General features: G+C 62.2%; 86 protein-coding genes. 48 read left to right on the forward strand and 38 right to left on the reverse strand.

Annotated features, from left to right (window positions below; all coding sequences use genetic code 11):
• A partial coding sequence (locus tag ACIPL0_RS00005; protein ID WP_400595153.1) for a transposase occupies positions 1-252 on the forward strand: 252 nt, incomplete at its 5' end.
• 60 nt (positions 253-312) lie between these two features.
• Here the strand turns inward: ACIPL0_RS00005 and ACIPL0_RS00010 are convergent.
• The 5 genes from ACIPL0_RS00010 to ACIPL0_RS00030 all read right to left on the reverse strand — a co-directional run bounded on the left by ACIPL0_RS00010 (position 313) and on the right by ACIPL0_RS00030 (position 6,018).
• A complete protein-coding gene (locus tag ACIPL0_RS00010) occupies positions 313-1,461 on the reverse strand; it encodes a contractile injection system protein, VgrG/Pvc8 family (RefSeq protein WP_400595151.1) in 1,149 nt (382 codons plus the stop codon).
• Positions 1,462-1,737: 276 nt separating this feature from the next.
• Positions 1,738-3,651: an arginine decarboxylase gene (gene speA, locus ACIPL0_RS00015; RefSeq protein WP_400595149.1), complete on the reverse strand. Its 1,914-nt coding sequence runs from the start codon at positions 3,649-3,651 to the stop codon at positions 1,738-1,740.
• Between the two features lie 184 nt (positions 3,652-3,835).
• Positions 3,836-4,207 carry a translation initiation factor Sui1 gene (locus ACIPL0_RS00020; protein ID WP_400595147.1) on the reverse strand — a complete coding sequence of 124 codons (372 nt, stop codon included), beginning with the start codon at positions 4,205-4,207 and terminating at the stop codon, positions 3,836-3,838.
• Positions 4,208-4,371: 164 nt separating this feature from the next.
• The gene (locus ACIPL0_RS00025) at positions 4,372-4,917 is read right to left on the reverse strand and encodes an NUDIX hydrolase (RefSeq protein WP_400595145.1); all 546 of its coding nucleotides are present in this window, start codon (positions 4,915-4,917) and stop codon (positions 4,372-4,374) included.
• Positions 4,918-4,920: 3 nt separating this feature from the next.
• Positions 4,921-6,018 (reverse strand): DUF2333 family protein, encoded by a 1,098-nt coding sequence (locus ACIPL0_RS00030; RefSeq protein WP_400595143.1) that lies wholly within the window; start codon positions 6,016-6,018, stop codon positions 4,921-4,923.
• 524 nt (positions 6,019-6,542) lie between these two features.
• Between ACIPL0_RS00030 and ACIPL0_RS00035 the strand changes: the two genes are divergently transcribed.
• The 13 genes from ACIPL0_RS00035 to ACIPL0_RS00095 all read left to right on the forward strand — a co-directional run bounded on the left by ACIPL0_RS00035 (position 6,543) and on the right by ACIPL0_RS00095 (position 23,895).
• Entirely contained in the window at positions 6,543-8,171 is a 1,629-nt protein-coding gene (locus ACIPL0_RS00035) for a diguanylate cyclase (RefSeq protein WP_400595141.1), read from the forward strand.
• A 359-nt stretch (positions 8,172-8,530) separates the two neighbouring features.
• Positions 8,531-10,321, forward strand: a complete 1,791-nt coding sequence (locus ACIPL0_RS00040; protein ID WP_400595139.1) for a protein-disulfide reductase DsbD — start codon at positions 8,531-8,533, stop codon at positions 10,319-10,321.
• Positions 10,322-10,486: 165 nt separating this feature from the next.
• Positions 10,487-10,939 carry a type II 3-dehydroquinate dehydratase gene (aroQ, locus tag ACIPL0_RS00045; protein ID WP_274134136.1) on the forward strand — a complete coding sequence of 151 codons (453 nt, stop codon included), beginning with the start codon at positions 10,487-10,489 and terminating at the stop codon, positions 10,937-10,939.
• 80 nt (positions 10,940-11,019) lie between these two features.
• A complete protein-coding gene (accB, locus tag ACIPL0_RS00050; protein ID WP_400595137.1) occupies positions 11,020-11,484 on the forward strand; it encodes an acetyl-CoA carboxylase biotin carboxyl carrier protein in 465 nt (154 codons plus the stop codon).
• Between the two features lie 17 nt (positions 11,485-11,501).
• Positions 11,502-12,866: an acetyl-CoA carboxylase biotin carboxylase subunit gene (gene accC, locus ACIPL0_RS00055; RefSeq protein WP_400595135.1), complete on the forward strand. Its 1,365-nt coding sequence runs from the start codon at positions 11,502-11,504 to the stop codon at positions 12,864-12,866.
• 353 nt (positions 12,867-13,219) lie between these two features.
• Positions 13,220-14,098, forward strand: coding sequence for a 50S ribosomal protein L11 methyltransferase (prmA, locus tag ACIPL0_RS00060; RefSeq protein ID WP_400595133.1), 879 nt, complete (start codon positions 13,220-13,222; stop codon positions 14,096-14,098).
• A 54-nt stretch (positions 14,099-14,152) separates the two neighbouring features.
• Positions 14,153-15,541 carry a DUF3426 domain-containing protein gene (locus ACIPL0_RS00065; RefSeq protein ID WP_400595131.1) on the forward strand — a complete coding sequence of 463 codons (1,389 nt, stop codon included), beginning with the start codon at positions 14,153-14,155 and terminating at the stop codon, positions 15,539-15,541.
• A gap of 282 nt (positions 15,542-15,823) precedes the next feature.
• Entirely contained in the window at positions 15,824-16,837 is a 1,014-nt protein-coding gene (dusB, locus tag ACIPL0_RS00070) for a tRNA dihydrouridine synthase DusB (protein ID WP_400595129.1), read from the forward strand.
• Entirely contained in the window at positions 16,834-17,154 is a 321-nt protein-coding gene (gene fis / locus ACIPL0_RS00075) for a DNA-binding transcriptional regulator Fis (protein WP_007907419.1), read from the forward strand. The genes dusB and fis overlap by 4 nt, the downstream gene beginning before the upstream one ends.
• Before the next feature lie 79 nt (positions 17,155-17,233).
• Positions 17,234-18,835, forward strand: a complete 1,602-nt coding sequence (purH, locus tag ACIPL0_RS00080; protein ID WP_400595127.1) for a bifunctional phosphoribosylaminoimidazolecarboxamide formyltransferase/IMP cyclohydrolase — start codon at positions 17,234-17,236, stop codon at positions 18,833-18,835.
• Between the two features lie 214 nt (positions 18,836-19,049).
• Complete coding sequence (gene purD / locus ACIPL0_RS00085) at positions 19,050-20,345, forward strand: phosphoribosylamine--glycine ligase (protein ID WP_400595125.1); 1,296 nt, start codon at positions 19,050-19,052, stop codon at positions 20,343-20,345.
• Positions 20,346-20,438: 93 nt separating this feature from the next.
• A complete protein-coding gene (locus tag ACIPL0_RS00090; protein ID WP_400595123.1) occupies positions 20,439-23,234 on the forward strand; it encodes a response regulator in 2,796 nt (931 codons plus the stop codon).
• 64 nt (positions 23,235-23,298) lie between these two features.
• The gene (locus ACIPL0_RS00095) at positions 23,299-23,895 is read left to right on the forward strand and encodes a MarC family protein (RefSeq protein ID WP_400595121.1); all 597 of its coding nucleotides are present in this window, start codon (positions 23,299-23,301) and stop codon (positions 23,893-23,895) included.
• A 9-nt stretch (positions 23,896-23,904) separates the two neighbouring features.
• Here the strand turns inward: ACIPL0_RS00095 and ACIPL0_RS00100 are convergent, their stop codons facing one another.
• From ACIPL0_RS00100 to cobG, 7 genes are all read right to left on the reverse strand, one after another.
• Positions 23,905-24,546, reverse strand: a complete 642-nt coding sequence (locus ACIPL0_RS00100; protein ID WP_400595119.1) for a hypothetical protein — start codon at positions 24,544-24,546, stop codon at positions 23,905-23,907.
• Positions 24,543-25,226, reverse strand: a complete 684-nt coding sequence (locus tag ACIPL0_RS00105; protein ID WP_400595117.1) for a hypothetical protein — start codon at positions 25,224-25,226, stop codon at positions 24,543-24,545. Before ACIPL0_RS00105 ends, ACIPL0_RS00100 begins: the two co-directional genes overlap by 4 nt.
• Positions 25,227-25,280: 54 nt before the next feature.
• Positions 25,281-26,099: a hypothetical protein gene (locus tag ACIPL0_RS00110; RefSeq protein WP_400595115.1), complete on the reverse strand. Its 819-nt coding sequence runs from the start codon at positions 26,097-26,099 to the stop codon at positions 25,281-25,283.
• Positions 26,100-26,467: 368 nt separating this feature from the next.
• On the reverse strand, positions 26,468-28,180 hold the full coding sequence (cobJ, locus tag ACIPL0_RS00115) for a precorrin-3B C(17)-methyltransferase (RefSeq protein ID WP_400595113.1): 1,713 nt from the start codon (positions 28,178-28,180) through the stop codon (positions 26,468-26,470).
• Positions 28,180-28,914 carry a precorrin-2 C(20)-methyltransferase gene (locus ACIPL0_RS00120; protein WP_400595111.1) on the reverse strand — a complete coding sequence of 245 codons (735 nt, stop codon included), beginning with the start codon at positions 28,912-28,914 and terminating at the stop codon, positions 28,180-28,182. The genes cobJ and ACIPL0_RS00120 overlap by 1 nt, the downstream gene beginning before the upstream one ends.
• Complete coding sequence (locus ACIPL0_RS00125) at positions 28,911-29,537, reverse strand: precorrin-8X methylmutase (protein WP_400595109.1); 627 nt, start codon at positions 29,535-29,537, stop codon at positions 28,911-28,913. The genes ACIPL0_RS00120 and ACIPL0_RS00125 overlap by 4 nt, the downstream gene beginning before the upstream one ends.
• Positions 29,530-30,882 carry a precorrin-3B synthase gene (gene cobG, locus ACIPL0_RS00130; protein ID WP_400595107.1) on the reverse strand — a complete coding sequence of 451 codons (1,353 nt, stop codon included), beginning with the start codon at positions 30,880-30,882 and terminating at the stop codon, positions 29,530-29,532. The genes ACIPL0_RS00125 and cobG overlap by 8 nt, the downstream gene beginning before the upstream one ends.
• Positions 30,883-32,044: 1,162 nt before the next feature.
• Between cobG and cbiE the strand changes: the two genes are divergently transcribed.
• The 20 genes from cbiE (at position 32,045) to ureC (ending at position 49,864) form a co-directional block, all read left to right on the forward strand.
• Positions 32,045-33,247, forward strand: coding sequence for a precorrin-6y C5,15-methyltransferase (decarboxylating) subunit CbiE (gene cbiE / locus ACIPL0_RS00135; RefSeq protein ID WP_400595105.1), 1,203 nt, complete (start codon positions 32,045-32,047; stop codon positions 33,245-33,247).
• Entirely contained in the window at positions 33,247-34,344 is a 1,098-nt protein-coding gene (locus ACIPL0_RS00140) for a cobalt-precorrin-5B (C(1))-methyltransferase (protein WP_400595103.1), read from the forward strand. The genes cbiE and ACIPL0_RS00140 overlap by 1 nt, the downstream gene beginning before the upstream one ends.
• Positions 34,341-35,087 (forward strand): cobalt-precorrin-6A reductase, encoded by a 747-nt coding sequence (locus ACIPL0_RS00145; protein ID WP_400595101.1) that lies wholly within the window; start codon positions 34,341-34,343, stop codon positions 35,085-35,087. The genes ACIPL0_RS00140 and ACIPL0_RS00145 overlap by 4 nt, the downstream gene beginning before the upstream one ends.
• Before the next feature lie 86 nt (positions 35,088-35,173).
• On the forward strand, positions 35,174-35,521 hold the full coding sequence (locus ACIPL0_RS00150) for a type II toxin-antitoxin system RelE/ParE family toxin (RefSeq protein WP_400595099.1): 348 nt from the start codon (positions 35,174-35,176) through the stop codon (positions 35,519-35,521).
• Complete coding sequence (locus ACIPL0_RS00155; RefSeq protein WP_400595097.1) at positions 35,512-35,835, forward strand: DNA-binding protein; 324 nt, start codon at positions 35,512-35,514, stop codon at positions 35,833-35,835. Before ACIPL0_RS00150 ends, ACIPL0_RS00155 begins: the two co-directional genes overlap by 10 nt.
• 73 nt (positions 35,836-35,908) lie before the next feature.
• Complete coding sequence (locus ACIPL0_RS00160) at positions 35,909-36,325, forward strand: DUF2946 domain-containing protein (RefSeq protein ID WP_400595095.1); 417 nt, start codon at positions 35,909-35,911, stop codon at positions 36,323-36,325.
• A 53-nt stretch (positions 36,326-36,378) separates the two neighbouring features.
• The gene (locus ACIPL0_RS00165; RefSeq protein WP_400595093.1) at positions 36,379-36,852 is read left to right on the forward strand and encodes a copper chaperone PCu(A)C; all 474 of its coding nucleotides are present in this window, start codon (positions 36,379-36,381) and stop codon (positions 36,850-36,852) included.
• Positions 36,853-36,961: 109 nt separating this feature from the next.
• Complete coding sequence (locus tag ACIPL0_RS00170; protein ID WP_400595199.1) at positions 36,962-37,369, forward strand: DUF2946 domain-containing protein; 408 nt, start codon at positions 36,962-36,964, stop codon at positions 37,367-37,369.
• Between the two features lie 91 nt (positions 37,370-37,460).
• On the forward strand, positions 37,461-38,834 hold the full coding sequence (locus tag ACIPL0_RS00175) for a PepSY-associated TM helix domain-containing protein (RefSeq protein WP_400595091.1): 1,374 nt from the start codon (positions 37,461-37,463) through the stop codon (positions 38,832-38,834).
• Positions 38,835-39,332: 498 nt separating this feature from the next.
• Complete coding sequence (gene urtA / locus ACIPL0_RS00180) at positions 39,333-40,598, forward strand: urea ABC transporter substrate-binding protein (RefSeq protein WP_400595089.1); 1,266 nt, start codon at positions 39,333-39,335, stop codon at positions 40,596-40,598.
• Between the two features lie 184 nt (positions 40,599-40,782).
• Complete coding sequence (gene urtB / locus ACIPL0_RS00185; protein WP_400595087.1) at positions 40,783-42,372, forward strand: urea ABC transporter permease subunit UrtB; 1,590 nt, start codon at positions 40,783-40,785, stop codon at positions 42,370-42,372.
• A complete protein-coding gene (gene urtC, locus ACIPL0_RS00190) occupies positions 42,372-43,448 on the forward strand; it encodes an urea ABC transporter permease subunit UrtC (protein WP_400595085.1) in 1,077 nt (358 codons plus the stop codon). The genes urtB and urtC overlap by 1 nt, the downstream gene beginning before the upstream one ends.
• 10 nt (positions 43,449-43,458) lie before the next feature.
• Positions 43,459-44,313: an urea ABC transporter ATP-binding protein UrtD gene (gene urtD, locus ACIPL0_RS00195; RefSeq protein WP_400595083.1), complete on the forward strand. Its 855-nt coding sequence runs from the start codon at positions 43,459-43,461 to the stop codon at positions 44,311-44,313.
• 130 nt (positions 44,314-44,443) lie between these two features.
• The gene (gene urtE / locus ACIPL0_RS00200) at positions 44,444-45,142 is read left to right on the forward strand and encodes an urea ABC transporter ATP-binding subunit UrtE (protein ID WP_400595081.1); all 699 of its coding nucleotides are present in this window, start codon (positions 44,444-44,446) and stop codon (positions 45,140-45,142) included.
• Positions 45,143-45,192: 50 nt separating this feature from the next.
• Positions 45,193-46,038, forward strand: a complete 846-nt coding sequence (locus tag ACIPL0_RS00205; protein ID WP_400595079.1) for an urease accessory protein UreD — start codon at positions 45,193-45,195, stop codon at positions 46,036-46,038.
• Positions 46,039-46,285: 247 nt separating this feature from the next.
• Complete coding sequence (ureA, locus tag ACIPL0_RS00210; protein ID WP_400595077.1) at positions 46,286-46,588, forward strand: urease subunit gamma; 303 nt, start codon at positions 46,286-46,288, stop codon at positions 46,586-46,588.
• 30 nt (positions 46,589-46,618) lie between these two features.
• Positions 46,619-47,170: a GNAT family N-acetyltransferase gene (locus tag ACIPL0_RS00215; RefSeq protein ID WP_400595075.1), complete on the forward strand. Its 552-nt coding sequence runs from the start codon at positions 46,619-46,621 to the stop codon at positions 47,168-47,170.
• Between the two features lie 26 nt (positions 47,171-47,196).
• Entirely contained in the window at positions 47,197-47,733 is a 537-nt protein-coding gene (locus ACIPL0_RS00220) for a GNAT family N-acetyltransferase (protein WP_400595073.1), read from the forward strand.
• Positions 47,730-48,035 carry an urease subunit beta gene (locus tag ACIPL0_RS00225; RefSeq protein WP_400595071.1) on the forward strand — a complete coding sequence of 102 codons (306 nt, stop codon included), beginning with the start codon at positions 47,730-47,732 and terminating at the stop codon, positions 48,033-48,035. Before ACIPL0_RS00220 ends, ACIPL0_RS00225 begins: the two co-directional genes overlap by 4 nt.
• Positions 48,036-48,163: 128 nt before the next feature.
• Positions 48,164-49,864 carry an urease subunit alpha gene (ureC, locus tag ACIPL0_RS00230; protein WP_400595069.1) on the forward strand — a complete coding sequence of 567 codons (1,701 nt, stop codon included), beginning with the start codon at positions 48,164-48,166 and terminating at the stop codon, positions 49,862-49,864.
• A 62-nt stretch (positions 49,865-49,926) separates the two neighbouring features.
• Here ureC and ACIPL0_RS00235 read toward each other — a convergent pair whose 3' ends face one another.
• Positions 49,927-50,196, reverse strand: coding sequence for a hypothetical protein (locus tag ACIPL0_RS00235; RefSeq protein ID WP_400595067.1), 270 nt, complete (start codon positions 50,194-50,196; stop codon positions 49,927-49,929).
• Positions 50,197-50,660: 464 nt separating this feature from the next.
• On the opposite strand from ACIPL0_RS00235, the gene ACIPL0_RS00240 reads away from it, so the two are divergent.
• Entirely contained in the window at positions 50,661-51,794 is a 1,134-nt protein-coding gene (locus ACIPL0_RS00240; protein WP_400595065.1) for a sensor histidine kinase, read from the forward strand.
• Between the two features lie 205 nt (positions 51,795-51,999).
• Here ACIPL0_RS00240 and ACIPL0_RS00245 read toward each other — a convergent pair whose 3' ends face one another.
• On the reverse strand, positions 52,000-52,299 hold the full coding sequence (locus ACIPL0_RS00245; protein ID WP_400595063.1) for a chaperone modulator CbpM: 300 nt from the start codon (positions 52,297-52,299) through the stop codon (positions 52,000-52,002).
• Positions 52,300-52,315: 16 nt separating this feature from the next.
• Positions 52,316-53,272 carry a curved DNA-binding protein gene (cbpA, locus tag ACIPL0_RS00250; protein WP_400731255.1) on the reverse strand — a complete coding sequence of 319 codons (957 nt, stop codon included), beginning with the start codon at positions 53,270-53,272 and terminating at the stop codon, positions 52,316-52,318.
• Positions 53,273-53,548: 276 nt separating this feature from the next.
• Between cbpA and ACIPL0_RS00255 the strand changes: the two genes are divergently transcribed.
• The gene (locus tag ACIPL0_RS00255; protein WP_400595059.1) at positions 53,549-54,814 is read left to right on the forward strand and encodes an Hsp70 family protein; all 1,266 of its coding nucleotides are present in this window, start codon (positions 53,549-53,551) and stop codon (positions 54,812-54,814) included.
• Positions 54,815-54,981: 167 nt separating this feature from the next.
• On the opposite strand, the gene ACIPL0_RS00260 is transcribed toward ACIPL0_RS00255, so the two are convergent.
• Together ACIPL0_RS00260 and ACIPL0_RS00265 are read right to left on the reverse strand one after the other, a co-directional pair.
• Positions 54,982-55,992 carry an AI-2E family transporter gene (locus tag ACIPL0_RS00260; protein ID WP_400595058.1) on the reverse strand — a complete coding sequence of 337 codons (1,011 nt, stop codon included), beginning with the start codon at positions 55,990-55,992 and terminating at the stop codon, positions 54,982-54,984.
• 189 nt (positions 55,993-56,181) lie between these two features.
• Positions 56,182-56,469 (reverse strand): PsiF family protein, encoded by a 288-nt coding sequence (locus tag ACIPL0_RS00265; RefSeq protein ID WP_400595056.1) that lies wholly within the window; start codon positions 56,467-56,469, stop codon positions 56,182-56,184.
• A gap of 150 nt (positions 56,470-56,619) precedes the next feature.
• On the opposite strand from ACIPL0_RS00265, the gene ACIPL0_RS00270 reads away from it, so the two are divergent.
• On the forward strand, positions 56,620-57,513 hold the full coding sequence (locus tag ACIPL0_RS00270) for a DMT family transporter (RefSeq protein WP_400595054.1): 894 nt from the start codon (positions 56,620-56,622) through the stop codon (positions 57,511-57,513).
• Here ACIPL0_RS00270 and ACIPL0_RS00275 read toward each other — a convergent pair.
• On the reverse strand, positions 57,499-58,386 hold the full coding sequence (locus ACIPL0_RS00275; protein WP_400595052.1) for an esterase/lipase family protein: 888 nt from the start codon (positions 58,384-58,386) through the stop codon (positions 57,499-57,501). The two genes, ACIPL0_RS00270 and ACIPL0_RS00275, sit on opposite strands and share 15 nt — an antisense overlap.
• 201 nt (positions 58,387-58,587) lie before the next feature.
• Positions 58,588-60,654 (reverse strand): AsmA family protein, encoded by a 2,067-nt coding sequence (locus tag ACIPL0_RS00280; RefSeq protein ID WP_400595050.1) that lies wholly within the window; start codon positions 60,652-60,654, stop codon positions 58,588-58,590.
• A 458-nt stretch (positions 60,655-61,112) separates the two neighbouring features.
• Here ACIPL0_RS00280 and ACIPL0_RS00285 point away from each other — a divergent pair, with 458 nt between their 5' ends.
• The 7 genes from ACIPL0_RS00285 to ACIPL0_RS00315 all read left to right on the forward strand — a co-directional run bounded on the left by ACIPL0_RS00285 (position 61,113) and on the right by ACIPL0_RS00315 (position 66,235).
• Positions 61,113-61,385 (forward strand): hypothetical protein, encoded by a 273-nt coding sequence (locus ACIPL0_RS00285; RefSeq protein WP_400595048.1) that lies wholly within the window; start codon positions 61,113-61,115, stop codon positions 61,383-61,385.
• Between the two features lie 132 nt (positions 61,386-61,517).
• Positions 61,518-62,150: a TetR family transcriptional regulator gene (locus ACIPL0_RS00290; protein ID WP_400595046.1), complete on the forward strand. Its 633-nt coding sequence runs from the start codon at positions 61,518-61,520 to the stop codon at positions 62,148-62,150.
• Positions 62,151-62,447: 297 nt separating this feature from the next.
• Positions 62,448-62,948 (forward strand): urease accessory protein UreE, encoded by a 501-nt coding sequence (gene ureE / locus ACIPL0_RS00295; protein ID WP_400595044.1) that lies wholly within the window; start codon positions 62,448-62,450, stop codon positions 62,946-62,948.
• Complete coding sequence (locus ACIPL0_RS00300) at positions 62,945-63,619, forward strand: urease accessory protein UreF (protein WP_400595042.1); 675 nt, start codon at positions 62,945-62,947, stop codon at positions 63,617-63,619. Before ureE ends, ACIPL0_RS00300 begins: the two co-directional genes overlap by 4 nt.
• A gap of 47 nt (positions 63,620-63,666) precedes the next feature.
• Entirely contained in the window at positions 63,667-64,281 is a 615-nt protein-coding gene (ureG, locus tag ACIPL0_RS00305; protein ID WP_400595040.1) for an urease accessory protein UreG, read from the forward strand.
• Positions 64,282-64,308: 27 nt separating this feature from the next.
• On the forward strand, positions 64,309-64,881 hold the full coding sequence (locus tag ACIPL0_RS00310; RefSeq protein WP_400595038.1) for a HupE/UreJ family protein: 573 nt from the start codon (positions 64,309-64,311) through the stop codon (positions 64,879-64,881).
• A 226-nt stretch (positions 64,882-65,107) separates the two neighbouring features.
• Entirely contained in the window at positions 65,108-66,235 is a 1,128-nt protein-coding gene (locus ACIPL0_RS00315; RefSeq protein ID WP_400595036.1) for an AGE family epimerase/isomerase, read from the forward strand.
• Positions 66,236-66,599: 364 nt separating this feature from the next.
• Here ACIPL0_RS00315 and ACIPL0_RS00320 read toward each other — a convergent pair whose 3' ends face one another.
• From ACIPL0_RS00320 to ACIPL0_RS00355, 8 genes are all read right to left on the reverse strand, one after another.
• Positions 66,600-67,373: an SDR family oxidoreductase gene (locus tag ACIPL0_RS00320; protein ID WP_400595034.1), complete on the reverse strand. Its 774-nt coding sequence runs from the start codon at positions 67,371-67,373 to the stop codon at positions 66,600-66,602.
• 771 nt (positions 67,374-68,144) lie between these two features.
• Positions 68,145-68,861 carry an ABC transporter ATP-binding protein gene (locus ACIPL0_RS00325; protein ID WP_400595032.1) on the reverse strand — a complete coding sequence of 239 codons (717 nt, stop codon included), beginning with the start codon at positions 68,859-68,861 and terminating at the stop codon, positions 68,145-68,147.
• Positions 68,858-69,733 (reverse strand): ABC transporter ATP-binding protein, encoded by an 876-nt coding sequence (locus tag ACIPL0_RS00330; RefSeq protein WP_400595030.1) that lies wholly within the window; start codon positions 69,731-69,733, stop codon positions 68,858-68,860. The genes ACIPL0_RS00325 and ACIPL0_RS00330 overlap by 4 nt, the downstream gene beginning before the upstream one ends.
• Positions 69,733-71,028, reverse strand: coding sequence for a high-affinity branched-chain amino acid ABC transporter permease LivM (livM, locus tag ACIPL0_RS00335; RefSeq protein ID WP_400595028.1), 1,296 nt, complete (start codon positions 71,026-71,028; stop codon positions 69,733-69,735). Before livM ends, ACIPL0_RS00330 begins: the two co-directional genes overlap by 1 nt.
• A gap of 2 nt (positions 71,029-71,030) precedes the next feature.
• A complete protein-coding gene (locus ACIPL0_RS00340; protein ID WP_400595026.1) occupies positions 71,031-71,945 on the reverse strand; it encodes a branched-chain amino acid ABC transporter permease LivH in 915 nt (304 codons plus the stop codon).
• 173 nt (positions 71,946-72,118) lie between these two features.
• Positions 72,119-73,252, reverse strand: a complete 1,134-nt coding sequence (locus ACIPL0_RS00345; protein WP_400595024.1) for an ABC transporter substrate-binding protein — start codon at positions 73,250-73,252, stop codon at positions 72,119-72,121.
• A gap of 360 nt (positions 73,253-73,612) precedes the next feature.
• Complete coding sequence (locus tag ACIPL0_RS00350; RefSeq protein WP_400595022.1) at positions 73,613-74,896, reverse strand: NAD(P)/FAD-dependent oxidoreductase; 1,284 nt, start codon at positions 74,894-74,896, stop codon at positions 73,613-73,615.
• A 168-nt stretch (positions 74,897-75,064) separates the two neighbouring features.
• Complete coding sequence (locus ACIPL0_RS00355) at positions 75,065-76,555, reverse strand: aldehyde dehydrogenase family protein (RefSeq protein WP_400595020.1); 1,491 nt, start codon at positions 76,553-76,555, stop codon at positions 75,065-75,067.
• A 161-nt stretch (positions 76,556-76,716) separates the two neighbouring features.
• Here ACIPL0_RS00355 and ACIPL0_RS00360 point away from each other — a divergent pair, with 161 nt between their 5' ends.
• The 4 genes from ACIPL0_RS00360 (at position 76,717) to ACIPL0_RS00375 (ending at position 81,256) form a co-directional block, all read left to right on the forward strand.
• Positions 76,717-77,622 carry a LysR family transcriptional regulator gene (locus ACIPL0_RS00360; RefSeq protein WP_400595017.1) on the forward strand — a complete coding sequence of 302 codons (906 nt, stop codon included), beginning with the start codon at positions 76,717-76,719 and terminating at the stop codon, positions 77,620-77,622.
• A gap of 285 nt (positions 77,623-77,907) precedes the next feature.
• Positions 77,908-79,107, forward strand: a complete 1,200-nt coding sequence (gene pncB, locus ACIPL0_RS00365) for a nicotinate phosphoribosyltransferase (protein WP_400595014.1) — start codon at positions 77,908-77,910, stop codon at positions 79,105-79,107.
• A 63-nt stretch (positions 79,108-79,170) separates the two neighbouring features.
• Positions 79,171-79,998, forward strand: a complete 828-nt coding sequence (nadE, locus tag ACIPL0_RS00370; RefSeq protein WP_400595011.1) for an ammonia-dependent NAD(+) synthetase — start codon at positions 79,171-79,173, stop codon at positions 79,996-79,998.
• Between the two features lie 241 nt (positions 79,999-80,239).
• Positions 80,240-81,256 (forward strand): DUF1338 domain-containing protein, encoded by a 1,017-nt coding sequence (locus ACIPL0_RS00375; RefSeq protein WP_400595008.1) that lies wholly within the window; start codon positions 80,240-80,242, stop codon positions 81,254-81,256.
• 185 nt (positions 81,257-81,441) lie between these two features.
• Here the strand turns inward: ACIPL0_RS00375 and azu are convergent, their stop codons facing one another.
• The 11 genes from azu to rpsF all read right to left on the reverse strand — a co-directional run.
• On the reverse strand, positions 81,442-81,888 hold the full coding sequence (gene azu / locus ACIPL0_RS00380) for an azurin (protein ID WP_400595005.1): 447 nt from the start codon (positions 81,886-81,888) through the stop codon (positions 81,442-81,444).
• A 448-nt stretch (positions 81,889-82,336) separates the two neighbouring features.
• Positions 82,337-83,233 carry a transglutaminase N-terminal domain-containing protein gene (locus ACIPL0_RS00385; protein ID WP_400595002.1) on the reverse strand — a complete coding sequence of 299 codons (897 nt, stop codon included), beginning with the start codon at positions 83,231-83,233 and terminating at the stop codon, positions 82,337-82,339.
• Positions 83,233-85,737 carry a circularly permuted type 2 ATP-grasp protein gene (locus ACIPL0_RS00390; protein ID WP_400594999.1) on the reverse strand — a complete coding sequence of 835 codons (2,505 nt, stop codon included), beginning with the start codon at positions 85,735-85,737 and terminating at the stop codon, positions 83,233-83,235. Before ACIPL0_RS00390 ends, ACIPL0_RS00385 begins: the two co-directional genes overlap by 1 nt.
• Before the next feature lie 130 nt (positions 85,738-85,867).
• Positions 85,868-89,161 (reverse strand): DUF2126 domain-containing protein, encoded by a 3,294-nt coding sequence (locus ACIPL0_RS00395; RefSeq protein WP_400594996.1) that lies wholly within the window; start codon positions 89,159-89,161, stop codon positions 85,868-85,870.
• A gap of 171 nt (positions 89,162-89,332) precedes the next feature.
• The gene (locus tag ACIPL0_RS00400; protein WP_400594993.1) at positions 89,333-89,800 is read right to left on the reverse strand and encodes a hypothetical protein; all 468 of its coding nucleotides are present in this window, start codon (positions 89,798-89,800) and stop codon (positions 89,333-89,335) included.
• Between the two features lie 337 nt (positions 89,801-90,137).
• A complete protein-coding gene (locus tag ACIPL0_RS00405; protein WP_400594991.1) occupies positions 90,138-92,444 on the reverse strand; it encodes a YgiQ family radical SAM protein in 2,307 nt (768 codons plus the stop codon).
• A gap of 358 nt (positions 92,445-92,802) precedes the next feature.
• A complete protein-coding gene (dnaB, locus tag ACIPL0_RS00410; protein ID WP_400594988.1) occupies positions 92,803-94,200 on the reverse strand; it encodes a replicative DNA helicase in 1,398 nt (465 codons plus the stop codon).
• 150 nt (positions 94,201-94,350) lie between these two features.
• Entirely contained in the window at positions 94,351-94,797 is a 447-nt protein-coding gene (rplI, locus tag ACIPL0_RS00415) for a 50S ribosomal protein L9 (RefSeq protein WP_128321538.1), read from the reverse strand.
• A 20-nt stretch (positions 94,798-94,817) separates the two neighbouring features.
• The gene (locus tag ACIPL0_RS00420) at positions 94,818-95,714 is read right to left on the reverse strand and encodes a hypothetical protein (protein ID WP_400594985.1); all 897 of its coding nucleotides are present in this window, start codon (positions 95,712-95,714) and stop codon (positions 94,818-94,820) included.
• Positions 95,715-95,756: 42 nt separating this feature from the next.
• Positions 95,757-95,987 carry a 30S ribosomal protein S18 gene (gene rpsR / locus ACIPL0_RS00425; RefSeq protein WP_037015707.1) on the reverse strand — a complete coding sequence of 77 codons (231 nt, stop codon included), beginning with the start codon at positions 95,985-95,987 and terminating at the stop codon, positions 95,757-95,759.
• Between the two features lie 28 nt (positions 95,988-96,015).
• Positions 96,016-96,306, reverse strand: a 291-nt coding sequence (rpsF, locus tag ACIPL0_RS00430) for a 30S ribosomal protein S6 (protein WP_400731257.1), incomplete at its 5' end; no start/stop codon positions are given.

Genomic DNA, 96,306 nt, shown 5'->3' on the forward strand with positions numbered 1-96,306 from the left:
AATGACAGCGGAACCAAGCGAGGCGTCAGGCGCATCTATGGCGGGAGATCGAAGCTGCGCCGAGCGGTGTACATGAGCACGTTGGTGATGGTTCGGCACAACGATGATTTCAAAAACCGTTATGCCCGCCTGCGAGCAGCGGGCAAATGTTCGAAGGTCGCGTTGGTTGCGTGTATGCGTGTGTTGTTGATCAGGCTGAACGCCATGGTTCGGGATGGAAAACCATGGCAAGACTCGCCTGCCAGCCGTTAGTCGGGTGGGAGGCTTAAGACAGTTGGCTCCCTCCCTCAAGGCTCATCTGAGATCTCAGGTTCATGAAGCCAGCCGATCATCCTCCAGCGCCGACAACATGATCGCCAGCCCGCTCAACGTGACGCTGTTCGCATCGATGGTGACTTCGCTGTCGCCCACCCGAAAGCGCAACTCGTTGTGCTCGGACAGGTGGACGAGCCACTGATCATTGATATGAAACTGCTGCGAGCCATCGAGAAATTCGACCGGGTCGATGCGTGTGGTGATGACCCGCCGCCGTGGTTTGACCTCGGCGTCGTCAGTCCGCGGGTTGATATCGGGGTCGATCAGGCTGTCGATGATCAGCGGCCGGTCGGGATCGTCGTCGATGAAACTCACCAGCACTTCCATGCCACCCCACCATTGCGGCTGAACCTCGCTCAGGTGTGGGTCCAGCGCAATCCAGCAATCATTGAAGCGCGCGCCGTCACCCTGGTTGCCCCAGTCGAAACGCACTTGCAGGCGACCCTTGTCGTCCAGCTCGGCAATGTCGAACAGCCGCCCCGCCACGCAGGCGCGCTGCAGGCCCATGGGCTCCTGTGCCGGCAGCGCGTCCGGCTCCGTACCGACCATGCCGCCCGGCAGACAGCCGACATCGTCGGTGAACACCACCACATGCCGACGGCGGGAGTGAATGAAGTAATAGCGCATCCCCTCCTCCACACACAGACGCTGCAACAGTTGCAGATCGCTCTCGTGGTATTGCGCGCAATAGTCGCGCTTGCGGCTGGGTTCGCGGCGCTGCCAGCGGTAAAGGGAATCGTCGATGCCGTGTTCGAGCAGCAGGCGGGCGACGATCTGTTCGGCACTCATGTCCTGAAAGAACCGGCGGTTGTAGCGGTAGCCCATCATCCCCAGCCGCGGCCCGAAGATGATCAGGTAATGCACCGGCGTGCCCCCGGACAATGGCCGTGGCGACGGAATGGCGCGACTGCGCACGATGCTGTGGATATGTCCGTGCACGCCGGGGGCCGAACCGCCGCCATGCAGATAGCCGGTGCTGAACAACAAGTCGTGAGCATCCAGTTCCCCCTGGGTACTGACGACTTGCAGCTCGAAACTGTAGGGATGACTGACGGCTTCACTGCCCGTACACGAGAGCACCTCAAGGGTGCAGGCGGGCTGCTGGACATCCAGTCGTAGCTGCGTGGCGCGAGCGAAGCGGTGCATGTGCGAGGACCTCGACAGACGGTAGAGGTCGCAGATTCTGGCCGAGAAGCCGGAGCAAGTAGAGGGGGTAAAAGCAGAACAGGAAATGGCCTACGCTGCGGATCGTCGCCTGTGACGAAATATGTAGGAGCGCGGCTTGCCCCGCGACCTGCCGGGAACCGGCAGTGAAACCGAACGCATTGGCCGTGTCAGCCGAAACGCGTACACAGGTTTCACGACGAGTTCCTCGTCGGTCGCAGGACAAGCCAGCGCCTACATCGAGCGCGGCAAAACGCGTTACGACGACAGGTACGACGAGCGGGTCAGGCCCAGACGCAGTGCGTCCAGATACTGAGTGCGCTCGCGCGGGCTAATCTTCGCGCTGGCGACCTTGTCGCGGTAGTGGGTCATCAACTCCTCCGGCGACAGGTGCACGTAGCGCAGCATGTCTTCGATGGTGTCGTGGGTCTCGATACCGGCGTGGTACACGCTGCCATCGGCGCTCTGGTAGATGTTCACCGAGTCGGTGTCACCGAACAGGTTGTGCATGTCGCCGAGGATTTCCTGATAGGCACCGACCAGGAACACGCCCAGCAGGTAGTCCTCGCCCTCGTTCAGCGCATGAACCGGCAGACTGGTTTCAATGCTCTGCTCGTCGACGTACTGGTTGATCTTGCCGTCGGAGTCACAGGTCAGGTCCTGCAGCACGGCGCGACGCAGAGGCTCTTCGTCGAGGCGGTGCAGCGGGATGATTGGCAGCACCTGATCGATGGCCCAAGTGTCCGGCAGGCTCTGGAACACCGAGAAGTTGCAGATGTACTTGTCGGCCAGCTTGTCGTTGAGTTCGTCCAGCACCTGACGGTGGGAACGCTGACGCGCCTTCAGCGAGTTGTGCAGGCGGCGGCACACAGCGAAGTAGCACTGCTCGCCCAGCGCTTTCTGCGCCAGCGTCAGCTTGCCGTCCGAATACTGCGCGGCCAGATCACTCATGTAGTGGGTGGCACGCCAGTAGGTTTCGGTGACCATCTCGATGTCGGTCGGGCCGAGCAGGTCGATCAGCCACTGCAGGGTTTCAGGCAGATTTTCCTTGTCTTCGATCTCCGGCACTTCGTCGTTGTGGCGCTCCACGTCGGTGACCTGCACCACCAGCATCGCGTGGTGGGCGGTCAGCGAGCGGCCGCTTTCCGAGAAGATGTGCGGATGTGGCAGGCCTTGCGCGTCGCAGAACTCCTTGAGCATGCCGACCACGACACCGGCGTAGTCGTCCATGTCGTAGTTGATTGAGCTGGCGTTGCGCGAATGGGTGCCATCGTAGTCGACGCCCAGACCGCCACCGACGTCGATGTGATCAACCGGCAGGCCGAGGTTGCGCAGCTCGCCGTAATAGCGGATCGCTTCCTTGAAGCCGTGCTGGTAGTCGGCCAGGTTGGCGATCTGCGAGCCCATGTGGAAGTGCAGCAGGCGGATGCCCTGGTCCAGGCCAGCCTTGCGGAAACGCTCGACCACCGACAGCAGCTGCGCGGCGGACAGACCGAACTTGGACTTTTCACCACCGGTGTCGGCCCACTTGCTCGACGCCAGCGACGACAGACGCACGCGCAGGCCCACCTGCGGCGCGACCTTGAGCTCGGCAGCTTCTTCGATGACCAGTTCGACTTCGGATTCTTTCTCGATGACGATGAAGACGTTGTGGCCCAGTTTCTGGCCCATCAGCGCCAGACGGATGAACTCACGGTCCTTGTAACCGTTGCAGACGATGGTGCCGCCTTTCGGCGCCAGCGCCAGCACGGCCATCAGCTCGGGCTTGGAGCCGGCTTCCAGACCGATGGAGACGTTCTGCGTGGCGATGATGTTTTCCACCACCGCTTCCTGCTGGTTGACCTTGATCGGGTACAGCGCGGTGTATTTGCTCTGATATTCCAGGCGCGCGATGTTCTCGTCGAACGCGCCGGTCAGCTTGCGCACGCGGTCTTGCAGGATGTCGGGGAAGCGCACCAGCAACGGCAGCGACAGGCCGCTCTTGCGCAGCTCGGCGACCTGCTCGTAGAGGTCGATCGGCGAGCTGCCCGGACCGTTCGGACGAACCTCGACCCGGCCGGCTTCGTTAATGGCGAAGTAACCGGCTCCCCAGTGACGGATCCCGTAGACACTGCGGCTGTCCGCCACGGTCCATTGGCTGCCATCGTCTTTGCGTGTGCGTCGTACGGACATCGAAGTCCCCTGTATAAAAAGTCATAGAGCGCGGGCCTGACTGGCCGGGCGCAGTGTATAGAGTGCAAATGACGGTTTGGCGCCGGCCCGCAACGGGTCTATAGACCCGAACGGGGCAGCGGAGTTTGCCTGGATAGCCTTTGCCAGACCGACAGCGATACGTCAGGTGAAACGAAGGTGCGGCTCAGCCGCCTGACTTCTTCGCCTTGAAACCCTGTTTGACCAGTTCCGCCAGCAGCGTTTCGACGTGATCGCCCTGAATTTCGATGACGCCATCCTTGAGCGCACCGCCGGTTCCGCAACGACGTTTGAGCGTAGTCGCCAGTTCCTTGAGTGCGTCTTCAGGCAACGGCACGCCGGTGATGGTGGTCACGGTCTTGCCGCCACGGCCTTTGCTTTCGCGGCGCACACGGCAAATGCCATCGCCTTCGGGGATGACCGATTTCTTGCAGATGCAGGCATCGACGGGTTGACGACAGTCGGGGCAATGGCGCCCGCCGTCGGTTGAAAATACCAGGCCACCGAGGGCAGCGAAGGATGCGGCTTTTTTGGCCACCGGCAATCCTCTTTTTGAGGACCAAAGTCTGGTCAGCAGAACTGACCGCGAAGCCCCACTCAGGCAGGGGCAGCGCTACCGGATCGGGGTGACCGGTCCGGGTTGAAAAGGTCGCGCAGTTTAACGGCAAACTGCGCCGATGCTAAGTGCAAATTTGCGCCAATTTACGGGGCTTTTGCGACGTCGCCCAGATAGCGTTTCAATGCGTCCAGAGAGTCCGGGCAATAAGGCTTTTGCGTGGTTTCGCGAAGCACCTGATCGACCGGCATGAAACGCGCTTCCAGCACCTCTTCGGGCTGCAACTTCAGAGGCCCGTCCCAGACCGCCGAAAACACCGCACACCAGAGCCGGTTGCCCGGCTGGTCGAAGAAAAATCGCTCGTGGGCGCGGACTTCGACACCGCCCACGCCCAGCTCTTCTTCCAGTTCCCGTGCGGCCGATTCGGCATAGCTCTCGTCGGCCTGGACCATGCCACCCGCGGCGACATCCCAGTAACCGGGGTAGATCGCCTTGCTCAAGGTGCGACGATGCACGCACAACTCGCCGGCCGAGTTGAACAGCAGGATATAGGTGCCACGGCCGATCAGACCGCGCTCACGCAGCTCGGCGCGGGGCAGCGAGCCGAGCAACTGGTCATGATCGTCGACCCAGGCGATCTGCTCGGCGTCGGAGGCTGCGCGGTGCGCGGCTTCGTGTTCGGAGACGGCCACCGGTCAGCCCTGCGACAGCAGTTGACGCAGGTCGATGACCGCTGCGTTGGCCCGCGACAGGTAGTTGGCCATGACCAGCGAGTGGTTGGCGAAGATGCCGTACGGGCTGCCGTTGAGAATCAGCGGGCTCCACATCGGTTCCTGCGACGCTTCCAGCTCGCGGATGATCTGACGCACGCTGACCGTGGCGTTCTTCTTCGCCAGCACATCGGCAAAGTCGACCTCGATGGCGCGCAGCAGGTGCGACAGCGCCCAGGCCTGACCACGGGCTTCATAGAACACGTTGTCGATCTGCATCCACGGGGTTTCGACGATTTCCTCGTCGACCTGCGGCGCCTCGCCCGGTTTCATTGCCACGTCGGACTGGCTTTCGGTCTTCAGCGCACTGTTGAGCTTGACCCGGCCAACGCTGGCCGACAGACGCTGGGACAGCGAGCCCAGACGGGTGCCGACATCGCCCAGCCAGTTGTTGAGGTTGTCGGCGCGGGTGTAGAACAAAGCGCCCTTGAGGTTCGGATCGGACAGGCGCGCCTGATAACGGCTCAGCGCGGCGATGCCTTCGCGGTACTGTGACTCGCTGGACGGCAGGATCCAGCTGCGGTCATTAAAGTTGAACAGCGGCTCGGCGCGGGCCAGATCGCCATCTTCGGCGGACTGCGATTGCGAGCGGGCGAAGTCCTTGCGCAGGGCACGGCTCAGGTCACGCACCTGAACCAGCACGCCGTATTCCCAGCTCGGCATGTTGTCCATCCACAGGCCAGGCGGGAAACGGTCGTTGGAAATGTAGCCACCGGGCTTGTCGAGGAGGGTCCCGGCCACGGTCTTGAGGGTTTCGATGGTGGTGTAACCGACCACCATCTGCTTGCCTTCACGCTCGGCGGCCGCCTGGGCGTTCTGCTGGACCGGAAACAGGGGCGGCTCGCTGCTCCACCAGATGCCGAGCACCACGGTGACCACCAGGTAGATGCCGACCACCGCACCCAGGGCGCGGCTGAACAGCAACCCACTCCAGTACCCCCGGGCACGCGGAGCCTTGCCTACAGGCTTTTCGTCCACCCGCTCGGTCGTCCCCGCACCCGAGCGTTTTTTCCAATCCAGCATGGCCTTGTCCTTTCAATCGCGGAATTCGGTACGTCAGACCGCAACCTTACAGCAACGTGCGTTTCGCCGGAACGCAGCGGCGTGCCCAGATGCGTTATTCGCTGGCCTGGGTGCGCCATGGAGGCACGCCGTTTACAAGACACACCAGAAACCCTGTGGGAGCGAATTTATTCGCGAATGGCCTCTTCAGGCGACACGGATGTGCAGGCCGGACCACCGCCTCGCGAATGAATTCGCTCCCACAAAAGACCCCCATCAGACACCACATGCGATGACAGCCCGCCCCAAACGGCCTGCTCCATTGCATGATCAGCCAGACAGTAATCGAGCGCTGTATAGGGCAATACCTTACGCCCCGTTTTCCGTCAGCCCCTACCTTCACATGGCAGAAAAGGATGGATTTTTGACGCAAAAACGCTTGAAAAAATGACGACAAAATGACTTACGGCGAACTTATTGACGAAAATGAGTGCTAGCATAGCGCCAGCATTTGTATCAGGGTTTCCCTTATAAGTAGTCAGGACATGACCGAAGCAGACGATCCGAACCGCGACCGCCTCAAACACCACTTCGCCCAACGCGTCATTCACCAGGCCCGTCAGATCCTGGAGGTCTGGCAGCGTCTGCAGCAGAGCGAGTGGTCGGCCGCCGACCTGGAAGAGCTGAGCGACGCCAACCAGCGCCTGCTGCGTTTCGCCGAACGCTTCGAGCAAGCCGAACATGTCCAGCTGGCGCGCGGTATCAGCCAGGCGCTGCAAGAAGTGGAAGCCAACCGGGGCCGTCTGAGCAGCACGCTGATCACCGACCTCAACCGCCTGATGCAACGTCTCTCCCGTACCGGCCTGCGCCACGGCGACCGGTTGGAGCAGATCTCGCTGCCACCGTTGCGCAAGCCGATCTACATCATGTTGCAGGACCACGAACGCGCCGAGCGGCTGGCCAAGCAACTGGAATTCTTCGGACTCAGCGCGCAGTCGCTGGACAGCATCAACGCCTTCCACTCCTCGCTCGCCGAGCGGCTGCCGGCGGCAGTGGTGATGGATGTGGACTTCGGTGGCTGCGGCGAAGGCCTGAAGCTGGCGAGCAAGATGCAGGAAGGCCTGGAACAGAAGCTGCCCTTGCTGTTCTTCAGCCATCACGAAACCGACACCCCGACCCGGCTTGCCGCCGTGCGTGCTGGCGGTGAGGAGTTTCTGACCGGCACTCTGGAGGCTTCCAGCCTGCTGGAAAAGATCGAGATTCTCACCCGGGTCGCCCAGTACGAGCCTTATAAGGTGCTGGTCATCGACGACTCCCGCGCCCAGGCCACACACACCGAGCGCCTGCTCAACAGCGCCGGCATCGTCACCCGCACCTTGTTCGACCCGATCCAGACCATGGCGCAACTGGCGGAATTCCAGCCGGACCTGATCATCCTCGACATGTACATGCCCGGCTGCACCGGCACCGAGCTGGCCAAGGTGATTCGCCACAACGACCGCTATGTCAGCGTGCCAATCATTTACCTGTCTGCTGAAGACGATCTGGACAAGCAGCTGGACGCGATGAGCGAAGGCGGCGACGACTTCCTGACCAAGCCGATCAAGCCGCGTCATCTGATCACCACTGTGCGCAACCGCGCGGCGCGGGCACGCAACCTCAAGGCGCGGATGGTGCGCGACAGCCTCACCGGCCTGTACAACCACACCCATATCCTGCAATTGCTGGAAGACTGCAGCTTCCGCGCCCGACGCGAGAACAAGCCGCTGAGCTTCGCGATGCTCGACATCGACCATTTCAAGAAGGTCAACGACAGCCATGGCCATCCCATGGGCGACCGCGTGATCAAGAGTCTGGCGCTGTTTCTCAAGCAACGCCTGCGCAAGACCGACTACATCGGCCGCTACGGCGGCGAAGAGTTTGCCGTAGTGATGCCCGACACCGACTTGCAGGCTGCTCATCGCGTGCTCGACGAGATCCGCCGGCGCTTCGCCGAGATTCATTACCCGGCGCAACCGGCGGACCTGTTCTGCACCTTCAGCGCCGGGGTGGTGGAACTGGGCGACAACGACGACGCCCTGACGCTGGCCTCCCACGCAGACGAAGCGCTGTACCGGGCGAAGAAGGCCGGACGTAATCAGGTGCATGGAGTACGCGAAGTCGAACTTTTGTAGGAGTGAGCTCGCTCGCGATAACGGTAGGCCAGACAAATATTTGCCGCTGACATATCGCAATCGCGAGCAAGCTCACTCCTACAATTTTGTCTTCCTGCGGCCTGCCTCTGGCCGAAGGCCGTGGGAGGGAGCCCTGCTCGCGAAGGCGTCCGGTCAGTCGACACAGCATTGCCCGCACTGCCCCATTCGCGAGCAGGGCTCCCTCCCACGGTCTTGTGTTGCTCTCCAGATATCGGCATACCGCCAGACCGGTCTTGTGTTGCTCTCCAGCGATCGACACACCGCCGATTCCGGACTGTTCATAGAGCCCATCCCCGATCACAGCTATCATGCGCGGACCCTTGTACTGCGAGACCGCCATGCGCCGCCTGCTTTGTCTGATCCTGCTGACCCTTGCCCTGCCCGCCTTTGCCGCCAGCCTGCTGGACAGCCGGCCGAGCTCGACGCTGGGTGGTGCGGTGGTCGACAACAGCAAGGACTTCCTGCCGGTGCGCCAGGCGTTTCAGCTCAACCTGATCGACAGCAATGCCGAGGCGATCAAGCTGCAGTTCGTCGCCACCGAAGGCTATTACCTGTATCGCCACCGCTTCCAGTTCCGTACCGAACCGGCCGACATCGGCCTGGGCGCGGCACAGTTGCCGGACGGTGAAAAGAAACACGACGAGTACTTCGGTGATGTCGAGGTGTACCACGGCATTCTCGACATCAACCTGCCGCGCAAGGCCGGCGACAGCCGCCCCTTCACGCTGGTGGTGACGTATCAGGGCTGCGCCGACAAGGGCCTGTGCTATCCGCCGGAAACCGAACGCTTGAGCATCGGCGGCACGGGCACGCCAACCACCTCGATGAGCGCCACCGGCAACGCAGCCCCGGCGCCGTTCAGCTGGAAACAATTGGCATTGTTTTTCCTCGCTGGCATCGGCCTGACCTTCACGCCTTGCGTGCTGCCCATGCTGCCGATCCTGTCCGGCGTGGTGTTGCGCGGTCAGGTCGGCGGCCTGCGCGGCTTTTCCCTGTCGCTGGCGTACGTGCTGCCGATGGCGATCTGCTTTGCCATTCTAGGCGCACTGATGGGCCTGTTCGGCGCCAGCCTCAATCTGCAGGCGCGGCTGCAATCGGCGTGGGTGCTGGTGCCGTTCGCGCTGTTCTTCGTGGTGTTCGCCATCGCCATGTTCGGCGTGTTCGAGCTGCGCCTGCCGCGCGCCCTGAATGACCGTCTCGACCGCATCGCCGGCAATACCCAGGGCGGTTCGCTGTGGGGCGCGGCGGTGCTGGGCGTGGTGTCGAGCCTGCTGGTGTCGCCGTGCGTGTCGGCACCGCTGGCTGGTGCGCTGCTTTATATAAGCGCCAGCGGCGATGCGCTGGGGGGCGCCTTGAAACTGTTTGCGCTGGGTCTGGGCATGGGCGCCCCGCTGGTGCTGGTGGCGACCGGCGGCGCGGCCTGGTTGCCGAAAAGCGGGGCGTGGCTGGTCACCGTGAAAAACGCCATCGGCGTCTTGCTGCTGGCCCTGGCGATCGGTCTGCTGAGTCGGGTAATTCCGGGCCAGGCCACTCTGCTGCTGATCGGCCTGCTGTGGGCCGGCGTTGCACTGTTTCTCGGTGCGCTGGAGTTCACCCCGAAAACCAGTCGCGGACGCCTCGCGCAACTGCTCGGTCTGTTTCTCATGGTCTACGCTCTTGCCTGCTGGTACGGCGCACTGAGCGGACAGACCGATCCGTTGCGGCCTCTGGGGAGACCGCAAAGCGCGCAAATCGCCAACGATGGCGCACGACCGACAACGGAGCAGTGGCAGACGGTGACCCGGGCAAGCGAACTGGACAACATCCTCGAAACCTCGAAAAACACCGCACAACCGGTGCTGGTCGACTGGTATGCGGACTGGTGCATCAGCTGCAAGGTGATCGAGCACGAAGTACTGCCCGATCCGAAAATTGTCAGTCAGCTCAAGGGCTTCCGACTGATTCGCTTCGACATGACCGACAGCAGCCCCGAGCAGCGTGCTCTGCTCGATCGTTACAAATTGTTCGGCCCGCCCGCGCTGCTGTTTTTCGGAAAAGACGGCAACGAGCTGGAAAATGCCCGTGTCGTCGGCGAAATCGACGTTCAGGGCTTCTCCGAGCACATTTCTAGAGCAAATGACCAAATTTAACCTATTAGTCACAAACTTTGCGCGAACATCGGACATCGTGCTGAACATTGTCGATATCTGGGTCGGTAACTGGACAGTCCATTGCGCTTTCCGGCATAGTCGCTGCGCATCAACGGCTCGCACCTGATTGCGGGCGTCGACAACGCAAACAACAAGGAACACACGATGGCGACTTTTCTGGTTCTGCACGGACCTAACCTGAACCTGCTGGGCACCCGCGAACCGGGGATCTACGGTGCGGTCACGTTGGCCGACATCAACCAGGATCTGGAAAAGCGTGCGCGCGAAGCCGGTCACCATCTGATGTACCTGCAGAGCAATGCCGAGTACGAATTGATCGACCGCATCCATGCCGCCCGCGACGAAGGCGTGGACTTCATCCTGATCAACCCGGCTGCTTTTACTCACACAAGTGTTGCAATACGTGACGCGCTGCTGGGAGTGAGCATCCCATTCATCGAAGTGCACCTGTCGAACGTGCACAAACGCGAACCTTTCCGCCATCACTCCTACTTTTCCGATGTTGCTGTAGGAGTGATCTGCGGCCTTGGCGCCAGCGGTTACCGACTGGCCCTGGAGGCTGCCCTGGAACAACTGGCCACCCGTTCGAAGGCGTGACCGGCACAGTCCCGGACTGAACCGCACAGCCCGAACCGGCTACCGAATACCCCTGACCGACCCTTGGGAGTTGATGATTAATGGATATCCGTAAAGTCAAGAAACTGATCGAACTGCTGGAAGAGTCCGGCATCGACGAACTGGAGATCAAGGAAGGCGAGGAGTCCGTACGAATCAGCCGCCACAGCAAGACTCCAGCGCAGCAGTACTACGCGCCAGCTCCGGTTGCCGCTCCGGCTGCACCTGTTGCCGCGCCTGCCGCTGCACCGGCTGCCGCCGGCGCAGAAGCCCCGGCCGCACCGAAACTGAACGGCACCATTGCCCGTTCGCCAATGGTCGGTACTTTCTACCGCAAAGCCTCGCCAACCTCGCCGGCTTTCGTCGAAGTGGGCCAGACCGTGAAGAAAGGCGACACCCTGTGCATCGTCGAAGCGATGAAAATGATGAACCACATCGAAGCCGAAGCAAGCGGCGTGATCGAGTCCATCCTCGTCGAAGACGGCCAGCCGGTTGAGTACGACCAGCCGCTGTTCACCATCGTTTGAACCGCGGAGAGCCGACGATGTTGAAACCTGCGAAGTTGGAAAAAGTGCTGATCGCCAACCGCGGTGAAATTGCTCTGCGGATTCTGCGTGCCTGCAAGGAACAAGGCATCAAAACCGTCGCCGTTTACTCCAAGGCCGACAACGAACTGATGCACCTGGGTCTGGCCGACGAATCCGTCTGCATCGGCCCGGCATCGGCTGCCCAGTCCTACCTGCACATCCCGGCGATCATTGCCGCCGCCGAAGTCACCGGCGCCACGGCGATTCACCCCGGCTACGGCTTCCTGGCCGAAAACGCCGACTTCGCCGAGCAGGTCGAGAAATCCGGTTTCGCCTTCATCGGCCCGAACGCTGACACCATCCGCCTGATGGGCGACAAGGTGTCGGCCAAGGACGCGATGATCAAGGCCGGCGTACCGACCGTTCCCGGTTCCGACGGCCCGCTGCCGGAAGACGAAGAAGAAGCGCTGCGTATCGGCCGCCAGGTCGGTTACCCGGTGATCATCAAGGCCGCCGGTGGCGGTGGTGGTCGCGGCATGCGCGTGGTGCACAAGGAAGAGGATCTGATCGCCTCGGCCAAACTGACCCGTTCGGAAGCCGGCGCAGCCTTCGGCAACCCGATGGTCTATCTGGAAAAGTTCCTGACCAACCCGCGTCACGTGGAAGTTCAGGTGCTGTCCGACGGCCAGGGCAACGCGATTCACCTGGGCGACCGTGACTGCTCGCTGCAACGCCGTCACCAGAAGGTGCTGGAAGAAGCGCCGGCACCGGGCATCGACGAGAAGGCCCGCGCGGAAGTGCTGGCTCGCTGCGTCAAGGCGTGCGTCGACATCGGTTACCGCGGTGCCGGTACGTTCGAATTCCTGTACGAAAACGGCGCGTTCTATTTCATCGAAATGAACACCCGCGTACAGGTCGAACACCCGGTATCGGAAATGGTCACCGGCATCGACATCGTCAAGGAGATGCTCAGCATCGCCGCTGGCAACAAGCTGTCGTACACCCAGGATGACGTGCAGATTCACGGCCACGCACTGGAGTGCCGGATCAACGCTGAAGATCCGCGCACCTTCATGCCGAGCCCGGGCAAGGTCAAGCATTTCCACGCCCCAGGCGGCAACGGCGTTCGCGTCGATTCGCACCTGTACAGTGGCTATGCCGTACCGCCGAACTACGACTCGCTGATCGGCAAGCTGATCACCTGGGGCAAGGACCGCGACGAGGCCATGGCCCGCATGCGTAACGCCCTGGACGAAATCGTGGTCGACGGGATCAAGACCAACATCCCGCTGCACCGTGATCTGACCCGCGATGAAGGCTTCTGCAAAGGCGGCGTCAACATCCACTATCTGGAACACAAACTGGCCGGTGACAAACACTGATTCACCAGTAAGTGCTGCAGACCAACAGAGCCGCTTTCGAGCGGCTTTGTTGTTTCTGTCGTAGCGGTCGGTGGCGCCTTCGGAATCGCTGACGCCGGCAAGCCGGACTGCTACGGGGTCGGTAGCGCCTCAGAGTCGATCAAACACCATAAATCTTGTAGGAGTGAGCTTGCTCGCGATAGCGTCTTTCCGGACACAACGATGTCGACTTATAGCCCGCCATCGCGAGCAAGCTCACTCCTACCGATACATGCGCAAGGCAGCACTTTGTCGTTTCCCCCCGAACCCCGTAAACTTGCCGGTCTTTCGCGGTGTCATACCGCCTGTCCTCTTTACATTCGAAGGTAATCGCCATGCCCTGGCTGCAAGTCCGTCTCGCCATCAGCCCAGAACAAGCCGAAACCTACGAAGACGCGCTTCTGGAAGTCGGCGCCGTGTCCGTGACCTTCATGGACGCTGAAGACCAGCCGATCTTCGAGCCGGAACTGAACACCACCCCACTGTGGACGCACACCCACCTGCTGGCACTGTTTGAAGCCGACACCGATGCCGATCTGGCCCTTGCGCACCTGAAGTTGCTGACCGGCACCGAGCTGCCGGAGCACACCCATGAAGTGATCGAAGACCAGGATTGGGAACGCAGCTGGATGGACAACTTCCAGCCGATGCGTTTCGGCCAGCGGCTGTGGATCGTGCCGAGCTGGCACGCGGCGCCAGAGCCGGGTGCGGTCAACCTGCTGCTGGATCCGGGTCTGGCCTTTGGCACCGGCACCCACCCGACCACCGCACTGTGCCTGGAATGGCTGGACGGTCAGGACCTGAACGATTGCGACGTACTCGACTTCGGCTGCGGCTCGGGCATCCTGGCGATTGCCGCCCTGCTGCTCGGCGCACGCCGCGCCGTGGGCACCGACATCGACGTACAGGCGCTGGAAGCCTCCCGTGACAACGCCGGGCGCAACCATGTCGCCGAAGAAAAATTCCCGCTCTACCTGCCGGAAGACCTGCCAAAAGAGCCAGCCGACGTATTGGTGGCTAATATTCTTGCAGGCCCGCTGGTTTCTCTGGCACCTCAGCTGGCGAGCCTGGTCAAACCCGGTGGCCGCCTGGCGTTGTCCGGCATTCTTGCCGAGCAAGGCGACGAAGTGGCTGCAGCCTATGCCGACACCTTCGATCTGGACCCGATCGCCAATCGCGATGGCTGGGTGCGGATCACCGGTCGTCGCCGCTGATCACCCCTTCTCATCACCTTTACACTCTGGCGCCCGCTCACCCTGGATACCCGCATGACCGACAGCTTCGTCACTCAGTGCCCTCACTGCCAGACCAGTTTCCGCGTCAGCCACGCTCAATTGAGCGTGGCCCGAGGCATGGTTCGCTGCGGCTCGTGCCTGCAGGTGTTCAATGCCGCGAAACAGCTGTTGGAACAAAGCGCCAAAGCCAGGGCCGAAGCCGCCGAGGCCGAGACACCCGTCGAAACTGTAGCGGCGCCCGTTGCACCACCCGCCGTCGCACCGGTCCCCCTTGCGACTCCACCTGCTCCACTTGTCGTCGAGCCACTTGCACCCGCACCCAAGCCTGCGGCGCACCCGGTGGACCTCGACAGCCTCGATCTGGACGACCTGGACGTCGAACTGGCGCGTCTGGAACAGCGGGAAATCCAGCTGCCGCAGTCCTTCGGCCGTGCCGCGCCGGTTCGCCATGACCCGCGCGAAGAAGACGCCGTCGAGTCTTTCAGCGCCCGCCGCGACGAGCCGGATGTCGACCATGAACGCTGGGACAACGAACTGACCCACGACGATATCGAACAGCTGCCGGAGCTGCGCGCCGAGGTCGTCGAAACACACGACGACCAGCCGACTCTGAGCGCGCCGCTTGAGCCCGAAGAAGCCGATGTCGACGACGATCACCGCACCGAACCCTCGCTGTCGCTGACCGATCACGATCTCGACGACGAGCCCGTGCAGCGTCTGCAAGCTGATGCAGAGCCGGACGAACCGGCTTCCGAGCGCTTTTCGGCGCTGGATGGCGATGACGAACATGCTCGCCATCACCAGGATGATGACGACGAGGACGAACGCCCTGTCGCCAACCATGGCAAGCGCGAACGCAGCGAGCCGGGTCTGCGCGATCCGGCGCTGCTCGATTTGACGGACGACCCGCTGCAACTGTCCTGGCAGAAGCCCAAGCCACGCTGGGGCCGTCGCCTGCTCTGGCTGTTGCTGGCGCTGATCGCCCTGTGTGCGCTGGCCGGACAATACATCTGGTATCACTTCGACGAACTGGCGCGCCAGGACCAGTACCGTCCATGGTTTCAGCAACTGTGCCCGCAAGTCGGCTGCACGGTGCCGTCCAAGGTCGATATCAAGCTGCTCAAGAGCAGCAATCTGGTGGTGCGCAGCCATCCCGAGTTTCAGGGTGCGCTGGTGGTGGACGCGATCATCTACAACCGCGCGTCCTTCTCCCAGCCGTTTCCGCTGCTCGAACTGCGCTTCGCCGATACCAACGGTCAGCTCATTGCCAGTCGTCGGTTCAAGCCGGGCGAATACCTGAGCGGCGAACTCGCCGGGAAGGCCGAAATGCCGCCTCAGACGCCGATTCACATCGCCCTGGACATCCTCGATCCGGGTCCGAAGGCGGTGAATTACAGTTTGAGTTTTCGCTCGCCGGAGTAGACTCGACCTGCGCCTGAAGGGAATAGCGGGCCAGAGAGACTGCACTGAAATGCGGCAGCGGACTGTCCGAAAGACGACGACAGTTTTATGACAATGCGGGCTGGTACCTAACCGTTCGCGATAAGAATGCAGCTGTTCAGATTTTATCCAATTCGGCCTTTATCCGGTCATCGAGAGCGGGTATCATGCCCACCCTTTTTCATACTCTGGGTCCCGTCCGGATTGGCGTTGAAGCACTTTTCGGACCGGAGCTCGTGATCCGGCCCCACAACAGGTCACCCTATGTCGGCGGTACGCATCGGCCCCTATACATTGCAAAACGGCTTGATCCTCGCCCCCATGGCGGGCGTCACCGACCAACCCTTCCGGCAACTGTGCCGCCGACTCGGCGCCGGTCTGGTGGTTTCGGAGATGGTCACCAGTGACATGAGCCTGTGGAACAGCCGCAAATCGCGGTTGCGCATGATCCACGAAGGCGATCCCGAGCCACGCTCGGTACAGATCGCCGGTGGCGACCCGCAGATGCTTGCGGACGCTGCGCGCGCCAACGTCGAGTTGGGCGCGCAGATCATCGACATCAACATGGGCTGCCCGGCCAAGAAGGTCTGTAACAAGGCCGCAGGCTCGGCACTGTTGAAAGACGAGCAGTTGGTGACCGAAATCCTGCACGCGGTGGTCGCGGCAGTCGAGGTACCGGTCACGCTGAAGATTCGTACCGGCTGGGACCGGGCGAACAAGAATGGTCTGACGGTCGCCCGGATCGCCGAACAAGCCGGCATCCAGGCAGTGGCGGTACATGGACGGACCCGCGCAGACCTTTACACCGGCGAAGCCGAGTACGACACCATCGCCGCCATCAAGCAGGCGGTGTCGATTCCGGTTTTCGCCAATGGCGACATCGATTCACCCGAGAAAGCCCGGCACGTGCTGCACGCGACCGGTGCCGACGGATTGCTGATTGGCCGGGCCGCCCAGGGGCGTCCATGGATTTTTCGCGAGATAGAGCATTACCTGCGCACCGGGGAGACATTGCCCGCGCTGCCGCTGGCCGATGTGGAACGCATTCTGCTAGAGCATCTGGCTGCGCTTCACGGGTTCTATGGCGACGTGATGGGCGTGCGGATTGCCCGTAAACACGTCGGCTGGTATCTCGCAACCTTGCCGGGCGCCAGGGAGTTTCGCGCCCTTTTCAATCGTTTGGAAGATACGGAAGCACAGTGCGCCAACGTCAGGGAGTTCTTCTCCCGACGCGAAAAAAGCCCGCAAGCAGGGAACGAACAAGAGGTGGCCGCATGACGATGATGACAGAGACTTTAGTGAGTGGAACAACACCCGTGAGCGACAACGTCAATTTGAAACAGCACCTCAATACGCCGAGCGAAGAGGGCCAGACCCTGCGCGGGAGTGTCGAAAAGGCGCTGCACAATTATTTCGCCCATCTGGAAGGTGCTGCCGTCACTGATGTCTACAACCTGGTGCTCTCGGAAGTCGAGGCGCCACTGCTCGAATGCGTGATGAATTACGTCAAGGGCAACCAGACCAAGGCCTCCGAGCTGCTGGGCCTGAACCGCGGCACGTTGCGCAAGAAGCTCAAGCAGTACGACCTGCTGTAAGCCGCCAAAACACTAAAAGCGACCTCACTCCCCTGCGGTCGTTTTTTTTGCGAATCCTTTTGCTTTGATGGAAGTTGAGATGACCGACCAGACTACCCGCCTGCCGATCCGCCGCGCCTTGATCAGCGTTTCCGACAAGACCGGGATCCTTGAATTCGCCCGTGAACTCGAAGCCCTGGGCGTCGAGATCCTCTCCACCGGCGGCACGTTCAAGCTGCTCAAGGACAACGGCGTCGCAGCGGTAGAAGTCGCGGACTACACCGGTTTCGCGGAAATGATGGACGGCCGGGTCAAGACCCTGCACCCGAAAATCCACGGCGGCATTCTGGGCCGTCGCGGCACCGACGACGCCATCATGAGCGAGCACGGCATCAAGCCGATCGATCTGGTAGCGGTCAACCTGTACCCGTTCGAAGCCACCGTTTCCAAGCCGGGCTGCGACCTGCCGACCGCTATCGAAAACATCGACATCGGCGGCCCGACCATGGTCCGTTCGGCAGCGAAAAACCACAAAGACGTGGCCATCGTGGTCAACGCCAGCGATTACGCCCAGGTGCTGGAAAGCCTCAAGGCCGGCGGCCTGACCTACGCTCAGCGTTTCGACCTGATGCTCAAGGCGTTCGAGCACACTGCCGCCTACGACGGCATGATCGCCAACTACCTGGGCAGCGTCGACCAGAGCGCTGAAACCCTGTCCACCGAAGGCCGCAGCGAATTCCCGCGCACCTTCAACACCCAGTTCATCAAGGCCCAGGAAATGCGCTACGGCGAGAACCCGCACCAGAGCGCGGCGTTCTACGTGGAAGCGAAACCGGCCGAAGTCGGCATCGCCACCGCTACCCAGCTGCAGGGCAAGGAACTGTCCTACAACAACGTGGCCGACACCGACGCCGCACTGGAGTGCGTGAAGAGCTTCGTCAAGCCGGCCTGCGTCATCGTCAAGCACGCCAACCCGTGCGGCGTGGCGGTCAGCCCTGAAGGCGGCATTCGTCAGGCTTACGAACTGGCCTACGCCACCGACAGCGAATCGGCGTTCGGCGGCATCATCGCCTTCAACCGTGAACTGGATGCCGAGACGGCCAAAGCCATCGTCGAGCGTCAGTTCGTCGAAGTGATCATTGCCCCGAGCGTCAGCGCCGAAGCCCAGGCCATCGTCGCCAGCAAAGCCAACGTGCGTCTGCTGACCAGCGGCCAATGGGCCGCAGAGCGTGTACCGGCGTGGGACTACAAACGCGTCAACGGCGGTCTGCTGGTGCAGAGCCGCGACAACGGCATGATCAGCGCCGATGACCTGAAAGTCGTGACCCAGCGCGCCCCGACCGAGCAGGAAATCCACGACCTGATCTTCGCCTGGAAAGTCGCCAAGTACGTCAAGTCCAACGCCATTGTCTACGCCAAGAACCGTCAGACCATCGGTGTCGGCGCGGGTCAGATGAGCCGTGTGAACTCTGCACGCATCGCCGCCATCAAAGCCGAACACGCCGGCCTGCAAGTGCAGGGCGCGGTCATGGCTTCCGATGCGTTCTTCCCGTTCCGCGACGGTATCGACAACGCAGCCAAGGTCGGCATCACTGCGGTGATCCAGCCAGGCGGCTCGATGCGTGACGCCGAAGTCATCGCGGCGGCCGACGAAGCCGGTATCGCGATGGTGTTCACCGGCATGCGCCATTTCCGTCACTGATACGACAGCGGGCGCGTGGATTCACGCGCCCGCTTGATTCAACGAAATCCCCTGTAGGCGTGAGCTTGCTCGCGATTGGAGGTACAGCCGACGCCTATTCGTCGGCAGGCAAACCGAATCGCGAGCAAGCTCACTCCTACAAAGCTTGCACACTGCGAGCTTTGCGCGGCTTGCTCTGCGCACTACAAAAATTAGATGCATCGAGGTTTTTGAAATGAACGTATTGATCATCGGCAGCGGTGGCCGTGAACACGCTCTGGCCTGGAAGGTCGCGCAGGACCCTCGTGTCGAGAAGGTCTTCGTTGCACCGGGCAACGCCGGTACCGCCATTGAAGCCAAGTGCGAAAACGTCGCCATCGACGTGCTGGCCCTTGAGCAACTGGCCGACTTCGCCGAGAAAAACGTCTCGCTGACCATCGTCGGCCCTGAAGTCCCGCTGGTGGCGGGCGTTGTCGACCTGTTCCGCTCCCGTGGCCTGGACTGCTTCGGTCCAACCAAGGGCGCTGCGCAGCTGGAAGGCTCCAAAGCCTTCACCAAGGATTTCCTGGCGCGTCACAAGATCCCGACCGCCGACTACCAGAACTTCACCGAGATCGAGCCGGCGCTGGCCTACCTGCGCGAGAAAGGCGCACCGATCGTGATCAAGGCCGACGGCCTGGCCGCGGGCAAGGGCGTGATCGTCGCCATGACCCTCGAAGAAGCCGAAGAAGCTGTGCGCGACATGCTCGCCGGCAACGCTTTCGGTGACGCCGGTTCGCGCGTGGTGATCGAAGAGTTCCTCGACGGCGAGGAAGCCAGCTTCATCGTCATGGTCGATGGCAAGAACGTGCTGCCAATGGCCACCAGCCAGGACCACAAGCGCGTCGGCGACGGCGACAGCGGTCCGAACACCGGCGGCATGGGCGCCTACTCCCCGGCTCCGGTGGTCACCGCCGAAGTTCACCAACGCGTGATGGATCAGGTGATCTGGCCGACCGTCCGAGGCATGGCCGAGGAAGGTAACATTTACACCGGCTTCCTCTATGCTGGTCTGATGATCGACAAGGCCGGCAACCCGAAAGTCATCGAGTTCAACTGCCGTTTCGGCGATCCGGAAACCCAACCGGTGATGCTGCGTCTGCAATCGAGCCTGGTACTGCTGGTCGAAGCGGCCATGGCACAGGCACTGGACAAGGTCGAAGCGCAATGGGATTCGCGCCCAAGCCTTGGCATCGTGCTGGCGGCTGGCGGTTATCCTGGCGACTACGCCAAGGGCGCAGCCATCGAAGGTCTGGACGCAGCAGCGGCATTGCCGGGTAAAGTGTTCCACGCCGGTACCGCACTGAAGGATGGTCAGGTCGTGACCTCCGGCGGTCGTGTATTGTGTGCCACTGCGCTGGGTGACAGCGTCGGTGAAGCACAGCAGCAGGCCTATGCACTGGCTGCAAAGATTGACTGGCAAGGTTGTTTCTACCGCAAGGACATTGGCTACCGCGCCATTGCCCGGGAACGCGGCGAGCATCTGGAGTAAGGCCCGGCCCGGACAGTCGCTCCACGGGGCCGACTGTCCGGGTACCCGCTGTCACCCAGAGTCAACTGGCTACATTTACGAAGGGATTTCGCCGTGCGCTGGCTCAGGATTGCCACAGGATTGATCGTCACACTGCTGACCCTGCTCTGTATGCCACCGGCCAGTGCCGAAGTCAGTGCAGGATGGTCGACCCTTGTCGACGATCAGGCCAATCTGCAACTCAGCGATGTCCGCTCCTCCCGTTACGACGCCCAATTCAGCCCGGTCGAGCTCGACCAAGTACGCGCCACCAGCCGCGATTCCGCCTTGTGGCTGCACTACAAACTCCCCCCTGACGATCACGAGCAACTGGTGCGCATCTTCGCCCCGGACCTCGCCACCGTGGACATGTATGTCCTGGACGGCGACACCCTGATCGACCATTCGCGCTCCGGCAACAAGGTGCCACGCGATGCCCAGCCGCTGCCGGCCATCGACTTTCTCCTGCCAGTGCCGCACAGCGACCGCCCGCTGGACCTGTTTCTGCGCCTGAAGTCAGAACAGGAACTGCGCCCGAACATCTCGCTGGAAGCCGCCGTCGCCAGCGCCGCCGATGAACGCCGACCACTGCTATTGGGGCTGTTTTTCGGCTCGCTGCTGATGCTGATCGTGCAGAACATCACCCGCTACACCCAGTCGCGTTCGGTCAGCAGCCTTTGGCTGGCAGCCTGCGAAGCCTTTCTCGGCCTCAGCGCCTTGCTGCTGCTCAACCTGCAGGCGCCCTGGCTGTCGCACTGGCATCTGGCCCAGACCCCGAGCGCACACCTCGCGCTGTTGATGGCCGCCGCCACCGGGTTGATGTATGCCTACTGTTTCTTCATTCAGCGCGGCGTCGAGATGCTCAACCGCCTGTTGATGAGCGTGCTGCTGATCGTCGGGTTCGGCGCGCTGCTGGTGCTGTTCGTCGACACCCTGCCGCTGAATATCCTGACATTCCTGCTGGTGGCACTGACTACGGTCAGCATTACTCTGGTCTCGATCTATCACTTGCAAAAGGGTTATGCGCCGGCCCGGCCCTTCGTGATTGCCATGATCGTCTTCAACATGGGCAATCTGGTGATCCTGCCGGCCATGCTGTGGCTGACGACAGTGCCTGCCCAGTCGTTGATCATCGGCGTATTGGCGGTGTTCTGCCTGTGCGGCCTGCTGATGAGCATCGCCCTGAGCGAACGCACCCGCAGCATCACCGAAGATAACTTCAGCATCAGCCGCGAACTGGCGGCGAGCACCGCGGAGATCAACGCCAAGGCCGAGTTTCTGGCAAAGATCAGCCACGAAATCCGCACACCCATGAACGGCGTGCTGGGCATGACCGAGCTGCTGTTGGGCACGCCGCTGTCGGTCAAGCAGCGCGATTACGTGCAGACCATCCACAGTGCCGGCAACGAGCTGCTGACCCTGATCAACGAGATCCTCGACATCACCAAGCTGGAGTCCGGGCAGATCGAGCTGGACGACGTGCAGTTCGACCTCAACGCCATGATCGAAGATTGCCTGAGCATCTTCCGCGCCAAGGCCGAGCAACAGAGCGTCGAGCTGATCAGCTTCATCCAGCCGCAAGTGCCAAGGGTCATCAGCGGCGACCCGACCCGCCTGCGTCAGACGCTGTTGAGCCTGCTGGAAAACGCCCTGAAAAAGACCGACGAAGGCGAGATCCTGTTGGTGGTCGCCCTCGATTCCCGAGGCGGCAAGCCGCGCCTGCGGATCGCCGTGCAGGACAGCGGCACGCCGCTGACCCTCAAGGAACGCGACGCGCTGTTGCATGCTGAGCTGCACAGCAAGAACTTCCTCGCCGCCAGCAAGGTTGGCGGGCACCTGGGTCTGGTCATCGCTCGCCAGTTGATCCTGTTGATGAACGGCGAGTTCGGTATCCAGAGCGGCAGCAATCAGGGCAGCACCCTGTGGCTGAGCCTGCCGCTGGACCCGGAACGGGTGGAGCAGCCGCCGGCGGACCTCGACAGCCCGCTCAAGGGCGCGCGAGTGCTGGTGGTCGACGACAACGACACCTGCCGCAAGGTGCTGGTGCAGCAATGCAGCGCCTGGGGCCTGAACGTCAGCGCGGTGCCATCGGGCAAGGAGGCGCTGGCACTGCTGCGGACCAAGGCCCACCTGCGCGACTATTTCGACATCGTCCTGCTTGATCAGAACATGCCCGGCATGACCGGCATGCAGCTGGCGGCCAAGATCAAGGAAGACCCGAGCCTCAACCATGACATTCTGCTGATCATGCTCACCGGCATCAGCAATGCGCCGAGCAAGGTCATCGCCCGTAACGCCGGGGTCAAGCGCATCCTCGCCAAGCCGGTGGCCGGCTACACGCTCAAGACCACCCTCGCCGACGAATTGAACCAGCGCAGCAAGGGCCAGGGCACTGTCCAGCCGGTGCCAGTGGTCAGCAACGACGTCAGCGTGCCGAGCGACTTCCGCATTCTGGTGGCCGAGGACAACAGCATTTCCACCAAGGTCATCCGTGGCATGCTCGGCAAGCTCAACCTGCACCCGGACACGGCCAGCAACGGCGAGGAAGCCCTGCAGGCAATGAAAGCCCAGCGCTACGACCTGGTGCTGATGGACTGCGAAATGCCGATCCTCGACGGCTTCTCGGCGACCCAGCAATTGCGCGCCTGGGAAATCGGCAACCAGCGCACACGCACGCCGGTGGTGGCGCTGACCGCGCACATTCTGGCCGAACACAAGGACCGCGCGCGCCAGTCCGGGATGGACGGCCACATGTCCAAACCGGTCGAGCTGTCGCAGCTGCGCGAGCTGGTCGAGTACTGGGTCGAGCAACGTGTCCGGGGCCAGCTTGAAGGTGATGACAGTCCCCATGATCGTTATCAGCAAAACTGATCTCGAACGGCCATGACGCCTGATAGACTGGCGCCAATCCGGTCTGCCGCCACGAGCCCACATCATGCTCCATGTGCTGTTCAGCGTTTATCTGAAGATGCTGGTGCTTTATAGCCCGTTCTTCGTTCTTTCCTGTTTCATCAGCCTGAGCCGCGGTTATTCGCGCAAGGAACGTCGTCATCTGGCCTGGAAAGTGGCGCTGGCCACACTGATTTCCAGCGTGCTGCTGTACCTGTTCGGGCGCGTGATATTCGGCGTGTTCGGCATCACCGCCGACGCCTTCCGCATCGGCGCCGGTAGCGTGCTGTTCATTTCTGCGCTGGGCATGGCCCAGGGCAAATCCGCGGTACAAACCGACAATGTGCAGCAGGACGTGGCGATCGTACCGCTGACCATTCCGCTCACCGTCGGCCCCGGCACCATCGGTGCGCTGCTGGTGATGGGCGTCAGCCAGCCGCACTGGGACGACAAGCTCACCGCCATCGTCAGCATCGCCCTGGCCAGCCTGACCGTCGGCATCGTGCTGTACCTGTCCAACAGCATCGAGCGCCTGCTCGGCGAACAAGGCCTGCAGATCGTCAGCCGGCTGATGGGCCTGTTCGTCTGCGCCCTGGCGGCACAGATCATCTTCACCGGCATCAAAGGCTATCTGCTGCCGTGACCCGGCGCCTCAGAGATCCAGCTTGAGAATGTCCCGTCGGCCCCGTTCCCCAACCGTCTCGCGGATGTTTGCACGATGCGTGGCAAACACCTCGCGGTTCAGGGAATAGGCCGCACAGCTGACCCGCATAATCATTTCGCGGCGCTCTCCCGTCCACGAACCATGCTCGGCATCATCCACACGGCCTGTCAGACCGATGCCGCAGATAAACAGCATGAGCTCGCCATTCACCACCTGCGCATACGGCAGTATCTGAAAATTCGCCGTGGCGCTGTTGTGTCCGCCATCAGTGAAAAAACGCTCGGCAAACGCGACAGCGCCCATGGCATCGAACATCGCCTTGCTCTGCATCGCCACGGCACGCAGGCCGGTCTGATCCAGCACTTTGTAAATCGACCGGTTGAAGTCATCGGCGCTGACCACGATCCGCGTGTCGTGCACGGCCGGCGCCATCAACTGAAAACCGCGTTCTTCCAGGCAACTGCGATACATGTACATCCAGAGCAGGAAGTTCATGCTCGCCTTTGCCGTCTGATTGGCCGCGCCCTCGGCCAGCGCCAGGCAATCGAGAACGTCATTTCGGTCCTGCTCGCCAGCATTGCCGAAAGAGATAACACTGCGGCCAATCATGCCTTCATTCACGCTGCTCACAGGGCACCTCCCTGCAACTGAAAGGTCAGCGCCGCACGACGGTCTTCAAGGCCATTACCGATGCCCTCCCGCAAATAGCCATACACCGCCTCGATTTGCTGGCGGACCTGAAAGGCGATCTCGACATTGCCGGCGATGTCGCTCGCAGAAAGCGTTTCAAACAGCGCATCAGGCCTGAACGGCTTACGGCGGGTGAAGATGATCGACATCAGCGTCAGCACGGCACCGGCCTGAGCAAAAGCAAATTGCAGCACCGCCTTGTTTGCGCCGCCCTGCTCCGGGCCCATGGCCGCTTTGGCATAAGCCTGCCATCCGGGCTGAGCGGGATCGTGACGATGACAAGTGCTGGCCGATGACCACAATCGGTCAAATTCGGCCACCGAAACAAACGAAGGCAATTTGCTGCGTAGCCAGTCGCATACACCGCCTTTGGGCAGGTCGCTGGCCGGCAGGCTAAAGGCTTCGCGACCACCCATCTTCCAGCCAAACGTGTGCAGCGCTTCGCTCTGAATCACGCTCCATTCAGCTGTGGCGGTGAAACGGTTGAAGCGCTTGTCCGCGCACAGTTGCGTGTACAGCAGCGAGTCCAGCGCATCGGAACGCTCCTGCGCCCGACAGCCTTCGGCAAAGCGCAGCAGGCAACCGGCGTTGGTGTAAATGTCGTTGAGCGGGTTATTCATCAATGTCACTCCGTTGACATAAAACGAAGGCGGCTTTCGCCGCCCTCATCGTGATCAAATGTCGAACTCGGCAATCGCCTGTTTGGCCTTGTCGCCCAGCTTCTTCCTGACTTCCTCACGCACGACGCCGTATTGCACCGAGTTGAGGACCAGATTGTCTTCGCCACGATGAACGTTGACGTCGGCACTGTGCCAATCCCAGAAGAGGACATTGGTCACGGTGCTGGCGGTGTCGAACGAAACCGCGCCCATCGCCACGCACGCCTCGCCGGTGGCGCTCTGCGAGCAGGCACCCATGGCGAAGCTGGCACCGTTATGGGTGCGTGCCTGACGCTCGAAGATACCCAGTGGTTTTTCTCGCGCCTGCAGCGCGGCGATGGTATCGGCGGCAACCTTGAGCATGGCCAGGGTCGCAGGCCCTGGCAGCGAGGCGGCGGCGATGGCAGAGGCCAGCACCTGCAGGCCGGTCTGATCCATGGTGAATTTCTTGTCGCCGGACTGGTAGCGCGAATAGCTCCAGTTCCACGACCCCAGGCCCAGCTGATTCAGCACGGTGCGGAACGAGCCGAACCACTTTTCGCTGCCCACTTCATTGGCGAACTCCTTGTTGGCCTTGAGCTGAGCCAGCAGGAAGCAATCCATGATGTCCTGTCGGTTCTGGTCGGAGACACCTTCGGTGAAGCCCAGAATGGCGGAACCCACCACCGCAGCGACCGGTGCATCGGGCGCCAGCGGCGGTACATCGGCCGTGATCGGATCAGCCATCATGCGCATCATGCGGCCATCCACCGCATCCATGGTGAAGTCAGCGAGATCGAGGTCGGCGATGTAGCGGCAACGGTCAGCGGCGTTCATGTTCATTTCAACGTTCATGTTCTGTAAGTCCTTTACTGTGTGATGCCCGAAATGGACACACACCGGAACTAATCAGATTTCTGCCCGCGTGGTGCATGCCTGCAATGCTTGCGCGCAGCCGCAACCCTTCGCGACAAGCGCTGCCACTTAGCCGTGTCCTGCCATCCAGCCTGAGGTCGCTCGCACGCTGCGCGGCCTTGAAATACGCGGTGTGCGTTGAAAAGAGGCAGCCGACCGTTGCGGCCGGCATACCCAGGTTTCGTGCGATCAGAAAGGTCTTTGCCTGCCAGAAAGGCAGTGAACTCGCGTACAGGCATCCATGTTTGCCCGCTGCTGATCAGCATCTTCCTACTGGGCGTCGTCATGCTTTCGACGACGCCCTCGCCTCAGGCTGTAGGCTTTGCGCCGTACCAGCGTGGCGTGTACACCCACTGAGTGCCATCGGCGCGTGGGAACACGCACGTGGTCGACGAGCCGATCAGCACCATGGTGCGCATGTCGACCTGATCGGGCGTCAGTTCGCCCAGCGTGATGACCCGCAATGTCTGGCCCGGACGGCCGATGTCGCGCCCCAGCGTGACGGGCGTTTGCGGGCTGCGATGCTGACGGACGATCTCCAGCGCACGACCCAGTTGCCAGGGTCTCGAACGAGAAATCGGGTTATAGAACGCCAGCGCCAGATCGGCCTGGCAGGCCAGATCCAGGCGCTTTTCGATGATGTCCCACGGCTTTAGGTTGTCCGACAGCGACATCACGCAGAAGTCATGACCCAACGGTGCGCCCGCCTGCGCGGCGGTCGCCAGTGAAGCGGACACGCCCGGCAGGATCTCCAGATCAACCGAATGCCAGAGTGGATTGTCCGACTCATGCAATGCCTCCAGCACCGCAGCAGCCATGGCGAACACGCCCGGGTCGCCGGACGACACCACCACCACCGAACGCCCCTGCACCGCCAGCTCGAAGGCGTGACGAGCGCGCTGCATTTCTTCGCGGTTGTCGGTGCAATGCAGCACTTGATCGTCACGAAACGGCCCGGCCATGCGCACATAGGTTTCGTAGCCGAGCACATCGTTGGCGCGCGCCAGTTCAGCCTTGACTGCCGGGATCATGAACTCGGCCGCGCCCGGCCCCAGACCGATCACCGCCAGACGCCCGCGTGGGCGGCCGATCGTGTCGATATCCAGAGGCTGCTCTGCCACGGCAATCGCCACGCCGTCTTGTGCAGTAGACGACAGCGTCGCGTTGGGCAGCGCCTGTTGCGCCATCTCGCTGGCCGATGCCAATGCGCTGAAACGCAGCGGTACGCCCAGCGTCTCGGCGGCGGCGTACAACGCGGGCTGCGCCATGTCCGTGTCAGCGGCGAGCAGACAGGCCAGCGCCTGTGGCGCAATGAGCGCGTGCTGCAAGGCCGCCCTGACGGCACTCACCGGCTCCGCAACGTCGCCATTGAGCGCCACCAGTACATTGCGCGGATAGATCAGCAGTTCACGGGGCGATGGCGCACGCTCGACATGGCCGACATGGATGGTTCGTTGTGCCTGGCTGTCTTCGGGCAAGTGCGCCTCGGCCAGCCATGGCGCAGCACCTTCGATGCGCACGCTTTCGCCGGCCAGCAGATCGGACACGAAGCGTTTGCCCTGCTCCAGATCACCCAGCGCATAACCCGCTGGCGGGTTGAGCAGGCAAGTGCCGAAGCGCAGTTCGCCGCTGGTGGTGATCGCCGCCACGCTGTTCAGCGCGTCGGCAATCCTGCGCGCCATGACGTTGACCCCGCCCAGCCCGCCAAGCAGCGGGACCACCGCGCTACCGTCTTCCGCCACCGCCAGCACGGGCGGCTCGGCGCCCTTCTCCAGCAGCATCGGCGCCAGCGTGCGAATGACGATACCGGCGGCGCACAAGGCAATGATCGGCGTGTCTTGTTGATAAAACTGGCGCAGGGTCGCACCAAATTCGGCGTAAGCCTGATCGGCGCCTTCGACGCGCCCTTGCAGGCCATGGATCAGCGCGCCGGGGTAGACCTGCTGAATGTTGCGCGCCGTCGCCAGCGCGCCTTGCCCCAGAATGACGATGGCCGGGGCCTTGAAAGTCGGAGCGTCCATCAACCTTGCCACCTTTCACCCGGCACGATGATCAGCGAGAAATACGGCGACGACATCGGGTCGACATCAGCCAGCGGCACGATCTTCTGGTTGCTCATGGTCGCCCGCTCGACGTACAGCGCGCGCTCGGCCAGGCCGGTCTCGATCAGCACCTGGCGCACCTTCGGCAGGTTGCGGCCGAGCTTCATGATCACTGCAGCATCGGCGTCTTCCAGCTTGCGCTTGAGCTCGTCCGCCGACAGCACGCCGGACAGCACCGACAGGCTCTGGTTGCGGTACACCAGCGGCGCACCCAGCACCGAGGCGCCACCCAGCATCGAGCAAACGCCCGGCACCACTTGCGCCTCGTAGCGTTCGGCCAGGCGGTCGTGCAGATACATGTAGGAGCCGTAAAAGAACGGGTCGCCTTCGCAGATCACCGCAACGTCGCGCCCGGCGTCCAGGTGCGCTGCCACATCAAGGCTGGCGGTGTCGTAGAAATCGCTGATGATCTGCTCATAGGACATCGGCTCGGGCAACACCTCGGTGGTCACCGGGTAGACCAGCGGCATCAGGGTCTGGGCGTCCTGCAGATGCGCCTCGATGATGCCAAAAGCGTTGCCTTTCTTGCCCTTGGCGACGAAGTACGCCACCACCGGCGATTCGCGTAGCAGGCGCAGCGCCTTGACGGTAATGAGTTCCGGATCACCGGGGCCCACGCCCAGACCAATCAGTCGACCGCGAGCCTGCATCATTCGATCTCCGTGGCGAGTGCATTGACCGCCGCAGCGGCCATGGCGCTGCCGCCACGACGTCCCTGCATGATCACGTAAGGCACGCCGCGACTGTCAGCGGCGAGCATGTCCTTGGATTCGGCTGCGCCGACGAAGCCCACCGGGAAACCGAGAATCAGCGCCGGTTTCGGTGCACCGGCGTCGAGCATTTCCAGCAAGTAAAACAGTGCGGTCGGCGCGTTGCCGATCACCACCACGGCGCCTTCCAGATGCGGACGCCACAGCTCCAGCGCCGCCGCTGAGCGGGTGTTGCCCAGCTCGCGGGCCAGCTCAGGAACGCCGTCGTGCTTGAGGGTGCAGATCACCTGATTGTTGGCCGGCAAGCGCGCGCGGGTCACGCCTTCGGCGACCATGTGCGCATCACAGAGAATCGGCGCACCGGCTGCCAACGCCTGCCGGCCTGCCGTGCCAGCGCCCGGCGAGAAGCGCAGGCCCTCGACCGCATCGACCATGCCGCAGGCATGAATCACCCGCACTGCAAGTTTTTCCAGGTCGGCCGGGATTGTGTCGAGCCGGGCTTCGGCGCGGATGATCGCGAAGGAGTTGCGATAGATCTCCTGGCCGTCGCGGATGTAATCAATCATCAAGGGAGCTCCGTGCGTCGGCGGTCAATAAGGCACCAACGGCTTCAATAGTGAGATCGTGCCCACGCAACGTGCCGAAACCCGGCTGATCGGCGTGGCGCACATACAAATCGTAATGGCCGGCGGACAACGCCAGCAAAGTAATCGGGGCGATATGGGCGGCAGCGCAAGAGCGCTTGCAGCCGGACAGATGAACCGCCTGACGGACGCCGCTGTCCTGCAGCAACGCGGCCAGTCGCAGCGCATCGGCCTTGGTGTCGGCCAGCCCCTTGGCGCAGGCCGCCGAACCGGTGCAGGCGATTGCATGAGCCAGTGCCTGATGCGCGTCGCCGAGCAAGCCAGCACCCTGCAAACCGTGCAGCGCTGCCTCAGCCTTCGCGGTCGGAACATTGCGCAGCATCAGGCTCTGCCATGGCGTCATCACCAGCGAGCCGTCGCCCAGTTCCAGCGCCAGCCTCGCCGCCTCGCGCAACATGGACGGCTGCAGGCGGCCCAAAGGCACCACCGCACCGACTGCGCAAAGCTCAGGCTGTGCCTGTGGATAAATACCGATATGCACGTCAGCCTGAATCGGCGCCCGGCGCCAGCCTGTGATCGCCGCATCCATTCTGAACGGCTGGGGCAAACGTGCCGCCAGTTGCTGCAGAAACCCTTCCACCGAGATATCAGCCAGCAACTGACGCATCCGGTTCTGCTCCGGCGTCGCCAGGTCGAGAAACAACTCCAGAACCGCGACCACCAACTCATGCCCTGCCACCAGCGGCACCGCCGCCACAGGACTGTCGCTGACAGGGCAGCCGGCCAGACCAAAACCGAGCAGCGTTTCACCGCCGACCGTCAGCGCCGACAACCACAGGTCATGAGGGTGCTCCAGCATCACCAGCCCTTCACCGCCGTCCAGCGACAGTGCGAACTTGGGCGACAACTCATGAAAACGCGGATGGTTTTCCAGCGAATGAAGAATCTGCGTGGCCAGCGGACGGGCATCGAACAACTGCTGCGGATCGAGCCCGACCGTTGGACTGAGCATCAGATTGCGCACATCGTCCCCCGCCGGATTCGACGGCCCCAACCCGGCCGCGAGCAAGGCCGCGATCAGCCCGCCGTGATCGGCACCGATGCCACGAATCTGCAAATTGCCGCGATTGGTCGCCTCGATCACCCCACCGGCAAACCGCTCGGCCGCATCCGCCACCGCCACCGCCTGCGCCGCCGTCAACACCCCGCCAGCCAGCTTGATCCGACAGATCCCCCCATCCAGCGCCGGGACAATACGCAACAACCCCGGACAAGCCGAGGGGCGAATGGGCGCAGCAGAAAGGCGAGCAGACAACGGCTCGGTCAAAGGATCACCTGACAGACTCGGGCTGAAAAGCGCAGATCGGGACATCTGCAAGGGGCCGTATTATGCCTGCTTTGGTTGCTGGCATGAAAAGGTGGTCTGTCGGATCGAGTTTTTCTTACGTGGTTATCGGGACTTATCTGACTCGCGGCGGATAACGCTTTTCGTGTGGGAGAGGGCGCTGCTTGCGAAAGCGGTAGATCAGCCACCATCGTAGCGACCGGTAAATTGCATCGCGGGCATGCGCGCTCCTGCGGTTGGCGCCGGATTCGCTGAAGGTGCTGGATACATACGATACCTGTGGGAGGGAGCCCTGCTCGCGAAAGCGTTTTTTCAGTCAGCACGATGGTGTCTGACCTGACGCCTTCGCGAGCAGGGCTCCCTCCCACAGGTTCCGTGTTTGCCTTGCCAACGGTGGCGGCTGTGAAATCGCTGCCGCCGGCAAGCCGGACTGCTAAGGGAATGGTGTCAGACTCCAATATTGCGGATGACGCAACTCATGTGGGAGGGAGCTCTGCTCGCGAATGCGGTAGATCAGCCACCACCGTAGCGACCGGTAAATTGCATCGCGGGCAAGCGCGCTCCTGCGGTTGGCGCCGGATTCGCTGAAGGTGCTGGATACATACGATACCTGTGGGAGGGAGCCCTGCTCGCGAATGCGGTGGATCAGTCACCATCGTAGCGACCGGTAAATCGCATCGCGGGCAAGCGCGCTCCTGCGGTTGGCGCCAGATTCGCTGAAGGTGCTGGATACATACGATACCCGTGGGAGGGAGCTCTGCTCGCGAATGCGGTGGATCAGTCACCATCGTAGCGACCGGCAAATGGCATCGCGGGCAAGCGCGCTCCTACGGTTGGCGCCAGATTCGCTGAAGGTGCTGGATACATACGATACCCGTGGGAGGGAGCTCTGCTCGCGAATGCATTCTTTCAGTCAGCACGGCAGTGTCTGACCTGACGCTTTCGCGAGCAGGGCTCACTCCTACAGGTTCCGTGTTTGCCTTGCCAACGGTGGCGGCTGTGAAATCGCTGCCGCCGGCAAGCCGGGCTGCTACGGACGGTTTCGCGAACCGACGCGATCAGGGCTTCGACGCGCTATCATGCCGCCTTTGTCCACAGGCCCTTCGCGCGGTCTTGTGGCGGGTTTCGGGTTTGAGGGCAATGCATGACGCCGTGGCTGACAGTCGTGGGTATCGGTGAGGACGGCTACAAGGGGCTGGGCAGGAATGCCCGGCATGCGCTGTTGCAGGCGCGGCAGGTGTTCGGCAGTGCGCGTCAGTTGGCGTTGTTGCCGCCTTGCATTGCTGCCGAGCGGCGGCAGTGGCCGAGTCCGTTTTCGCTGATGCCGGTGCTGGAGCAGCGTGGCGCGCCGGTCTGCGTGATTGCCAGTGGCGACCCGATGCTTTACGGCGTGGGCGCCAGTCTGGCGCGGCAGGTGGCGGTCGAGGAGATGCGGGTGATTCCTGCGCCGTCGTCTTATTCGCTGGCCGCCGCTCGGCTGGGTTGGGCGTTGCAGGATGTGGTGACGCTGTCGGTGGTCGCCCGACCGTTGGCGGCACTTAACGCCCATCTGCATCATGGCTTGCGGCTGTTGGTGCTGAGCAATGACGGCTGTAGCCCCGCGGCGATTGCGACGTTGTTGCGCGAGCGCGGTTTCGGGCCGAGCCGGATGACGGTGCTGGAGCATCTCGGTGGCGAAGCAGAACGGCGTATCGACGGCATGGCCGGTGAATGGGATGAGCCAGACATTGCAGCGTTGAATCTGGTCGCCATCGATTGTCGTGCGGCGCCGGATACATTGCGCCTGTCCCCCGCCAGCGGTCTGCCCGATGAAGCGTTCCGCCATGACGGTCAACTGACCAAGCGCGATGTCCGCGCCATCACCCTCGCCCGCCTGGCACCGCTTCCCGGCGAGTTGCTGTGGGATGTCGGCGCCGGTTGCGGCTCCATCGGGATCGAATGGATGCGCGCGCATCCCACCTGCAGAGCGATTGCCATCGAGTCCGATGAAGGCCGTCAGGCGTTGATCGAGCTCAACCGTGATGCGCTGGGCGTTCCGGGCCTGCAATTGGTGAGAGGGCGAGCCCCCGATGCCTTGCACGAACTGGAGCAGCCCGACGCGATTTTCATCGGCGGCGGCGTGACCCGTGCCGGGGTGCTGGAACATTGCTGGCAGCAGTTGCGCTCTGGCGGCCGGCTGGTGGCCAATGCCGTCACACTGCAAAGCGAGGCGCTGCTGGTCAGCTGGCGCGAACAACATGGCGGCGAGCTGACGCGCGTTCATCTGGCCCATGCCAAGCCGCTGGGCGAGTTCGACACTTGGCGTCAGGCGCTGCCGATCACTCTGCTGGAAGCGGTCAAACCCTGATGCGCGAAGAAACCGCCGAGCAACCCGCACCGCTGCGCAGCGGCCTGACCACGGGCAGTTGCGCCACCGCGACCTCGCTGGCTGCAGCGCGTCTGTTGCTCGCCGGTGAGGTCAACGATGCCATCCAGATCACCCTGCCCAAGGGCAAGCAGGTGCAGATGCGTCTGGAGTTCTGCCGACCATTTGAGGACGGCGCCGAGGCGGGCACGATCAAGGACGCCGGCGACGATCCGGACGTGACCCACGGCGCCTTGCTCTACTCACGAATTCGGCTGATTGCCGAACCGGGCGTGCGCTTTGTCGCGGGCACCGGCGTCGGCACCGTGACCCGGCCAGGGCTGGTGCTGGGTGTCGGTGAGCCGGCGATCAATCCGGTGCCACGGCGAATGATGACCGAGCACCTGACCCGGCTGGCCGAAGAGTTCAGCTACGGCGGCGGTTTCGAAGTGACGGTCTGCGTCGAGAACGGCAGCGAGCTGGCGCTCAAGACCATGAACCCGCGTCTGGGTATCCTCGGCGGTCTGTCGATTCTCGGCACCAGCGGCATCGTCCGGCCGTTTTCCTGCGCGGCGTACATCGCCTCGATCCACCAGGGCATCGACGTTGCCAAGACCAACGGCTACCTGCACATCGCCGCCTGCACCGGCAACGCCAGCGAAGACACCATGCGCCGGGTCTACAACCTGCCGGACATCGCCCTGATCGAGATGGGCGATTTCGTCGGCGCCGTGCTCAAGCACCTGCGCAAAGTCCCTGTGGACAAACTCAGCCTGTGCGGCGGTTTCGGCAAGATCAGCAAGCTGGCCGCCGGGCACATGGACCTACACAGTCGTCATTCCAGCATCAACCTCGCGCAACTGGCGCAATGGGCGGCGGACATCGGTGCCGATGCCGGTCTGCAACAGCGGATTCGCGAGGCCAACACCAGCCAGCAGGCGCTGGCCATGGCATCGGCGGAAGGCGTGGCACTGGGCGATGCGGTCTGCCAGCACGCGCTGGACTTCGCCCGCAGCGTGGTGCCGACGCAGGTTCAGGTGGAAGTGTTCGCCATCGACCGTCAGGGCGGCATCGTCGGTCACGCCGGAGCCTTTTCATGACACAAAAGCGCATCCTGCTGCTCGGCGGCGTGACCGAGGCGCTGGCGATTGCCCGTACGTTAGGGCCGCAACACATCTATAGCCTCGCTGGTATAGGCCGGGTGCCCAGCGACCTGACCTGCCAGGTCCGCGTCGGCGGTTATGGCGGCGCCGAGGGGCTGGCGCAGTTCATTCGCGACGAGCAGATCGGATTGCTCTTCGATGCCACCCACCCTTATGCCGCGCAGATCAGCCACAACGCAGCCACTGCCGCACAACTGGCCGACATTCCCTGCTGGGCGCTGCGGCGTCCGGGATGGCAGGCCGGACCGGAGGATGACTGGCGCGACGTCGCCGACTGGGCCGAGCTGATCGAGGCACTGACCCCGTTTCAGCGCCCGCTGTTTACCTTGGGGCGCGAGCCGCTGGAACACCTGGACGAAATCCCCGCTCATCAGTTCTGGACCCTGCGCGCGCTGGACGTCTACCCCGGTAACGCGCGCTGCGAAGTCATCGGCGCCCGCGGCCCGTTCCGGCTGGAAGATGAACGTGCGCTGTTCGAACGTCGTGATATCGACGTGCTGATCAGCAAGAACAGCGGCAGCAGCGCCACCGAACCCAAATTGCAAGTGGCTCGGGAGCGCGGAGTGCCGGTGCTGGTGTTGAGGCGGCCGGCGTTGCCGCAGGTGGATCACGAATTCATGGGCGTTGAGGATTCACTGAGCGGCCTGGCTGCATGGCTCAAGTCTGCCGTAAATATGTAACGCGTCAGGCAGGGCTATCCACGAGAGAATCAAACCCTCTCATCAACACTAGCCTGAAGGTAACCTAAACGTTACCATCCATATCCGTGATCATAGTCCAGGAATATCTGTCCAGCGATCAGCGAAGCCCATTCAGTGAGTGGTTTTCGACACTATCACCGCCTGCGGCGATCAAGGTCCGAACGGCGCTTGCCAGAATGGAGTCGGGAAATACCTCGAACATCAAGTGGTTCAATGGTTTGGGGGAATATCGAATCGATTGGGGCCCTGGCTACCGGATTTACCTGATTCAGGAAGGCCTTCGACTCGTCATCCTGTTTGGCGGCGGGACCAAATCAGGCCAGACCGCTGACATCAAGCGAGCAAGAACCTTGATCGCGGACTACAAAGCGGCCAAGAAGCAACGTCATGAGAGAGACAGCCGATGCCCCTGACCCGGAGCTACAAAACCACGATCGACGAAAGAACCCGTCAGGATCCTGAGTTTGCCCAAGGCTTGCTCGACGAAGCCGCCATGCTTTTTCTCAACGGCGAACCGGAAGTCGCCCGGATCATCCTGCGCGATCTGGTCAATGCCACGGTGGGTTTCGAGGGATTGGCGAAAGAAACCGACAAGCCAAGCAAGAGCCTTCATCGCATGTTGTCCGCCAGCGGCAACCCAAGCATGGATAATCTGTCAGCCATTTTTCGCGCAATGCGTGAATGGTTGGGGGTGGAAATTCAGGTGCAGGCGATCCCGGTCCGATAACCCACCCCGCCTGCGACACATCGCCGCACCCCGCTTTTTTACTTCCGGCGGGCATTCAGGCTAAATGGCGCCCATGAAAACACAACAAAACACTTCCACCCGTCTGCAACGACGCCGGGCCTTTGCCTGGGTGGCGTGTTTTGCCTTGTTGTTCGGCATGCTGGCCATGCCGATGACGCCGACCATGCCGCGTCCTCAAGGCGAGCAACTGATCTGGGGTTCGTTCTGCACCGGCAGTGGCACGCAGTGGGTGGCGACGTCGGTCGGGCTGGTCGAGCAGGGTATGCCGTTACCGGACAACCACGCCGGGATGCAGCATTGTCCGTGCTGTTCCGGATCGCTGACGATGGTGGCGATTCCGGCAGGCACCAGCCTGGGTCTGTTCACGGCCGTCGAAGCGCCGCACTTCCCCAGCGATGTCGTGGTTTTCGTGCCACCCCCGCGCCTGCAATGGCCCAGCCTCAGTCCCAGAGCCTCTCCCCGCGTCTGATTCTTCGTTCACGCCGTGCCCCGTGTATCTGAATGAATTGGAGATTCGCGTCCATGCTGAAAAAAATTCTGCTGCTGGCAACATTGCTGTTGCCGGCCTGCTATGTTGATGCTCATGAGTATGCAAAAGGCCATCTTTCTATTGCTCACCCGTGGTCGATGGAGTTGCCGCCGAATGCGCCGACCGTTGCGGCGTACTTCGTTATCAGCAATGCAGGCCCCGATACCGATCGTCTGACCGGTGTCGACAGCCCCATCGCCGGCGACGCTCAATTGCACGAGCATGTGAACAAAGACGGCCTGATGAAGATGCAGCATGTGCAGGCGGTGGACATTCCGGCCGGTGGCGAAGTGACCTTCGCCCCCATGGCTTACCACGTCATGCTGCTGGATCTGAAAGACCGCTCGAAGCTTGTGGATGGCCAGACCTTCCCGCTGACCCTGCACTTCGAGAAAACCGGCGACGTGACTGTCGAGGTCATGGTGCAAAAGCAGGCACCTGACGTAGGCCCGGCACACGTCCATTGACGCCACGCAGACTGACGGTCGCTGACTGTCGAAGTTGAACGAAGTGAAGCGCACGCCCGCGATACACGCCCGGTCCGCCTCCGCACCCCGCAAGACATCGGGTGCGTGGCTGAGCCTGTTCGCCATGCTGATGATCTTCATCGGGCCGCTGATTTCCCAGTCGATGCCGATGGAGCATCACGCGGGCATGTCGATGCCGGTGTCCATGTCGATGCCGTCGGGGGTCGACATGCCGGCGTCGATGGACATGGCGGCCGACAGCCATGCCAGCAGCCACGCCGACCATCACGCCAGTGGCGCCGACATGGCCGGCGTCGACCATGTGATCTGGGCCAAGTGCGGCTATTGCACCCTGCTGTTCAGTTGCCCGGCCATCGCCCAGACGCTGGCGGTGATCGCTCCTGTGCCACCGCATCCCGCCGATTTCTACAGCGCGCTCCCACAACAGGGGCACGCTGAACGCACGGTTTTCCCCAACGCCCTGTCCCGCGCGCCACCGTCCGCACCCGTCGTCTGAACCCAAAAAAAGATCCGTAGCCGTTGGCGACCCCAAGCCTGGGGTGGCCTGCGCGTTGCGCCGTGTTTTTCCCTGACGGGGGCGTTTCATCATGTCCAAACCCAACGTGTCGTTCTATAACCTGGCCTGGCGCTGGCACTTCTATGCCGGCCTGTTCGTCGCGCCCTTCATGATCCTGCTGGCACTCACCGGGATGATTTATCTGTTCAAGCCGCAGCTCGATTCGCTGATGTACAGCGACCTGCTGACGGTCAAACCTGCCCACCACCTGCTGACGGCCGACGAGCAGCAACAGCGGGTGCTGGAGGCTTATCCACATGTGGCGGTCAGCAAGTACCTGCCGCCCGTCAACGCCGAGAGCAGCGCGCAGTTCGTGGTGAAACAGGATGGCCGCGAGGTCAATCTGTTCCTCGACCCGTACAGCGGCAAGGTGCTCGGCGCCCAGGACGCGCAGAACAACCTGCAGGCCATCGCCCGCAAACTGCACGGTGAGTTGATGGTTGGCACGGTCGGCGACCGCCTGGTTGAGCTGGCCGCTGGCTGGGGCATCGTGCTGGTGGTGTCCGGGTTGTACCTGTGGTGGCCGCGCGGTCGCTCGGCGGCGGGCGTGCTCTGGCCACGGCTGAACGCGCGAGGCCGACTGATCTGGCGCGACCTGCATGCCGTGACCGGCTTCTGGGGTTCGGTGGCGCTGCTGTTCATGTTGCTCAGCGGCATGACCTGGACCGGCATGTGGGGCAAGGTCTACGCCGACGTATGGAACACCTTCCCGGCGGCCATGTGGAATGACGTGCCGAAATCCGCAAAACAGGCCGGTGAATTGAACACTGCCAGTGTGCAGACCGTGCCATGGGCCTTGGAAAACACGCCGATGCCGGTGTCGTCCGGCGATCACGCCGAGCACATGAACCATGGCGGCATGTCCGCTGCGCCGGCCAGTCCGAGCATTACCCTGCAACGGGTGGTCGACATCGCGAGCGAACGCAAGATCGAACCCGGCTACAGCATCACCGCGCCTAAATCCGCGGACGGCGTATTCACGGTGTCGGTGTTTGCCGATGACCCACGCAACGACGCGACCCTGCATGTCGATCAATACAGCGGCAAGGTGCTGGCCGACGTGCGTTACAGCGATTACAGCACGGTGTCGAAAGCCACCGAGCTGGGCGTGATGCTGCATGAGGGCAAGATGTTCGGCTGGCTGAATCAGCTGGTGATTCTGTTCATCTGCCTGATGGTGCTGCTCAGTTCGGTCAGCGGCATTGTCATCTGGTGGAAGCGTCGTCCGCAGAATGGCTTCGGTGTTCCGCCGCTGCGTCATGACCTGCCGCGCTGGAAAGTCGCGACCGGGGTGATGCTGATTCTGGGCGTGGCCTTTCCGCTCGTCGGGATTTCCATGCTGGCAGTATGGTTGCTCGATCGGATAGCCCTTTCGCGCTTTGCCAAATCGGCGGCAACAGCTTAGATTGCGTGCTGCGGGGCCTGAAACCTTTTTGAGTGGTTTAGTGATGAATTCCTCCTCGATTCCGGTTTCAGGCCCCGCTCTTTTTTCCCGCCATTCGCAATTCGCACACACGCCCTCCTGACTGGCCCCTTTCCTGTGGGAGCCGGCTTGCTGGCGAACCGATTTGCCAGCCACCCCGTTCGGCGACAGACCCACCGCTTTCGCCAGCAAGCCGGCTCCTACGGGCTTCGCCCAGAATCCAGATCGATGCCGGGCCCATCCGCCTGGATGTAAAAACCTGTCGACCACGACAGCTTTGCGCACCAGATCAGAGCGCCGGGCGCACCACGCGGCGCCGTTCATCCCAGATTGGTGCAACCCCTCCCCCGCAAGCGACGCTTTCCTTCGATTTTGCGACGTTTTTCGCCTTGGCCCACCCTTTGCTATGACCTCTGCAGCCTCAACCTCTGCACCGCCAACTGCAGTCATTTCTAAAAAATCAAAGAATGGAGCTAACCAATGAAGCGTCGTAGTTTGCTTAAAGCGTTCACCTTGTCCGCATCGATCGCCGCCATGGGTTTGACCTGGACCGTCCAGGCCGCCGAGACCATCAAGGTCGGCATTCTGCATTCTTTGTCCGGCACCATGGCCATCTCCGAGACCTCGCTCAAGGACATGGCGCTGATGACCATCGACGAAATCAACGCCAAGGGCGGCGTCAATGGCAAGAAGCTGGAGGCGGTGGTGGTCGACCCGGCGTCGAACTGGCCGCTGTTCGCGGAAAAGGCGCGTCAGTTGCTGACCCAGGACAAGGTCTCCGTGGTGTTCGGCTGCTGGACCTCGGTCTCGCGCAAGTCGGTATTGCCGGTGTTTGAAGAGTTGAACGGCCTGCTGTTCTACCCGGTGCAGTACGAGGGTGAAGAGATGTCGCCGAACGTGTTCTATACCGGCGCGGCGCCTAACCAACAGGCGATTCCTGCGGTCGAGTACCTGATGAGCGAAGACGGCGGCGCAGCCAAGCGCTTCTTCCTGCTCGGCACCGACTATGTCTACCCGCGTACCACCAACAAGATTCTGCGTTCGTTCCTGCACTCCAAAGGCGTGAAGGACAGCGACATCGAAGAGGTCTACACCCCGTTCGGCCACAGCGACTATCAAACCATCGTCGCCAACATCAAGAAATTCTCCGCTGGCGGCAAGACTGCGGTGATCTCCACCGTCAACGGCGACTCCAACGTGCCGTTCTACAAGGAACTGGGCAACCAGGGCCTGAAAGCCACCGACGTTCCGGTCGTGGCGTTCTCGGTCGGCGAAGAAGAACTGCGTGGCGTCGACACCAAGCCGCTGGTGGGCAACCTCGCCGCCTGGAACTACTTCGAATCGGTCAAGAACCCGGTCAACACCAAGTTCGTCGCCGACTGGAAAGCCTACGCCAAGGCCCACAACCTGCCGAACGCCGACAAGGCCGTGACCAACGACCCGATGGAAGCCACTTACGTCGGCATCCACATGTGGGCGCAGGCGGTCGAGAAAGCCAAGTCGACCGATGTGGATAAAGTCCGCGAAGCCATGGCCGGCCAGACCTTCGCCGCGCCGTCGGGCTTCACCCTGGAAATGGACAAGACCAACCACCACCTGCACAAGCCGGTGATGATCGGCGAGATAAAGTCCGACGGTCAGTTCAACGTGGTCTGGAAAACCAAGGAGCCGCTGCGCGCCCAGCCGTGGAGCCCGTTCATTCCAGGCAACGACAAGAAGCCGGACTATGCGGTGAAGGGTAACTAAGGAAAAACAAGGTACACAGCCGGACGAATTTTCCGGCTGAACCTATCCCTGTAGGAGTGAGCTTGCTCGCGATTGCGGTGTGTCAGGCAATACAGATGTCATAGACAGCACGCAATCGCGAGCAAGCTCACTCCTACAGTTCCTCGCACGACGTACGTCGTGCGGGTGCTTTCAGGACACCGATATGCCCAAATCTCTCTACCGCCTCATTCTCGCCCTGAGCCTGTTGCTGCCGTTCGCAGCACATGCCAGTGATGCCGGTGACTTTGTCGCGGCCGAATCCTCCGAGCGCGCCGAACTGCTGGAAGCCTGGGCGGCCAAGCCCGAGCCGGCGCGCCTCGATCTACTGATTGCCCTGCAGGAAGGCCGCGTCGCCGCCGACAGCAGCAATCGCGCTTTTATCCAGAACGGCGATGCGTTCACCGCCGTCGACCCGAACGCCCCGGCGCTGGCCGATGCGCCCAACCCGGACGAGCCGCAATCCATCAGCCTCAACAACCGCCTGCGCGGCCTGGTGGAAACCGCGCTGGCCAGCCATCGCCTGTTCGACCCGGATGCCAAACGGCGTCTGGCCGCAGCGCAAACCCTGCAAAAGAGCGCCCGCCCGGCCCAGTTGCAGCTGCTCATGCAACGGGTGGCCGATGAAAAAGACGACGCCGTACATTCGGCGCTGAATCTGGCACTGGCCAACCTGCAACTGGTCGACACCAGCCCGACCGTACGGCTGGCGGCGGTGCGCCTGCTCGGTGAAACCGGTGACCCGCTGGCCCGCACCCGCCTGGAAAACCTGCTGGAACCGAATGTCGAAACCGACCCCACCGTACGCCTGGCGGCGGAAACCAGCCTGGCGCAAGTCAAACGCAAACTGATGGTCGGCGAAGTGCTCGGCCAGGTGTTCAGCGGCGTCTCGCTGGGCTCGATCCTGCTGCTGGCAGCGCTGGGTCTGGCGATTACCTTCGGCCTGCTCGGCGTGATCAACATGGCCCACGGCGAGATGCTGATGCTCGGCGCCTACGCCACCTATGTCGTGCAGATCATGTTCCAGCGCTACGCCCCCGGCGCCATCGAGCTGTATCCGCTGGTGGCGCTGCCGGTGGCGTTCTTCGTCACAGCCGGCATCGGCATGGCGCTGGAGCGCACGGTGATTCGCCACCTCTATGGCCGCCCGCTGGAAACCCTGCTGGCGACCTGGGGCATCAGCCTGATGCTGATCCAGCTGATCCGCGTGCTGTTCGGCGCGCAGAACGTCGAAGTGGCCAACCCGGCCTGGCTGTCCGGCGGCATTCAGGTGCTGCCGAATCTGGTGCTGCCATACAACCGCATCATCATCATTGGCTTCGCCCTGTTCGTGGTGGTGCTGACCTGGCTGCTGCTGAACAAGACCCGTCTGGGCCTGAACGTGCGCGCCGTGACCCAGAACCGCAACATGGCCGCCTGCTGCGGCGTGCCCACCGGGCGCATAGACATGATGGCCTTCGGGCTCGGCTCCGGCATCGCCGGCCTTGGCGGTGTGGCCCTGAGCCAGATCGGCAACGTCGGCCCTGATCTGGGCCAGAGCTACATCATCGACTCGTTCCTGGTGGTGGTGCTCGGCGGCGTCGGGCAACTGGCCGGCAGCGTCATGGCCGCGTTCGGCCTGGGCATCGCCAACAAGATTCTCGAACCGCAGATCGGCGCAGTGCTGGGCAAGATTCTGATCCTGGCGCTGATCATTCTGTTTATCCAGAAACGTCCGCAAGGCCTCTTCGCTCTCAAGGGACGGGTGATCGACTGATGAACCAGCCACTGATGGTCACTGCCGCGCAACGCGCCGGCACCAAAGTCACGATCAGCGTGGGCGTGATCGTTCTCGCCCTGCTGATCGCCCTGCCGCTGCTGTCGCTGCTGCCCGATGGCAACAGCCTGCAGGTGTCGGCCTACACCCTGACCCTGGTCGGCAAGATCCTCTGCTACGCCATCGTTGCCCTGGCGCTGGATCTGGTTTGGGGTTACGCCGGCCTGCTGTCGCTCGGCCACGGTCTGTTCTTCGCCCTCGGCGGCTACGCGATGGGCATGTACCTGATGCGCGAAGCCTCGGGCGACGGCCTGCCGGCGTTCATGACCTTCCTGTCGTGGACCGAGCTACCGTGGTACTGGGTCGGCACCCAGCATTTCCTCTGGGCCATGTGCCTGGTGGTGCTGGCGCCAGGTTTGCTGGCACTGGTGTTCGGCTTCTTCGCCTTCCGCTCGCGGATCAAGGGCGTGTATTTCTCGATCATGACCCAGGCCCTGACCTTCGCCGGCATGCTGCTGTTCTTCCGCAACGAGACCGGCTTCGGCGGCAACAACGGCTTCACCAACTTCCGCAGCATTCTGGGTTTCAGCATCACCTCCCAGGGCACCCGTGCCGTGTTGTTTCTGCTGACCGTGGTGTTGCTGGTCGGCAGCCTGTACGTGGGCTGGCGGCTGGCGCGGAGCAAGTTCGGCCGGGTGCTGACAGCGGTGCGCGATGCAGAAAACCGCCTGATGTTCTGCGGCTACGACCCACGCGGCTTCAAGCTGTTCGTCTGGGTGCTGAGCGCCGTGCTCTGCGGCCTGGCCGGGGCGTTGTATGTGCCGCAGGTCGGCATCATCAACCCCAGCGAAATGTCGCCGACCAACTCCATCGAAGCCGCCGTATGGGTGGCGCTGGGTGGTCGCGGCACGCTGATCGGCCCGCTGCTCGGCGCAGGGCTGGTCAACGGCATGAAGAGCTGGTTCACCGTGGCCTTCCCGGAATACTGGCTGTTCTTCCTCGGCGCGCTGTTCATCGTGGTGACGCTGTACCTGCCCAAGGGCGTGATCGGCCTGATCAAGACCCGCTCAAGATGAGGAGCGAACCATGAAAAACTCTGCCACGCCCGCCTTCGATCCGGTGCTCGACCCGAACAGCGACGCCGGCACCAGCCGCGACGCCATCGGTCTGGGTCAGAGTGCCGGTCGGGGCCTGAACACCCTGCACGGCACCATCCTGACCCTGGAAGACATCAGCGTCAGTTTCGACGGCTTCAAGGCCCTCAACGATCTGAACCTGTACATCGGCGTCGGCGAACTGCGCTGCATCATCGGCCCCAACGGCGCGGGCAAAACCACGCTGATGGACGTGATCACCGGTAAGACCCGCCCGACCCACGGCAAGGCCTGGTTCGGCGAGACGCTGGATCTGACCAAGATGAGCGAAGTGCAGATCGCCCAGGCTGGCATCGGCCGCAAGTTCCAGAAGCCGACCGTGTTCGAAGCGCTGAGCGTGTTCGAGAACCTGGAACTGGCGCAGAAGACCGACAAATCGGTATGGGCCAGCCTGCGGGCGAAGCTCAACGGCGAACAGCGTGATCGTATCAACGAGGTGCTGGAGACGATTCGCCTGACCACCTCGATGGCGCGCCCGGCGGGTCTGCTGTCCCACGGCCAGAAGCAGTTTCTGGAGATCGGCATGCTGCTGGTCCAGGACCCGCAATTGCTGCTGCTCGACGAGCCGGTGGCCGGCATGACCGACGCCGAAACCGAATTCACCGCCGAGCTGTTCAAGAGCCTGGCCGGCAAGCACTCGCTGATGGTGGTCGAGCACGACATGGGCTTCGTCGGCACCATCGCCGACCACGTCACCGTGCTGCACCAGGGCAGCGTGCTAGCCGAAGGCTCGCTGGAAGACGTGCAGGCCGATGAGCGGGTGATCGAGGTGTATCTGGGCCGCTGAGCGAAACCTTTGTAGGAGTGAGCTTGCTCGCGATGAGGACTTCAGAATCGACATCTTCATCGGCTGAGAGTCCGCTATCGCGAGCAAGCTCACTCCTACAGTTTGAACACAATTGCATGGGGACCCGGACATGCTCCAGGTAGAAAAGCTTCACCAGTACTACGGCGGCAGCCACATCCTGCGCGGCCTGTCTTTTGACGTGAAGATCGGCGAAGTCACCTGCCTGCTCGGCCGTAACGGCGTGGGCAAGACCACGCTGCTGAAGGTGCTGATGGGCCTGCTGCCGGCCAAGGAAGGCGCAGTGCAGTGGGAAGGCAAGCCGATCACCGGTTTCAAGCCGCACCAGCGCGTGCATGCCGGCATCGCTTACGTGCCCCAGGGCCGGGAAATCTTCGGCCGGCTGACCGTGGAAGAAAACCTGCTGATGGGCCTGTCGCGTTTTCCCGGCTCCGAAGCCAAGGAAGTGCCGGCGTTCATCTACGAGCTGTTCCCGGTGCTGCTGCAGATGAAGCACCGTCGCGGCGGCGATCTGTCCGGTGGTCAGCAACAACAACTGGCGATCGGTCGTGCCCTCGCCAGCCGCCCGCGTCTGCTGATTCTCGATGAGCCGACCGAGGGCATTCAGCCGTCGGTGATCAAGGAAATCGGCGCAGTGATCAAGAAACTCGCCGCCCGTGGCGACATGGCGATCCTGTTGGTCGAGCAGTTCTACGACTTCGCCGCCGAGCTGGCCGATCAGTACATCGTCATGTCCCGTGGCGAGATCATTCAGCAAGGTCGCGGCGAGCATATGGAGGCCGAAGGCGTGCGTGGTCTGGTGACCATCTGAGGCCGCCATTCGGTTAAGGTAGACGCCCTCGAAAAACGATAATGAATGCCATGAATCTTCCTGCCCGTTCCGACCTGTTCACCCCCAGCTGGCATGCCGAGCTGGAGCTGGGCTATGGCCGCTTCGGCGACAGCACGCGGCCGGTCCAGCGTCGTCACAAGGGCCCGCTGCGGGTGCAGAAGCACCTGTACGCCGAAGGCCCTGAAGTCTGCCAGCACATCATTGTTCACCCGCCGGGCGGTATTGCCGGCGGCGACCGGCTGGACATCAGCGCCGACGTCGGGGCCTACGCCTGGGCGCAACTGACCAGCCCCGGCGCCGCCAAGTGGTACCGCGCGACCAGCCCGGCCTATCAGCAACTGGATCTGAAAGTGGCCGCAGGTGCGACCCTGGAATGGCTGCCGCAGGAAACCATCGTCTACAGCGACGCCCGCGCCGAGCTGACCACGCGTATCGACTTGCAAGGCGACGCCCGCCTGCTCTACTGGGATACGGTCGCGCTGGGTCGTCCGGCCAGTGGCGAGCGTTTCGACCAGGGGCATTTTCAGGCGCATCTGGACATCCGCCGCGACGGCAAGCTGCTCTGGCACGAACGCCAGCGCATCGTCGGCAATGACGGCCTGCTTGATTCGCCGGTGGGGCTGAATGGCAAACCGGTGTTCGCCACGCTGATCGTCACTGGCGAGATCGACGCCGAACTGCTGGAGCGCTGCCGCGAACTGGCCGGGCACGCCTCGCTGCGCGGCGACCTCAGCCAGTTGCCGGGGCTGATCATCGCCCGCTGCCTGGCCGATGAAGCCCTGCATGCACGGGCCTGGCTGATCGAATTATGGAAACTGCTGCGCCCGGCCCTGTTGGGCCGCGAGGCGGTGGCACCGAGGATCTGGAGTACCTGAAGAACCGCATCGCCCAGGCCGGCGCCATCGCGAATGAATTCGCTCCCACAGGGGTAACACATCCCCTTGTAGGAGCTGGCTTGCCCTGCGACCGGCTGCGAAGCAGTCGTAAAACCGGTAAATGCGGTGTGTCAGGATCGCATAGTCGTCAGGTTTTACGGCGGGTTCCCCGCCGGTCGCAGGACAAGCCAGCTCCTACAACGGTCGGCGAACCCGAGTTATTGAGTTATTTGAAACGGAAAAACACATGGATCTGACGCCACGCGAAAAAGACAAGATGCTGATCTTCACCGCCGGACTGGTCGCCGAGCGGCGGCTGGCACGGGGTTTGAAGCTCAATTACCCGGAAGCCATGGCTTTCATCTCCGCCGCCCTGCTGGAAGGCGCCCGTGATGGCCAGACCGTTGCCGAGCTGATGCATTACGGCACCACCCTGCTGAGCCGTGAACAAGTGATGGAAGGCGTCCCGGAAATGATCCCGGAGATCCAGGTCGAGGCCACCTTCCCGGACGGCACCAAACTGGTCACCGTGCACCAGCCGATTGCCTGACACCCTGCTTTTTACCAAGTGAAAACGAACATGACTTATACGATTCGTGACGCGCTGCTGACTGACATGCCTGCCGTGCTGGATATCTACAACGACGCCGTCCTCAACACCACGGCGATCTGGAACGAACAACCGGTGGACCTGGCCAACCGCGAGGCGTGGTTTGCCGCCCGCCAGACCCAGGCCTACCCGATTCTGGTGGTGGTCGACGCCGCCGGACAGGTGCTGGGCTATTCGTCGTTCGGCGACTGGCGCCCGTTTGAAGGCTTCCGCCACACCGTGGAACATTCGGTGTACGTGCGTGCCGATCAACGCGGCAACGGCCTCGGTCCGCTGCTGATGAAAGCACTGATCGAACGCGCCCGCGCCTGCGACAAGCACATGATGGTCGCGGCCATCGAAAGCGGTAACGCGGCGTCGATTTACCTGCACGAGCGTCAGGGCTTCGTCACCACCGGGCAGATGCCCCAGGTCGGCACCAAGTTCGGTCGCTGGCTGGACCTGACGTTCATGCAACTGGACCTGTCGCCGGGCGCCTCGGCGCCACCGTCGCAAGCACCGGCCAAACCCGCTGTAGTCTGATTTTCTCATCGAAAGGACGTCTGCCCATGAATGCTGCCCAGTTACGACGTGTCACCAGTGAAAGCTTTGCGCATTACCGCCACGGTCTGGTGGCGCTGTTGCTCGACGCGGTGCATCGCGGCGCATCGGTCGGGTTCATGGCCGACCTGAACGCCGATGAAGCGTACAGCTGGTGGGAAGGCATCAGGACTGAGGTCGAGGAAGGCAAAGTGCTGATGTGGGTGGTGGTTCAGGAAGAGCAGGTGCTGGCCACGGTGCAACTGGCGCTGTGTCAGAAGGCCAACGGCCTGAACCGTGCCGAAGTGCAGAAACTGCTGGTACTGCACCACGCCCGCCGTCGCGGCCTGGCCACACAACTGATGAACGCCGTGGAGCAGGCGGCTCGCCAACACAATCGCGGGCTGCTGTTTCTCGACACCCTGTCAGGTTCGCCTGCCGAAGATTTCTACCGCGCCCTGGGTTACGAGCTGTCCGGCAGGCTGCCGGACTACGCCTGCAACCCCGACGGCGAGTATCACGCCACCGCCATTTACTACAAGTTACTGTCGAGGAAGAGCGCATGATCCCTGGTGAGTACCGGATCCAGCCCGGTGACATCGAACTCAATGCCGGTCGCCGCACCGTCACCCTGAGCGTTGCCAACAGTGGCGACCGGCCGATTCAAGTCGGCTCGCATTTTCATTTTTTCGAGACCAACGACGCCCTCACCTTCGACCGCGCCGCCAGCCGCGGCATGCGCCTGAACATCCCGGCCGGCACCGCCGTGCGCTTCGAGCCGGGCCAGGCCCGCGAGGTGGAACTGGTAGATCTGGCCGGTCATCGTCGGGTATTCGGCTTTGCCGGGCGGGTGATGGGCGATCTTTGATGTCCGTTGCCTGAACTGACGTCATCGCGAGCAAGCTCACTCCTACAGAACGGTGCATGACCTGTAGGAGTGAGCTTGCTCGCGATGGGCCGCGCTGCGATCGCCAAGAAATCACACAAGGATTCAGCATGAAAATTTCCAGACAAGCCTACGCCGACATGTTCGGCCCTACCGTCGGCGACCGTGTGCGTCTGGCCGACACCGAGCTGTGGATCGAGGTCGAGCAGGACTTCACGGTTTACGGTGAAGAAGTGAAATTCGGCGGCGGCAAGGTCATCCGTGACGGCATGGGTCAGGGCCAGTTGCCAGCCGACGAGGTGGTCGACACGCTGATCACCAACGCGCTGATCATCGACCACTGGGGCATCGTCAAGGCCGACGTCGGCCTCAAGGACGGGCGCATCGCCGCCATCGGCAAGGCCGGCAACCCGGACATCCAGCCCGGCGTGACCATCGCGGTCGGCACCGCCACCGAAGTCATCGCCGGTGAAGGCATGATCCTCACCGCCGGCGGCGTCGACACGCACATCCACTTCATCTGTCCGCAGCAGATCGAAGAAGCGCTGATGAGCGGCGTGACCACCATGATCGGCGGCGGCACGGGCCCGGCCACCGGCACCAACGCCACCACCGTCACCCCCGGCAAATGGCACATGATGCGCATGCTGCAGGCTGCCGAAGCCTTCCCTATGAACATCGGTTTCACCGGCAAGGGCAACGTCAGCCTGCCGGAACCGTTGATCGAGCAGGTCAAGGCCGGCGCGATCGGCCTCAAGCTGCACGAAGACTGGGGCACCACCCCGGCGGCCATCGACAACTGCCTGAGCGTGGCCGACCAGTACGACGTACAGGTGGCGATCCACACCGACACGCTGAACGAGTCGGGCTTCGTCGAAACCACCCTCGGCGCGTTCAAGAACCGCACCATCCACACCTATCACACCGAAGGTGCCGGTGGCGGCCACGCGCCGGACATCATCAAGGCCTGCGGCTTCCCCAACGTGCTGCCGAGCTCGACCAACCCGACCCGGCCGTTCACCAAAAACACCATCGACGAGCACCTGGACATGTTGATGGTCTGCCATCACCTGGACCCGAGCATCGCCGAGGACGTGGCCTTCGCCGAAAGCCGCATCCGCCGCGAAACCATCGCCGCCGAAGACATCCTGCACGACCTCGGCGCATTCTCCATGCTCAGCTCCGACAGTCAGGCCATGGGCCGCGTCGGCGAGGTGATCCTGCGCACCTGGCAGACCGCCGACAAGATGAAGCGCCAGCGCGGCCCGCTGCCTGGTGACAGCGAAGGCAACGACAACTTCCGCGCCAAACGCTACATCGCCAAATACACCATCAACCCGGCGATCACCCACGGCATCAGCCATGAAGTGGGCTCCATCGAAGTGGGCAAATGGGCCGATCTGGTGCTGTGGCGCCCGGCGTTCTTCGGGGTCAAGCCGACGCTGATCCTCAAGGGCGGCTCCATCGCTGCCAGCCTGATGGGCGACGCCAACGCGTCGATCCCGACCCCGCAGCCGGTGCACTACCGCCCGATGTTCGCCAGCCACGGCAGCTCGCTGCACGCCAGCAGCCTGACCTTCATCAGCCAGGCGGCCATGGACGCAGGCGTACCGGAGCAACTGGGTTTGAAGAAGCAGATTGGCGTGGTCAAGGGCTGCCGCAGCGTGACCAAGGCCGACCTGATCCACAACGACTACCTGCCGAAGATCGACGTCGATCCGCAGACCTATCAGGTCAAGGCCGACGGCGTGCTGCTGTGGTGTGAACCGGCCGAGGTGTTGCCGATGGCACAGCGGTATTTTCTGTTCTGACAACCCGAGTGCTTGCCTGCGCGTAACGGCAGGCAAGCACCTGTTCGGCTGCCTCCCTCTGTTTAGCGCAAATTGGCGACGATGGTCGGCAATGTGGCCCGGCCGTCGATCAGTTGCAGCTTTTGCAAGGTGTCATTGACCGCCCCAATGATGCCGCGAGCTTCATTGGAAACCTGTCCGGTCATGAACCCCCGCAATGCCAGATAGAACGTCAGCTTCCCGGCCGACACTTCATCGTTGGCTGAATGCTTGTCGTCGTTGACTTTTTCGGTCAGCAGGGAAATTTCCCCGTCGATGTATTGCTCAAACTCTGCTTTAAGCATGACGTCCATCCTTGAACCATGAATTGAGTGGTACTGCACACCTAACGTTAGGCGTCCCTCAAGGCGGCTTCCACCGCAGCGACTGACAACAGACCGGCGGGCGTACTGCCGATGGCGCAGCGGTATTTTCTGTTCTGACGAGCCTTCTTGCGCCTTTCTGTAGGAGTGAGCTTGCTCGCGATAGCGATCTGACTGTGACATCTGAGATGACGGTCAGAACGGAATCGCGAGCAAGCTCACTCCTACAAGGTCTGGGTGGTCCGCAGCGCCATGTTCCACGCCGACCCACCGTAGGAGCGCGCTTGCCCGCGATGCGTCGTTTCAGACACCCCACAACGAATGACTTAGCGCATTCGCCAGCAAGCCGGCTCCTACAGGTTCGTGGTGTTTCGGGTAAATCCTCTGTCCTTCCGGTCTAGACTTGGCGCAAGATGCCCCTCATTCCCAGTGCCAGACCAGCAAGGTAGCCGCCCATGCGTTTATCCGATTTCATCGTGCAGAACGTAGACCGCATCGTCGATGAATGGGAAAAGTTCGCCGCCACCCTGACCCCGGCCGCCGAGACGATGAACCGCGTGGAGCTGCGCGATCATGCGAAATCGATCCTGCTGGCCGCGGCCCGCGACATGAACACCGCGCAGACCCGTGCAGAGCAGATTGCCAAGGCCCAGGGCGAGGACGTCGGCAAGACGCCGACGCTGGATGAGGCCGCCGCCAGCCATGGCGAATTGCGCCACATCGTGGGCTTCGATCTGGTGCAAATGACCTCGGAGTTTCGCAACCTGCGTGCAACGGTGATCCGCTTCTGGGCAGACAGCCTGGTTTCACCGGAGATCACGCACTTTACCGACATGATCCGCTTCAACGAGGCCATCGACGAAGCGCTGGCCGAGTCCACTGCCGCCTACGCCGAGCGGGTCACCCGGTCACGGGACATCTTTCTCGCCATCCTCGGCCACGATCTGCGCGCACCGTTGCAGGCAATAAGCCTGTCCTCGGAAGTGTTGCTGCGCAAGGCCGGTCTGGGCGAGTCGGAATTGGCGTATATCAAGCGCATCAAGAGCAGCAGCCGGCACATGGCGACCATGGTCAGCGACCTGCTGGAATTCGTTCGCAGCCGTCTTGGCGTGACCCTGCCGGTGGAACGCAGCCCCATGGAGATGACCGCCGCCTGTCGCGAGGCCATCGAAGAAGCCAGCGCCGGGCAGCCAGACTGCGACCCGGTGTTCAACACCAGCGGCAACACCCAGGGTGAATGGGATCGCGCGCGGATCAGCCAGATGCTGCAGAACCTGATCGGCAACGCCCTGCAACACGGCGCCTCGACCCACCGGATCACCGTCACGCTGGTGGGCAGCGACAATCACGTCAGCCTGTCGGTGCACAACGACGGCGAGCCGATCGCCCAGGAAGCCATTGGCAGCATTTTCGACCCGCTGGTGCGCTCAATCAACGAAGAAGCCGGCGTCCACAGCCCGTCGACCAGCCTGGGGTTGGGCCTGTTCATCGTCAAGGAAGTGGTCAACGCCCACGGCGGCAGCATCACCGTGACCTCGAATTTCGGGGATGGCACGACGTTTACGGTGGTGTTGCCGAAGAAAGCCTGATGCTGCCCGCCTGGATTGGACGCCCGATCCTGTAGGAGCTGGCTTGCCCTGCGAGCGGCGACGAAGTCGTCGTAAAACCTGACGACAATGCAACCCAGACACACCACGTATCCCGGATTTACGACTGCTGCGCAGCCGGTCGCAGGGCAAGCCAGCTCCTACAATGGTCGTGGGGCAAGCCAGCGCCTACAGAGGCAGGCCGCAGCTAATCCTCGATAAACCGCCCCAACCGCTGCTTGAGCATGCGGTTCTCGGCGCGCACCTGCTCGAGCTCGTCCAGCAGGTCCAGCGCCAGGGCGACGCCGTCCCATTCCATGGCCAGATCGTGATGCAACTTGGCCGCACGCTTGGCGATGGTCATCGAACCTGTGTCGAACAACCATTCATCCGGCCTGTGCCCCTGGGGTTCGACGATGCCGTGCTCGACGATCTCGATGACGTAGGCGGCCGGCATGTCGACCACCTGACAGAATTCCTGCATGTCTACGACCAGGGTGTTGCGCATGATCAATTACTCCCCGTTAGCTGCTCCACTGGCTCCTCGGATCGAACGCAGCCTTCTCGGCCAGCTTCTCCCAAAGAGCTTTGGTGGCGTCATCGGTGGACTTGGGCATGACGATCTTCAACTGCGCGTACAGATCGCCACGCTCGCCCTGCTTGTTCAACAGACCATTTCCCTTGACCCGCAGTCGCTGACCGCTCTGGCTGTCCGGACGAATGGTCAGGTTGATTTTGCCGGTCAGGGTCGGCACCGCGACCTTGGTGCCCAGCGCCGCCTCCCATGGCGCCAGCGGTACGGTGATGATCAGATCGTGCCCTTCGACATCGAAGCGCGGGTGCGGCGCCAGACGAATGGTCAGGAACAGATCGCCGTTTTCACCGCCAGCCACGCCCGGTGCGCCCTGCCCCTTGAGGCGGATGCGCTCGCCGTCGGTGACACCGGCCGGAATCTTCACGTTGAGATTCTTGGTGATGTCGGCCATGCGCTGGCCGTTGGCGGCGTGCTGCGGCACCTTGAAGCTGATCTTCTTCGATTCGGTCGACAGGGTTTCCTCAAGGAAGATCGCCAGATCCAGTTCCACGTCCTGCCCTCGACGACCGCTGCTGCGCGCACGGCCGCCCTGTTGTCCGCCACGATTGCCGAAGATCGAGCTGAAAAAGTCGGAGAAGTCGCCGCCTTCGAAGCCACCACCACCGCCGCCGAATCCACCGCCTGCGCCGCGCCCCTGCCAGCCCGGAGGCGGCTGGAAGCGGCCCTGCTGGCCGTATTTGCGGATGTCGTCGTACTCGGCGCGCTTTTCAGGATCGCTCAGCGCCTCGTAGGCCTCGGAGGCCTCCTTGAATTTGTCTTCCGCGCCCGCCTCTTTGCTGACGTCGGGGTGATACTTGCGCGCGAGCTTGCGATAGGCGGTCTTGATCGTCTTTTCGTCCGCCGTCGGCTCTACGCCAAGGATCTTGTAATAGTCTTTGAAGTCCATCTTAACGGTCACCCATTCCGGATTATCCAGCCAGTCCCGAACCGCGCTATCAAATGAGAACGTGGGCAGCGCTGAATGTTGCAAGGTTATCGGCACACGACCGTGCGAGCTTGAAAGCGTGTTCAAACTGGCCGAATGCAATGAGAGTTGCCTGCAAGATTGGGGATGAAAGGCGCCAGTTCAAGGCTTGCATGTCGATTGGGCGGCTATCTGTAGAAAAACCGTGCTTTCGCGCATACACTGCGCGGCCGTTTTTTTGACCGGAACGTACAGAACATGAGCACCCCATCCCCAGCCCGTGCCGTCGGCATCGATTTCGGCACCTCCAACTCCACGGTCGGCTGGCTGCGCCCTGGAGCGGAAACGCTGATCGCGCTGGAGGACGACAAGATCACCCTGCCCTCGGTGGTGTTCTTCAATATCGAAGAGCGTCGCCCGGTGTACGGCCGTCTGGCGCTGCACGAATACCTGGAAGGTTACGAAGGCCGTCTGATGCGCTCGCTCAAGAGCTTGCTCGGCTCCAAGCTGATCAAGCACGACACCAGCGTGCTGGGCACGGCCATGCCGTTCAAGGATCTGCTCGGGCTGTTCATCGGCGAGCTGAAGAAACGCGCCGAAGCCGTTGCCGGTCAGTCGTTCGAGCAAGTGGTACTGGGCCGTCCGGTGCATTTCGTCGATGACGATGCGGTGGCCGACCAGGAAGCCGAAGACACCCTGGCCGAAGTGGCGCGCAAGATCGGCTTCAAGGATGTGTCGTTCCAGTTCGAACCCATTGCTGCGGCCTTCGACTACGAGTCGACCCTGGACCGCGAAGAGCTGGTGCTGATCGTCGACATCGGCGGTGGTACCTCGGACTTCTCGCTGGTGCGCCTGTCGCCGCAGCGGCGCATGGTCGCCGACCGGCAGAGCGACATCCTCGCCACCGGCGGCGTACACATCGGCGGGACCGACTTCGACAAACAGCTGAGCCTGCAAGGCGTGATGCCGCTGTTCGGCTACGGCAGCCGCATGAAGAGTGGCGCCTACATGCCGACCAGCACCCACATGAACCTGGCGACCTGGCACACCATCAACTCGGTGTACTCGCAAAAGTCGCAACTGGCGCTGGGCAGCATGCGCTACGACATCGAAGACACCCTGGGCATCGACCGTCTGTTCAAGCTGATCGAACAGCGCGCCGGGCACTGGCTGGCGATGGAAGTGGAAGAGACCAAGATCCAGCTGACCCACGCGCACAACCGCGTGGTGCCGATGGACCGCATCGAGGCCGGCCTGACTGCCGACCTGACCCGTGAGCTGTTCGAGTCGTCGATCGAATCGCTGCTGGAGCGGGTACGTGAAAGCGTGACCCAGTTGCTGGGCGATGCCGGTGTCGGCGTGGCCAATGTCGACACGGTGTTCTTCACCGGCGGCTCCAGCGGCATCCCGGCCCTGCGCAACAGCGTCTCGGCGATGCTGCCAAACGCGCGGCATGTGGAAGGCAACATCTTCGGCAGCATCGGTGCGGGCCTCGCGATCGAAGCGCAGAAGCGTTACGGCTGATAACCCAATCGCCATCAAATCTGTAGGAGCTGGCTTGTCCTGCGACCGGCGGGGCACCCGTCGTAAAACCAGCGCACGCGGTATATCTGACATACCGCGTGCTCAGGATTTGCTGCCGGTCCCCGGCAGGTCACAGGACAAGCCAGCTCCCACAAGTTGGATCGCCGTTACACCAACTCCACCTTGCGCAGTTCGCTTTTCAGATACGCATAGAAAATCGGTCCGGCCACCACGCCCGGCAGGCCGAACGCCGCTTCGAAGATCAGCATCGCCAGGAGCAATTCCCACGATTTGGCACTGATCTGCCCGCCGACGATCCGCGCGTTGAGGAAGTACTCGACCTTGTGGATAACGATCAGATAGCCCAGCGCCGCCAGCGCCACCCAGATCGACAGCGACATGCCGACGATAAAGATCAGCGTGTTGGACATCAGATTGCCCACCACCGGCAACAACCCCAGCAGGAAGGTCAGCACGATCAGGGTCTTGGTCAGCGGCAGGTGCACGCCACACAGCGGCAGGATCACTGCGAGGAACACCGAGGTGAACGCGGTGTTGAGCAGGGAAATCTTGATCTGCGCGAAGACAATGTTGCGGAACGCCTGACTCAGCAAGTGCAAACGCTCGAACAATGCAGCCGCCAGCGGCTTGCGCTTGGTTACGTCGGGAATCCGCTGCAGCGCGATGATCGCGCCCAACACCATGCCGATCAGCAGGGTCACGAACATGTGCGCGGCGCCCTTGCCGAGCAACTGCAACTCACCGATGTGCTTGCTCAGCCAGGCGCTCAGCGAAGCCTGAAATTCGGAAGCGCTGGCGGGCAGGTAACCATCGATGATCGGCGGCAACTGCCCTCGGGCGCGGTCGACCAAAATCATGAACTTGTCCAGCGACGCGCCGGGATTTTCCGCCTCGTGCAGCAGGAAGCTGATCGCGCCGGCGAAGAGCAGCGACAGCACACTGACCACCAACGTCCCCAACAACGCCACCGCCAGCCAGCGCGCACGCTCGCCGGCAATCAAGCGTTGCAGTTGCGGGGTGAGCATGTCGACCAGTTCATACACCAACAGGCCGGCCAGGAGGCTGGGTAGAAGATTGAGCGGCAACACCAGCAGCAGGCCACCGAACACCAGGATGCAACTGGCCAGATAGATTTGACGCGGCGAAAACGTTGGCATACAGCCTCAAAACAAGCGGCGTGAAAAGATGGGCAGTCTGCCAGCGTTCCGAAGCGAGAACCAGTGATGCGAGGGGCGTGACAGCTTCAGGCGAAAGGATGCGACGACAGCTATGCGCATCATCGGCTGCAATCTCAGGAAGTACAGGGCCCGGCGCCGGTTTCCGACATCCGGGCCCCGTCCGGGAAATTATTTCTTCTTGAGACAATCGCTCATGAAGGTCTTGCGTGCATCGCCCTTGAGCGCTTGCGTGCTCGCCGTGGCGTTACAGGTCTTCATCTTGTCCTGCTGGGTCGCCGGTGCCGGCGCGGCTTTCAGGCAAGTGCTCATGAACGCCTTGCGGTCATCGCCCTTGAGCGACTTGGCCGACGCATCGGCGTTGCAGGTGGTCATCTTGTTCTGCTGCGCGGTAGCGGCAAAGCCTTGCGCACTGAGCAACAGACCCACGATCAACAGCGGAACACGCAGCATTTTCATCGACATTCTCCTGGGGCGTCGCGCGATGCGCGGCTTTCGAAGCAGTGTAGTCAAAGAATGTTGCGACATATTTCAGAGAACCGTGCCGTAGCGCTGGACGTGGGTGACACGCCGTCGATAATGGCCGCTCACTCTGCCGCCGGTCTTTCCATGCAATACCTCTATCCCCTGCTCACCGTCATGATCTGGGCGGGCAACAACGTCACCACCAAGGCTGCCGCCGGCCGTATTTTCCCGGCCGAGATCGGCTTTTATCGCTGGCTGCTGGCGGGCCTGTTGTTCACGCCTTTCCTGCTCGGGCCGGTGTGGCGCAACCGCGCGATCATCAAGCCGGCGCTGGGCAAGATCGCGGTCCTTGGCGTGCTGGGCATGGCGATCTATCAGAGCCTGGCCTATTACGCGGCGGGCATCACCACGGCCACCAACATGGGCATCATTCTGTCGCTGGTGCCGGTGATGACCCTGGGCATGTCCATCGCCACCCTCGGCACCACGCTGACCGCCGGTGCGCTGGTCGGTGCGCTGGTGTCCTTTGCCGGCGTGCTGCTGGTGGTGTCGCAGGGCAGCTGGGCGGTGCTGATCGCCCACGGCGTCAACCTCGGCGACCTGTTGATGCTGGTCGCCACGCTGGCCTACGCGACTTACAGCACCCTGTTGAAAAAGTGGCAGCTACGCATGCCGCCGTTGCAGTTGCTGTACCTGCAAATTCTGGTGGCGATCATCGCCTTGTTTCCGTTGTTCCTGATCTCGGCGAAAACCGGGCTGAACGCCGGCAACATTCCACTGGTGCTGTACGCCTGCATCCCGACCTCGATGCTCGCACCGCTGTTGTGGATGAAAGCCATCAGCCTGCTCGGCCCGAGCCGGACCACGCTGTTCTTCAATCTGGTGCCGATCCTCACGGCACTGGTGGCCGCAGTGGTGCTCGGCGAACGACTGGCCGCCTATCACTTCATCGGCGGCGCGCTGACCCTGAGCGGTGTCATCCTCGCCGAACGCTGGACCCTGCCCCTGCGCAGGAAGACGGCATTACAGGCCGACTGACTTCAGCCGTGCGGCGTGTTCCATGAACAGCCGCACCGGCTCGGCGCCCTTGCCGACCAGCCCCAGATGCTGGTTGACGATATCGAAGTGATCGAGCGGAAAGTCATCGCCGATCACCGTACCCAGGTGCGAGCTGTAGCGCCCGACCATGCCGTCGGATTCGCGCTCGTTGCGGAAGGTGCGGGCGAACAGCCGGCAGGTGAGATTGGTGCTGTCGAGCCGGTTCTTGCCTCGGTCGGTGCGCCCCGGTTGCAGGGTGCCGGACCACGAGTAATAGCGCACGCCGTTGACCAGCTCCTCGCCCTGCCCGCCCCAGGTCGTCGGCAAGCCCTGGGGAAAGCGCTGGTTGAATCGCGCCACACCGCTGGTGGTCAGCGAATGGTGCGCCGCATCGACGTCGGTAGGCAGGCGGGTGCCGCGATAGCCGGTGTCGAGCGCGCCGAGAATCAGTGTGGTCATACGGATCGCCGCATTGACCAGACGGCCACGGGCGGTGTGCGGCGGGTAGTGTTCTTCGAGGTAATCGGCCAGTTCCGAACCGTGATTCGGCCCGGCCACCGATGTCACCGACGCCACCCGATCCGGGCGCATGGCCGCCACGTAGCGAATGGTCAGCGCGCCCTGGCTGTGGCCGATCAGATTGACCTTGCTGGCGCCGGTCTGACGCAGGATCTCGTCGATGCGCGCCAGCAGTTGCTCGCCGCGTATCTCCGTAGAGTTCACCGCCGACACCATCACCGGAATCACCGTCGCCCCGCCCCGGCGCAGGGCCGGCACGATGCCGAACCAGTACGGATAGACCACCAGTTTCACGAATCCCAACAACCCCGGCACCAGCACAATCGGATAACGCGTGGCCTGTTCTTGCGTCATGAGCGAGCGAACCCTTTGCGATGAAAATCCCGTTTAGAAGTTAGCTGCAAAAGATGACAACCGACGTTGTAGGAGTGAGCTTGCTCGCGATTGCGGTGGGTCAATATCGGATGGCTTAAGCACCGTCATCGTCCGGATGCGGCCCAGACCAAGCTCACTCCTACAACCGGCGATCTGCAGGCGCATCACCTACCGTATGAGTTACTGCACGGTTTTCGGCGCCTTGCCGGCGCGCATTTGCTCCAGCAGCGTCGCGCACTGATTAGGCTCGCCGCCACTCGGTGCCACCAGCGCCAACAGCCCGGCCGCCGGGCCGACTATCGCGCCCAGCGCCACCATCCCGGCACCACGCAGCAGCAGCGGGCCAGTCTGCACCCCGGCGCTCGGTTTGATGAACGGCCCGCGCACATACAGCGGCGAACGCAGGGAGAACACACGGAACCCCTTGGATTCCGGAGTGATCTTCAGATCCAGCTGCTCGGACTTCATGTTCGCCGTGCCATCGATATAGACGATGGCGTTCTCGGTGTCGAAGACGAACAGCTTGGTGGTCGCCAGACCGTCCTTGATGCCGAAGTCCGACGCCGCGCAGTTGATCTTCACGTTCTTGTCGCCAAACAGAGTGCCGACCACGTAGTTGCCGACGTTGAGCCCGGCAATTTCCATGAGGTCACGGCTGATCGCACCGTCGTTGACCAGCATCTTCAGCTCACCGTTGGCCGTGCCCAAAAGCGCCGCCACCGAGTTGCCCTTGCCGCTGATGTCGGCATCGCCATTGAGCTCACCGAAACTGGTTTTCATCGGCTCGAAGGTCGGAAACAACTGCTTGAGTTTGAAGTTGCGCGCGGTCAGCTTCGCCCGGCCTTCCAGCGGCTGCGCATGACCGTTGAGTTGAATGTCGGCATCGAGCTTGCCACCGGCCACACCAAAGCGCAGCGGTTGCAGGCTCAACTGGCCGTCATTGAGCACCACGTGGGTGTACAGATCAGTGAAAGGCAACTCGGCGCTCTGCACGATTTTCTTGCCGGTGAACTCCACGTCGGCATCCATCGCACTCCAGCGGTCGGTCTTGAACTCCTCGACCGGCAGCACTTTGTCCGCCGGCTGCTTGCTCTCGCCGCCACGGCTTTTCTGCTCAGCGTTGGAGTCGGCACCGATCAGCGGCTTGAGGTCAGCCATCAGCAATTGGTTGGAGACCAGCGCACCGGTCAGCTTGGGTCGAGGCTGGCTGGCGACGAAACCGAGGTCGCCGTGGATGTCGCTGTTGCCGATCTTGCCGTTGAACGCCTTGTACTGAAACGTGGCGCCCGCCGGATCGTGCAATTTGGCGATCAAGCGCCCGTCGGTGGCGTACGGCGGCGAGTCCGGCAGGGTCACGCCGGTCAGCGGGTAGAGATTGCCCAGGCTGTCACCGGACAGTTTCAGGCGCAGGTCCAGCTCGCCGAGGTTCTGCGGGTCGGTCACGGTACCGGCGACGGCCACGCGGGTGTTGCCGGCGCTGACATCGGCCTGCACCGGGAAGGGCAGCGCCGCATCCTTGAGCGCCAGTAAGCCGCCGACCTTGCCGCTGCCATTGAGTTTCTGCCCGTGGTACTGGCCCTTGGCGGTGAAACCGAAGGCGTAATCCTGGGCCGAGGCGCCCTTGTCCTGCACCTTCTTCGCCTCGTTGCTGCCGACGATGTCGCTGAACGGCACCGGCTTGCCCAGCGGGTCGACCACCACGTCGATCTGGGTGTTGATCATCTGGTCGTTGTAGCTGACCAGGCCCTTGTCGAAGCCGATGGTGCCGATGTCCAGCACCCATTTCGACGGCTCGGCATTGGGGTCGCTTTTCGGCAGATCGAACACCCAGTTGGCGCGACCGTCAGCCAGCCGCTCAATGCGCGCGTTGGGCTCGGTCAGATCAATACGTGGAATCACCACCCGCTGGGCCAGCAATGGCAACGGCGACAGGCGCAGTTCCACGCGTTTGAGAGTGACCATTTGCGGGGTTTTCGACCATTCCGGGTTGCCCAGCGCGATGTCTTCGGCCGACATGTGCGGCCACGGCACCCACGCCCGCCAGCCGCCTTCGCCCGGCTCACGGCGCCAAAGCACGGCCAGGTTGCCATTGATGGCGAATGGCCGATGCAGCTCGGCGGAGACTTTTTCGTTGATGGTCGGCTTGAGCCGGTTCCAGTCGAAGGTGGCGATCACAATGATCAGAACGGCCAGCAACAGCAGCACGACGGCGGCGGTCCAGGCGAAAATCTTGCGGCTTCGCGTCATTGCGTTATCTCCCCAAATACCGACGGGCCTTCCTGCCCGTCGCAAACGTCATAAGCGGTTCGACTGATAAAAGCGCTGCGGGTTTGATGAAATCGCAAAAAACCGGTGTTTCGCACGACCCGAACGTGACGGGTTCGATGAACCTGTAGGAGCTGGCTTGTCCTGCGACCGGCTGCGAAGCAGTCGTAAAACCAGTAAACGCGGAGTGTCAGGAGTGCATAGTCGCCAGGTTTTACGACGACTGCGTCGCCGGTCGCAGGACAAGCCAGCGCCTACAGAGTTCGCGGAGCAACCCAAATTCGACAACGCCGCACCGCTACACACCCCGTTTTACAAGCCCTGCAGCCCGAATCAATTCCGTCGATGGTCATCATCAACCCTTTGAACTTCTTAATCGGCGGTGCCCCGGTAAAATCGCTCCCATGTTCACTGATCGCCCTTTCGAGGAGCACCCATCCATGAAAAGCCAACTTCTGCTCAGCCTGACCCTTTCCCTTCTCGCGTCGAGCGCGTTCGCCCTGCCTGCCAGCGAACAGCCAGCTCTGGGTGAAGTGAAAGCCGCTCAGCAAGTCGGCCTGCCTACCGTGGCACAGGATGGTCCGGGCCGTCTGGTCAACCAATACCAGCGCGTCGCTGCCGAAGAAAACTGCAACAGCCTGGCGCACCGCTACCAGCGTGTTGCCGACAACGGTCCAGATCGTCTGGTCCAGCAGTATCAGCGCGTATCCTGATCCCGACCCGATTACGCCAAAAGCCCGGCTCCCACGCCGGGCTTTTTCATGCCTGTCTGAACGCCGGTTCGACGCCGCGCAAGGGCTTTTGTTAGAGTGCAGACCACTCTTTCTTCAGATACCGCCTGCCCCATGCTGCCCCGCGCCGAACAGAAACAGCAGACCCGCCACGCCTTGCTCGATGCAGCACGGGGGTTGATGGAGAGCGGACGCGGCTTCGGCAGCCTGAGCCTGCGCGAAGTGGCAAAAACCGCAGGCATCGTGCCCACCGGTTTCTACCGCCATTTTGACGACATGGACCACCTGGGTCTGGCACTGGTCAGCGAAGTCGGCCAGACCTTCCGCGAAACCATCCGCCGGGTACGCCGCAACGACAACCTCAACAGCGGCATCATCGATGCGTCGGTGCGAATTTTTCTGGAAGTCGTGGCGGCCAACCGTTCGCAGTTTCTGTTCCTCGCCCGCGAGCAATATGGCGGTTCGCTGAAGGTGCGTCAGGCACTCGGCGCCCTGCGCGAGGCGATCATCGCGGACCTGGCAACTGACCTGGCGTCGATGCCCAAATTTCAGCACCTCAATGCCAACGACCTGTCGGTGATGGCCGACCTGGTGGTGAAAAGCGTATTCGCCATGCTCCCCGAGCTGATCGACCCGCCGCCGGTGACCCTCGCCGCGCACCTGACCCCACGGGCCAAGATCACCCAGCAGCTGCGCTTCATCTTTATCGGCGCTCAGCGCTGGAAGGGGTTGGGCAGTACGGAGTGATACCCACTCCTATGAACCCGACTGCGAAACCTGTGGGAGCGAGCCCTGCTCGCGAAAGCGCCCGTTCTGACACCGTTGTGCTGAATGACAGATCGTATTCGCGAGCAGGGCTCCCTCCAACAGAACATCGACGAGCCCTAATTTGGTGCGAGCTTTCCGCAATTGCACCAACAGCACTCACACTAACGCCCCGCCGTTACGCACGCCTGCACCGTATGTAGGCAATTTCCTTCATCTCTGTCTTTTGGCAAGCCACTTGCTCTGGCTAGTGCATCGCACATTGCTGGAAGCTTTCCGATGCTGGTGATTCACCAACGAATCGAACCCCAAAACGAATGGGCCGCCGAGCTGCATTTGAATTTCGAAGCGCGCAGCAAGAGTCGCCTGCGCTGTTTCAGTGCCGATGGCGAAGACGTCGGTCTGTTTCTCGAACGTGGGCAACAGCCGCTGCGTGACGGCGACTTTCTCAAGGCCGAAGACGGCCGTGTGGTACGGGTCTGTGCCCGTCCCGAGCAGTTGATGCACGTCACCTGCGCCAGTGCCTTCGAGCTGACCCGCGCCGCCTATCACCTGGGCAACCGCCACGTCGCCCTGCAAGTCGGCGATGGCTGGCTGCGCCTGCTCGACGATTACGTGCTCAAGGCCATGCTCGACCAGTTGGGCGCCACCACCGAATCCATCGAAGCGCCGTTCCAGCCGGAACACGGCGCCTATGGCGGCGGCCACCACCATTCGCGGGCCGGTGAAGAAGACTTCAACTACGCCCCGCGCATTCACCAGTTCGGCGTACGCAAATGAACAAGGCCTGGGCGCTGCTGCGTCTGGCCAGCCCGCAACTGCCGATTGGCGGCTACAGCTACTCGCAGGGGCTGGAAATGGCGGTGGAGAACGGTGTGGTCAACGACCCGTCCAGTGCCGCCCGCTGGATCAGCGATCAACTGCAACTCAACCTCGCCCGCTTCGAAGCACCGCTGCTGCTGGCCCATTGCATGGCGGCGGCTGAAAACGACTGGGCGAGCCTGCAACGACTGAGCGAGGAGCACCGCGCCAGCCGGGAAACCCGCGAGCTGCACCTGGAAAGCCGGCAGATGGGCTATTCCCTGCAGCAGTTGCTGTGTGGCCTGCCAGAGCTGGACGACGCGGCGCGCGCCTTTCTGCAACAGATCGGCGAACCGCATCTGGCCCTCGGCTGGGCGCTGGCCGCCCGCGCCTGGCAGATAGAACCGCAGGATGCGCTGGCCGCCTGGCTGTGGAGCTGGCTGGAAAACCAGTTGGCCGTGTTGATGAAAACCCTGCCGCTGGGACAACAGGCTGCACAACGCCTGACCAGCGAGCTGTTGCCGCTGCTGCAAAGCGCTCAACAACAGGCCACGGCGCTCGACCCGGAACACATCGGCAGCGCCGCTTTCGGTCTGTCGCTGGCGAGCATGGCCCATGAACGCCAGTACAGCCGGCTGTTCCGGTCCTGATTCGTCACCCCTTTGAACCGCACAAGAAGATCAACGGAGAACACTCAATGAACAGCCAACCTCTGCGTGTCGGCATCGGCGGTCCGGTCGGATCGGGCAAGACCGCCCTGACCCTGGCCCTGTGCCTGGCCCTGCGCGAGCGCTACAACCTCGCGGTGGTCACCAACGACATCTATACCCGCGAAGACGCCGACTTTCTGGTGCGTAACGAGGCCCTGGCGCCAGAGCGCATCATCGGCGTGGAAACCGGCGGCTGCCCGCACACAGCGATCCGCGAGGACGCGTCGATCAACCTGGAAGCCGTGGACCAGTTGAACCGTCGCTTCGAAGGCCTGGACCTGATCATTGTCGAATCCGGCGGCGACAACCTCTCGGCCACGTTCAGCCCGGAGCTGTCCGATCTGACCATCTACGTGATCGACGTTTCCGCCGGCGACAAGCTGCCGCGCAAGGGCGGCCCGGGTATCTGCAAATCCGACCTGCTGGTGATCAACAAGATCGACCTGGCCCCGATGGTCGGCGCCTCTCTGGAAATGATGGATCGCGACACCAAGAAGATGCGCGGCGACAAGCCGTTCGTGTTCAGCAATCAGAAAACCGGCCATGGTCTGGAAGACATCATCGCCTTCATCGAGCGCCAGGGTCTGCTGACCGCCGCCTGAATTCATTCACTCAAGGAAAACCCGTTCATGAACTGCAAAAAAGTCTTCGGCGCCCTCGCGCTGCTGCTGGTTCCGGCACTGGCCTTCGCCCACCCCGGTCACGATGAAAGCGGCCTGGTGGCCGGCATCAGCCACCCCCTGGGCGGCCTTGATCACCTGCTGGCGATGGTTGCCGTGGGCCTGTGGGCCGCGCAGCAGAAAGGCGCAGCGCGCTGGGCGCTGCCGTGTGCGTTCGTCGGCACCATGCTGATCGGCGGCCTGCTGGGCTTTGAAGGGCTGGAGCTGCCAGCACTGGAAAGCGGCATTGCCGCGTCAGTGTTCGCGCTGGGCCTGGCCGTTGCACTGGCGGTGCGTCCGCCGCTGTTCGTCGCGGTCGCCGCCACGGCACTGTTCGCCCTGTTCCACGGCGTGGCCCACGGCCTGGAGCTGCCGGAAATGTCCAGCCCATGGGGTTACGCGCTGGGCTTCGTCGGCGCCACCGCCGCACTGCACGCCGCTGGTTACGCCGTGGTGCGCTACCTGCCTGCGGCCGCTGCGCCGGTGGTGCGGATTGCCGGCGCGCTGTCGGCTGCGACCGGGGTCTGGTTGTTCGCCGCTTGATTTGACCTCATTCCTGTAGGAGCGCGGCTTGTCCCGCGACCGGCTGCGAAGCAGTCGCAAACCCCGTGAACGCGGTGTGTCAGGCATACCGCATTCACCGGATTTACGACGGGTTCCCCGCCGGTCGCGGGACAAGCCACGCTCCTACAATTGATCTGCATCTGCCTCAAAATCCCCGCCTCCTGCTACCATGTCGCGCAATTTGCCCCTGCCGTGACGCCAATCGATGCCTGACGCTGCCCTCCCCTCCGAACTGTCCGCTGTGTTCGCTACCGTGCAGCAGCACTTCATGCGCGTGATCGTGCCCATGTGGATCGGTCCGGGCTGGAATGCCGAGATGGCCCTGCCCTTCGAAGCCCTCGACTCACAGCACCAGCCGTTGCCACCGCAGCGCTATCGGGCCATGGCCTGTGCCCGGCAGTTGTTCCTGTTTTCCAGCCTGATCGGCGATCCACAGGTGCCGCAGGCCGAAGAACGCGCAGGCGCACTGTTCCGCTCGCTGCAGCGGCACTTCCATGACGCCGAGCACGGTGGCTGGTTCTACAGCATCGATCCACAAGGCGCACCGCTGGACCGGCGCAAAGACCTGTACACCCACGCCTTCGTCATCTTCGCCTGCGCGCATTACTGGGCGAAGGTGCGCGAGCCGTTGGTGGAATCAGTACTCAACGCTGCGCTGCAAGTGGTCGCCGAGCGTTTTGCCGACGGCGATGGCCTGTATGAAGCGGTGCTAGAGGAAGACTGGTCCTCGCTGGACGCAGGTCCGCTGCAGAACCCGCTGATGCACCTGGCCGAGGCGTTTCTGGCCACGCTGGACGTGCGCGAAGACGCTGACACCCTGGCGGCCCTGAATGCGCTGACCGAGGCCATGCAGCGACGTTTCGTCGATGTTGCTCACGGGGTGATGCTGGAGAAGCCACTGGACGCTGTGGATAACTGGTCCGAGCCGGGTCATCAGTTCGAATGGTTCTATCTGCTGGAGTCGTCGGCGCATTTGCGCGGCACGCCGTTGCATCGTTCGCTGACCACGGCGTTCGCCTATGCCGAGGCACAGGGTGTGGATACATCCACGGGCGCAGTGGCTGCCACGCTGGCGGTGGATGGCACGATCAAGGATGGCACCCAGCGCATCTGGGCTCAGGCCGAATACCTGCGGGCGCTGACCTTGCGGCCGAACAGCGAGGCATTACTGGCCCGCCAACTGAATGCCCTGCAACAGCGTTTTCTGCACCCTGCCGGCTGGAATGAATGCCTGGACAACCAGGGCCAGCTCAGCCGCCGCGACATGCCGTCGACCACGCCGTATCACCTGGCGACGTGCTATATCGGCTTGGCATCTTACTTTCGCCCCTGAACCGTAGGAGCGCGCTTGCCCGCGATGGCAATGTCGGTCATCCCGGCCTCTCGCGAGCAAGCTCACTCCTACGTTGACCGCATGTCCCTGTAGGAGTGAGCTTGCTCGCGATCGCATTCTTCCGGTCACCACATCGGTCACAGGCCCACCGCAATCGCAGGCAAGCGCGCTCCTACGGGCAGTGGCGTATTCAGGATCGCCACCGCCGGCAAGCCGGACTGCTACAGGTTTCGGGACGTTTATCGAATCTGTAGGAGCCGGCTTGCTGGCGAACGCGGTGCATCAGCTACATAACGGTGTCTGACACACTGCATTCGCCAGCAAGCCGGCTCCTACCGGTCATATGCGGCTTGGCGATCCCGCCTTACTTCGCATCACCGCGCGTACGATCAATCGCAAATCCTGCCCAGGTCTGGCTGACCGGCATGATTTCCAGGTTGTTGACGTTGACGTGGGCTGGGGTGTTCATGATCCAGAAGATCGTCTCGGCGATGTCCTGTGGCTGGATCGGCTCGGCGCCCGCGTAGGTGGCGTCGTACTTGGCCTGATCGCCGCCGAAGCGCACCAGCGAGAACTCGCTTTCACACAGGCCCGGCTCCAGGTTGGTCACACGCACGCCGGTGCCGATCAGGTCGTTGCGCAGGTTCAGCGAGAACTGACCGACGAACGCCTTGCTACCGCCATACACGTTGCCGCCCGGGTACGGGTAGTTGCCGGCCACCGAGCCCAGGTTGACGATGCTGGCACCGCGACCGTAGGCAATCAGACGCGACAGCAGCAGGCGGGTGGTGTAGACCAGACCCTTGATGTTGGTGTCGATCATGGTGTCCCAGTCATCCAGATCACACTTCGGCGCCGGGTCGATGCCCAGTGCCAGACCTGCGTTGTTGATCAGGCCGCGAATCTTGCCGAACTCGGCCGGCAGGCCTTCGATGGCGCTCTCCATGGCTGCACGGTCGCGCACGTCCAGGGTGATGGTGTGCACCTTGGTCTGTTTCGACAGCTCGGCCTGCAGCGCCTGCAAACGGTCCTCACGGCGACCGGTCAGCACCAGCGACCAGCCCGCTTCTGCAAAACGCCGGGCGCACGCTTCGCCAAACCCGGAAGTAGCGCCGGTAATGAACACGGTGGAAGTCATTGGAATCTCCTGACTTGAGTGGTGCGGGCTTATGGGAAATAAGCGCGGGTTAACGCAGCCTGCGCTGCGCGTAGGAAAGTTCTGGAGAATGCCCGCGCAGACGGTGACGGATCAAGCCTGACGCGCAAGATCGTCGTACAACCGCATGTGCTGTACAAAAAACGACCAGAAACCGCAAAGCCACGTAACGTGCGGCCTGCACGCAGTTTTGCCCATCTTATCCACAGCCGCACGCACAATCTCTGGGGGCAACTCGAAACCACGCAGGCCGCGCCATACGGGGTCTGTGGGCAATTTTTCGAGTGTTTTTCCTTGACCCGCTGAAACGTATCTGCAATAGCGCACCAGCGCTGATGGCACGATGAACCCCTTCATGCCGCCACAAGCCAGAGATTGCGCTACCTGCGGAGGTCTTTCCAAGGGTTGCACACAGAGTTATCCACAGGGTTATCACCTGTAAAAGCTGTATAAAAAACCAGCCATGATGGCGTTGACAAATCACTCGAAAATACCGACCAAAAACACTGGTCAAATACTGATCAATAGGCTACAAGCCACGCCAATCGTGGCCTGCAGCCACCTGCCACCAACTTATTCACAGCCGTCTCCACAGTAAAACTGAACAAGTCAAAACCGTGACAAAACAACCATTTGCAGCGGCTAACTGTCGCGCTTTGGCAGCAGTTGAAAAGGGTTTTCCACAATTGCAAACGACGACGCCCCGAGTGTTATCCACCCGGGGCGTCGCGTACCGCAAATCAAGCGAAAGGATCAATGCCCGCCGAGATAGGCGTTGCGCACTTCCTCGTTGCTCAGCAGCTCCTTGCCGGTGCCGGTCAGGCGGATTTCGCCGTTGACCATCACATAGGCACGGTCCGACAGCTTCAGCGCGTGGTTGGCGTTCTGCTCGACCAGGAAGATGGTCATGCCGGTCTGTGCCAGTTCACGCAGGGTGGAGAAGATCTGCTTCACCACGATCGGCGCCAGGCCCAGGCTCGGCTCGTCCAGCAGCAACAGCTTGGGACGGCTCATCAGCGCACGGGCAATCGCCAGCATCTGCTGCTCGCCACCGGACATGGTCATCGCCCGCTGATTACGCCGTTCCTTGAGGCGCGGGAACAGCTCGAACATGCGCTGCATGTCTTCGCTGGCGTATTTGTCGCCGATCGGGATGGTGCCCATCATCAGGTTCTCTTCCACCGACATGTCGGGGAACACCCGACGGCCTTCCGGCGACTGTGCAATGCCGTTGGACGCGATGTAGTGCGACGACTTGTGGGTGATGTCGGTGCCCTGATAGATGATCTGCCCGCGAGCCGCCCGCGGCTGGCCGAAGATCGACATCAGCAGCGTGGATTTGCCCGCGCCGTTGGAGCCGATCAGGCTGACGGTTTCTCCTTCGTTGATTTCCAGCGAGACTTTCTTCAGGGCCTGGATCGGCCCGTAATACACGTCGATCTCTTTCAGTTCGAGGATCGGCTTACTCATACCAGCTCCTCTTCATCAGCACCCAGATACGCAGCAATCACTTTCGGATCGTTGCGGATCTGCTCCGGCTTGCCCTTGGCAATCACGTTGCCGTGGTCCAGCACGACGATATCGTCGGAAATGCCCATGACCATGCCCATGTCGTGCTCGATCAGCACGATGGTCATGTCGTGGTCGTCGCGCAGGTGGCGAATCATGCCGCTCAACGCTTCGGTTTCCTGCGGGTTGAGGCCTGCGGCCGGTTCGTCCAGGCAGATCACCTGCGGGCGGGTACACATGGCCCGGGCGATCTCCAGGCGGCGTTGCTGGCCGTAGGACAGCTCACCGGCCAGACGGTTGGCGCAGTCCACCAGATCGACCACTTCCAGCCAGTAGAACGCCGTGTTCAGCGCGTCCTCTTCCGCCTTGCGATAGCCCTTGGTGTTGAGGATGCCGGCCAGCATGTTGCGGTTGACCCACATGTGCTGGGCCACCAGCAGGTTCTCGACCACGGACATTTCCTTGAACAGGCGAATGTTCTGGAAGGTCCGGGCCAAGCCTGCGCGGTTCACCAGATGGGTGCCACCGAACATCTTGTAGAACAGCCGGCTGCCGAAGCGTTTCGGCGAGGCGAAATCGCTGGCACGGAACTGCTCGCCGAGCAGCTGGATGACGTTGGTCTTCTTGCCGCGCGCATTGAGTTCGATGCGCCCGCCGGTGGCTTTGTAGAAACCGGTCAGGCAGTTGAACACGGTGGTCTTGCCGGCGCCGTTGGGGCCGATCAGGGCGAAGATCGAGTTGCGCCGTACTTCCAGACTGACGTCGCTGAGGGCCTTGATGCCGCCGAAGTGCATCATCAGGTTTTCGACGGACAGAACGATATCGTTGCTCATCACACGCCCTCCGCTTTGGCCAGCACGCCTTTGCGTGGGCGCACGCCGCTACGGCTGATGCGAATCAGGCCGCGTGGGCGCCAGATCATCATCAGCACCATGAGCACGCCGAACAGCAGCACGCGGTATTCGGCGAAGCTGCGCAGCATTTCCGGGGCAACGGTCAGCACGAATGCAGCGATCACCACACCGACGGTGGAACCCATGCCGCCGAGCACGACGATGGCCAAAATCAGCGCCGATTCGAAGAAGGTGAACGACGTCGGGTTGACGAAGCCCTGATAGCTGGCAAAGAACACCCCGGCCAGACCGGCGGTGGAAGCACCCAGGGTGAACGCCGAGAGTTTGACCAGCACATGGTTCAGGCCCATGGCGCGGCAGGCGATCTCGTCTTCACGCAGGGCTTCCCAGGCGCGGCCGACCGGCATGCGGGTCAGGCGATGCTTGATGTACAGCACGGCCAGCACGACGAGGAACAGCACGCCGTAGATGAAGATGAATTTCAGGTCCGGGTTGTATTCGAAGCCGAAATATTCATGGATCGGAATGCCGCCATCCTTGGCCCGACGGCCGAACTCAAGGCCCAGGAAGGTCGGCGAAGGCACCGCCACGCCGTTCGGGCCGCCGGTGAACGACAGCCAGTTGTTCAGCACCAGACGGATGATTTCACCGAAGCCCAGGGTCACGATGGCGAGGTAGTCACCGTGCATGCGCAATACCGGGAAACCGAGGATGCAGCCGGCGAGCGCCGCCGCGATGGCCGCCAGCGGCAATGCCGACCAGAAGCCCAGCCCCAGGTACTGATAGCCCAGCGCCAGACCATAGGCACCGATGGCGTAGAACGCCACATAGCCGAGGTCGAGCAGACCGGCCAGACCGACCACGATGTTCAGGCCCAGGCCCAGCAACACGTAGATCAGGCCGAGGATGACCACGGTCAGCACGTATTTGTCGGCAAACACCGGGAAGACCACCGCGATGACGATCATCAGCGGGATGATGTAACGCAGGCGCGATTTGTAGTCAGGCGGCAATACGTGAACGCCGGAGCCGGAGCCCTCGAAGTTCTGCAGGATCGCCAGGCCCTTGGGCGTTTGCAGGAACAGGCTGAGCAGGAAGCGGCCGATCACCACCACGCCGACCAGCGCGGCAACACGTCGCGGCTCCATGTTGAACTGGTAGCCGTCGAGCACGACGCCGACGATGGGACCGAACACGATCAGCGCCAGCAGGCCGGCGATCACCGCGTCGATCAGGCTTTGTTTGATATCGATGGGTTTGACGGGAGCAGACATGGTTACACCTTCGCCACGAGTGGGCGACCCAGCAGGCCTTGAGGACGGAAGATCAGGATCAATACCAGCAGGCCGAAACTGAACACGTCTTTGTAGTCGGAGTTGATCAGACCGGAGAATTGCGACTCGGCAACCCCCAGGATCAACCCGCCGAGCATGGCGCCCGGCAACGAGCCGATACCGCCCAGTACCGCAGCGGTGAAGGCCTTGATGCCGATGACGAAGCCGGCGAAGAAGTCGAAGGTGCCGTAGTTCATGGTGATCAGCACGCCGGCCAGCGCGGCCATGGCAGCACCGATGACGAACACGTAGGAGATGATCCGGTCGGTGTTGATGCCAAGGATCGACGCCATCTTGCGGTCCTGCTGAGTGGCGCGGCACATCCGCCCCAGCTTGGTGTACTTGATGATGTAGGTCAGCACACCCATGCCGACGAAGGCGGCAATCAGGATGAAGATCTTGGTGTAGGTGATCTGCACGAAGCCACTGCCGACCTCAAAGCGCATGGCGCCTTCAAGAAGGGTCGGTACGCCTTGCTGACGTGGGCCCTGGGCGATCTGCGCGTAGTTCTGCAGGATCAGGGAAATGCCGATGGCGCTGATCAGCGGTGCCAGGCGGGTCGAGTTGCGCAGTGGCTTGTAGGCCACCCGTTCGATCACGAAGCCGTAGATACCGGTCACCACGATGGTGAACACCAGCGTGCCGAGAATCAGGAAAGGGAAAGACTGAATGCCGAAGAACGACAGCACGGCCAGGCCGATGGCTGCGAGGTAGGCGGAGATCATGTACACGTCGCCGTGGGCGAAGTTGATCATGCCGATGATGCCGTAGACCATCGTGTAACCGATGGCGATGAGGCCGTAGACCGAACCGAGAGTCAGGCCGTTGACCATTTGCTGCAGGAAAATACCATCCATCACGCACGCTCACGAACTTGAAAGGCCAACCCGGCGTACACCGCCAGCCCCCTCGTGAGGAGCGGCGTGACACGCACGATGGCAACAGAAGAAATCCGGCGCCGCGTGGCGCGGCACCGATTACCGGGCCAGGCCGCGAGCGAGCCCGCAGCCTGTCCGACTAAGCGCTCAACTCACTTCTGCTTTTCGAGCTGGTGATATTTGCCGTCCTTGTCCCACTGATAGACCACGTAGTCGGAGACTTTCAGGTCGCCCTTGGTGTCCCAGGCCTTCTCGCCCATGACGGTCTTCACCGGGTGGGCTTTGAGGAACTTGGCGGCGTCTTCGCCCTTGTTCGACTTGGCGCCGTTGAAGCCGGCAGCCAGGGCCTGAACCGAAGCGTAGGCGTACAGGGTGTAGCCTTCAGGCTCGTAACCGGCCTTGCGGAACTGATCGACCACGGCCTTGCTGTCTGGCAGCAGGCGCGGGTCGGCACCGAAGGTCATGTACACGCCATCGACGTATTTCGCGCCACCGGCGGTGGTCACCAGTTCGTCGGTCACGACACCGTCGTCGGACATGAACTTGACGTCTTTCAGACCTTGTTCACGCATCTGGCGAACCAGCGGACCGGCTTCCGGGTGCAGGCCGCCGAAGTAGACCACGTCGGCGCCAGCGCCACGGATCTTGGTGACCAGGGCGCTGAAGTCTTTCTCGCCACGGGTCAGACCTTCTTCCAGCACCGGCTTCACGCCACGGGCGGTCAGCTGCTTGGCGGTGGCATCGGCCAGGCCCTTGCCGTAGGTGTCCTTGTCGTTGATGACGGCGACTTTCTTGCCCTTGAGCACGTCGACGATGTAGTCGCCGGCGACGATGCCTTGCTGGTCGTCACGGCCGCACATGCGGAACATGGCGCTCAGGCCGCGCTCGGTCACGGTCGGGTTGGTGGAACCTGGAGTGATCGCGATGATGCCCGCTTCGTCATACACCTCCGACGCCGGAATGGTCGACGAGGAGCAGAAGTGACCGACCACGCCGGCAACCTTCTCCTGGGACATCTTGTTGGCCACCGCTACGGCCTGTTTCGGCTCGCATGCGTCATCGCCCTGAACCAGAACGATCTTCTCCCCGTTGACGCCGCCCGCAGCGTTGATTGCATCCGCCGCCGCCTGGGCGCCCTTCATGTACTGCAGACCGAACGAGGCGTTGGCGCCTGTCATCGGGCCTGCAACGCCGATCTTGACGTCGGCCTGCGCAAAAGTAGCCGCACCCATTGCAGTAGCCACTGCGAGTGCCAGAAAGCCTTTCCTGTAAAACGTCTGCGACATGAGTTGGTGCTCCTAGGTTTTTTAATTAGCACTGCGACCACAGAGATGCTCTGAGCAAGCGGCGTGCCATCGGTTTTTTATTCTGAAAAAAGTCATCGTTTTGTTGTTTTTTTGACTGTTTCGAGCCCACTTTCATTGGGCGTGCAACCGTCTGAACCGCGCAAGGTGCAACCTTTTTCGTTCCGAAAGAGCAACCCTCCTCATTTATCCGCGCAACCTTGTGGCAACAGACCGTACAACCCAATGGTTACAGCATGCGTCACCGAACTGCACACCAGAGGTGCGCAGCCGCTACAGCACGCACCATTTGAGGTTAGTGGACGTACAGAAAACCACCGCTATCCGTAGGACATTTCTGCCTTAGATGACGATTCGCAGGCATTGCCCTGCGTGATATAGCGAAAAGCCAGCTTCATACAGCGAACTGCGCAGCCCAATGCCCGCCAACGGACGCATGGGTGCGAAGGGAATCGGCAGCACGTCAGTGTTACCGCTGCACAAATAATCGGCAAACGCCTTGCCGACCACCGTGCCAGTGGTGTTGCCGCGACCGTTGTAACCGGTCATCGCGACCAGTCCCGGTGCAGGTTCAAACATGCGTAACAGGTGATCGGGCGTGAAGTCGATGCAACCGGTCCAGGTGCATTCCCACTCCACCTTTTGCAGGTACGGGAAATAGTGCTGCTGCACGCGGTCGGCCCAAGCCTTGAGGAACCAGGCCGGCTTCTGGTTGCCGTTGCCCAGGCTGCCCAGCAACAGGCGACCGTCGGCGTCGCGGCGGATGCTGCTCAGCACCTGACGGGTGTCCCACGAGCCCTGACCACCGGGCAAGATCTGCTGCGCGGCGTCTTCGGTGAGCGGCACCGAGGCGACCTGATAGTAATAACCGGGGAAAAAATTGCGCTTGATGTCGGTCCATTCGCCTTCGGTGTAAGCGTTGGAGGCGATGACCACCTGATCGGCAAGCACCGACCCTTGATCGGTGATCACGCACCAGCGCTGACCCTGACGCTCCAGGCGCTTGACCGGCGAATGATCGTAACGCTGGCCGCCGAGCTTGCTGACAGCTGCCGCCAGACCGCTGGTGTAGGCCATCGGGTTGATGGTGCCAGCACGGTGGTCGAGCAGCGCGGCGGTGATTTCTTTGGTACCGGTGGCCTCCTGACAGGCCTTGCCGGTGAGCAATTCGATGGGCGCGCCACGGCGTTTCCATTGTTGCTCACGGCTGCGCAGGTCGACTTCGCCCTTGGCGTTGTGCGCCATGTGCAACGTGCCCTTGCGCGTGGCCTGGCAGTCGATGGCGTATTTTTCGATCAGGCCGAACACCACCGACGGTGCGTTGCCAAGCATGCTGTTGAGCTGGCTGCCGACCTTTTCGCCGAAACCGGCTTCGATCTCGTCCGGCGGAATCCACAGACCGGCGTTGACCAGCCCGACGTTGCGCCCCGAACCGCCCTGGCCGGTGCGATGGGCTTCGACAATGGCGACCCGCTTGCCTTGCTCCAGCAAGTGAATGGCCGCCGACAACCCGGTAATGCCCGCGCCGATCACGCAGACATCGACCGTCATTTCCCCTCTCAACGCTGGCGCCTCAGGCCTCTGCGGCGTCAGCGTTTCCCACAGACATTCTTCGCGTAGCGGCATCGCAAAACCTCGGAAAGAGACAACGATGATTCAAGATTCAATTGCAGCGTCGTTTGTTATACCGCCATCGCGAGCAAGCTCACTCCTACATGTTCTACGCAAGACCTGTAGGAGTGAGCTTGCTCGCGATCCGGGTGTACGCGGTGCGCTTGGCACACCACGTACGGGTCAATCGAAGGTAATCCCCTGCGCCAGCGGCAGTTCGCGGGAGTAGTTCACCGTCGCGGTCTGGCGGCGCATGTAGCCTTTCCACGAATCGGAGCCGGACTCACGGCCGCCGCCGGTTTCCTTCTCGCCACCGAACGCACCGCCGATTTCCGCGCCGCTTGGGCCGATGTTGACGTTGGCGATGCCGCAGTCGCTGCCCAGCGAGGAGATGAACTGCTCGGCTTCACGCACGTCAGTGGTGAAGATGCACGAGGACAGGCCTTGCGGCACGTCGTTGTTCAGGCGCACGGCGTCGTTGAAGTCGTCGTAACCGACCACGTACAGGATCGGCGCGAAGGTTTCGCTGCGCACCACGTCGCTCTGCTCCGGCATTTCCACGATGGCCGGCGAGACGTAGTAGGCATTCGGGAATTTGTCGGCCAGCTGGCGCTTGCCGCCGAACAACTTGCCGCCTTCGCTCAGGGCCTGTTCCAGCGCTTCCTGCATGTTTTCGAAGCTTTGCTTGTCGATCAGCGGGCCGACCAGATTGCCTTCCAGCGGGTGGCCGATGCGCACTTTGGCGTAGGCGGCTTTCAGACGCTCGACGAACTCGGCCTTGACCGAATTGTGCGCGATCAGGCGACGCAGGGTGGTGCAACGCTGGCCGGCGGTGCCGACGGCGCTGAACAGTACGGCGCGCACGGCCAGATCCAGATCGGCGCTTGGCGCGAGGATCATGGCGTTGTTGCCGCCCAGTTCGAGAATGCTGCGAGCGAAACGCGCGGCGATCTTCGGCGCCACTTCGCGGCCCATGCGGGTGCTGCCGGTAGCACTGACCAGCGCGACGCGGCTGTCGTCGACCAATGCCTCGCCGGCATCACGACCACCGACCACGCACTGCGCGAGGAACTGCGGCGCATCCGGGAATTCGGCGGCAACGCGGTCGAACAGTGCCTGACAGGCCAGTGCGGTCAGCGGAGTCTTTTCCGACGGCTTCCAGATCACCGAGTTGCCGCAGACCAGCGCCAGCGCGGTGTTCCACGACCATACCGCGACCGGGAAGTTGAACGCACTGATCACGCCGACCACACCCAGCGGGTGCCAGGTTTCACGCATGTGGTGGCCCGGACGCTCGGAGGCGATGGTCAGGCCGTAGATCTGCCGCGACAGGCCAACGGCGAAGTCGCAGATGTCGATCATTTCCTGCACTTCACCCAGACCTTCCTGGGTGATCTTGCCAGCTTCCCACGACACCAGTTCGCCGAGATCGGCCTTGTGCTTGCGCAGTGCTTCGCCGAACAGGCGAATCAGCTCGCCACGGCGTGGCGCCGGCACTTTGCGCCAGGCTTCGAAAGCGTGTTCGGCACGGGTGATGCGCTGCTCGACCTGCGCGGCGCTTTCCCAGCTCACCGAGGCGACCTGGCTGCCATCGATCGGGGTATGCACAGGCTTGTCGCCCTTCTGGTACAGCGCGGGGTCGACACCGAGACGGGTAAGCAGGTCGTTGAGCATGATTTCTCCTGGGGTTCGTTCGAACCGTAAACACGAAAGCGGAATGCTGTGACGCGGATAAATTGTCAGCCTCTAGTAATAGCCCTGATGCTTGAGTCCAACAAACGACGATTAAGCGAGATATCATTCCGTTTTTTCATGCTGAGCCGAGTACGCCGAGTATGTTGAACAGACGCCACATGCCTTCCATCACGGCCTTGCAGTGCTTTGAAGCGGTGACCCGGCACCTGAGCTTCACCCGCGCGGCCGAGGAGTTGAACCTGACCCAGAGCGCAGTCAGCAAGCAGGTCGCGCAGCTGGAAGAACTGGTGCAGCACCTGCTGTTCCGCCGCGTGCGCCGACGTTTGCAGCTGACACCCGCAGGTGCGCTGTATCTGGGCGAGGTGCGCAAGATCCTCACCCAGGTGGAGATGTCCACGCACTTCCTGCGTTCCTACGGCGGCGAGACCGAAGTTTTGCGAGTGTCCACGCCTTCGACCTTTGGCGCGCGCTGGCTGGTGCCGCGCCTGAAGGGCTGGCGTTTGCGTCATCCGCATATCCATCTGGACCTGGTCAACGAACAGGACAGCGACGACCTGGCGCAGAACCGCTGTGACGTGTCGTTCTACTTTGGCCAGGGCGCCCGCCCCGGTGCCGAGAGCGTCAAGCTGTTCAACGAAGAACTGGTGGCCGTCTGCGCACCGGGCGGTCTGCCAGACAAACCGTTCAAGGAGCCGACACAACTGGCCGAACTGGTGCTGCTGCAGAACGCCCACCGCCCGCAGGCCTGGCACGAATGGTTCGAGGATCAGGGTTATCAGACCGAGCACAGCTACCACGGCCCGCGCTTCGAGACGTTCTACATGTGCATCCGCGCAGCACAGGTCGGCTGCGGCGTGGCCCTGTTGCCGAAGTTTCTGGTCGAGGAAGAACTGGCCGACGGCAAGCTGGTGATCGCCTGGCCCCACGCCCTGCCCAGCCGCGACGCCTATTACCTGGCCTACCCGGAACACACGGCGGAAGTGCCGAAGATCCGAGTGTTCGTGGAGTGGATGCTGGAGCAGCTGGATTCGCCGACGCCGCAATGACGGTGAAATCTTCCTGTAGGAGTGAGCTTGCTCGCGAGAGGCCGGCGAATCCAACGGATATTCATCGATCTGACAAAAAGCATCGCGAGCAAGCTCACTCCTACAGGTGCCTTGTACCCAAGGCTGAAACATTTCTGCCCCAACCCGCCCGTGACTGGCATTATGTCGGTCATCGTCAACAACAGACCGGACGTAGTGGCTCTGCGCTACCGCAAGGTCGTATGCGACATCGACTTCTTTTCCATGGGCCGCACTGTGGCGGCCGCTGCTGGCTGGAGCGACACAATGAGTGAGAGCGCTTTTGCGGAGCGTATCGTGCAGAACCTGCTCGATACCGACCTCTACAAGCTGAGCATGATGCAGGCTGTGCTGCACAACTACCCGAACGTCGATGTGGAATGGGAGTTTCGCTGCCGCAACGCCGAAGACCTGCGGCCTTACCTGATGGAAATCCGCCATCAGATCGAACAGCTCTGCGACCTGTCTCTGAGCCTGGAAGAAACCGGCTTCCTCGAACGCATCAACTTCATGAAGCCGGACTTCCTGCGTTTCCTCGGTTTGTTCCGTTTCAACCTGCGCTACGTGACCACCAGCGTCGAAAACGACGAACTGTGCATCCGTCTGGCCGGCCCGTGGCTGCACGTGATCCTCTTTGAAGTGCCGATCCTGGCCATCGTCAGCGAAGTGCGCAACCGCTACCGTCACCCGAAAACCCTGCTCAGCCAGGCCCGCGACCAGCTCTACCGCAAGTTCGACTGGCTGACCGCCACCGCCACGCCCGATGAGCTGGCCGAGCTTAAAGTGGCCGACTTCGGCACCCGCCGGCGCTTCTCCTTCGCCGTACAGGAAGAAGTGGTGTCGGTTCTGAAGAACGACTTCCCCGGCCAGTTCGTCGGCACCAGCAACGTGCATCTGGCGCGCAAATTCGACCTCAAGCCGCTGGGCACCATGGCCCATGAATGGATCATGGCCCACCAGCAACTCGGCCCGCGCCTGATCGACAGCCAGATTGCCGCCCTCGACTGCTGGGTCCGCGAATACCGCGGCCTGCTGGGCATCGCCCTGACCGATTGCATCACCACCGACGCCTTCCTCGGCGACTTTGACCTGTTCTTCGCCAAGCTCTTCGACGGCCTGCGCCATGACTCGGGCGACCCGGTGCAGTGGGCGGAAAAGTGCATTCGCCACTACCAGAACCTCGGCATCGACCCGATGAGCAAAACCTTGGTGTTCTCCGACGGCCTGAACCTGCCCAAGGCGCTGGAAATATTCCGTGCCTTGCGCGGTCGGATCAATGTCAGCTTCGGCATCGGCACCAACCTGACCGCCGACATCCCCGGCACCACGCCGATGAGCATCGTGCTGAAGATGACCGCCTGTGCCGGCCAGCCGGTGGCGAAAATTTCCGACGAACCCGGCAAGACGCAATGCAAGGACCCGGAATTCGTCTCGTACCTGCGTCACGTATTCAAGGTGCCAGCCTGACTCGAGCACCGCGTTTTCTGTCTTTGAATGCCTACTTTTCCTTCTCTGCACAAGGAGTTAATCATGCAAGCCGTACAGCTCGAGATCGCCCAGGCGCTCAAGGTTCAGGCACCGTTCGCCAGTCAGGGTGAACTGGACGCCGAAGTCACGCGCCGGGTGCAGTTCATCAAGGACTGCCTGCAGAACGCCCGGATGAAAGTGCTGGTGCTGGGCATCAGCGGCGGCGTCGATTCGCTGACCGCCGGCCTCATGGCCCAGCGTGCCGTGCGCGAACTGCGCGAAAGCACCGGCGACAACGCCTACCAGTTCATCACCGTGCGCCTGCCGTACCACATCCAGCACGATGAGCACGAAGCCACCGCCGCCGTGGATTTCATCAACCCGGACGAACGCCACACCGTGGACATCGCGCCGTCGGTCAAGGGCCTGGTCGAACAGGTCAAGGCTTTCGAGGGCCAGTCCGAGAGCGCCGTGGACTTCGTCAAAGGCAACGTCAAGGCACGTACGCGCATGGTCGCGCAGTACACCATCGCCGGCGTGCGCGGCGGCCTGGTGATCGGCACCGACCACGCGGCGGAAGCGGTGATGGGTTTCTTCACCAAGTTCGGTGACGGTGCCTGCGACCTCGCACCGTTGAGCGGTCTGGTGAAAAACCAGGTACGTGCGATTGCCCGTCGCTTCGGCGCGCCGGAGTTCCTGGTCGAGAAAGTACCGACTGCCGACCTTGAAGACCTGGTGCCGGGCAAACCGGACGAAGCTTCCCACGGCGTGACCTACGTCGAGATCGACGCCTTCCTGCATGGTCAGCCGCTGCGTCAGGAAGCTTTCGACATCATCGTCAACACCTATCGCAAGACCCAGCACAAGCGCGATTTGCCGTACGCACCTTGATACAGCAGCCACTTGTAGGAGTGAGCTTGCTCGCGATTGCGTCATACCTGTCAGCGCATCAGTGTCTGAAGGCCCTCATCGCGAGCAAGCTCACTCCTACAATGGATGGCGTTGGTCAGAACGAACGCAAAATCCCGCTTCATTCAAAAACGGAATGAACCCGTCGTTTTTTTTCGCTTGTCCGCCCTGCCCCGTCAACGCTTACATAGCGGCCTGACTTTCTCGCTCAGAGCGCTGCCCCATGACTGATTTTCAAGGCCTGTTCTCCCTCGTCGCCGGCACCGTCGGCCAACCCGCCGCCGACTGGCTCCGCCAGCGCGTGGAAGTCCCGCAGGCGCTGCAGGATTTTTCCTGGAGCGAGGATGCCATTCACCGCGTCTGGCTCGCCGAAGCGTTGAACCTGTGCCTGTTCCACAAGCTGGTGGAAGCGGTGCCGGACGGCCTGCGCTATGTCGACGAGCAATTTGAAAGCGGGCGCAAAGTGGTGTTCGACCATGGCGCCATCCGTACCGTCGACTGGGTCGACAACGGCGAACTGCCCCGTGGCCGTCTGGCCTTTTCGCGGCTGCTGGAGCCGCTGGGCTTCACCGACGTGCGCACTTACCCGTTGACCAAGCTGAACATGACCGGCTGGGGTTATCGGCAAATGGACCTGCCGGAAGACATCGCCCAGTTCTTCGTTTCCGAGCTGCATCCGGGCCGTCTGAGCCAGGCGTTCCAGAGCGCCGTAAGCCGCGTGGTCGGTTCCAGCCGCGATCCGCTGGGCAGTGAAGACCTGAGCATCCTCAAGCGCCTGCACAGCACCCGCCATTGCAGCCTTGCAGAAGCCACCCGCCTGTTGCCGGGGCTGTATCGCGCATTCGGACGCCAGCACGGTGTGGTGCAGGAAGCCGACTACCGTCAGTTGCTCAGTGAAAGCGCGGAGATGGCGTGGATCGCCACCGAAGGGAATGCCTTCAACCACCTGACCGACCGGGTCGCCGACCTTGAAGCCACGGTGGAAGAACAGATTCGTCTGGAACGGCCGATGAAAGACAGCATCGAGGTGTCGACCTCCGGGCGCGTCATGCAGACCGCCTACAAGGCCTGCACCGTCAGCCGCGATTTGCTGGATGCCGAAGGTGTGATCAAGGCGCACAAGGTGCCGGGCTCGTTCGTCGAGTTCATCCAGCGCAAGATCGACCCGGACACCGGCAGGCTGGATCTGAACTTCGACAGCAGCAATGCCCAGGGCATTTTCAAGATGACGGCTTCGTAAGCGCGTCTGATTGGCGGAACGTGGGGACATCTGTAGGAGCGTGGCTTGTCCCGCGACCGGCTGCGAAGCAGTCGTAAATCCGGTAAATGCGGTGTGTCAGGCGAACCGCGTGTGCAGGGTTTACGACGGGTTCCCCGCCGGTCGCAGGACAAGCCAGCTCCTACAAGTCCATCAAACAGCGCGCATCACTTCAGCGTAACAGTGCCTTTCATCATGCTGATGTGGCCCGGGAAGGAGCAGAAGAAGCCGTACTTCTCGGCGGCGTCCAGCTTGGAGACGTCGATTTTCAGCGAGTCGGTTTCGCCGGCGCCGATGATCTTGGTGTGCGCGATCACGCGGGCATCACCGTCCTTCAGATAATTCTTGTCGATCCCCGCACCCAGGCCGTCGGTGGCGATCGGCTGCATGTCGGCTTCCTTGCTGATCACGATGTTGTGACCCATGACGTTCTTCGGCAGGCTGCCGGAGTGAGTCAGGTTGACGGTGAATTCCTTGCAGCTCTTGTCGATTTCGATGGCCTTGCTGGTGAAGGACATCTGGTCGGTGGAGTCGACGGTGACCGAACATTCTGCCGCCAGCAGGTGCCCACTGGCCAAGGTCAGCAGGGATGCAGCGACGAGTTTGCGAATCATGGTGAGTCTCCTGAATGGGGTGGACTTGTTTTTGTATACAAAGATTGCCTGAAATCTAAACAATTTATCAACCGCTGTTCATGAAATCTGCCACGGCAGGCTCTATCAGGCCCATCGAGACAATCAAGCGGCTGACCGTACAGTGTCCTCCTATGATGGCGTTGTCACTCATCAATTAGGACGATCTTCATGCAACTCAATAGCCTTTTTCGCAGCCTGCTCGCCGCCTACGCCTGTGGCGCGAGCGGTAGCCATGCCGGACTTGATGCTTATAGAAACGAATGAGCGCGGGAAATCTGTAGGAGCTGGCTTGTCCTGCGACCTGCCGGGCACCGACAGTAAATCCGCCCCGTGCGGTGCATAGGACACGGCCAGTGAATCTGGTTTTACGACTGCTTCGCAGCCGGTCGCGGGACAAGCCACGCTCCTACAGGTGACGCAGTCGTCTTCACTCTCCCAACGGCATCACTGTCACCCGCACTTCCGGATCGTGGTTGCCGCCGCCGAGGATCACCCCGCGCAGCGGTGAAACATCGGAGAAGTCGCGGCCCCAGGCCAGGCTGATGTGCTCCAGCGCCGGCTGGATGTTGTTGGTGGGGTCGAAGTCGACCCAGCCCAGCACCGGGCAGAACACCGACACCCAGGCGTGGGAAGCGTCGGCGCCGATCAGACGTGGCTGGCCGGGCGGTGGCTGGGTCAGCAGATAGCCGCTGACATAACGCGCCGCCAGCCCGCGTGAACGCAGACAGGCCAGCATCAGGTGAGCGAAGTCCTGGCAGACACCGCGACGGGTCTCCAGCACCTGCACCAGCGGCGTCGCCACCTGGGTCGCTTCGCCGTCGAAGGTGAACTCGTCGAAGATCTTTTCCATCAAGGCCTGGGCGCACAGCAGCAACGGTCGATCCGTCGGGAAGCAACTGGCAGAGAACTCGACGAAAGATTGCTTGAGATGCACGTAGGGTGACTCGAAGCGATAACGGCAGGCGTCGAGCAGGTCCGCCGACATCTTCGACGCACTGTAGGTCAGCGCGCTGCGGGTGTCTTCCCACGGCGCCGAACGGGTGAAGTCCAGCGGTGGCCGCGCCAGCACTTCGATGCGCAGGCGCGCGCTGACTTGCAACTCGTCATGGGGCCGCTCGAAGGCCAGCCGGGTCAGCGGGTTGCCGAACACATCCAGCTCGTCGCGGCGCGTGGTCGGCACCGGGCTGATTTCCAGATGCTGCTCCAGGCAGCGCTGCCACGGATTCTGCCGTGGCCACAGGTGCGCCAGTTGCTGGGCCAGCGACACCGGGCTGTCGTACTTGTAATGGGTATCGTGAAGGATCTGGTAATGGGCGCTGTTCATCAGACGGACACCGTGCGCTGGCTGACATCATCGACATGGGCGAAATGGCGCAAGGCCAGACGGTCGGAGACCTGGCCGCTGGTGTCGCCAATGCTTTGCAGCAGGTCCGCCAACCCGTGCAGCGCGGCCTTGACACTGCTTTCACCGAACAGGCCGTTTTCCAGACAGCCCAGGTCGAACACCGCCAGCCGCTGAATCAACACCGTCAGACTGTTGTCTCGCGGTGCGCCGAAATCTTCGTTCAGGCGTTTCAACGAACGCGCCACCAGCTTGAGCTGGAACAGCACCGCGTGGGGGTTCTGGTCGTCAAGCAGCAACAGGTCGAGCACCGGAATCAGCTGCGGCAGGGCTAAATAACGCGAACGGTAGGTGATGCTGCTGTTGCCCAGTTCCAGCAGCCATTCCAGTGCGTCCTGATCGAACACGGCATCGCTGCGCAGGAAAGCCGCCAGGCTGGTACTGAGGAACTGCAGACGCTCGATGCGCCGGCCCATCATCAGGAAGCGCCAGCCTTCGTCGCGGGTCATGTCGTCCAGCGCAAAGCCGGACAGCGCCGCCAGCGACATCACCAGCCGGTTGAGGAAATCCAGCAATTCGCCGAAATCCGGCTCATCGGTGTCCAGACTCGCCGCTTCGCGCTGCAATTCCACCAGCGCCTGCCAGTTTTCCCGGGACAGCTTGCCGCGCACCTGCGACGCCGCCCACTGCATGCGTTGCAGGTTGGCGCGCAGGCTGAACGGCCAGTCTTCGCCGAGCATCGCGGTGAGCAGCCGATCCGGCAGTTCGCCGCCCTCTTCGCGGTCGTCCTCGGCCGGCAGCAGATGCAGGCGCTGAGCCAGCTCTACCGCCGTTTGCAGGGCCAGCGGGTCGTCACCGTCGACGTAACGGCCAAGCATGATCCGCAGCAGCCGCGCACTGTCGTCGCAGCGTTCACAGTAGCGACCGAACCAGAACAGGTTTTCCACCACCCGCGACGGCAGATACGGGTCGCGGCGGATCAGGTCGTGAACACCAAGGGAGCGCCGGCCTTTCCACGGCTCGCTGCCGAGGGTGCGCTCACCGAGAATCCAGGTGTCCTTGCTGGCGCCGCCGCGCTGCATCGACACCACGTCGGCGTCGGCTTCGGCGGCCACCCGGGTCAAGCCGCCCGGCAGCACGCGATAGCCATCAGCATCGGCCACTGCATACACACGCATGCCAATGGCGCGGGGCTGCAATTGCTCGTCCTCGCCCTGCCAGACCGGCGCCTGGGAAAGCTGCGCCAGCTCTTGAGCGACGTAAGCGTAAGGCCGCGCCTGCATCTTCGCGGCGAGGGCCTGACGCTGTTTTTCATCGAGATCGCGGCCAAACACCGGGCTGAAACTTTGCGACGGAAACGCCGGTTTGATCAGCAGCTCCGGCATCTTTTCCAGCGCCTGGGCCAGTACCGGCGGCTCGCCGCACCACCAGGTCGCCACCGACGGCAGGATCAGTTCCTCGCCAAACAGGTGCTCGTTGATCTTCGGCAGAAAACCCAGCAAGCCCGGCGATTCCAGCACGCCGCTGCCCAGGGCGTTGGCCACCAGCACCCGGCCCTGGCGCACGGCTTCGAGCAGGCCCGGCACACCCAGCGCCGAGTCGGTGCGCAGTTCCAGCGGGTCGCAGAAATCGTCGTCGAGCCGGCGCATGATCGCGTGGACACGACGCAGGCCACTGAGGGTTTTCAGGTACACCGTGGCGTCGCGCACGGTCAGGTCACTGCCCTCGACCAGTGGATAACCGAGCTGACCGGCCAGATACAGGTGCTCGAAATAGCTTTCGTTGAAACGACCCGGCGTCAGCAGCACCACCAGCGGCGCCTCATGGCGGCTCGGCGCCTGACGGGCGAGGGTTTCCTGCAAGGCGCGGAAAAAGCCGGACAGGTGCTGCACATCAAGGTCGCGGTACAGCTCGGGAAACGCCCGCGACACGATCAGCCGGTTCTCCAGGGCATAACCGGCCCCCGACGGCGCCTGGGTACGGTCGGCGGTGACCCACCAGCGGCCATCCGGCGTGCGCGCCAGATCCACCGCGTACACGTGCAGAAAGGTGCCTTCCGGCGGCGTCACGCCCTGACACGGCCAGAGAAAGTTGTTGTGACCAAAGACCAGTTCAGCCGGCAGCAGCCCCTCAGCGATCAGCCGCTGCGGCCCGTACAGGTCCGCCAGCACGGCATTGAGCAGGCGCGCACGCTGGGCAATGCCGGCGGCCAGTTGCTGCCATTCCTCGACCGGAATCAGGTGCGGCAGCAGGTCCAGCTCCCACGGACGGTCCGCGCCCTTGGGATCGGCATAGACGTTATAGGTGACGCCGTTTTCCTGAATCTGCCGGGCCAGCAGCGCCTGACGTTGCAGCAGTTGCGCCGGGGTGCTGCGCTGCAGGTGCTCGTACAGGCGCAACCAGTGCGGGCGGACCGCGCCGCTGGCGTCGAGCATCTCGTGATAGGAGCCCGCAGAGAGCGGGTATCGGTCAAGCAGGTCGGGCATGGGGGGCTCGGCAGAGTACTAAAGCAGTCAGATTAGCGCAGACAATGTGACACGCGAGGCGCGCTTCCCTGCTGCCCCTTTTGTTGTTCCGGCCTGCCCGCTGAACGGCGCAGGCAGGTTGTCCGGGCCGTTATCGGTGCAGACGCAGATCCAGCGTCATGGGCATTTCATCATTACGGGTCAACGCGGGCAGCGTCAGTTTTCCGGGACGGTGGCCGATGCGGAAAAACCGCGCTAGACGCCGGCTTTCCGCTTCGTTGGCGTTGACCGGCAGGGTTTCGTAATTGCGCCCGCCGGGGTGGGCGACATGATACTCACAGCCGCCCAGCGAACGCTGCATCCAGGTGTCGACGATGTCGAACACCAGCGGCGCATGCACCGGGATGGCCGGTTGCAGCGCGTTGTACGGCTGCCAGGCCCGATAGCGCACACCGGCGACGAACTCGCCGATTCGCCCGGTCGGTTGCAGCGGCACGGGTACGCCGTTGCAGGTCAGCACATAGCGCTCCGGCGGCAGACCGCTGACCTTCAGTTGCAGACGCTCCAGCGACGAATCGACATAACGCACCGCACCGCCGCCACTGCCCTGCTCGCCCAGCACATGCCAGGGTTCGAGGGCCTGACGCAGTTCCAGCTCGATGCCACTGACCGCGTAATCGCCGACTTTCGGGAAGCGGAATTCCAGGTGCGCGGCGAACCATTCGGCGCGCAGTGGATAACCGGCGGCGTTCAGCTCGACGATGACGTCGGCGAAATCCTGCTCGATGAAGTGCGGCAGCATGAAGCGGTCATGCAGTTCGTTGCCCCAGCGCGCCAGCCGTGGCGGCGCATAGGGTTCGCGCCAGAAACGCGCGACCAGCGCCCGCAGCAACAATTGCTGCGCCAGGCTCATGCGCGCATGGGGCGGCATTTCGAAGGCGCGCAACTCCAGCAGGCCCAAACGCCCCGTTGCACCATCGGGCGAATACAGTTTGTCGATGCAAAACTCGGCGCGGTGGGTGTTGCCGGTGACGTCGATCAGCAGGTTGCGCAGCAGCCGGTCGACCAGCCACGGCGGGCATTCTTCGCCCGGCGCAGGCATTTGCGAGAAGGCGATCTCCAGCTCGTAAAGCGAGTCGTTGCGTGCTTCGTCGACTCGGGGCGCCTGGGAGGTCGGGCCGATGAACAGCCCGGAAAACAGATACGACAGCGACGGGTGGTTATGCCAGTAGCTGAGCAGGCTGCGCAGCAGGTCTGGCCTGCGCAGGAACGGCGAATCTCCCGGCGTGGCGCCGCCCAGCACGAAATGGTTACCGCCACCGGTGCCGGTGTGGCGACCATCGATCATGAATTTCTCGGTGGTCAGTCGGGTCAGGCGGGCCTGTTCGTAGAGGAATTCGGTGCGCTCGACCAATTCGTCCCAGGTGGCGGACGGCTGCACATTGACCTCGATCACGCCCGGGTCCGGGGTGATGCGGAAGTTGGCCAGACGCGGGTCGAAAGGCGGCTCGTAGCCTTCCAGCAACACCGGACAACGCAGTTCTTCGGCGGTGGCCTCGATGGCCGCCACCAGTTCAAGGTACGCCTCAAGGGACGGCAGCGGCGGCATGAACAGGTACAGACGCCCGCCACGCACCTCGGCGCTCAGCGCCGTGCGGGTCAGCCAGTCGGCAGACTCGTCGATTTGCGGGACGCGCTCGGCATTGATGTCGTCCTGCTTGCTCAAGGCGTCGAGCCGGGCCTGAACTTCGTCACGATCAGGCAGTTCGGCAAAGTCCTGATTGGGGTCAGCCGGGTGGATGTAGGGGTATTCGGCGGCCTTGACCCAAGGCTGAGACGCCAGCGGCAGGCGATAGCCCAGCGGCGAATCGCCCGGTACCAGTCGGCAGTGTTCGCCACGCAGATACCAGCGCCCGCTCTGCCAGCGGTCATCGGCGGCAGTGCGCGCCAGCGGCAGCACATGGCCGACGACCTTATCCAGGCCTTGCGAGAACACCTTGCTCAGCCGCGCCCGCTCCATTTCATCGCTCAGGCGCGGATCTTCGGCGTTGACGTTGCTGGGCAACGCGCCCTCGCGCCACAGGTAATAGAAATTGTCTTCGTAGGCAGCAAAAACATGCCGCGCCGGCAGTTTCAAACGCTCGGCGACGCTGGCAAGGAAGCGCCCTGCGGTCGCGCTGTCGGTGCCGTAATCTTCGTTCTCATCGGCGATCAGCGCCTTGTTGCGCCACACCGGCTCACCGTCGCGCCGCCAGAAGCAGTTCAGCGACCAGCGCGGCAGTTGCTCGCCCGGATACCACTTGCCCTGACCGAAATGCACCAGCCCCTGCGGCGCGTAGTGCTCACGCATGCGCTGGAACAGCTCGGCGGACAGCACGCGCTTTTTCGGACCCAGCGCGGCGGTGTTCCACTCGGCGCCGTCGCGGTCATCGATGGAGACGAAGGTCGGCTCGCCGCCCATGGTCAGGCGCACGTCGTCGCGCAGCAGGTCGGCATCGATCTGCCGACCCAGCGCTTGAATCTCCTGCCACTGCTCTTCGCTGTACGGCTTGGTGACCCGCGGCGCTTCCCAGATGCGCTCCACCGACATGTCGTGGCTGAATTCGGTCTTGCACGGTTCGACCAACCCGCTGATCGGCGCCGCCGAGGACGGATCGGGGCTGCACGCCAGCGGAATGTGCCCTTCCCCGGCGAACAGCCCGGACGTCGCATCCAGGCCGACCCAGCCGGCGCCAGGCAGATACACCTCGCACCAGGCGTGCAGATCGGTGAAATCGACATCAGTGCCTGACGGACCGTCGAGCGCGGCGACATCGGCCTTGAGCTGGATCAGGTAACCAGAGACGAACCGCGCCGCCAGCCCCAGATGCCGCAACAGTTGCACCAGCAGCCAGGCCGAGTCGCGGCACGAACCGGAGGCGTTTTCCAGGGTGAATTCCGGGGTCTGGATGCCCGGTTCCATGCGGATCAGGTAATTGATGTCGTGGGCCAGACGCTGGTTGAGGTTGACCAGAAAGTCGATGGCCGGCACCGGCGTGCGCTCGATGCTGTCCAGGTACGCCTGAAACTTCGGCGTCAGCGGCAGTTTTTCCAGGTACGGCAGCAGTTCGTGATGCTCTTCCTTGGCGTAGTTGAACGGGATCTTCTCGGCGTACGGCTCAAGGAAAAAGTCGAACGGGTTGAACACCGCCATTTCGGCGACCAGATCCACCTCGATGCGCAGCTCATCGGTCTTTTCCGGAAACACCAGACGCGCCAGGTAATTGCCCTGCGGGTCCTGCTGCCAGTTGATGAAGTGACCTTCCGGCAGGACTTTCAGCGAATAGGACAGTACACGCGTACGGCTGTGAGCCGCCGGACGCAGCCGGACGATCTGCGGGCCGAGTTCAACCGCTCGTTCGTAGCGGTAATGCGTGACATGGTGCAAGGCGATGTGAATCGACACGGCGTGCCTCCTGCGAGCCTGGAAGGTTGCCAAACCGCGCAAGACTTATGCCATCCGGGGCACAACCTGCGGGTTCGGTGCGGGTGCTGCCCGCTCAGCTAAGCACAGCACCAAAATCGCGCCAGCATCGGCGGACAGTGCGAGGGTCGCACGGAAATGAGGCGATCGGGGTTATTTCCCCTTCGTCAGCGTCACGCCTTGCTGGCGAAGCTCCACCATCCGTCGGCGCCATTGCCGGTGACGGCTGCTGTTGAGCAGGCACAGCCCGATCAACGGACTGAACACCCCGACCGCGTAAACCGGCCTCACCGGGCGATGCTCGATGGCAGGCAAGGTGAAGCACAGGCAGGCCAGCAATTGCAGAGCGATGCCCCAGACCCACGCGGCTCGCCCCTTCAACAGCATCAGATGACACAGGACCAGCAGCGCGAGAAATACCGCAACCGTCACAATCACCACACGCAGGCTGACCGACAGCGAGTGATCCTGAAAGAACGTGGTGACGCCGAGCAAGGCAGCCATGCCGACAGAGTTGATCGCCAGCACGACCACGGCGGCCACCACCGGCCAATAGCGACGGCCAAGCGTCAATGACAGGGCGCTGTCGGCAGCGGGGCTGCGCGGCAACATTGAACTCATGGTGGGGCTCCTCTCAGCGGAAAGCCCTGGAGGATAGAAAGACAGCAGCGTCGCCAGAGTAGGAATGGAAATCCTGCGTCGTAGGATTCTTCTTTTTTTGCAGTGAGCAGGGGATGACTCAGCGCTGGTGAGGCTGTCTGCCCAATCCCCTGTACAACAGGCCTCCCTGTGGGAGCGAATTCATTCGCGATAGATTTTTCAGCCAACAGTCCCGTGTGGCCTGTACCAACATCTCGCGAATGAATTCGCTCCCACATCAGGCCCGGCGTCAACCAGTGGGCAAGCCAGAATGCAAAACGCCAGCTCGAAAGCTGGCGTTTTGTGCATCAGGACGCGGTTAGCGCGGGAAGACCGGCTGGCGCGACGGCTTCTTGCTCTTGCCGCCCTTGCCCTTGGCGGCCTCGGCGCGTTCCTTGGCGGCCTGTTTGTTGCGGGCGGCTGCGGCGGCCTTGGCTTCTTCGCGCTTGTCCCACGGCTTGCTGCCATCGCTCGCACGCGGCGGCAGACCGGTGTGCTGGGTCAGCAGCTTGGTGGTCTTGGCGACTTTGTGGCTGCCGGCCGGCGTCGAGTTCTTGCGCCGCGCACTCTGGTAGCTGTCGCTGTCCGGCTGGTGCAGCGGGATCAACTGATGCTTGCCCGGACCGATCAGATCGGCACGGCCCATGCGCTCCAGCGCCTCGCGCAGCATCGGCCAGCCCTTCGGATCGTGGTAGCGCAGGAACGCCTTGTGCAGACGGCGTTGCTCTTCGCTCTTGACGATAGTGACCGAGTCACTCTTGTAGGTGACCTTGCGCAGCGGGTTCTTGCCGGAGTGGTACATGGCGGTCGCGCTGGCCATCGGCGACGGGTAGAACGCCTGCACCTGGTCGGCACGGAAACCGTTTCCCTTGAGCCACAGCGCCAGGTTCATCATGTCTTCATCGGTGGTGCCCGGGTGGGCGGCGATGAAGTAAGGAATCAGGTACTGCTCCTTGCCCGCTTCCTTCGAGTACTTCTCGAACATGCGCTTGAAGCGGTCATAGCTGCCGATGCCCGGCTTCATCATCTGGTTGAGCGGGCCTTCCTCGGTGTGCTCCGGGGCGATCTTCAGGTAGCCGCCGACGTGGTGAGTCACCAGTTCCTTGACGTACTCCGGCGACTCGACCGCGAGGTCGTAGCGCAGGCCGGAGGCGATCAGGATCTTCTTCACACCCGGCAGTTCACGGGCGCTGCGGTAAAGCTGAATCAGCGACGAGTGGTCGGTGTTCAGGTTCGGGCAGATGCCGGGGAACACGCAGGACGGCTTGCGGCACGCGGATTCGATTTCCGGGCTCTTGCAGGCGATGCGGTACATGTTCGCGGTCGGCCCGCCGAGGTCGGAAATTACGCCGGTAAAGCCTGGAACCTTGTCGCGGATCTCTTCGATTTCACGAATGATCGAGTCGTGGGAGCGGTTCTGGATGATGCGGCCTTCGTGCTCGGTGATCGAACAGAAGGTGCAGCCACCAAAGCAGCCACGCATGATGTTCACCGAGAAACGGATCATGTCGTAGGCAGGAATCTTCTCCTTGCCATACGCCGGGTGCGGAATGCGCGCGTAGGGCATGCCGAACACGTAGTCCATTTCTTCGGTAGTCATCGGGATCGGTGGCGGGTTGAACCAGACATCGACTTCGCCGTGCTTCTGCACCAGCGCACGGGCGTTACCCGGGTTGGTTTCCAGGTGCAGCACGCGGTTGGCGTGGGCGTAGAGAACCGGGTCGTTGCGCACTTTCTCCATGGACGGCAGACGAATGACCGTCTTGTCGCGGGTCATGCGCGGGCTCGCCAGGATCTGCACGACCTTGGCTTCGTTAGGGTCTTCGACCTCGCCCTTTTCCTGCTCGATGGCGCAGGCCTGGGTGTCCTGGGTGTTGACGTACGGGTTGATGATCTTGTCGACCTTGCCCGGACGGTCGATGCGCGTGGAATCGACTTCGTACCAGCCTTCCGGCGTGTCACGACGAATGAACGCGGTGCCGCGAACATCGGTGATTGTTTCGATCTTCTCGCCGTAGGACAGACGGTTGGCCACCTCGACGATGGCGCGCTCGGCGTTGCCGTACAGCAGAATGTCGGCGCTGGCGTCGATCAGGATCGAGTTGCGCACCTTGTCCTGCCAGTAGTCGTAGTGAGCGATGCGACGCAGCGAAGCCTCGATGCCGCCGAGGATGATCGGCACATGCTTGTAGGCTTCCTTGCAGCGCTGGCTGTAGACCAGGCTCGCGCGGTCCGGGCGCTTGCCAGCGAGGCCGCCCGGCGTGTAGGCGTCGTCGGAACGGATCTTCTTGTCGGCGGTGTAACGGTTGATCATCGAGTCCATGTTGCCGGCCGCGACACCGAAGAACAGGTTCGGCTCGCCGAGCTTCATGAAGTCGTCTTTGTTGCGCCAGTCGGGCTGGGCGATGATCCCGACGCGGAAGCCTTGCGACTCCAGCAGCCGGCCAATGATCGCCATGCCGAACGACGGGTGATCGACGTAGGCATCACCGGTGACGATGATGATGTCGCAGGAATCCCAGCCAAGCTGATCCATCTCTTCCCGGCTCATCGGCAGGAAGGGCGCCGGCCCGAAACATTCGGCCCAGTACTTCGGATAATCAAATAATGGCTTGGCTGCTTGCATGTCAGGACCTGCGCGTTGGCACGCTGAAAAATCGCGGGCGCGGAATATAGCACAAATTTTGATCAAATCCGACGGTGTGGGTCGGATTTGTGGTTGGGGTGATTTGAGGGTGTTTGGCTTGGGATTGTTACATTGATGCCCTTCGGGCGCATCGCGAGCAAGCTCACTCCTACATTTTTTGCAACGTGCCGCAGTCTGACAGACCGCGTTGTCAGCCTTTGGGCCAGCCTCAAGATCAGGCTAGCCACGCAAAGCGAACAACGGAGGACCATCAGACTGCGGCACGTTTAAAAAAAGTAGGAGTGAGCTTGCTCGCGATAGGCCCGAAGGGCATCAAAGTCGCGATATCAAGCCAACATCACTCATCATCATCAAAGTTATAACTACCCGGCGCCAAATTCTCGAAGCGGGTGTACTTGCCAATGAAGGCCAGCCGCACGAAACCGATCGGGCCGTTACGCTGTTTACCGATGATGATTTCGGCGATGCCCTTGTGCTCGGTTTCCGGGTGGTACACCTCGTCCCGGTACACGAACATGATCACGTCGGCGTCCTGCTCGATCGCTCCGGATTCACGCAAGTCAGAGTTCACCGGGCGCTTGTTGGGGCGCTGTTCCAGCGAGCGGTTGAGCTGGGAGAGTGCCACCACCGGGCAGTTGAATTCCTTCGCCAGCGCCTTGAGGGAACGGGAGATCTCGGAAATCTCGTTGGTCCGGTTGTCGCCGCTGGAGCCGGGAATCTGCATCAGCTGCAGGTAGTCGATCATGATCAGGCCGACGTCACCGTGTTCGCGTACCAGACGACGGGTGCGCGCGCGCATTTCCGAAGGGCTGATACCGGCCGTGTCATCGATGAACAGCTTGCGGTCGTTGAGCAGATTGACCGCCGAAGTCAGGCGCGGCCAGTCATCATCGTCCAACTGACCGGAACGCACCTTGGTCTGATCGATGCGCCCGAGCGAGGACAGCATACGCATGATCAGCGATTCGCCTGGCATCTCCAGCGAGTAGACCAGCACGGCCTTGTCGCTGCGCAGCACGGCGTTTTCCACCAGGTTCATCGCGAACGTGGTCTTACCCATCGACGGACGGCCGGCGACGATGATCAGGTCGGAGGGCTGCAGGCCGCTGGTTTTCTCGTCCAGGTCGGTGTAGCCGGTGGACAGGCCGGTGATGCCTTCACCCATGTTGAACAGGGTGTCGATGCGGTCGATGGCTTTGGTCATCAGCTCGTTGACGCCCACCGGACCACCGGTCTTGGGCCGCGCTTCGGCGATCTGGAAGATCTGCCGTTCTGCCTCGTCGAGGATCTCTTCGGCGGTACGCCCTTCCGGGTTGAACGCGCTGTCGGCGATCTCGTTACTGATGCCGATCAATTGGCGCAGCGTGGCCCGCTGGCGAACGATCTGTGCATAGGCCTTGATGTTGGCGACCGACGGCGTGTTTTTCGCCAGTTCCGACAGATAACCGAGGCCTCCCACCTGAGAGGTCTGACCTTCCTTGTCCAACTGTTCGGACAGGGTGACGACGTCGATGGGCAGGTTCTGATCGGCCAGTTTTGCGATGGCACGGAAGATCAGGCGGTGATCATGTCGATAGAAATCGCCGTCCGAGACCTGATCCAGCACGCGCTCCCAGGCGTTGTTGTCCAGCATCAGACCACCGAGTACAGCCTGTTCGGCCTCGATGGAATGCGGCGGCACCTTCAGCGCAGCGGTTTGCAGATCGTATTGCTCGGGAGCGGAAATATCGTTCATGGCCACAGAGTGTCAGGGGGTTTGCAATCAGAATACTCAGAAATGACAAAGGGCACGACCTGATAAACAGGACCGTGCCCTTTGCTGACCGGTTGGCGACAAGTCGTCAACCGGTCGGATTTCAGCACCGAAGTACCGAAATCAAGCAGCTTACGCAGCCACCACGACAACGCGGACGGTAGCTTCAACGTCGCTGTGCAGGTGCACGGCAACGTCGTACTCGCCGACGTTACGGATGGTGCCGTTCGGCAGACGAACTTCAGCTTTGGCCACTTCAACGCCAGAGGCGGTCAGTGCGTCAGCGATGTCGTGAGTACCGATCGAACCGAACAGCTTGCCTTCGTCACCAGCGGTGGCAGTGATGGTCACTTCCAGCTCAGCCAGTTGGGCAGCGCGAGTTTCGGCAGAAGCCTTCTTCTCTGCAGCCAGTTTTTCCAGCTCGGCACGACGCTCTTCGAAAGCGGCCAGGTTGGCAGCGGTCGCAGCGGTGGCTTTGCCGAAAGGCAGCAGGTAGTTACGGCCGTAACCAGCCTTAACGTTTACTTTGTCGCCCAGGTTGCCCAGGTTGGCGATTTTTTCCAGCAGGATCAGTTCCATTTGGTAATAACCTCTTAACTTTAACCTTCACCGTTCGCAGAACCGTTATCGGCATCTTTCGACGCCAAGCGGCCGCGAAAATCAATCAGGCTGTCGACAATGGCAAACACCACCAGCACCGGATAAATCAGCTGCATGAACAGCAACAGCGTGACGTACAACCCCACCAGCCAGAACCGTGTCAGGTGCCTTGCGGCAACCAGACCGTGAACCAGGGCTAGCCCGGCGAACACCAGCGGCACGCTGCACAACGGTGTCAGCATCGCCAGTTGCGGACCGAAGTTCGGCCCCACCAACATGCACACCAGCAGCACCAGCATCGGTGCCCGCGGGAGCCGCAGACTGCGAAATTCGCGTCCGAAACCGCCCGGGTTATACAACAACGCCTGCCAGTAACGCCCAAGGATCAGGCATACCACGCTGACGATCTGCAACACCGCTGCGATCAGGCCGTTGAGGACCGGTGCAATCAGTGCTTCCAGACGCGCTCGCTCGTCTACCGACATCTGCTGGTAGACATCCCCGAAGACGTGCGGCAAGAGTTTCTGCAACTCCCCCGCCATGGCTTCGATGGGCTCGCGGAATACCGCCCCCAGAACCACTGCATACAACAATCCCAACGCTACGCTGACCAGCAGCACGCGCCCCCACGACTCGCTGGCGCGCAACAGCGCTGCCAACCCCCAGGAACCGAGCAACACCATCAGGGTGCGGGGTTCACCGAAATACCACCAGACCACGGCCGGCAGCAGAGCCCAGGCGAGGACGCCAACGGCGTCGCTCAATCCGCGTCGCAGGAGCACAAGGCAACCTGCGGCAGCACTCAACCAGAACAACAGCGGCAATGCCGCACATCCAGCCACTACGAGAGTGGCTTGCATGCGGCCGCGCATGATGTAGTCAGCCAAGGCGCGCATGCGATCTATCCCTTACTGCTTTTTTGTCGACGAAACCTGGTCTCAGCGGCCGTGGCTGTCGGTGTAGGCCAGCAGGGCCAGGAAGCGGGCGCGCTTGATAGCGGTGGCCAGCTGACGCTGATAACGAGCTTTGGTACCGGTAATGCGGCTAGGAACGATCTTGCCGGTTTCGGATACGTAGGCTTTCAGGGTGTTGAGATCTTTGTAGTCGATCTCTTTAACGTTTTCTGCGGTGAAACGGCAGAATTTACGACGACGGAAGAAACGTGCCATGTAATAGGCTCCTCAAAAGGTCCGTGGATTACTCGTCAGCGTTATCGCTGTTGTCACCGTTGTCGCTGTCGTCGCCATCGGCGCTGTCAGCGTGTTCGGTGCGGTCGCGACGCTCACGGCGCTCACTGCGGTTTTCTTCAGCCTTGAGCATCTCGGACTGGCCAGTGATGGCTTCGTCACGACGGATGACCAGGTTACGGATAACGGCGTCGTTGTAGCGGAAGTTGTCTTCCAGCTCGGCCAGGGCCTTGCCAGTGCACTCAACGTTCAGCATCACGTAGTGAGCCTTGTGAACATTGTTGATTGCGTAGGCCAGTTG

It is taken from the genome of Pseudomonas sp. NPDC090208 (genome assembly GCF_044746785.1).
In the GTDB taxonomy this organism is placed as follows: Bacteria; Pseudomonadota; Gammaproteobacteria; order Pseudomonadales; family Pseudomonadaceae; genus Aquipseudomonas.

Excerpts from the sequence above, each read along its gene's own strand:
- ACIPL0_RS00385 (WP_400595002.1), bottom strand. The coding sequence starts at position 83,233 with ATGAACAGCGCCCATTACCAGATCCTTCACGATACCCATTACAAGTAC.
- fis (WP_007907419.1), top strand. The coding sequence starts at position 16,834 with ATGACGATGATGACAGAGACTTTAGTGAGTGGAACAACACCCGTGAGC.
- ACIPL0_RS00235 (WP_400595067.1), bottom strand. The coding sequence starts at position 50,196 with ATGGACGTCATGCTTAAAGCAGAGTTTGAGCAATACATCGACGGGGAA.
- ACIPL0_RS00390 (WP_400594999.1), bottom strand. The coding sequence starts at position 85,737 with ATGCCCGACCTGCTTGACCGATACCCGCTCTCTGCGGGCTCCTATCAC.
- accB (WP_400595137.1), top strand. The coding sequence starts at position 11,020 with ATGGATATCCGTAAAGTCAAGAAACTGATCGAACTGCTGGAAGAGTCC.
- nadE (WP_400595011.1), top strand. The coding sequence starts at position 79,171 with ATGCAAGCCGTACAGCTCGAGATCGCCCAGGCGCTCAAGGTTCAGGCA.
- livM (WP_400595028.1), bottom strand. The coding sequence starts at position 71,028 with ATGTCTGCTCCCGTCAAACCCATCGATATCAAACAAAGCCTGATCGAC.
- urtA (WP_400595089.1), top strand. The coding sequence starts at position 39,333 with ATGAAGCGTCGTAGTTTGCTTAAAGCGTTCACCTTGTCCGCATCGATC.
- ACIPL0_RS00315 (WP_400595036.1), top strand. The coding sequence starts at position 65,108 with ATGCCTGACGCTGCCCTCCCCTCCGAACTGTCCGCTGTGTTCGCTACC.
- dusB (WP_400595129.1), top strand. The coding sequence starts at position 15,824 with ATGTCGGCGGTACGCATCGGCCCCTATACATTGCAAAACGGCTTGATC.
- urtB (WP_400595087.1), top strand. The coding sequence starts at position 40,783 with ATGCCCAAATCTCTCTACCGCCTCATTCTCGCCCTGAGCCTGTTGCTG.
- ACIPL0_RS00320 (WP_400595034.1), bottom strand. The coding sequence starts at position 67,373 with ATGACTTCCACCGTGTTCATTACCGGCGCTACTTCCGGGTTTGGCGAA.
- ACIPL0_RS00225 (WP_400595071.1), top strand. The coding sequence starts at position 47,730 with ATGATCCCTGGTGAGTACCGGATCCAGCCCGGTGACATCGAACTCAAT.
- ACIPL0_RS00120 (WP_400595111.1), bottom strand. The coding sequence starts at position 28,914 with ATGATGCAGGCTCGCGGTCGACTGATTGGTCTGGGCGTGGGCCCCGGT.
- purD (WP_400595125.1), top strand. The coding sequence starts at position 19,050 with ATGAACGTATTGATCATCGGCAGCGGTGGCCGTGAACACGCTCTGGCC.
- urtC (WP_400595085.1), top strand. The coding sequence starts at position 42,372 with ATGAACCAGCCACTGATGGTCACTGCCGCGCAACGCGCCGGCACCAAA.
- ACIPL0_RS00165 (WP_400595093.1), top strand. The coding sequence starts at position 36,379 with ATGCTGAAAAAAATTCTGCTGCTGGCAACATTGCTGTTGCCGGCCTGC.
- ACIPL0_RS00140 (WP_400595103.1), top strand. The coding sequence starts at position 33,247 with ATGCGCGAAGAAACCGCCGAGCAACCCGCACCGCTGCGCAGCGGCCTG.
- ACIPL0_RS00030 (WP_400595143.1), bottom strand. The coding sequence starts at position 6,018 with ATGCTGGATTGGAAAAAACGCTCGGGTGCGGGGACGACCGAGCGGGTG.
- speA (WP_400595149.1), bottom strand. The coding sequence starts at position 3,651 with ATGTCCGTACGACGCACACGCAAAGACGATGGCAGCCAATGGACCGTG.
- urtD (WP_400595083.1), top strand. The coding sequence starts at position 43,459 with ATGAAAAACTCTGCCACGCCCGCCTTCGATCCGGTGCTCGACCCGAAC.
- pncB (WP_400595014.1), top strand. The coding sequence starts at position 77,908 with ATGAGTGAGAGCGCTTTTGCGGAGCGTATCGTGCAGAACCTGCTCGAT.
- ACIPL0_RS00240 (WP_400595065.1), top strand. The coding sequence starts at position 50,661 with ATGCGTTTATCCGATTTCATCGTGCAGAACGTAGACCGCATCGTCGAT.
- ACIPL0_RS00285 (WP_400595048.1), top strand. The coding sequence starts at position 61,113 with ATGAAAAGCCAACTTCTGCTCAGCCTGACCCTTTCCCTTCTCGCGTCG.
- ACIPL0_RS00145 (WP_400595101.1), top strand. The coding sequence starts at position 34,341 with ATGACACAAAAGCGCATCCTGCTGCTCGGCGGCGTGACCGAGGCGCTG.
- ACIPL0_RS00260 (WP_400595058.1), bottom strand. The coding sequence starts at position 55,992 with ATGCCAACGTTTTCGCCGCGTCAAATCTATCTGGCCAGTTGCATCCTG.
- ACIPL0_RS00175 (WP_400595091.1), top strand. The coding sequence starts at position 37,461 with ATGTCCAAACCCAACGTGTCGTTCTATAACCTGGCCTGGCGCTGGCAC.
- dnaB (WP_400594988.1), bottom strand. The coding sequence starts at position 94,200 with ATGAACGATATTTCCGCTCCCGAGCAATACGATCTGCAAACCGCTGCG.
- ACIPL0_RS00375 (WP_400595008.1), top strand. The coding sequence starts at position 80,240 with ATGACTGATTTTCAAGGCCTGTTCTCCCTCGTCGCCGGCACCGTCGGC.
- ACIPL0_RS00340 (WP_400595026.1), bottom strand. The coding sequence starts at position 71,945 with ATGGATGGTATTTTCCTGCAGCAAATGGTCAACGGCCTGACTCTCGGT.
- ACIPL0_RS00105 (WP_400595117.1), bottom strand. The coding sequence starts at position 25,226 with ATGAATAACCCGCTCAACGACATTTACACCAACGCCGGTTGCCTGCTG.
- ureC (WP_400595069.1), top strand. The coding sequence starts at position 48,164 with ATGAAAATTTCCAGACAAGCCTACGCCGACATGTTCGGCCCTACCGTC.
- rpsR (WP_037015707.1), bottom strand. The coding sequence starts at position 95,987 with ATGGCACGTTTCTTCCGTCGTCGTAAATTCTGCCGTTTCACCGCAGAA.
- ACIPL0_RS00065 (WP_400595131.1), top strand. The coding sequence starts at position 14,153 with ATGACCGACAGCTTCGTCACTCAGTGCCCTCACTGCCAGACCAGTTTC.
- ureG (WP_400595040.1), top strand. The coding sequence starts at position 63,667 with ATGAACAGCCAACCTCTGCGTGTCGGCATCGGCGGTCCGGTCGGATCG.
- ACIPL0_RS00245 (WP_400595063.1), bottom strand. The coding sequence starts at position 52,299 with ATGCGCAACACCCTGGTCGTAGACATGCAGGAATTCTGTCAGGTGGTC.
- azu (WP_400595005.1), bottom strand. The coding sequence starts at position 81,888 with ATGATTCGCAAACTCGTCGCTGCATCCCTGCTGACCTTGGCCAGTGGG.
- ACIPL0_RS00205 (WP_400595079.1), top strand. The coding sequence starts at position 45,193 with ATGAATCTTCCTGCCCGTTCCGACCTGTTCACCCCCAGCTGGCATGCC.
- ACIPL0_RS00350 (WP_400595022.1), bottom strand. The coding sequence starts at position 74,896 with ATGCCGCTACGCGAAGAATGTCTGTGGGAAACGCTGACGCCGCAGAGG.
- cbiE (WP_400595105.1), top strand. The coding sequence starts at position 32,045 with ATGACGCCGTGGCTGACAGTCGTGGGTATCGGTGAGGACGGCTACAAG.
- ACIPL0_RS00345 (WP_400595024.1), bottom strand. The coding sequence starts at position 73,252 with ATGTCGCAGACGTTTTACAGGAAAGGCTTTCTGGCACTCGCAGTGGCT.
- prmA (WP_400595133.1), top strand. The coding sequence starts at position 13,220 with ATGCCCTGGCTGCAAGTCCGTCTCGCCATCAGCCCAGAACAAGCCGAA.
- ACIPL0_RS00290 (WP_400595046.1), top strand. The coding sequence starts at position 61,518 with ATGCTGCCCCGCGCCGAACAGAAACAGCAGACCCGCCACGCCTTGCTC.
- ACIPL0_RS00270 (WP_400595054.1), top strand. The coding sequence starts at position 56,620 with ATGCAATACCTCTATCCCCTGCTCACCGTCATGATCTGGGCGGGCAAC.
- cobJ (WP_400595113.1), bottom strand. The coding sequence starts at position 28,180 with ATGGACGCTCCGACTTTCAAGGCCCCGGCCATCGTCATTCTGGGGCAA.
- ACIPL0_RS00355 (WP_400595020.1), bottom strand. The coding sequence starts at position 76,555 with ATGCTCAACGACCTGCTTACCCGTCTCGGTGTCGACCCCGCGCTGTAC.
- ACIPL0_RS00300 (WP_400595042.1), top strand. The coding sequence starts at position 62,945 with ATGAACAAGGCCTGGGCGCTGCTGCGTCTGGCCAGCCCGCAACTGCCG.
- ureE (WP_400595044.1), top strand. The coding sequence starts at position 62,448 with ATGCTGGTGATTCACCAACGAATCGAACCCCAAAACGAATGGGCCGCC.
- ACIPL0_RS00280 (WP_400595050.1), bottom strand. The coding sequence starts at position 60,654 with ATGACGCGAAGCCGCAAGATTTTCGCCTGGACCGCCGCCGTCGTGCTG.
- ACIPL0_RS00360 (WP_400595017.1), top strand. The coding sequence starts at position 76,717 with ATGTTGAACAGACGCCACATGCCTTCCATCACGGCCTTGCAGTGCTTT.
- purH (WP_400595127.1), top strand. The coding sequence starts at position 17,234 with ATGACCGACCAGACTACCCGCCTGCCGATCCGCCGCGCCTTGATCAGC.
- ACIPL0_RS00035 (WP_400595141.1), top strand. The coding sequence starts at position 6,543 with ATGACCGAAGCAGACGATCCGAACCGCGACCGCCTCAAACACCACTTC.
- ACIPL0_RS00330 (WP_400595030.1), bottom strand. The coding sequence starts at position 69,733 with ATGAGCAACGATATCGTTCTGTCCGTCGAAAACCTGATGATGCACTTC.
- ACIPL0_RS00265 (WP_400595056.1), bottom strand. The coding sequence starts at position 56,469 with ATGAAAATGCTGCGTGTTCCGCTGTTGATCGTGGGTCTGTTGCTCAGT.
- aroQ (WP_274134136.1), top strand. The coding sequence starts at position 10,487 with ATGGCGACTTTTCTGGTTCTGCACGGACCTAACCTGAACCTGCTGGGC.
- urtE (WP_400595081.1), top strand. The coding sequence starts at position 44,444 with ATGCTCCAGGTAGAAAAGCTTCACCAGTACTACGGCGGCAGCCACATC.
- ACIPL0_RS00400 (WP_400594993.1), bottom strand. The coding sequence starts at position 89,800 with ATGAGTTCAATGTTGCCGCGCAGCCCCGCTGCCGACAGCGCCCTGTCA.
- ACIPL0_RS00215 (WP_400595075.1), top strand. The coding sequence starts at position 46,619 with ATGACTTATACGATTCGTGACGCGCTGCTGACTGACATGCCTGCCGTG.
- ACIPL0_RS00220 (WP_400595073.1), top strand. The coding sequence starts at position 47,197 with ATGAATGCTGCCCAGTTACGACGTGTCACCAGTGAAAGCTTTGCGCAT.
- ACIPL0_RS00095 (WP_400595121.1), top strand. The coding sequence starts at position 23,299 with ATGCTCCATGTGCTGTTCAGCGTTTATCTGAAGATGCTGGTGCTTTAT.
- ACIPL0_RS00405 (WP_400594991.1), bottom strand. The coding sequence starts at position 92,444 with ATGCAAGCAGCCAAGCCATTATTTGATTATCCGAAGTACTGGGCCGAA.
- ACIPL0_RS00125 (WP_400595109.1), bottom strand. The coding sequence starts at position 29,537 with ATGATTGATTACATCCGCGACGGCCAGGAGATCTATCGCAACTCCTTC.
- ACIPL0_RS00110 (WP_400595115.1), bottom strand. The coding sequence starts at position 26,099 with ATGAACGTTGAAATGAACATGAACGCCGCTGACCGTTGCCGCTACATC.
- cbpA (WP_400731255.1), bottom strand. The coding sequence starts at position 53,272 with ATGGACTTCAAAGACTATTACAAGATCCTTGGCGTAGAGCCGACGGCG.
- ACIPL0_RS00275 (WP_400595052.1), bottom strand. The coding sequence starts at position 58,386 with ATGACGCAAGAACAGGCCACGCGTTATCCGATTGTGCTGGTGCCGGGG.
- ACIPL0_RS00255 (WP_400595059.1), top strand. The coding sequence starts at position 53,549 with ATGAGCACCCCATCCCCAGCCCGTGCCGTCGGCATCGATTTCGGCACC.
- ACIPL0_RS00160 (WP_400595095.1), top strand. The coding sequence starts at position 35,909 with ATGAAAACACAACAAAACACTTCCACCCGTCTGCAACGACGCCGGGCC.
- accC (WP_400595135.1), top strand. The coding sequence starts at position 11,502 with ATGTTGAAACCTGCGAAGTTGGAAAAAGTGCTGATCGCCAACCGCGGT.
- ACIPL0_RS00010 (WP_400595151.1), bottom strand. The coding sequence starts at position 1,461 with ATGCACCGCTTCGCTCGCGCCACGCAGCTACGACTGGATGTCCAGCAG.
- ACIPL0_RS00325 (WP_400595032.1), bottom strand. The coding sequence starts at position 68,861 with ATGAGTAAGCCGATCCTCGAACTGAAAGAGATCGACGTGTATTACGGG.
- ACIPL0_RS00310 (WP_400595038.1), top strand. The coding sequence starts at position 64,309 with ATGAACTGCAAAAAAGTCTTCGGCGCCCTCGCGCTGCTGCTGGTTCCG.
- ACIPL0_RS00040 (WP_400595139.1), top strand. The coding sequence starts at position 8,531 with ATGCGCCGCCTGCTTTGTCTGATCCTGCTGACCCTTGCCCTGCCCGCC.
- ureA (WP_400595077.1), top strand. The coding sequence starts at position 46,286 with ATGGATCTGACGCCACGCGAAAAAGACAAGATGCTGATCTTCACCGCC.
- rplI (WP_128321538.1), bottom strand. The coding sequence starts at position 94,797 with ATGGAACTGATCCTGCTGGAAAAAATCGCCAACCTGGGCAACCTGGGC.
- ACIPL0_RS00155 (WP_400595097.1), top strand. The coding sequence starts at position 35,512 with ATGCCCCTGACCCGGAGCTACAAAACCACGATCGACGAAAGAACCCGT.
- ACIPL0_RS00420 (WP_400594985.1), bottom strand. The coding sequence starts at position 95,714 with ATGCGCGCCTTGGCTGACTACATCATGCGCGGCCGCATGCAAGCCACT.